Here is a 115343-nt window from a genome sequence, read left to right as displayed (position 1 = left end):
AAAAATCTATTGTCTCTTTGGCAGACATATATGGGTTATTTAAAGTAGAGGTTGCTTTTTGTACCATGAAGTTTTTATATCCTAATCCATGTGCAAATTTAATCGTAGCATCCATGCAGTATTCTGTTTGGGCGCCGCAAAATTCAATATGGTGAACAGCTAATTGGTCTAAAAGATTTTTTAAATTCGTTTTGTAAAAAGAGTTTGCATGAGTTTTTCTTACAAAAAAATCTTGTTCTTGTACATCTAGATGGGCATTAATAGCCCAAAGTTCTCCTTCAGGCACCAAATCTTCATCGCAGTGCTGAACAAAAATGATTGGTTTATGTAATTTTCTATATAAGGCGATTCTATTATTTACTTTAGTAAGTAAAATTTCTAAATCAAATAAATGATCTCCACTGTAACATACGCCATTTTGCAAATCGATAACGATTAAAACATCTGCACAAGTCTCCATAATTTTTACCTCTTTCATTTTGAAATATGTTAATGATTCTAACATTTAAAGATTTACAAAACTACATAAAAATTGAAAATGTAATTGTAGTAAATACGCTTAAATATCGTCCGAAGAACGTGAAAAAACCGCGTAAAAACAACAAAAAACCGCGTAAAAAATATGTGAAACCGCGTAAAAATAACAAAGCACGTAAAAAAGGCAGTAAAAGCGCGTAAATATCGTCCGAAAGCGCGTAAAAACAACAAAAAACCGCGTAAAAAATATGTGAAACCGCGTAAAAATAACAAAGCACGTAAAAAAGCAGTAAAAGCGCTTAAATATCGCTTGAAAGCGCGTAAAAATAACAAAGCACGTAAAAAAGCAGTAAAAGCGCTTAAATATCGCTTGAAAGCGCGTAAAAACAACAAAAAACCGCGTAAAATATATGTGAAACCGCGTAAAAACAACAAAAAACCGCGTAAAAAGTATGTGAAACCGCGTAAAAATAACAAAGCACGTAAAAAAGCAGTAAAAGCGCGTAAATATCGCTCGAAAGCGCGTAAAAACAACAAAAACCCGCGTAAAAAGTATGTGAAACCGCGTAAAAATATAATAGTATCTTAATCCCCCTAACATTGGGAATACTCAATGTTATTACAAATAATGTTGTAAAATTCCTGGGAATTGTTAAGATAAATATAATTAAATAGCTAAACACTAGGGGCGCCAACAGGCTGAGAAGTACCCTTTGAACCTGATTTAGTTAGGACTAACGTAGGGAAGTGTACACGTTTTTTGCCATTTTCCCTATTTACGTTCTGTAAATAGTTTTTTTGTTGAAAGAATTGTGATCCTAATCAGGATAGTGGTTTAGCTTAACAAAAGAAAGAGGGAAAGATGGATGAATAAAACGAAAAGGATTACCTACACAGCAATTATTTCGGCAATAACAACAGCAGCTAGCACAACAATTTATATTCCACTTGGATTTGCTAAAGCATTCCCAATTCAACATTTAGCTAATGTTATTTCAGCTGTATTGCTAGGACCTGCATATGCTGTAATACAAGCCTTTTTAACATCAACATTGCGAAATCTATTAGGGACTGGGAGTTTATTTGCTTATCCAGGCAGCATGATTGGTGCTTTGTTAGCTGGCGTACTATATACGAAAACAAAAAATTTAGAGCTGACAGCAACAGGGGAAGTTATAGGGACGGGTATTTTAGGAGCGATGGCTACTTATCCGATTGGAGTATTATTGTTAGGGCAGGATACAACATTATTTGGCTTACTTCCAGCCTTTATTGCAAGTTCATTTGTAGGGGCTGTCCTTGGCTATGCAGTATTAAAACTATTAGTTCGAAATAAAGTACTATAACAAGTGTAGTGATAAAGCATCATGTAAAAATAGATTCAACCTTATATAATTAAACAGATTGTAAATAATTGGTTAAAAATTTCGATTTGTTATTTGAATTCCCCCCTTATCGGGACATAATAGAATGAGAAATTCGAATTACTCTTATATGTACAGTTTAGCTTGATTTCTAGCATTCTTTAAAACAATTTTTTAGAAAATAAAAATTTGGAAAGTATTGACGAAAACAAAAGGAATGCTATAATCATTCTTAATGATAATGATTATCAATATCAACTGAGAAGTCATACATAGAATAAGTGGTAATTAAATACGAATCGATAACATTATTAAATCTAGTAAATACAGGAGGAATTTCTCTAATGACTAACCAACCAAAAAAATACAAAAAATTCCTATCAACTGCGGCAACAGCTTCTTTAGTAGCGTCTGCGATTGTACCAGCTGTTTCGGCTGCATCAACATTTCCAGATGTTGATGCAGCAAACTCGCATGCCGAGAATATTAGCGCATTAGTTGAAGCTGGCATTATCAATGGGTACGAGGACGGAACTTTTAAACCAAACGCGGAATTAACTCGTGGTCAGGTTGTTAAAATGCTTGGTAAATGGGTCGAATCTCAAGGTTTCGAATTCCCAGCTGATTATAATACAGTTCAACGTTTCGATGATGTTGCTGTAGATGCAGTTGACCAAGAATTGGTGAAATATGCTGCACTAGTTAAAGATAACGGTATATTCATCGGCACTGACGGCAACTTAAACGCTGCAGACAGCATTACTCGTGAAAACATGGCTCTTACTTTTGACCGTGCCTACAAAGTGGTTTATGGCAAATCTTTAGTGGAATTAGCAGCAGGTTCGGAAAGCTTAACTGTTGCTGACTTGGCAGCAGCCAAGGAAGAAGCTCGTGGAGTAATTCAAGCTTTGCGTAACATTGGCATTTCTAACGTAGACAACTTTCAACCGAAAAAAACGGTGACTCGTGCACAATTTGCATCATTTTTAAATCGTACATTAAATGCTTCTGCTAAACCAGCTGCTGAAGTTACAATTAAATCATTAGCGGCAACTGCTGTAAGTCAATTAACAGTTGAATTTGACGGTGCAGTAACATCCGCAGACACTGCTAAATTTACAGTAACTCGTGGTACTACGGCGATTACAGTAGGCAAAGTTGAGTGGAACGAAGAAAAAACGAAAGCAGTTATAACAGTTGACCATAAATTCTCTGACGGAACTTATAGCTTAACAGTAAGTGGTGTTGCAAAAAAAGATTTAACTGCTTCAGTAACAACATCTCGTGAAGAGGTATCAGATATTCATTTTTTATCAAATAAATTAGTGTTTACTGGTAAAACAAAAGGTGATTATAACCAAGCAGTAATCGCTTTTGAAGCCTTAAACCAATACGGTGAAGATATAACAAAAAATATTAATGCTAACCGTTTTGTGGATGAACGAGTTCGTGGTATCGATGTTAACAAAGATGATATCACTGTTGAAAATGGAAAATTCATTGTATGGGTTGAAAAAGACGAAGATGATGATAAAACTGGTTCAGTAGAATTTACATATAAAAATGGTGACTTTGAGATTGATGTAAATCAAGATGTACAATTATCAGACATAAGTGAGCCGGGTTCAGTAGAATTATTAAGTATTTATAATTCAGGCAATAAAGAATTAACTACTAAAAACCTTAAAGACGCTGCTGGTCAAAATGCAGTAGAAGAATTTTACTTACTTTTCAATGTTAAAGATCAGTATGGAGTCGATATTGATGCTGAATTTGCAGATGATGTTAAATCTTCATCTTCAACAAGCGATACAACAATTTTAGATGAAGTACAAAGAGGAATTCGTGCAAGTGTATCAAATAAGGATATTTTCGATTTAGAAGACGAAGATAAAATCGAAGTTATGAATGTTGATGGAGAATACTATTTTGCATTGAAATTAGTAATTGATGACCCAGAAGATTTAGTTGGCGGAGAAAATATTGTAGAATTCCGTGCGAAGGCTACAGGTGAGATCACAAGTAAAACCTACACGGTTGAACACAGTTCTGAAGTATATGAGATTAAACTAAGTTCACCAGGTGAAGTGATTGCTGGTGATGAAACTGTAAAATTACCTGTTACTGCAACTGATCAAAATGGTGAGTTAATTACAGATATAAAAGCGTTGAATGAAGATTTAAAGGATGAAAAAATTATCATCGATTGGGATAGCGGTCTAACCAAATTATCAGGCAAGGCTTCAAGTGTGTTTACTTTTGTAAAAGAAAAAGAAAAAGTATATTTAAAATTTGAAACTGCTGATAATTTCACCGATGAAGCAGAAGATTACGATATTGATATCGAAGTAGATCAATCAGGGATTGAAAATACATTAACATTACTAGTGGAACCTAATGCACATCCAGCAAGAATCACAAGTGTGAAAAGTTTAGTTCATAATTATGTTTTATTAGGTGATTCAAGAGATGAAGAGTTAGTTCTGGAAGATCAATATGGTCGCGTTTTTAATAAAAAATCAGTAGGTACTGCTGAAAAGCCTGGTGGTGTGAACGGCTACCAATACTATGAAATAAGTGCAACTTCATCTAATAAAGACATTTTCACTGTTACGAATACATCACATAAATTCGTGGTAAAGTCTCATGAAGAAGGTAGTGCTACAATCCAATTTAAGTTAGTAGCTCGTGATGTTGAAGGGAATGTAATTGAAGATAAATTTGATGTTACCTTCCGTTCAATTGAAATGGAAGATTTCGATTCATTTAAAGTAAAGAGTGATAAACTTCTATACGGTGGAGATGAATTTGTCAAAGTCGATGATGCAGGAATCAAAGTAGTTGGCCTCATCGGAGATCGTGAAGTTGATATTCCAAACAGTAAATATAATATACATGCTGAAAGCGAATATTTAAGTACCGATGGCAAAAAAGTAACTGCAGATACTGCAACAATTGAAGCTGATGACATATTAGATAATGAAACGGATCAATATAAAGCTGATATTGTTGTTACAATCAACGACACAGGAGAGACGATTAGATATACTTTAACTCTTGCTCGTGAAGATGCAATCGCAAATAGTTTCAAGGTTAATGATACTAGTGGACTAACTAAAAAAACTTTAGAAGAGATAGAAATTGAATATAATGATGTTTCTGAAGATCTAATATTAACAGCTAGCGAAATCATTGAAGAGCTTGTTGAAGAAGGAACAATTGAAATAAAGGATCAGTATAATAATAAACCTATTTCAATTAATAATTCTACTGGCAAAGTAGAATTCTATGACGGAACTTCGGACTATATTAAACCGATTATTACTGATATTATTTCAGATAATGATAAAAATATCGTTTCTTCAAATGGTACTACTAGTATGACAATTAAGTTAGGTGAAGATGGACTTACTATAGGTGATTCATTCAATCTTACATTAACAATTGACGATAAAACTCAAACTATTAAAGTTTATATTAAATAATTCTTTCAAGTGAAGCTAGAGATTGAAAAAGCCGAATTTCTCGTTCTAATACGGAGAAATTCGGCTTTTATAGTACTTAAGATTAATGGCTCTATAATATTTGTTGGGGTTTGAAAAAATTTCATAAATAAAAAAGCACGTAATCACCGATTTCTATATACTTGAATTGTCGAGAAACAAGCAATGAAAGGTGATACGTGCAAATGAATTTTAACATGAATATTCCAGGATTAAAAGGTGTAACTGTTCATAAGGTGGAGGAGATGGGGGAACGTATTGTTCTACACGTTTCCATACCAAAAAAAGAACATCAATGTCCAGCATGCAAGAATATAACATCAAAAGTCCATGATTATCGAATTCAAAAAATTAATCATTTAAAATGGTTTGAACGATTAACCGTCCTTTTTTATAAACGTCGTCGTTATGTATGCCAATGTGGGAAACGTTTTTCAGAAAAATCCCCTTTCGTGGATAAATATCAACGTTTCTCGAAAGAATGGAATCAAGTTGTACGAATCCGTTCAATAAAGGCAAAAACATTTAAAGAAGCAGCTGAAGTACTTGGTACATCAAGCTCAACAGTGATTCGTCGCTTTAAAGAAGTAGTAAAGGAACAATTAAATGAAGGGGTTCATTTACCAAAATGTATCGCGATTGATGAATATAAAGCAGATACCGATGCGGGAACTTATCAATTAATTATTGCCAATGCGGAAACACATGAACCAATTGATATTTTACCAAATCGTAGAAAAGAAACCATTAAGGATTACTTGATGAAATACGGTGCAGATGTAGAAATTGTGGTTATGGACATGAATCCAAGCTTTAAAGCAGCAGTTAGGAAGGCGTTAAATCGCCCGATTATTATTGCGGATCGCTTTCATTATTGTCGTTATATTTACTGGGCACTAGATGAAGTACGTCGAAATGTTCAAAAAGAATGGCATGCATATGATCGAAAGAAATGTAAGAAAATGCGTCACGTACTATATAAACGATTTGATAAGTTAACAGAAACGAATCGTTGGTACTTAAATCGTTACATAGGAATGTCGAAGGAACTAAAGCAAGCCTATGAATTAAAAGAAGCTTACTGCGAATGGTTTGATTGGGCAAAAACTTCAAATGATTTGATAGAAATAAAAAAAAGATTAGAAGCCTTTTACCGAAAGGTAGAAGAAGCAAATATTCCGGCATTTTTAAAGGCTATTCAAACGCTAAAAAATTGGCAAGTTGAAATTTTAAATAGTTTAAGTTTTGGATATTCAAATGGTTTTTTAGAAGGAATTAATAATAAATCAAAAGTTTTGAAGCGCAATGCTTATGGTTTTAGAAGCTATGAACACTTTAAAGCGAAAATTTTATTAAATAATTTATATAAGAAAATTGGGGTTCATTTAGGATAATCGGGGTGCCGTGTAATATCACTTCACCCCAACATTTGACATAGAACCAGATTAATAAAAGCTTCAATTATATCGCATTATACGATATAATCTGTTACAACGATGTAATTGAGAGGTGCTATATGGAACTTAACACTTATTTTACGGATATTTATTATCATCTTCATCCAAAGCATGAACAGATGATTTCCCACCAAAGCGTACGGATTTTGCAAATAGTTCAAAAAGAACATTCCGTAACCGTTCGTTTTTTATCAGAAGCATTGGGGATTTCGCATAACACGGCATCAGAACATGTAAAAAAGCTCGTGAATCATGGCTGGATTATAAAACAGCGCTCAGAAGAGGATCAACGAAAAGTTTACTTGCAGTTAACTGAGGAAGGGTTACAAATCGTTAAGCAAAACACTGAATTAGATGAGCAAAAATTACAAGCAACATTGAATAAGCTAAGTGAAGAGGATCAACAGTTAATTTTACAAGCATTTCGGTTGTTGAGCGAGGCAGCGAAATAATGGTATGGATTAAACTTTTTACGTCAGCTGTCATCATTGCACTTGTAACTGAGTTTGCTAAAAAATTCCCTCTTTATGGCGGTATTATCGCAGCACTGCCGCTAATCAGCCTTCTCAGTATATTTTGGCTAACTATACAAGGTGAAACAATAAAGCAAATTCAAACTTTTACAATGGGAGTTATTATCGGGTTGCCGGCAACGATTATAATGTTGCTTGTCATATATGTGATGTTGAAAAACTCCTTTTCCTTCCTTATTGCATTTTTAGCAGGAGTTGCCTCTTGGGGATTCCTTTTAGCTATTCAAAAACTAATATTTGTAAAGTTTAATCTTCATTTATAGATTGTTTTTATTCTAATCAAGGAAAAATGCTCTTTTTGTAGAATGATATATATGAAGCAATTAATTTGGATTGGCTCATAAAGGGGAGTTGGTAACTTTGAAAAAAGTAGTATTGTTTTTCTTACTATTTATATTTATGTATTCATCGTCTGTTCAGGCTCTCAGCTGGGCATATGCATTTGTTGTATGGGATGGGAAAGTTTATAAAGTTACCGAAGAAAAACTCCTAGAAAGTGAAATAGGCGAGAGTATTGGGGAAGTAGAAACAAGACCGAATGATATGTCCGGAGATTACTATGGAAATGCTTCAAATAGTTATCCAAAAGGTACAAAGTATTTTAAAATTAATGACATACCAACTTCATCTGTAATTGCTGTTGAAGTAGAAGACGGTGTGTGGCAAAAGGCAGTATATATCCAAAAAGCGCCTTTTCATTGGAGGAATTTATTTACCAACGTTGTACCTATCATTATTTTAATCGTTATAATAATATGTTTATTGTTTCTTATAAAAGTGAAAAGGCGATCACAAAATTAAGTCTTTTTAAAAAACGGCTTCCAATAATGGATGCCGTTTTTTTTATTAAATTTGAATCATTTTGATGCACCAATTTCTCTAATAAGTAAGAAGAAAGGAGGGTGTGGATTGGAAAGAAAATTAAAGTTAGTAAAGCGTGCTAAGAAAGGAGATTTTGAAGCATTTCAAACATTGATCCACGAAGAAAAAGAAAAGATGTATAGAATGGCATATATGTATATGCGAAATGAAGACGATGCTCTCGAAGTGTTTCAAGAAAGTCTTTGTAAAGCCCTTACTTCGATTCATACACTGAGAAATAACGATTATTTTTCAACTTGGGTAATGAAAATTTTAATTAATTCAGCGATAGCAGCATTAAAGAAGAAGCAAAAGTTAGTTTCACTAAGTAATGAAGCTCTTGAATATATAGGAACTACTGAGCATTCCCAAAATGAAGAACAGCTTGATCTTCTTCAGGCTATGGATGAAATTGAGGAGAAATACAAAACGGTCTTGCTGCTGCGTTTTTACGAGGATTATACAGTTAAGCAAATAGCTGCATTTCTTAACTGTCCTGAAGGTACGGTAAAAACGAATATTCGGCGCGGATTAGAAGTACTAAGGTCAAAGTTGAAGGGGGTATATTTTGATGACAGACAAAATTCGGTTGTTTAAAGAAGAGATTGATAGTATCCAAGTTCCAGTTGATAAATTGGATGAAATCATATTAAAAACGGTTCAAACAAATAAGCAGAAAAGAAGAAGGTCTTTCCGAAAGAAAGCTGCTTATTGCGCTAGTGCTGCTATTGTTGGGTTTGGTTTGCTAATGAGTTCAGCATCTTTTTCTCCTGCTATGGCGAATATTGTTTCAAAGATTCCGATTATAGGAACAGTATTTAGTGAGTCTGGGGAGCCAGGGTTAGAGCATGTAAATGAGCAAGGTTTAACAAATGTAGTAGGTGCGACAAAGAGTATTGGCGGAATGTCTATTACACTCGACGAAGTCTTTTATGACGAGACACGTTTAACGATAGGATTTTCAATGACATCTGACAATCCGATTGAGGAATTTTATTTATCCTCTGGACCTAACATCACTATAAATGGAAAAGGATTTTCAAATGCTAGTACTTATCGGGAGACGGAAATATCACCAAACTATCGAACTGGCATTATTAACATAGATTCAATTGATGATTTACCTGAGGAATTTACACTTGGAGTTACTTTTATAAGTAAAGACGGCAAGCAGTGGGATTTTTCGACTCCAGTCAATGTAAAAGCAAATGTTCAATCTGTTGCCATTAATCATTCCCAGGAAGTTGAAGGAATTGAACTTGCTGTTACAGATTTAAAAATAGGTCCAACTGGGTTTCAATTTACTTTTAGTGCAAGTTCAGATGCAGAAAAAAATTACTTGTCTAATGGATATTTAGATTTTGAAGTAATCGATGATAAAGGAAAAGAACTATTGTCTTATTCAGGTAGCAGCAAAATTCAAACAATCAATGGAAAGGAACAAATGACGGGTACACGATTATTTGATTCAGTTACAGCTGATGTTAAGACATTAACAGTTATTCCGTATTTTAAATTCCATCAGGGAGGAAGTAGTGTGGAAATCGATGCTGCAGGCAAAGAAGTAATAACTGAACTCCCCCCTTTTAAAGATACGGATTTTGTATTTGAAGACTTTGTTGTCACTCTTCCTTAAATAAGGGTTAAAAACATAAATGGAAATAACCGCCTAATAAATTGGCGGTTATTTTGTTTTCAATAGCCATGGATTTAAATTAGTAGACCTTTGTATTCCTTACGACTATGCTATTTTTTTAGTAAGGATAGTTTACTTTACTTCTGCTTACTAAGCATTAGAGCCAGTTTTAATACAAATGCATCTTCAAAATTTTGTGGCTGGTACCCAGTTAATTCATAAATTTTGTTTAATCGATAAGTAAGGGTGTGTCGATGTATACCTAATTTATCAGCGCATATATTTAATTGAAGATTACTTTCAAAAAACGCTTCTAAAGTACTAATCATTTTTTCAGTTAATCCATTTAATATTCTCGTTAAAAATTTATTAACATCATAACTAGTTCTATTTTTTAATAGAGTATAAATCTCTACCTCTTCAAAAAATGTGACATGTTGATTTTTAGTTGAAAAGGCGAGAGCTGATTTTGCGCCATTAAATGCATGTGACATTTCCATTAAAGAATGAACTACAGGACTGACACCAATATAAATCTCTAGTTTTTTTCGAAGCTTTGAAATTTGGTTGATAATATTTTCCGAGTTATTAACAGAACTTCCACATAACAACACGTAATATTCATTTAAATCAAGCTGACCAAATAGGGCAGGTTGTTTATATAAAATATTTTCAATATTAAGAGATAGAGTATTAATAGCTTCGTATCCCGCTTGTCTTATTAACAAAATTTGAAATGGTTCCTTCATTGAAAAAGGAAGTTTGTGAATACGTTCATTAATTTCACTTTGAATTGGTTCATTTTCTATTAATGCTTTGAAAATAAAATCGCCATTTTTCCGTTGCCATTCGCTTTCACTTTCAGTTAGCACTTGGTGTACGATCATTTCTGTAGTTAATTGCACTAAATTTGAAATTTCCTGCAAATCTTTTGGATTACCTGTTATCCCAATGACACCAAGAATCTTATCATGATATTTTATTGGCATGTTGATGCCTGGTTTACAATTTTGAAATTGTTTAGTAAGCTCCTCATCTATTAAAAGTGGCATTCCTGTTTTGGCAACTTGTATCGCACCTTCATGAATAGAATCAATTCGCTCCTTATCCCCTGAAGCTAAAATAACTCCCTCTGGACTAATGACATTAATATTATGATGCAGTCTTGTCATCGTTTGATGCACAATTTCTTCCGCTAATTTAATTGATAGCATTTTATACACCCCGTATAAAAATAAAACTGTACTAATACAGATAAATTGTACACCCATTATAATGCTTTATTCTACTATCTGTCACTATAATTATTGTAAGCGCTTTAACTTAAAATCTTTAACTTCAACGATTTTTCGAGGAAGTTCGATGAAATTTGAAATCACTTGTTGATTTCAAATACATCTTGGGCATTTGAGGAGAAAGGGGAGAGAGGATGAAAGTTGTAATAAGTCCAGACTCTTTTAAAGGTACATTAACAGCATTGGAAGCTGCCGAGTCAATTGAACAAGGAATAAAACTAGCAAACCCAGAAGTAGAGACGATTTTGCTGCCTGTCGCGGATGGCGGCGAGGGGACGATGGAGGCATTGGTCTTAGCAACAAACGGGCGTTTTGAAAAAACGAGAGTACTTGATCCTCTTGGGCGGGAAATCGAAGCCTCTTTTGGTGTACTTGGCAATCAATCAACTTGTGTCATAGAGATGGCTTCAGCTTCAGGTATAACACTGTTGCATAACAATGAGAAAAATCCGAGAATTGCCTCAAGTTTTGGCACTGGGCAACTAATCAAATCTGCATTAGATCAAGGGTTTAGAGATTTTATTATTTGTATCGGTGGTAGTGCAACAAATGATGCTGGAGTTGGAATGTTAAGAGCTTTGGGATTGCGTTTATTAGATGAATATGGACGTGATGTACAAAAATCTATTGATGGACTATATGAAGTGAAAAAGCTTGATTTTACGAATTGGGATAGAAGATTGAAAGATTCAGCAGTTGCTATTGCATGCGATGTAAATAATCCATTAATTGGTGAACATGGGGCAACGGCGATTTTTGGTCCACAAAAAGGCGTAAAAGTAGATGAAATTGACTATTTTGACCAGGCGCTAACTAATTGGGCAAATGTCGTTGAACAAGAATTTGGCATCCGCTTACATGACTATCCCGGTGCTGGGGCAGCAGGCGGTATGGGCAGTGCATTAATTGCTTTTCTTCAAGGACAATTCCATCAGGGAATTCATCTTGTTCTAGAAGTAATGAACTACAGCGAAAAAATACAGGGTGCTCATTACATTGTTACGGGTGAAGGCAAATCTGATGTGCAAACGCTGCATGGGAAGGCACCAATAGGAGTTTTACACTGTGCAAAGCGATTTAATATTCCAACAATTTTGCTTTCGGGTTTTATTGAAAATCAAGAAAAACAAATGTTAGCCGAGCATTTCCATCAAGTTGTGTCGGTAGTAAATGAGTCTATTTCAACTGATATGGCAATGATGGAAGCTTCTAAATATTTATCGCAAAGGGCATATGAAACTTTTAATAAAATTTTAGATTAAGGGGGAGAAGGAAATGTTATTTGTCATTATTTTAATTGGGGTGTTATTTGTTGTATTTGCTACTGCAAAATTAAAATTACATCCATTTTTAGCATTAATTATAAGTTCATTCTTTGTAGGTATTGCCAGTGGAATGCCATTATTAGATGTAGTAACAAATATTAATACTGGTTTCGGTAGTTTAATGACGAGCATTGGTATTGTTATTGTTGCAGGAACAATGATTGGAGTTATTTTAGAGCGTTCTGGTGCAGCCTACCGTATGGCAGAGGTTGTGCTGCGAATTGTAGGTCCGAAGCGTCCGCAATTAGCAATGTCGATTATCGGTTATATCGTATCAATTCCAGTATTTTGTGATTCAGGATTCATTATTTTATCAAGTTTACAAAAATCTTTAGCAAAACGTGCGAAGGTTACAATTGCATCAATGGGTGTGGCGCTAGCAACTGGTTTATATGCAACGCACGTCCTAGTTCCGCCGACTCCAGGGCCAATTGCTGCGGCTGGGAATATTGGTGCAACAGATTACTTAGGGACAGTTATTTTAGTCGGTTTAATTGTGGCGATTCCTGCAGTATTTGTAGGGTATTTATGGGCTGTAAAAGTCGCTTCAAAAATTCAAGTTCCATTGGATCAAGAAGAAGCGTTAGATTACGAAGAAGTAATTAAATCCTTTGGCGAAATGCCATCAACATTTAAATCATTTTTCCCCATAATACTGCCAATTGTGTTAATCGGTATTGGTTCTATTGCAGCATTGGTTGGTGATCCGGAATCTACGTTTAATATGATTTTACGCTTTTTAGGAAGTCCAATTGTTGCATTACTTTTAGGGGTATTTGCGGCATTCCCACTACTTCCAAAGTTAAATGAAGAAACGTTGACTGGCTGGATTGGGGATAGTTTAAAGGATGCAGCTCCAATTTTATTAATTACTGCTGCAGGTGGTTCATTCGGTACTATTATTAAAGAAACAGGTGTAGGCGACTTATTACAACAGATGGATCTTGGTTCTTTAGCAACTGGCTCTTTATTCTTGCTTGTTCCATTTATCATCGCAGCAGCACTTAAAACAGCACAAGGTTCTTCTACAACAGCGCTTGTTATTACATCTACTCTTGTAGCGCCAATGCTGGTAACTGCTGGTATCGAAGGGGCATTCCCATTAGCATTAGTTGTAATGGCAATCGGTGCAGGGGCAATGACTGTTTCACACGTGAACGACAGCTTCTTCTGGGTTGTTACTCAATATAGTGGCATGGAAGTAACGCAGGCCTATAAAGCACAAACAATGGCTACCCTTTTACAAGGTGTAACAACGATTGTATTTACAATTATTTTATGGATGATATTTGTATAATAATCAAGGCATACTTGCACACATATAAGTGCGAGTATGCTTTTTTGTTATCAATTCAAATAAATACGGATAAGTGTAGATTTAATATTTGAAACAAGGAAAGATAATTTACCTTTAATCAGTCTTTTATCAAAGTATAAGAAAAGAAACTACTTTTAAAGTTTTTATTTCATAAAATTTTAAAAGTATCATACTCACCAAATTTCTATTAAAATAATGGCAGTGTTAAGAAAAGGGGTATAATGATTGACTGAAAGAAAGGTAGACCACTTCCCAATATCCCGAGTTCCCGTTAAAAGAGGGGTTAGGAAAATAGTGGGGTGCGCTAATCATTCTTTTTTTGAAAAGTACTCGGCATTGCAACGAGAACTACTATACCTCGAGCACAAAGGGTATTATGGGCATAAACTTCTGTATCAACCTTCCATCTTTTCGGATGTATTTCTTCAACAGTCCCAACAGCTTTTAATGTTACTTGTTGGGGAGTTGGTTTTAGGAATTCTACATTAAGACTTGCAGTTACAAAACGGGGAGGTACTGACCCATCACCGATTTCATTGCCATTTTTACGATGTAAAGCAAGTGCAGCAGATCCTGATCCATGACAATCAATTATAGATGCGATTAAGCCACCATATATAAATCCTGGAATACCCATGTATTTTGATTCAGGTGTAAAGAACGTAACTGTCTTGTCTCCTTGCCAACCAGTTCGAAGTTGATGACCATCTTTATTCAATCGCCCACAGCCAAAACACCAAGCAAAGTCATCTGGATAAACATCTTGAATTGCCTTTTCTAATACGAAATCTTCCATTCTTCTTCCTCCTTGATAATGCAGTTTATAGATTTATATTATGGTTTCTAAGCTAGCATTCGATTAAGTATAATTTACTATATTCTTCCTTTCGCGATATATTCTGAATACTCCATCGATTTTAAAGATTTTGTGATGAACTAAGAAGATAATAAATCCGCGACAACTTGAACAATTAATAATAAAAAGATAGTTGGAAGCAAAAATTGAATCCATTTTCCTTTCAAATACGGGATGATTTTTAGTCCGATATGCGAGCCGACGATTGAACCTACTGTGACCGGAATGGCAAAGCCCCAATCCACTATGCCATAAAAGAAATAAAATAAAAATGCGCTTATACAACTTGCAAACATCATAAAGCGGGTTAATTCAGCAGCTTTTAAATAGCTAAATTGTTTTTTCAAAAAGTAGGTAATATTTAAAAGTGCTGATCCTGGTCCAAATCCTCCATCATATATCCCGATAAAAAATGGAGCTATCAAAGTAGTTCGTTGTTCGCCGTCTTGTTCCTCGGTGTCTTGTTGTTCACTGACAAGCCCTTTTTTATTACCTTTTAATACTACGAAAAACATAGCAATTAACACGATACAAGCAATAATATTCATCATCTGTTCCGATAATCTGGTTGCGAAAAATGCACCGCTTATTCCTCCAAATGCAGCGACGAACATGAGTGGGAGCATTTTTTTAAGTCGAACTTTCTTTTTTAAAATAAGTACAAGAACCGTCGATAATGAAGATACGCCAGTGGCAAATTTATTGACGGCAACTGTCGCATGAATCGGAATGCCAACTAATAGCAGGGCAGGTAGTAATACAAATCCTGCAGCTCCGAACATAACCCCAATAATAGCAGCAAGAATACCAATTCCGAATAATAAAAGACCATCCATTGATAGCCATTCCAATAGCAAGTTTTCCAGACAAATCACCTCTCTTTCTCAAAATACTGCTATACTATTCATAAAACAAATATATAAATTTTGTTTATTCATAAAATAAAGTTATGAATGGGTGAAGAAATGAATTTACACACGTTACGTATTTTTACGAATGTTGCAAAGCTAGGGAGTATAACTGAAGCGGCGAACTTCCTATATATTAGTCAACCTGCTGTTACAGCTCAAATTCGTAAATTAGAGCGAGAGCTAGGGGTCAAATTAATCAGTAGTAAGGGAAGAGGGATACAGCTTACATCTGAAGGAGAATTTCTTTATGAGCAAGGATTACGCCTGTTTCATTTAGAACAACAGATCGATGAAAAATTTAAAACATTTCTGGAAAAGAAGGAGAAAGTCGAAATTGCTTCGTCCTATATTTCAACGAATTATATCTTACCTCCAATAATTGCGGGTTATAAGCTAGAAAATCCAAATGTCGATATATATGTATCACTAGGGAATGTACAGTCTGTTGAACGTCGCGTCCTTAATTATGAAGTTGATTTTGGCTTTGTTGTACAAAGCAATATTGGTCATGAAGATTTACACTTTGAAAAAATTACCGATGTTCCATTTTGGTTTGTTGTACATCCAACCCACCCATTAGCAAATAAAAAGATATCGATTTTTGATTTAAGTGAACATGATTTTATTTACAGGGAACAAGGCAGTTCGACGCTTGATTTGTTAAAGGCGATATTTTATACCCATAATTGCCCATTACCGAAATTCGGTATACAAATGCAAGGCGTACTAGAATCGATTAAGGTTGTTGAGGCAGGTTACGGAATTGCCCTCGCGCCAGCTTGCAGCGTAAGTGAAACATTAGCTCAAGGAAAGCTAGCTAGAGTCTTTGTGGAGCAAGCAGAGATTAATCAAAGTTTGTTTATTTGTACGAGGAAGGTGGATGAGAGTGAACATCCGTTCATTCACTATTTGAAAATGCATTTAATCGAGTCATAGGTAACGCAACCTTCTCCTTTTATGCAGTCATTAAGTTGGAAAATAATAAAATATTGATATCTTAATTTAATGGCATGGATCTTCTATTTAAAAATTCCATGTCTTTTCTTTTACTCAACAATCTAAACACAATCTTGCAACTAAAATCGTAGTATATAATTTTCATTTCTCAAGTCTATTTACATACTTTAAAGCCTTTACTAATAGGGCATTGTAAGATAAATGTTTCTATTAACCTTTCTCCCCTAAAAAATACCTCAATATATTTATAAAATTAAATATCAATTTTATATATCCGGAACTAACTAAATATTAAAATGTCGGAAAGGGAAGGAGGAAAAAGCCACTAAATTTTTTAAAAGTCATTAGTTAAATAATGGTGTGGATGAACCAGGATGGAATAAGTCTTTCTTCTATTGATAAAGTAACAGCTCGGAAATAATCTTAAAATTTAAAAAAGTGAGGGGAAATAATGGGGAATCCTGATTTTAAAAAACAACTACTAGAATGGCGACATTATTTGCATAAATACCCTGAAACTGCTTTCGAGGAAAAGAAAACATCGGCTTATATTGCACTAGAACTTAAAAAGATGGGACTGCAGGTTCATGAAAATATTGGTGGTACGGGTATTGTGGCTAGCCTTACTGTTGGGGATGGAAAAGGAGTAATCGGATTACGAGCTGATATGGATGCATTAAATTTAAATGAAATTAAAGAGCTTTCGTATCGTTCACAACACCCTGGAAAAATGCATGCTTGTGGCCACGACGGACATATGACAACTTTATTGGGAGCTGCGAAACTTCTTTCTACTCGAAAAAACTTTAATGGTACTGTCCGATTCATTTTTCAACCTGCTGAAGAAATCGGTAAAGGTGCTCAAGCAATGCTAGACGACAAGTTATTTGAACGTTTTCCTGTAGATGAAATTTACGGTTTGCACAATATGCCGGGATTACCTGTTGGTACAGTACACACTCGATCAGGTCCTATCATGGCTAGTGAGGATAACTTTGTAATTCGTATTAAAGGAAAAGGAGCACACTCATCAAGTCCAAATATGGGTGTTGATCCTTTAGTAATTGCAGCGGAGATTATCCTTGCTCTTCAAACAATAGTTGCAAGAAATCTTGATCCAATTCATACAGCAGTAGTGTCATGCACAGAAATACACTCCGATGGCATTCGAAATGCTATACCTTCAAATGTTGAAATTAAAGGAGATACAAGGAGCTTTATACCAGAAGTCCAAAAACTACTCGAAGAAAGAATGAGAAAGTTAAGCGAAGGAATTTGCACTATGTACGGTGCAGAATGTGAGTTTGAATATACTCATGAATTCTCCCCTACTATAAATTGGGAAAAATGCAGCAAAATAGCCATAGAAGCTGCAAATAATATAGTCGGGAAAGAAAATACAAATAGTGATTGTCCACCGTTAATGGCTTCTGAGGATTTTGGCAATTTCACCGAAAAAATTCCAGGTTGTTTTGTATTCCTCGGCAGTAAAGGTGAGAATGAGGAAATCATTCCGTTGCATAATGCGCTCTATGATTATAACGACGATGTATTAGAGACAGGAGCGGAGTTTTTTGCAGAAATTGTTAAAATTCGCCTTCCTGAATAATATTAGATTTATTTTTTAGCAACAAACTTTTAATTATGCAAAAAGAGGTGAATTAAGTGAAATTAGTTAAATTTGATAATCGAAAAAGGGAAATAAAATCTGATATAAAATTTTTAAATATGGAGGAAGCAAAAAGGGTTTATGCTTTTCATAAAAGTTTCCCACAATATAAACCTACACCATTAGCTAAATTAGATAATCTAGCTAAAGAATTAAATATTAGTAAGGTTTTTGTAAAGGATGAATCATATCGATTTGGTCTAAATGCATTTAAAGCATTAGGTGGCTCTTATGCTATTGGGCACTATCTAGCAGAAAGATTAAATATAAATCTAGCAGACTTAACTTATGATAAGCTTGTTTCACCTGAAGTTAGAGAAACATTAGGAGAACTAACATTTATCACGGCAACAGATGGTAATCATGGTAGAGGTGTCGCATGGACAGCAAAACAATTGAAACAAAAATCAGTTGTTTACATGCCCAAAGGTTCGTCCGAGGAAAGATTGAATCATATTAAATCTGAAGGTGCAGAGGCTTCCATCACAGATATTAACTATGATGATGCAGTTCGCTTAGCAGCTGAGCATGCAGATAAAAATAATTGGGTATTAGTACAAGACACTGCATGGGAAAATTACGAAGAAATCCCAAAGAGAATTATGCAGGGATATATAACGATGGTGTTAGAAGCTTATGAACAGCTAAAAGAGTTGGACGAAAAGCCCACTCATATATTTATTCAAGCTGGTGTTGGTTCACTTGCGGCTACAGTTCAAGGCTTTTTTGCAAATGTTTATGGTGAGGATCGTCCAATTACAGTTGTTGTAGAACCAGAAAAAGCTAATTGTATATTTAAAACAGCTGAAGCAAATGACGGAAAGTTGCATTACGTAAAAGGCGATATGGATACAATTATGGCTGGTCTGGCATGTGGTGAACCAAGTACATTGGGATGGGAAATTTTAAGTGATTATGCTGACGCATTCCTTTCATGTTCAGACAACATTGCTGCACAAGGTATGAGAATTTTAGCAGCACCAATTAAAGATGATCCGAAAGTAATTTCAGGAGAATCAGGAGCTGTTGGAGTAGGAGCTGTGAGTGAAATCTTAAGAAGGAGTAAATACTCAAGTTTAAAAGAACAGTTAAATATTAATTCAGATTCGAAAATTTTATTTTTTAGTACTGAAGGAGATACTGACGCTGACCATTTTAAGAAAGTTGTATGGGATGGAGCGTACCCAATTTAAATTATCATTGAAATAAAAGGTTTAAGTTCAATGAATACAGAACTTAAACCTTTTTACCTTAAATTAGATCTTCATAATTTCCTGGTCTTAAATATTGGATTATTGCTTAAGATTCCATTAAAGGTACGAGGATTTTCCGCGAAATACAGATTAGCATCTTTTATGGATATCTAGTGATAAATACTAGGTTAGACATTATGGATTTTATTTTTTTTGTATGCTAAGGGAGTCATGTTCATAGAATCTCTGAATGCTTTAATAAAATAGCTTGTACTATTAAAACCAACCTGATAAGCAACTTCGGTGATATTACAATCATCTTGCTGCAGGAGAGATAGGCTTTTTTGAATCCGATAATCGATTACATAGTTTAAGGGTGTACATTTTAAAAAACGTTTGAAATATCGACAGCATTCAGAACGACTCAACTGACCAGCCCTTGCAATATCCTCTAATAAAATTTTTTCTGCATAATGCTCATGTATCCAACTTAGCATTTGTTTCATTCTTTGACTCTTTACTATTTCTGTCTGAACATATTCTAGATTAAAACCATTATCGATTAAGTTTTTCCAAATTAACGCTAGTTGAATGGTTATATCAATTTCATAGTATTGGGATTTTTGCTCAATTAATTGATAGATTTTTAAAATTGCATCTAAAATGTTTTTCGCCCAGATTTCATTTGCATCTAAATATAAGTAAGGTAAATTGGTCGCTTGAATATAAGGTTTTACATATGTAGTGTAGAGTTCTTGGGATACCACGAAAGAAGGAGAAATATTTAAGCAAATATAGACGCAACCCGACTGCTCTTTATCCTGTGCCATGTGTAGACATCCACTATTAATAAAAAGCCCATCACCCTCTTTAACCAAAATCCAATCTTCATTAACTTGAAAAATTGCTTCCCCTTTTACTATTAACACAAATTGAATTTCATCATGCCAATGAAGTGGAATATGGCCGTTTATATTTTGATTAATGGTAGTTTGATAACAAGCAATGGGCATAACAACTGTCTGATGTTTTGTTAGCTCTTTAAAATTTTCATCAATCATAAAACTTTTCATTTGCATGTTAAAACCTCAATATTTTTATATTTTTACATCCAATAATAGTATTTTTATTAGAAATATTCAATTAATATGACATTATAATTATATTTAATCAAAGTTGATTTATTGTTATCCTATTTGTTTCTAATCAACTTATCGTAAGGGGGAAGTGAACATGACAGTTACTAATTTAAAACAATCAATCAACTCCGAACGCCTGCTTAAACGCCTTCAAGATCTTGGTCGAATTGGTCTTGACAATGACAACAAGCGAACAAGGTTGGCTGCTTCAGATGCAGATAAGGCTGGACGCGACCAATTAATTGTTTGGATGAAAGAAGATGGCTTGGAAGTTGAAATTGATAGAATCGGTAATATTTTTGGAATTTGGTATAGTACTGAAAATAGAAATGAAGAACCAATTTTGTTAGGTTCGCACATAGACACAGTAATTAACGCGGGTATGTATGACGGATGCTATGGAGTCCTTTCTGGGCTTGAAGTGATATACACTTTGCAGAAGAAAGGTGTTAAGCCATCTCGTCCAATTGCAGTTGCAGCATTTACCAATGAGGAGGGAGTTCGCTATCAGCCCGACATGATGGGATCCCTCGTGTATGCTGGCGGCCTTTCAGTAGAGGATGCACTTAAAACAGTAGGTTCAGATGGAACACTATTGGGCGAGGAACTTGAGCGTATTGGATATGCTGGTACGAAGGAGCCTGGTTTTTTAAAACCATACGCATACATTGAGCTTCATATCGAACAAGGTCCAATTCTTGATAAGGAGGGAATTTCAATTGGAGCAGTTGAGAACCTTCAAGGTATTTCTTGGCAGCGTATTACGATTGAAGGTGTTGCAAACCACGCTGGTACTACACCAATCGGTATGCGACGTGATGCAGGACTCGCCGCTGCACGGGTAATCACATATTTACGAGATCGGGCGAACGATTCAAATGGGCAAACTGTTGCAACAGTTGGAACGATTAGTTTTAAGCCAAATGCAGTGAATGTCGTTCCATCTTTAGCGACATTCACTGTTGATTTACGCAATCCAAACGAACAGAGATTACAAGAAGAAGAACAAGCACTTGCAAACTACCTTAAAGAACTAGCAGCATCTGAAGAAGTATCAATTTCATCTGAACAATTAGCTCGCTTTTCCCCAGTTTCTTTCGATGAAAACATCGTTAAACTGATAGAGCAAGCTGCTAGTAAACTCAAGCTCCACTCAAAAAGAATGACATCTGGCGCGGGACACGATGCTCAAATGATTGCTCGTATGTGCCCCTCAGCCATGATTTTCGTGCCAAGTATAGAAGGAATTAGTCATAATCCGAAGGAGGCTACAAATGATTCCGACTTGATAGCTGGAGCCAATGTATTGCTGGATGTAGTAAATAATCTTGCAGGTAACAAGTAAATCACCATTGATATAAAATAAATGAGATAGCAATTATGTTTATTTAAGTATAATTTCTAGATATTCCAAAATAATATTCCAAAATTGGGCACTTTCCTAGAGAACAAGGAAAGTGTTTTTTTATTGTCAAATTATTTTCATTCGTATTTTGGGTATATGGCTTCCCCCTCACCTCGAATTTATAAGACTTTTGAAATGGATATTTTTTACTAAAAAACAAACACACTTCAATAAATTGATAATTCTAAATACTTATGAAAATGTAAAAGAATCATATTTTAGGACGATAATATTAGGGACTTCAAAAATATCTTATTTTATATATTTATTACAATTGGAGGGGAAATTATGAAAAAAAGAGAAAAAGGTAAAATTAATTTTGGATTAAAAAAGAAACTTATCCTTTCTTTTTTAGTTATCTTATTAATCCCTTGTATAGTCATTAGTGCTTCATCATACCAAAGTGCTAAAAATAAGATTGATGATCAAATGGAGGGAATGATAAATGAAAATGTTTCGATTGTCAATCAGTCCATTACACAATTTATTTCTGGACAAATGGAGAATATTGACTATTTATCAAATGCAATTTCGGCTGGAGAAATTGAGAACGACTCCAATGCTGAAATAAGAAAGTTACTTGATACGATTCAATCATCGAAACCAGATGTTGAACAAACTTATGTTGGGACAGAAACAGGACAGTTTATGAATTCACCAACATCTTTTAAAAATCCACCAGAATATGATCCTCGTGAGCGTCCTTGGTATAAAGAAGCAAAGAGTAATGCAGGAAAAGTTATAGTTACAGATCCGTATGTGTCTCAATCATCAAATCAAGTAGTTGTTACATTAGCCAAGGCAACAGCTGATGGACAAGGAGTTGTTGCTGTTAATCTGAAATTGGGAAATATCTCTGAGATGATGAGTGAAATTAAAATTGGTGAAAATGGTTATCTATTTTTAATGGATGATACTGGGAAATATATTAGTCACCCCGAAAATGAGGCAGGTACTGAAGGAAGCGAGAAATATAAAAATACTTTACTTTCTGCAGAATCTCAAACATTAAATATTAAAGACGATAACGAAAATGATGTGAAATTATCCTACATCACCAATGAACTTACTGGTTGGAAAATAGGAGGGGTCATGCATCAAGAGGAAGTGGATCATGCTGTTGCTCCTATTTTTTATACAACGATTATTGTCATTGTTCTTTCCTTGGTGATTGGTGGGGTAATTATATTCTATATAATTAGATCGATTACAAAACCTATTCAAGTTCTTGTTGATTCTGCAAATAGCATGAGCCAAGGTGATTTAAGTACACCAATCAAATTAGTAAATAACGATGAGCTAGGAATATTAGCAAATACATTTAATCAATTAAGAGAGAATCTTGGTTTAATTATTTCTGAAGTGCGTGAAAAATCGAATAATTTAGCTGCATCTTCTGAGGAGCTAACTGCAAGTACGGAACAAAATACTTCAGCGACAGAACAAATTTCTTCCTCTATTCAAGAAATGTCTGCTGGTGTAGAGTTGCAAGCACAAGGAATTGAAGAAAGTTCTAAAATGGCAAAAAATATGTCATTAACAATTCAAGAGATTGCTGAAAGTTCAAATGAAGTTTCAAACACTGCGATTGAAGCCAAAGAAGTGGTTGAAAGAGGAAGTCAAGCAATAGAAGTAACTGTTGGACAAATGAACTTCATCAAACATACCGTGAATGAAATCGCAAATAGTATTAAAGTTTTAGGAAATCATTCACAGCAAATTAGTCAAATTGTAGATGTTATTACTGCTGTAGCAGAGCAAACAAATTTACTTGCTTTAAACGCTGCAATCGAAGCAGCTAGAGCAGGTGAACATGGAAAAGGCTTTGCAGTTGTAGCAGAGGAAGTAAGAAAGCTAGCTGAACAATCGGCACAATCGACTGAACAGATCCGTGAAATGATTGAAGCAATTCAACTGGAAACATCTAATGCAATTAGCTCTATGGAAAAAGGTAATGATGAAGTAGAGAAAGGGATTGAGGTTGTTAATAACGCAGGAGATTCCTTTACTGCTATTACACATTCAGTTAATACAATTAAAGAGCAAATTATTCAAGTTACTTCGAATATCAAACAAATATCTTCAGGTACCGAGCATTTTGTTAATACATTCAATAATATTAAAGAGATATCAGATAATACTTCTGCAGAGACACAAAATGTATCGGCATCGACAGAACAACAGCTTGCTTCAATGGAGGAAATTAGAGCTTCCGCTGCCTCTCTATCACAAATGGCTGAAGAATTACAGGATGTTGTACAAAGATTTAAGTTATAAAATTATGAGTGGGCTGGCCCAAATGTGAATGATTAATTCACTTTGGGTCAGCCCTTAACTATTAGCATATCTTTTTAATTATCGTTTTATAGGTATTATGTCGTATTTGAGAATTCTTTATCTATTATTAAATTATTAGTTATTAATGGTAATAATTGTTCATTTTAATTAGAATTGTAAATTTATATCGATATTGGAAGCGCTCATTTAGTAAACTAAATTCGAAAGGGGTTTAACTGATGAAAAAAATGATATTAGCAGGAACATTAACAGTTTCATTATTAACAACAGGATTTTCATTTAATGCACAAGCACAGGAGAATTTAGCGGCTCCAACTACTCTTGCTGACCAAAATTTATTTGCAGCAACAAGTGAAAATCAACAACAAATACGTTCTTACGAAGATCTTTATAAAATGATGCTTATTTCAAAGTTAGCATTCGCAGAGGATGATTTGACAATCTCCGCTAATAAAAACAACAATAGTTTTACTTTAAAAGTGTCACTAGAAATGATTAAAAAATCATATGATGAAGATCAAAACCTTTATTACGAAGGTAAAGAAGCATTCTATCAATATTATGAAGAATTAAAAAAGACATTTGGTGATTCTATTCAAGTAAAATTTATTAAATCTGGTGATTCATTCAAAGCAGAAATATATGCTGAAGGAAAATGGCATCAGGTTACTAATGAGGAAGTTCAAGGCGTTATTATGTTAATGAACCGTACAGACTTTGATTTAAAATCAGGTGGTTATTTTAAAGATAGCATTGGGCACTGGGCAGAAAGCTATATTCAGTTCCTATATCAGATGGGAATTGTTAATGGCACAACAGATACAACATTTAATCCTAACGGTCAAGTAACTCGCGGACAATTAGCTGGAATGATTTTCCGTGCTACTGGTTTAGATAAAGATGCAGATTATGAAGGTCCAGCAACATATACAGATCTTCAAAATTTCTGGGGTGCAAAGGAAGTTGCTATTCTACAAGATTATGGATTAATTGATATCTTTGATGGCAGCAAATTTGAGCCGAATAAACCTGTTACTCGTGAGGAAATGGCATATGTAACTGCTAGTTTGTTAGTTGCACAAGGGTTAGATCCTGAAGTAGTTGGGATGACTAATACATTTACTGACCAAAATCAAATGCGCGAAGAAACAATTAAGCCAATTGGTTTATTACAACAGTTGGAGCTTATTGGTGGAGAAAATGGAAAGTTCAATCCTAAAGGGAATTTAACACGTGCACAATTCTCTAAAATTATGACACTATCATTATTTGTAATAACTGAAGAATAAGGTGTATGTTGTGAAAGGGACTATTCAGAAAGTATTTCTGGATAGCCCCTCTTTTTGTATGAAGCGACTTCTGTTGTAAACAATCTTTTTACTTGTAAATTAATAGTGATAAAATTATAGAAAATCTAAAAATAAAGTAAATATTATTAGTTTATAGAATTGATGATCAATATTAAAGTGAGGTTGTTTAATGAATGGGACTTATGAATTATGTCTGGAAAAACAACAAAAGAGATATCGATATAAAACAATATGTTTATTATATTAGTTCCTATCATTATAACTGGCATAATGAGCTAGAGCTAATTACAGTTCTACAAGGAGAAATTGAGGTAAGTATAAATGGATCGAATTATATTTTAGAAGAAGATGATATGATGCTCATCAACTCAAATGTTGGACATGCTACTCTTGCAAGAAAGTCAAATTCTATCGCTATGGTTATACATCTTAATCCGATATACTTTAGCAGTTATTATAGTGATTATCATTTGCTTCAATTTACCTGTAGATCCTATGAAAAGACGAGATATAATGAGGATTTTAATTGTTTAAGGAAACTAATTTTCGAAATGATTCAATATATAAAAGGGGATGCACCTTCTGAAAAAATTTACTTCGAATGCCTTCTTAGTCAACTGGCGGCAAATTTAATAAGAAATTTTTCTCCAAAGAAGATTTCTTCAATGGAGATGGCAAGTAATAAGAAAAAAACAGATGCTGTAAATAAAATTATTACTTATATTGAAAATAATTATAAAAATAAAATCAGTCTTGAAGAGCTTTCATTAGTATCTGGATACCATAAAAGTTATATTTCTCAAATTGTAAAACAACAGCTAGGTATTAATTACTATGAATATCTTACACGAATTCGACTACGTGAAGCGACTTATGCTCTTTCAGATTTTGATGAGAAAATTTCAGATATAGCATTGTCTTATGGATTTTCTGATGTTAAATCTTTTAATACAGCATTTCGGAACAGTTTTGGTAAAACTCCTTCAGAATACAGAAAACAGCTTTCCTCAGAGAGAACTCTTAATTCTGAATTAAGAGAGAAAAGATACCTTGAAGACAAAGAATTTTATAAATTAATTTCTAATAAAAAAGGAATTCAGGATACTGAAATGACAGCCCAAGAAAAAGATAAAGAAGAAAAAACGCTGAGCGAAGAAGATTTTCAATCACTTAATGAAATTAGTAAATCCCTAGAAAATTTATTATTAAGGATCCAAAGAAAAAAATGAAAAAATAATTTTAATTTAAAAATCTAAAAAATTTACTTAGGTTTTTTTTTAGATTCCCCTTTGTCTGAATTTGCTTTAAATTTTGAATATATGTTTTAAAACCCTTGGATTTTGCTATTTGTTATAGCAAGTTCATAAGGGTTTTTTTTATACTTCGCAAGTTCTTCTTTTAGTTTTCGAAAATAGAAACTTAATAGAAACCATAAAAGCAACTTAAATAATTGAATAGCGTAAGCGTTTTCAAAGTTCTAATATTTTATTTAGAAGACGTCTTCAAGCTTATAAGGGGGAAAGGGGATGTTGTATGAGTGCAGAAATTATTACACTACTGTTTTTAATTTTCGCAATTGTTATGTTTGCATGGGAGAAAATTCCAATACCTGTTACAGCAATGATTGTTGCAGTCGGTCTGACAGTAACAGGGGTTCTTGAACCGGCAGATGCTTTTGCTGGTTTTATAGACAGTAATGTTCTTCTATTTAAGGCGATGTTTATTGTCGGTGCTGCTTTTTTTGATACTGGAATGGCCCTAAAGGTTGGGGGAATTGTTACAAAATTTGCTAAAACAGAAAAGCAATTAATTATTGCTGTTATGGTCATTACAGGTTTAATGTCCGGATTTCTTTCTAATACAGGGACGGCTGCAGTTTTTATACCTGTAGTTATAGGTATTGCTGCTAAATCTGGTTTCTCACGCTCTAGACTGTTGCTTCCGTTGGTTATAGCAGCAGCTTTAGGAGGGAATCTCAGTCTAATTGGTGCACCAGGTAATATGATTGCACAGTCGGCACTTCAAGAAATCAATATGGAATTTGGCTTTTTTGAATATGCAAAAGTAGGGCTACCAATGTTAATTATCGGAATTTTGTATTTTAGTTTGATTGGCTACAAGCTCTTACCAAATAGAAAAGATAATGATCTTGATACAGATTCTGTTTATAGTAAACAAATTGATTATTCAAATGTACCGAAATGGAAACAGTATACAGCTTTAATTGTTCTTGTATTAACGATTGTTGCAATGATATTTGAAAAGCAAATTGGAGTGAAATTATATATATCAGCATGGATTGGAGCATTGATTTTAGTTGCAACAGGAGTAATTTCTGAAAAAAATGCAATGAAATCAATTGATATGAATACGATTCTTCTATTTGTAGGTTCACTTGCATTGGCAAAAGCTATTGATACAGCGGGAACAGGAGCGTTAATTGCAGATACAATCATTGGAACTTTAGGAAGTAATCCGTCGCCATACATTCTTTTATTTGTTATTTTATTACTTTCTGCTGTTATGACAAATTTTATGTCTAATACTGCTACGACAGCTCTACTAGTGCCAATAGGTCTTTCTATTGCCAGTGCAATGGGCGCAGATCCAAGAGCGGTTTTAATGGCAACAGTAATTGGTGGTTCTTTAGCTCTTGCAACACCAATTGGAATGCCAGCAAACACAATGGTTTATGGCATAGGTGGCTATAAATTTACAGACTATGTAAAGGTCGGTGTACCACTAATTATTATTTTAATAATAGCGGGTATGATTTTATTACCTATTTTCTTCCCGTTCTACTCGAACTAAGTAAAAGAAAATTGTGAGGAGTGTTTTTATGGATAAAAAACAACAGAAAGAAAAAATGACTGATTTGATGTCAAAATTTGTTTCACTAGTTAGCTACAAACTACCTGATGATGTAGAAAAAAAATTAAAAGAATTAAGTGAAGAAGAAGATAATCATCTTGCAAAAATTATTTACAAAACAATGTTTGAAAACCAACAACTAGCTTTTGAGTTAAAGAGACCTTCATGTCAAGATACTGGTGTTCTCCAATTTTTTGTAAAGTGTGGTGAGAATTTTCCGTTAATAGGACAATTGGATAACGTTTTAAGAGAGAGTGTGTTTAAATCCACTAAAGAAACTCCTTTGCGCCACAATTCAGTTGAAACATTTGATGAATACAATACTGGAAAAAACATTGGAAACGGGACGCCGAGTATCTTTTGGGAAATCGAAGAAGATAGTGATAAAGTGGAAATTTATACTTATATGGCTGGTGGAGGATGTACATTACCTGGTGTAGCAACAGTCCTAATGCCTGGTGAAGGTTACGAAGGGGTTGTAAAGTTTGTTCTAGATCGTATGACAAGCTATGGACTTAATGCTTGTCCACCGCTTCTAGTTGGAGTTGGAGTTGGAACTTCAGTAGAAACAGCGGCATTAAACTCAAAGTTAGCTTTAATGAGACCTGTTGGAAGTCGAAATGAAAATGAAAATGCCGCAAAAATGGAACAACTTCTTGAAGATGGGATTAATGCAATTGGCCTTGGACCTCAAGGGTTAAAAGGATCTAAGTCTGTTATGGGTGTTAATGTTGTGAATACTGCCAGACATCCTTCAACTATTGGAGTGGCTGTGAATACGGGATGCTGGTCTCATAGAAGAGGGAAAATTACCTTTGATAGGGATTTGAATTATGTAATTGATACACATGAGGGGGTAACACTATGAGTAAAAAAGTATTAACAACTCCAATTAAAGATGAAGATTTAAAGGATATTAGAATTGGAGATATTATTTATTTAACTGGCACACTAGTAACTTGTAGAGATGTTGCTCATAGAAGACTTATTGAAGAGAAAATTCCATTACCTATCGATCTAAAAGGGAACGCAATCTTTCATGCTGGTCCGATTGTTCGAGATCTCGGTAATGAACAATATGAAATTGTTTCCATCGGTCCTACAACGAGCATGAGAATGGAAAAATTCGAAAAAGAATTTATAGAAGAAACAGGTGTAAAACTCATTGTAGGTAAAGGAGGTATGGGCAAGAATACAGAGGAAGGATGTAAAACTCATAAAGCGCTGCATTTAGTTTTCCCAGCTGGAAATGCTGTTTATGGTGCAACCAAGGTTGAAGAAATCAAAGAAGTACATTGGAAAGACCTTGGTATGCCTGAATCACTTTGGGTTTGTGAAGTAAAAGAATTTGGACCTCTTATTGTTTCAATAGATACAGAAGGAAATAATATCTTCGAAGAAAATAAGATAGAATTCAATAAAAGAAAAGAAGAACAATATGAATATATTAGTCAACAAGTAAGATTCATTAAGTAATTTAAGGGAGTTTTTGATTGGATATGCAAGTGTTACAAAAATCTCAAACAATTGTGAGATATCAAAAACTAGATGGTAATGTTTTTTATGGACGTGTTGAGGGGAACGAAATTCTACAATTGTCCAAAGATTTTATTGATGTTGTAAATAATGAATTTGAAAATAATGATGGTGAGAGAGTTAATTATAGCGATGTTAAAATTCTAGAGCCAGTAGTTCCTTCAAAAATTGTAAACTTTGGTTGGACGTATACTGAACATGCAATTGAGACTGGTGGAAAAGCAAACCTTAAAGAACCATTTTTATTTTTGAAACCAACATCTTCCTTGATTCCAGATCAAGGCGAAATTATCCTGCCATCAAGCGATTTAACAAATCAGGTAGAAATGGAGGGTGAAGTAGCACTTATTATTGGGAAGAATGGTAAAAATATAAAAGAAGAAGAAGCCCTAGATTACGTTTTTGGCTGTACTGTATTTAATGATGTTACTGCACGAGACTTAACAAAAAGTGATCCGCAATTTACAAGGGGAAAAGGTTTTGATACTTTTGGTCCAATAGGTCCATGTATTGTTACGGGTATAGATCCAACTAATTTAAGAATAACTACAACATTAAATGGTGAAGTTGTACAGGATGGAAATACTAATCAAATGTCACTTTCAATACCTTATCTGATTAGTTGGATTTCACAGGTTATGACTTTAGAACCTGGAGATGTTTTGGCAACTGGCTCCCCTTCAGGAAGTTGCCCAATGAAATCAGGAGATGTTGTAGTTGTTGAGATAGAGAATATTGGTAAGCTTAGTAACTTTGTTAAATAGAGTTTTATTAGATTTATTAAAATAACTGTATTCTACTAGTTAACCGTTTTTCCCTAAATTACGGTAAAAATTTTTTCAACCATAATACCATCTCACTGAATAAAAACCCCCTCAATGCACTCTTGAGGGGGAATTATATTATATAGTGAACTAATGATTAGTATGTTGCTAATTCTTTTTCTAGTGCTTTTTCAACAGGTACATATTCATACCCAAGGTCTCTTGCAACAGCTTCATATGTGATTTCACCGTTTGCCACGTTTACACCAAGTTTTAATGCTTGGTTTTCAGCAATCGCTTTGAACACACCTTTGTTTGCAATTTGTAAAGCGTAAGGAACAGTAACGTTTGTTAAAGCAATTGTAGACGTTCTAGGAACAGCACCTGGCATGTTAGCAACAGAGTAGTGCACAACACCGTATTTCTCGAAAGTTGGGTTATCATGAGTAGTTACATGATCGCAAGTTACAACGCTGCCGCCTTGGTCGATTGCAACATCCACGATTACAGAGCCAGGCTTCATTGTTTTAACCATTTCTTCTGTTACAAGCTTAGGAGCTTTTGCACCAGGGATTAAAACAGCACCGATTAAAAGATCTGCTTCTTTTACCGCTTCTGCGATATTGAATGGGTTGGACATTAATGTTTTAATTTGATTGCCAAAAATGTCATCTAATTGACGTAAACGGTCAGCACTAACATCGATAATTGTTACATCAGCACCTAAGCCGATTGCAATTTTTGCAGCGTTTGTTCCTACAATACCGCCTCCAATAATCGTTACTTTACCGCGGTTTACTCCAGGAACTCCCGCAAGAAGGATACCTTGACCGCCGTTTGTTTTTTGCAGGAATTGTGCACCAATTTGTGCAGCCATACGACCAGCAACTTCACTCATTGGAGTAAGAAGTGGAAGTGTACGATTTACTGCAACTGTTTCATATGCAATAGCGATAACGCCTTTATCTTTAAGAGCCTGTGCTAAAGTAGGTTCAGCGGCCAAATGCAAGTAAGTGAATAAAATTAAGCCAGAACGGAAGTATTGATATTCACTTTCAAGAGGCTCTTTAACCTTCATAATCATTTCAGATTGAGCCCAAACATCTGCTGCATTATCAATAATTTCTGCACCAGCATTGGAGTAATCTTCATTTGTAAATCCGCTTCCAAGTCCAGCATCTTTTTCTACTAATACTTTATGACCAACACTTAAAAATGAAACAACCCCAGCTGGAGTAAGGGCAACGCGATTTTCATTATTTTTAATTTCTTTAGGTACACCGATAATCATATCGTGACTTCCTCCTTTAATAACTTGCTTTTGTATTTCCTTGTGAATTCAGTATAAAATGTTTTAATTGCTTTTTCTTTGTTAATAAAGGAGAAAGATTTTTCACGTTTTTGTTGATTATCACAAAAAGTTCTTTAATTATTTAAATTTCTCTAGCTTAAGGTCAATGTAAAGCGTCATTTTTTGGTTCGGATCTTTGAGATTAATCTCTCCAATTTCACTAATTCGTTTTAGTCGATAATTTAATGTATTCGTATGGACATTCAAGGCTTTTGCCGCTTCATTTACATTGTTATCTTTATTTAAAAAGACTTCCAGCGTTTCTACAAGGTCGCTGTTATGTTTTTCATCGTATTCCTGGAGTTTCTTTAAAGCATGATTTTCATATCCATCATTTGTGCGTTTCTCCAAAAGGATATCGATAAATTGATAGATGCCAAGATTTTGATAACCATGAATATCATTTACTTCAGAGGGGAATCTTTCCTTCATTGATAAAACGATTAACGCTTCACGGTATGCTTTTTCTACTTTTTGATAATCATTGTAAATGCTGCTGAATGCCGGGTTAATTGCCCTTACCCCAAATCGTTCAGCCATCTTTTGTACAAATGTACTAACAAAATCATTTAGTAGATTTAAAGGCTGATCTATGCCCTCAAGTGAAATCAACATTATAAGCTGATGGTGGTCAATTGTATAAAGCGCAGTTTTCAAACGCTGATTCGTTTGTAGAAGGTATGAAATTTGCTTTTCCTCTTCATTTGTTATGTCTTTCTGAAATTGAAGAACAGCGATAGTAAAAGAAGAAGGAGGGCTAATTTGCAGCATCTGAAAGTTATCCATTGTTTCTTTATTTGACTGGATATGTCCTGTAAGCAGCTTCCAGAAGAACTCTTGGAAACGCTCTTCTTTTTTATTTTTTCGGTTTTGCAGCTGTAAAAGCTTATTTTTTGCTGCTTCAGCTGCTTGCTTCAGTAAAACTAAAGCTTGTTCATCTAAATGTTTATCCACTTCTAAAGCCCAAATAAAGCCCAGCACTTCTTCTTTCTTCCATATTGAAACAGCTACACGGTCGCCCAATCCAATTTCATCCAATGTTTTTACACGGATAGGCTCACGGCTTTTTAAGAGAGCAGGAATAACGCCTTCTTTCCAAAGAGCGTTAATGACTTTTTCAGGAACACGCCGGCCTATGATAGTAGATACTCTTGCCGGGTCTGTTCTTTCATCATGTGTGCTATAAGCAATTAGACGATGGTTTGCGTCTTCAATTGTAATAGGGCAATGAAGAACTTCACTTACAACATCAGCAAATTCCTCCAAACTATCGAAATTTGATCTAAAAGGATCATTTTTTATAAATGTCATAAGAATCCCTCTTTATTTAATAGATTAGATTGATTTATTTTTATTTTTTGATAATATTAATGTTACGATTTGTCGATTTGTGTAAAACTACAAATATATTACTCGAATTTTGGGTACTTCAACAATAAAAAAGTGTTCACAAAAATGTTAGAATTACGTCAATCTAGTTGAAAAACTTGTTTTTTCGACAATGAAAACGTCATCAAGTAGAATGGTGGCGAGAAAATGCAAGTTGTATTCTACCAGATAAGTAATGTTGCTATCTACTGGAAAAAGATTGTAACCATATGTTTACACCATTATAAACGTCATTGTTAATAATGGAAAGCTCATTAACCATGGGGATTATACCTTCATGAAATCATCTTAGACAAGCACATTGGGGGAGAAATTATGCAAAATAATACTTCAAACAAGCAATTACAGCGAGGCTTAGAACAGAGACATATTACGCTTATGTCCTTAGGAGCGGCGATCGGGGTTGGGTTATTCCTTGGTTCCGCATCAGCTATTAAATTAGCAGGACCTGGTATTTTATTTGCGTATGCTTTTAGCGGTATGATCATGTTTTTTATTATGAGAGCCCTTGGTGAAATGGCTATTCAAAAGCCTGTAGCAGGATCTTTTAGCCAGTATGCCCGCGACTATTTAGGACCGCTTGCAGGCTATATAACTGGATGGAATTATTGGTTTTTATGGGTTGTAACATGTATGGCAGAAATTACGGCAGTAGGAATTTATATGGAATTTTGGTTCCCTGACATTCCTCGCTGGATTTGGGCATTAGCTGCATTAGTTATAATGGCTGCAGTAAATTTCCTTGCTGTAAAAGCATATGGAGAACTTGAATTTTGGTTCGCACTAATTAAAATTGTTACAATTATTTTCATGATTATAGTAGGTATCGGTATAATTGTATTCGGCATTGGAAACGGTGGAATTGCAACTGGCATCAGTAATCTTTGGGAGCATGGTGGGCTTCTTCCAAATGGTATTACCGGGGTACTAATGTCTTTACAAATGGTTATGTTTGCTTTCCTTGGTATTGAAATGATAGGTATTACAGCAGGGGAAGTAAAAAATCCAGAAAAAACATTATCAAAAGCTATTGATACAGTTTTTTGGCGAATTCTTATTTTCTATGTAGGTGCTTTATTCGTTATCATGTCTATTTATCCTTGGACAGAAATTGGTACAAAAGGAAGTCCATTTGTTTTAACTTTTGACAAAATCGGTATTCCAGCAGCTGCGGGAATTATTAACTTTGTTGTTTTAACAGCAGCTCTATCTTCTTGTAATGGAGGTATTTTCAGTACTGCTCGTATGCTATATAACTTAGCTCAAAATGGTGAAGCACCAAAATCATATGCTAAGTTAAACAAGAATGGTGTACCTAGTTTTGCAGTAATTGCTACTGCGGGAGCTTTATTGATTGGTGTAGTTTTAAACTATCTTGTTCCGGCTAAAGTTTTTACATGGGTAACTAGTATTTCAACATTCGGTGCAATTTGGACTTGGTGTATGATTCTATTATCGCAAATGCGTTATCGTAAAAGTTTAACTTCAGAGCAAAAGAGAGGATTAAAATATAAGCTTCCTTTATATCCATTCACTTCATACTTATCTTTAGCTTTCTTAATTGGAGTAGTTGGATTAATGGCCTTCTTCCCAGATACACGTATTGCCTTAATAGTTGGGCCGCTTTGGCTAGTTATTTTAGTAGTGTTCTATTATGGAAAAGGGTTTCATAAAAGAAATAAAAAAGGATACAATGCATAATTCATAAATAAGTAGATTAATATTAAGAATATTTAAATTTTATAGCTAATATCCCAGTAAAATAAGGATTACTTATTTACTGGGATTTTTTATTGTCTTTTAAAAGTATTAAGCGAATTTAAATGTTATTATTATAAAATATTATTTAAATTGATAAAAAGGATTTTTAAAGAGGTACTGTTTATGAAAAAATGGATTTTTATTTTGTTTACTTTAACAATTATAAGTGGCTGTAGTCTATCTAATGTTAAAGATGAGGCGACTGTTAAGACAGTAGAATCAAATGATGATAATTCTTCATATGATATATCTTCATTTAAAGAATTCCCGCTGGTAAGCGTCGTGGACGGAGATACGATTAAAATACTTTATAATGGATCAACGGAATTGGTTCGTTTCTTATTAGTAGATACTCCAGAAACGAATCATCCTACTTTAGGGCAGCAGCCATATGGAGAAGAAGCAAAGGAATATACAAAAAAATTGTTAGAAGACCAAGAGAGTGTTTATTTAGAATTTGATGTTTCATATCGAGACAAATATAATCGACTTTTAGCTTACATATATACAGAAGATGGGAAGAATGTGCAGGAAGAACTATTAAAGAATGGCCTTGCACGTGTTGCTTATATTTATGAACCGAACACAAAACACGTTGATTGGTTTGAGTCAGTTCAAAAAAATGCACAAAAACAGGCAATAGGTATTTGGTCAATTGAAAATTATGTAACTGACCGAGGTTATGACAAAAGTGTATTTGATGGAACGGATAGTGAAGCTAAAAATAATAATGGCAATGATTCAGCTTGTTTAATAAAGGGCAATATCAATTCAAAAGGAGACAAAATATATCATTCTCCTGGTCAGCAAAATTACGAATCTACTAAACCTGAAGAGATGTTCTGCACCGCAGAGGAAGCAGAAACGGCAGGATTTAAGGCAGCCCCAAGATAATTTAAGCTCACGAGTAAATGAGAACTAATCATTAGTTCAAAATTTACTTGTGAGTTTTTTTTGGCAATCATGAAAACAATTAATATGTAAGATATGAATGATTCTGAATCAAAAAATGTAGAAGCTTATGATATTACGTACTATATTATATTTATACACCTTTAAATGATAGAGTTCCTGAAATATAGATGGGTGATTGAAGATGAGATAGCATGAGCTAGACAATGACCTCTAAGTTTGGACACTGTGAGAGTTATTAGTGAAATAGTATAAAAATCTACTAATTTAAATAGTCTAAAGCGACTCAAAATATTTAAACTCACTAGAAAAAGTGGACTAAAGAAATAGTTAGAAAAAAATTTCTAGAATTTAGTTCATAAATATACTAGTGAGTTTTTATTGGTACTTATGAAATATTAGAAACTTAATTATGTAAAAGTATTGGGAAAATTCGTATAATGGAAATTATAGTACCTTTTTATCATGTATAATAGAAATAAAAAAAGTCCCCTACATAATAGGGGGAAAAAATAATTGATTTGCGTAAAAAGGTAATAGAATAATTTTAAAAATTTAGAAGCCTACTAACCAAATAAGAGGTTCTACTACTGTTCCTGCAGCAACTAGAGTAACTGCAAATAAAAGCTTAGTGATTGTAGAGTACTTTTTCATAGTTTCCTCAATCCTCCTTTTATACTATTTGATTAAATTGTAATAGAAAAGGAAAATATAAAAATATAATGTAAACTAAATTATACATAATTTTAAACAGGGGGACAGATAACATGGAAATAGGGCAAGTTATTAGAAAAATTCGTAAAAATAAAAACATTACACAACAACAACTTGCAGATGCGATTAATATGACTCGTCCATATATTGCCCGAATTGAATCGGGTAAAAATAGCATTTCCTCAGATAAACTTACAGAAATACTTGATTATTGTAATGTTACATACAATGAGTTTTTTTATATGAAAAATGACTACAAAATTGCATCAAAAATGAATGAATTTAATTATGTCTTAAAGTTGTATTATGCAAACAAGATTAATGAAATATCAATCATGAAAAAGGGAATAAGAGAAAAATATGAGGGTAACGGAGATATTTTTCTAAGACATTTATATATTTTATGTCATTGTATCGAAAATGGATTTGAGCTTAATAGTATTAAAGAAGAATATATTAATGAAATTTCTGATTATTTATTAAGTATCGACGATTGGAGTTATTATGAGTTAGTTATTTTAAATAACTTTATTTTTCTCTTCCCTCCATCAACGGCCTTTTTAATGACAAAAAATTTATTGAATCGAGCAGAAAAGTTTAATGATTTTAATTCAGATACTAAAATAATGAGTTATTTATTTTTCAATCTTCTAGAATTTAGTATTAAATATGAAGGCTACCAATATTCGAGGATAGTATTGGAGGCAGCAAAAAAATATTTTACAGAAAGCTCTCAATTTTTTGAGCAGACATTAATTATTTTCTATGAAGGAATGATTGATATTATCGATCATTCAATTTCTAAAGGAATAGAAAAGTGTAACAAAGCGTTTACTATTTTCCAAACTTTGGGGCATCAATCAATTTATGAAAAATATAAAAAAGACCTAGATCAGTTAATTAATAAAACGATGAGTACTAAAGCATAAAATCAATAGTATAAAATAATGCACAAAAAAATAATGGGTCAAACTTATGTAGTTAAATAAAAATAACTATAGATGATAATATTTCATTATTGCTATGTACCTATAAATATATCTCTATTTGTTTAGTGATTTTGATATATAACTAAGGAGAAAATAATGGGAATAAATAATAGTTATTTTTATTGGTTTAGAAATAAATTGATCTATATATTGGTGAGCATTATTTTAATTACGTTAATGATATTTATATTATTAAATATTCAACTAACAAGCATTTATGGCATCATTTTTTCGTTAGTTATTATTGCACAAATATGGTTAGTTTCCTCTGTGAAATTACTGCCGCAAGATGTCGTTCAAAAGTTGGAAGATACAGAAAAGAGTTTAAAAAAAGCCGAGAACGAAAAGTATTATTTAACTTTTTATGACGGCATTACAAAACTGCCAAATGAACGATTGCTTTTAGAAAAAGTTAAAGAAAAAACAACAGAAAAAGCAGTTCTCGTAATTGATATCAATAGATTGCAAGCGATTAAATCTTCAATAGGGTATAGTTGCTCAAATTATTTATTAAAAATGATTGCAGAACGATTGCGACAGCATTTACCAAACGACTACTTTATTGGGAAATTGCATGAAGATCAGTTTGTATTGCTTATTGAAAACCAAAATGATCAATCAGTTATAGAATCATTTTGTAATAAGCTTATTGAAATAATGGCACAGCCATTTGATATACATCATTATTCATTCAATATAAGTATAAATATTGGTGTTGCCATGTACCCTGAAAACGTGCAAATCGAAGAGAATTTAGTTAAATCAGCGCAATTAGCAATGTTGGAAGCAACAAATACTCTTGAACATATAGGATTTTATAAGCCGTCAATGCTATTGAAAAGAGAAGAGCAATTAAAATTAGAAAATGATTTATATAAAGCAGTTCAAAATAAAGAATTACATCTTTATTATCAGCCCCAGTTAAATTTAAAAACTAAACAGTTAATTTCGATGGAGGCTCTTGTAAGATGGAAACATCCGGAGAAGGGGTTGATCCCTCCAGCTGACTTTATTCCACTTGCTGAGGAATCAGGGTTAATTGTTCCTATTGGAAAGTGGGTTTTAGAAACAGCATGTCGTCAAACAATGGAATTGCAACAGCTAATTCAACGACCTATAAAAGTAGCTGTAAATTTATCAAGGAAGCAACTTGTTCAGGATAATTTTGTTCAAATAGTTGAAAATATTTTAGAAGCGACAAAATTAGCTCCTGAGTATTTACAGTTAGAAATAACAGAAAGTATGACGATGAATACTAAATATGTGTTGCCAATTTTGCACGATTTAAAAAAGCTGGGGGTTTCTATTGCTTTAGATGATTTCGGGAAGGGATACTCATCACTCGCGTACTTAAGGGATTTGCCAATTGATTGCTTAAAAATTGATCGAGAATTTGTAAAAAAAGTCGATGAAAACGCACAAGAACCATTATTAGATATGATAATTTCAATGGCAAAGCATTTAAATTTGCAAGTTGTTGCAGAAGGAATTGAAAAAATGGAGCAATTTAATTATTTGCTAAACAGCGAGTGTGATGCAGTTCAAGGCTTTTTGATAAGCAAGCCAACCCCATTTGAGAGCATAAAGGAAAACTGCAAACGCATCATAGATGAATACAAAATAATACAGTGTAGTATTCAATCACATTACTATGGATTAATTAAAGAAATATTTAAATAAAAGGCCATCCGAATTTCGGATGGCCTTTTCATTTTAAATTAAAGTTTTACAACGTTAGAAGCTTGTGGTCCGCGGTTTCCTTCTTCAACTGTGAATTCAACTTTTTGACCTTCTTCTAAAGATTTGAAACCTTCGCCTTGGATAGCTGAGAAGTGTACGAATACGTCGTTTCCACCTTCAACTTCGATGAATCCAAAACCTTTTTCTGAGTTAAACCATTTTACTGTACCTTGTGTCATTTTAAAAGACCTCCAAAAAATTTAATCAATAACTAATTACTTCCAAATACTAAAAAAATTCACACATTACAAAAAGTACCGAACGATCACGATTACTTTTTGTAACATGTGAATTCATTAGATATGAAGCAATATAATTATTATCTTTATTATACAATTAATTTTTACATTTGTCTATTAGAAAAGAAACCATTATGTAACAGGTATAATTTTTTTATTAAATTATTAGGAAAAACCGTCATGTCAAAGCCATAGGGAATCAGAAAAATCTACGACTATGTGGCCAGTAAGACAAGTGATAATGAGTTGTTGTTGGCTGTGGAGCTAAATGTAGAAATTGCTTTTTTAAAAAAAGGGGTTTAGTTTTGAAGCCGGAAGCAAAATAGTATAATATTACATATTATTACAAGTAGATGAAATAAATTAATTTGTTGTTAAGCAAAATGGGGTGTGGGAATGGATAAAGTATTTGCAATTGGTGACATTCATGGAAGTTACGAATTGTTAGAGCGGCTGCTCCAATACTGGAATCAAGAGGAAGAACAATTAGTTTTCTTAGGAGATTATATTGATCGTGGTCCTGATAGTGTAAAGGTTTTGCAAAAAGTCATTCAGCTTTCAAAAGACTTTGATGCAATTACTTTGAGTGGAAATCACGAGCAACTATTTTTAAATTGGTTAGAAAAACCAGAAGAAATTTCTGAATTTTACTTTAACCCAAAGGTTGGAGGCGCTGCTACTATTCAAAGTTTTTACTCGGAGCCTTCCTTTAATCAAATATTGGATAGATATTCTGTAAATGAAATTACAGAAACGATTCAAGAAAATAATGTTGAAATCATTCAATTTCTTAAAAATTTAAGACGTTTCTATCATTGGGATCCATTCCTCTTTGTTCATGCGGGTATTGACGCAAAGGTTGAAAATTTTAGGGATACAAAAAAAGACGATTTTTATTGGGTTAGAGAAGAATTTTACTCTACACCACATTTAGCAAAGGAAATTGTTGTTTTTGGACACACACCAACCATTTTGATTAATGAAGATAAGTCAAGCAAAGTATGGATATCACCTTGCAGTAAGAAAATTGGCATCGATGGAGGAGGGGCAATCTATGAGCGTGGCCGCCTTCACGGAGTAGTTTTTGCCAAAGATTCAAATGAGATTAAGATTCACTCAGTAGGAATTGATGAAGAACCAACTATTGAGACGATAGAATTATCATAAACATTTATCTGTATATAATGTATGGGGGACCGTTTCACAAATGAGATGGTCCCTTTTTATTAAATATGAATATAGAATTGATGAATAATGTTTAGAAACACAAGGACACATTTTACAGACATCCTGTAAAAGATGCCTCTGTTTTTCTTTATAGTCTTTTCTTTTTTTCAATACTTTTAGTAATGGTATAGTAGCAGTAAAGAATATTTTAGTAACGATGGAGGGATACAAGCAATGGATGTTGTTGAACACGTATTTAGACTTGAAAGTACTTGGGATGGGGGAAGAAATGATTCTGGTAAAATAAAATGTGGACAGTTAAATACAGCGGTATCCATTCCAAAAGAAATGAACGGCCCTGGAATTGGGACAAATCCTGATGAAATGCTGCTTGGTGCTGCAGCTACTTGCTATATAATCTCGCTTGCAACGATGCTGGAATATTCGAAAATAAAAGCAAGCCTTTCTCTTCAATCAGAGGGAATTGTCCATACTTCGAATAATATATATACATACAAAAAGATTATCCACAATATAACAATTTTTTTGCAAGAGGATTTAGATAAAAATGTTCGAATAGCGGAAAAATTAGCATATAAAGCAGAGCAAAGCTGTATGATCAGTAAAGCATTAAGAGGGAATGTTGAAATCATCATTAATTGTTCAATAAAAAAGTAAAAGACAAAATACGTTAACGAGAAAGTGAGTGAGGGGAATGTATTTTTTTCAACAAATCGTTCAAATATTACTTGTTTCCATAGTAATCTATTTTGTAAGTGGACGATTAATAGGATCAAATGTAAATCTAATAAAGCGAATATTTTCAGTTGTTATTAGTGTCTCATTCACAACTTTTATTTTCTGGTATACATATTTAAGAGGAACAAATAACTCTTTCGATACTGTAAATAGTGTTGTTAGTGTCGCCACTTTGTTATGGATTGGTAGTATGTTACTTATTACTATGCTCATATATTTATTTTTCGAGTTATTTGATCCAATCACTAATGAACAAACCGTCGGGAAAAAATCCCTTATTATGCGCATGATTGGCTACTGGCGTCATCAAAAACGGTTGCGAAATGTACTAAAAATTGCCGTAACAAATGGCATTACAAGAACGATGAAATATGCAAGAAATCGAGATTCTGATAGAGAATTAGCGATTGCGTTAAGAGATACACTTGAGCAATGTGGGGGAATATTTATTAAATTTGGTCAAGTGCTATCTACAAGGAAGGAATTATTTTCACCTATTTTCATCGAAGAGCTTGAGAAATTACAACAAAATGTTACGCCTCTTACAGAAAAACAGGTGAATGACATTTTACAACAAAACTTGCCAGGAGAAGTGAATGAAGTATTTTCTTATTTTAAGATGACCCCGATTGCAGCAGCTTCAATTGGCCAAGTTCATAAAGCAATTTTGCGTAAAACGAATGAACAAGTTGTCGTCAAATTGCTGCGACCTGAAGTGAAGGAGATTATGCGGGAGGATTTAAGTATATTAATAGAATTTGCAAAATGGGTAACGAGTAAATCTCAATGGGCCGAAAATCTTGGTTTTCGGGATTTGGCTGAAGGTTTTGCAGCATCATTGCGGGAGGAAATTGATTTTAATATTGAAGCCCGCAATATGATTCAAATCAGTAATGTTATGAAACGAAGCGATTTAAAAGTTAATATTCCTAAAGTATATGAGCAATATAGTAATGAAAATTTACTTGTTATGAGTTTTGCAAAGGGGGTAAGTGTTGCAAGTAAGCAACAGCTGGATCATATCAATTGTTCAGCTATTGCGGAAACCTTATTCTTTTCATATTTAGAACAAGCACTAGTATCCGGAATTTTCCATGCAGACCCTCATCCAGGGAACATTTATGTTGATGTGGACACAGGTGAAATTACATTGCTTGATTTTGGTGCAGTTTGTCGGCTGTCATCCTCTCAACAGGAAGGATTAAAATTATTCTTTATAGGAATACAACAAAGTGATGCTTCCATTTTATTTGATGGCATATCATTATTAGTAAAAAATAAAGCAGATGTTGACAGAAATGAATTAGAGCAGGCAATAAGTCAAATATTGCTGAAAATTTCCTATGTTGGTCGTGTTCAAGCTGATGAGTTAGTTTACTCAATTTTCACAGTAATTCGCGACTTTGGCCTCCAATTTTACCCATCAGTTAGCGTAGCATTGCGTGTAATTGTTACATTGGATGGCACACTAAGAATTATAGATTCTTCATTTAATATATTTGAGGAATCGAAATTGTTTTCAAATCGCTATTTAAAGCTGGCATTTAAAAAGCCTTTTAAAGAACCACTTGCTACAAAAGATAGGCTAGAAGAGGAACTTTCGTTAATCATACCGAATTTGCGAAAAATCCCGCGAAGAGTAGATCAATTGTTTAAGCGTGTGGAGGATGGCAAGGTTATTTTACACCATGATATTTTTTCAGATAAAAATAATGCGAAATTCATTACTCAATTATTTTCAAAATTTATCTTGTTATTAGTCGGAATTACATTTGGGATTATATCGGTAGCACTATTAGCCATTTCGCAATTTATTAATACTGCTTATGCAATTTATCTAAATGCAGCAGCCTATTTAGGATTGTTCCTTTGCGCGGTATTGCTTGTACGATTATCCATCCAGGCAATTCGAGATATAAAAAAAATGGAGTAACTTAGACTAAATATTTTTTAATGAAAGTGTTTAATTTCCATAATTTGAATATTATAAATTGTGTGTTATAATTCAAGTGAAATAATCGAAAAATAAAAAGACCGATAGTGCTGGACACACTAAACGGTCTTGTAACAAAACTAATCGCTTCAAGGCGATTGGCACAAGGCGATTAAAAAACCATCCCTACCCTGCGCTAAAGGTATCTGGGGTGGTTTTTACTTTCTCTTTGAAAAAGTAAACGACAGCGAAAGTATTGCAACTACAAGCGATGAAAAACTTATAGAAATTATCAACACTTCATAAACTGTCATCATCGGCATCATCTCCTTTCCGCTCACAAGTTGTGAGTTAATTGGAAAGCAAAAGATGTGCCAACCACCCTCGAAACCTCAGTTTTGCTACAACTTCATTATACCATTCAACCACTAAAACTTCCATTTTGTAACAGATGACAATGCGATTAATTATCCAAAAAGTATATTGAAAAAAAGCAATTGCAATACATCATTATAAATTTTATTAATGAGTATAAAAGTTAGTAAATAATGGTAATGATATTCTTGAAGAATATTTTCATTATATTGCTAAATATAATAGCTATTATTTGAGTCCGTTAAATATTGTTCTTTCAATACATTAAATATTTCCCAGGTAATATGACTGCTATTTTTGTTATTAAAATATAATACTTATTTTTACCAACTTACATATTTGTGCAATTATTTAAAATAACTTTTTTGAAATTAAGTATATTTCTAATCAATAAATAATATAGAAAAGTATAAAGCCATAGATTTTAAAAGCTTTCACTAATAGAAAAAAATAGAAAACAAAGGAGTGTAATTAATGTTGCAAATAAGTAGAAAGTTTCTTGCATTGCCTTTTAACGAAGTATTTTTTTATGAACTAAAGAGTGAAAGTCGGTATGTACCGAAAGTAATTAATTATACACATCGACTAAAGCCTAGTCGTCAGCTCCAAAAACAGCAAACTATCCACATTGATTTAAGAAAAAATGAACAATTATTGTTTGCAGAGATGTCTTCCACTATAAAGAATGTAATACAAAACATCAAAGCGAATGATTGGGCTGTTTCAATCATCCAACAACCTTCCAATGATCAAATTATTGAGTTTCAACGGTTTTATAATGTTTATGCTGCACAAAACAAAATACAAAAAATAAACCGCTACGCTTTACAGACATTAATACTTCTTCGAGATAAAAATGGACTTATAATAACGAAGGTAACCGATGATAACAATACTTTATGTTATCGTGTTTATGCTGTAGATGGACAAAATGTCATGTCTTTATATACGACAGGCCAGTCTTTACAAGAAGAAAATGAAGCTTTTAAAAATGCATACTATTACCTTTGCTGGGAAAATATGAAGCGATTTCAGCGCTTAGGTTATAAAGTTTATGATTTTGGGGATTTACGAGACATCAGCTTGCTCAAGGATTTAAATGAAAACTTTGGGGGAAATGTTGTCAATGTTTATTCAGGATATATAACGAAATCCCGCTTTAGTAATATACTGCTGCAAATAAATAGTTTGACAGGTAGAACATATAAACTGAAAAAATAATGAACTCTTTAATTGTTTCCAATTATTTATAAGTACCTTTACCATCATTTCTAATTTAGAGATGTTATAATAATAGGACTAGAATTAGAGAGGATTATGAAAATGACAAATAAACCACATCTTTTAGTAGTTGATGGAATGGCATTGCTATTTCGTTCTTTTTTCGCATCAAGTGCTATGGGCCATTTTATTCGATTGGAAGATGGGACGCCAACGAATGGGGTACAAGGTTTTGCACGCCATGTTTTGACAGCTCAATCTATTATGAAGCCGACACATTTAGCAGTATGTTGGGATATGGGAACTCAAACTTTCCGCAATGAATTGTTTGACGGATACAAGGCAAATCGACCAGCACCTCCAGTAGAAATGTTGCCACAATTTGATATGGCAAAAGAAGTTTCAGAAATGATCGGCTGGAAAAACTTTGGTGAAGTTGGTATGGAAGCTGACGATACAATTGGTTCGATGATTGAAAAGTGGAAAAATGAAGCGGAGATCACAGTTATAAGCGGCGATAAAGATTTATTGCAATTGTTAAACCCTACGACTAAAATTGCCTTTACGAAAAAAGGTTATTCAGAATATGACGTTTATACAGAAGAGCGTTTTAAAGAAGAATATGTTATTGAGCCACATCAATTTGCTGACGTAAAGGCGTTTATGGGAGATTCAAGTGACGGCTATCCGGGTGTAAAAGGAATCGGCCCTAAAACAGCCCTGCAGCTCATTCAGAAATATGGTTCCATAGATGGTGTATTAAACAATTTAGATGAGTTAAAACCTGCACAGCGTACTAAAATTTCTGATTATATGGAAATGTTGCAGCTTTCTCTTAAACTAGCCACAATACACAGAGAAATGCCAATTCCTGCAGATTTGCATGACTTACAAATCGTTGATTATTCAAATGAAACATTTGAAAAACTTGAACAAAAAGGATTTAAGCTTATAGCAAAACATGCTCGAAGCTTGTATTCCTTAGTATAGCTACTTAAAGAGCCGAAGTAATTGATATTTATCATTTACTTCGGCTCTATTTTTACAAAGCTCAATACTTTCTCATTATTGGCATACCGCACTGTTCGAATTTGGCTTTCTCTATTCCGTCCGCCGTTATCATGAAGGATTAAAAAAAGCTCGTTATTTCTTATTTCATAGCCAATTAACGGTACCCAATGATATTTAAAAGCCGGATTAGCCTTCCATTGCCAAGTAAAATATTTATCAAATTTCATCGCAACAGGATTTCCTTCGTCAAGCTGCTGAAGAGCTTCTTTAAGCGTACAGCCTGCAATATTCCATTTTGGACCTAAATATTTTCTTAAATTTTTAATAAGTCTCCATTTAAATAAGCCGATTTTTGTTCCGCCAAGAAGTTTATACAGTTCGTTTACATTTTCGGAAAACTGTCGGCCTCTTTGTAAATAATTTAATATGACATAAACTGTAGTTGGACCACAAGCTGAATTGCGAAGCTGTGGGTCTATCTCATTGCTGTACTGTGACATCCCGGCTACTTGAAGTAAAACACGCAATTTTTTCACCCCCATATTGAATCTCTTTTAACTTCTTCATTATAGCATCCCTGGTCTGTCTTTTATCGAATGCATGTGGCATATATCCAAAGGAAAAATCATACTTGACTCTTAGGAGTTTCTTCTAATTGTTTCTACTAGATTCATGATAAACTTTCTCTTTTCTGATTATGATATTATGAAAATAGACTTATGGAGAGCTAGATTAAGTTAATTTTTCAATGAAAGAGCGTAAAATTTGGAGGTGCTTTTTTTGAAACACTATAGAACTTTATTATTCGATTTGGATGATACTTTATTAGATTTTGGTGCAACTGAAGAAGAGGCGTTAATTAATTTATTTAAGGACCAGCAAATAACATTAACACCGGAAATTAAAGAGCAATATAAAAAGCTCAATAGCCGATTGTGGAAAGCCTATGAGGATGGAGAGATGGAAAGGGATGAAGTAGTTAATACTCGCTTTTCTCTTCTATTTGAACAATACGGCAAACAAGTAGATGGAGCCGCATTAGAAAAAAACTATCGGAAATATTTAGCTGAAGGTCATCATCTAGTGGATGGAGCTATTGAATTAGTTAAACGGCTTTCTCAACAGTTTGATTTATATGTTGTCACAAATGGAGAATCTAAAACTCAATATAAAAGATTGAATGATTCGGGTTTATATCCATATTTTAAAAATATATTTGTTTCAGAGGATACAAATTATCAAAAACCAATGAAGGAGTTTTTTGATTATGTATTTTCAAAAATTGGCGACATTCAACTTGAAAGTACATTAATTATTGGGGATTCATTGAGCGCGGATATTACAGGAGGATTTAGAGCAGGTATTGATACATGCTGGGTAAACTTAAAAAAGAAAGATAATCATATTAACGTAATTCCTACATATGAAATTAATAAACTGGATGAATTATTTAGAATTTTAAATGTGAATGATAACATTACAACCCGCTAGAGGAGCGGGGATTGTACTTAGAGGAATTAGAAGTCCACTTAAATTGTGAACTGCGCTTACACAAAATACTTTCCTATAAAAGATAACGAAAAGTTAAAGTAATTAAAAATCTGCTCATTACTAAAAAATGAGCAGATTATATAAGATATTTAATTGTGGTAAAGAACCAGACTTTTTTAAGTCTTACGCTTGTGCAGTTAAAAACTCAATTACTTGCTCTGGAGATTTAGCGTTTGCACTGTGCAAGTGTGCTAACTTTTCTCCATTTTTAAAGATTAATAAACTCGGAATCCCCATTACTTGGTATTTTTCTGCAAGTTCAGGAAATTCATCACGATTAATTTCATACCAGTCGTATTGGTTATATTCCTCGATAATTGGATCAATGAACATGTTCATACGTGTACAATCAGGGCACCAGCCAGCGAAGAATTTTACGATTACAGGTTTTTCTGTGCTAATAATTTCATTAAATTGTTGTTCTGTAGTAATTTCTTTCATTAATAATCACACTCCTTACATGTAGTTTACACATTTTATAAATTTTGAAAAGTAATTTGACTTAATGAATGACTATTCATAAAATAGTTATAAAGCTATTAAACAATTAAAGCTACCTATTTATTTTTAGAAAATTGAAAATAAATTATTGCTAAAATTGACAAAATCATCTACACTAAGAACAGAAAAACTGTTTAAAACTTTTATTTTCTTCAAAGTTATTTTTTTTCAACATAAAATGAATGAGTATTCATTCAAAGGATGGATAAGGGGGATGCTTATGACTTACAACATTCAAAAAGCAGCCGTACTAGGCTCGGGGGTTATGGGTTCAGGTATTGCTGCACACTTAGCAAATATCGGAATTCCAACTTTAATTTTAGACATTGTGCCAAAGGAATTAACAAAAGATGAGGAAGCAAAAGGATTAACATTAGATCACGCCGTAGTTCGCAATCGTTTTGCAAGTTCAGCTGTACAAAAATTATTAAAACATAAGCCTGCACCACTTACTTCGAACAAAAACTTAGCTTTGCTTACTGTTGGGAACTTAGAAGATGATTTAGAAAAATTAAAAGATGTAGACTGGATTATTGAAGTTGTAGTCGAAAACTTGGAAGTAAAGCAAAATTTATTTGAGAGAGTAGATGCGGTTCGAAAACCAGGAACGATTGTTAGCTCAAACACTTCTGGTATTAGTGTGAACGAGATGATAAAAAACCGCTCTGAAGATTTTCAAAAACATTTCTTAGGGACACATTTCTTTAACCCACCTCGCTATTTAAAATTATTAGAAGTAATTCCAACTGAGCAAACGTTGCCGGAAGTAGTTTCCTTCATGAAAACGTTTGCGGAGGATGTATTAGGAAAAGGGGTAGTTATTGGAAAAGATACACCAAACTTTGTAGCGAATCGAATTGGAACATATGGCTTACTTGTTACTCTTCGTGAAATGCTAGAACGTGGCTACTCAGTTGGTGAAGTAGATTCTGTAACAGGTCCTCTAATTGGTCGACCAAAATCAGCTACTTTTAGAACATTAGATGTTGTTGGTCTAGATACTTTCGTTCATGTCGCAAAAACTGTATATGATCAAACAACAGGTGAAGAACAAAAAGTTTTTGAAGTGCCTGAATTCATGAAAAAGATGGTTGAAAATGGATGGCTGGGTGCGAAATCAGGCCAAGGTTTCTTTGTTAAGAAAGGAAAAGAAATTTTCGAGATTGATCCTTCTACGTTTGAATATGTCCCGGTGAAAAAGTTGCAATCACCCTCCATTGAAATGGCAAAGCAAGTAAAAGGTCTACCAAATAAAGTGAAGACATTAGTGTATGCAAATGATCGTGTTGGCGAGCTGTTATGGAATATATTTGCTCCTACATTAATTTATTCGGCAGAGCTAACAGGCATTATTGCTGACAATATCGTTGAAATTGATAATGCGATGAAATGGGGCTTCGGATGGTCACAAGGACCGTTTGAATTATGGGATGCAATCGGAGTTAAGCAATCTGTAGAAAAAATGGAATCTGAAGGTAGAGAAGTACCTGCTTTGGTAAAAGAATTATTAGCAAACGGCTATGAAACATTCTATTCAGAAGTCGATGGAGATTTAGCATATTATAATGGCTCTCAATATGAAAAAGTACCAGTAAATGAAAAAGTAATTGATCTAAAACGTTATAAGAAAAAACATGGCGTTATTAAATCGAATTCTGGCGCTAGTTTAATAGATTTAGGGGACGGCATTGCATTACTTGAATTCCACTCAAAATCAAATGCAATCGGCCTTGATATTATACAAATGCTAAATTTTGCGATCGACGAGGTAGAAGCAAAATTTAAAGGGTTGGTAATCGGGAACCAAGGTAAAAACTTCTGCGTTGGAGCAAACCTTGGGATGATTTTAATGGAAGCTCAAGATGATAATATTTTTGAATTAGATTTTACAATTAGGGCGTTCCAAAAAGCAATGCGTCGTATTAAATATTGTAAAAAGCCGGTCGTTGCAGCACCTTTTGGCATGACATTAGGTGGAGGTTCAGAGGTGTGTTTACCTGCAGCACATATCCAAGCATCTGCTGAAACATATATGGGATTAGTCGAAGTTGGTGTTGGATTAATACCAGGTGGCGGCGGCAATCTAGGACTTTATGAAAAATTCTTAAAAGGGTTGCCAAATGGGGTAGAAATCGATTATCAAGCAATTGCAAATAAAGTGTTTGAAACAATTGCTCTTGCAAAAGTTTCCACTTCAGGTGAGGAAGCTAGAGAAAATAACTTCTTAAACTTTGCTGACGGCATTTCAGTAAATCCTGATCACCTACTATATGATGCAAAACAAGCTGCCCTTGCACTTTATGATGCAGGATATACAGCACCTATTCCTAAGAAAATAAAAGTAGTAGGAGCTCCAGGCTATGCAACGCTGTTGTTGGGAGCGCAAGGTATGTTCCAATCTGGCTATATTAGTGAGCATGATTTAAAAATTGCAAAAAAACTGGCTTATGTTATTGCAGGCGGACTAGTGCCATATGGAACAGAAGTAACGGAAGAATATTTGTTAAATCTAGAACGTGAAGCATTTTTACAACTTGTAGCGAATCCAAAATCACAGCAGCGTATGCAGCACATGTTAGTAAAAGGTAAGCCATTACGCAATTAAAGTAAGCTTTCTTTATTCAGTACGAATCTAAGCTGAATAAGATAAAGCCCCGGCGAGTCATGTGATTTTGTAAAGAAGACGGGAAAGAAAGTTATTAAGTTCGTCGTATCCATACGACAACGATTAACCGACCAGCATTCTGCTGACCCAAACACGAACACGAAATCCGGACGCTAGTTAGCCAAAGCGTAATAGATAAAAAGTAAAAGCAATCGATAAGGGGGATACATCAACATGCGTGAAGCCGTAATTGTAGCAGGTGCACGAACACCAATTGGCAAAGCAAAGAAAGGTTCTCTAGCAACTGTACGTCCCGATGACTTCGGTGCAGTTGTAGTGAAAGAAACTTTAAAAAGAGCAGGCTATGAAGGGCAAATAGATGATTTAATTATGGGCTGTGCAATGCCAGAAGCAGAACAAGGGATGAATATTGCGAGAAATATTGGTGCATTGGCTGGTCTACCAGATACTACACCAGCGATCACGATAAATCGGTTCTGCTCTTCAGGTTTACAAGCTATCGCTTATGCAGCAGAACGTGTAATGCTAGGGCATTCGAAAGCTATTCTAGCAGGTGGTGTGGAATCAATGAGTATGATTCCAATGACTGGTAATACGGTACGTTTAAATCCGAAATTAGCAGAAGAAGCTCCTCAATACTACATGAGTATGGGGCATACTGCCGAAGAAGTTGCAAATCGTTATGAGGTTAGCAGGGAAGATCAGGATGCATTTGCTTTAAGATCACATCAACTAGCAGCAAACGCCATTAAAGAGGGCAAGTTTAAAGAAGAAATTGTTCCTATTGAGGTCGAACAGCATTATGTTGATGACAATAACAAGCTTCAAAAGAAAACTTTTATGTTCGACACAGATGAAGGGGTGCGTCTAGATACTTCAATAGAAGGGTTGGCAAAATTGCGTCCAGCTTTTAATGTGAAAGGTTCTGTAACAGCAGGCAACTCTTCTCAAACATCTGATGGTGCAGCAGCAGTACTTGTTATGGACAGGGAAGAAGCAGAGGCACAAGGATTAAACCCGATGGCGAAATTTTTAGGCTTTGCTGTTGGAGGGGTTCCGCCTGAAGTAATGGGTATTGGACCTATTGAAGCAGTTCCAAAAGCTCTAAAAATTGCAGGTCTTTCTCTAGAAGAAATTGATTTATGGGAGTTAAATGAAGCATTTGCATCGCAATCAATCCAAGTTGTCCGCCATTTAGGAATTGACATGGATAAAGTCAATGTCAATGGGGGAGCTATTGCGCTAGGCCATCCTCTGGGTGCAACAGGTGCCATCCTTACTTTAAAGCTTATTAATGAATTAAGACGTCAAGGTAAAAAGTATGGTGTTGTAACAATGTGTATCGGCGGTGGAATGGGCGCTGCCGGGGTATTTGAAGTACTATAAAAATTCTATCCGGGAGATTGGCTTTAAGCAATTAATCAAACGTTGCCTCCGAAATGATTTTGCTTAAAGCTTTTCTATAAATCTTTTAAAAGGTAAAAATTTAGCTTATCACTTAACAATATCTGTTATTAAAATTAAAGGGGAGGAATTATTAATGGTTCAAACAACAAATATTATTAAAGGCGGAAGTTTTTTAATAGAAGACGTAGATATTGAGCGCGTAATTACACCTGAAGATTTTACTGATGAGCAAAAAATGATTGCTCAAACTACAGCTGGATACGTTGAAACAGAAGTTAAACCAGTAGTTGAAAACCTAGAAAATCATGAATTTGAGCATTCAGTACGCTTATTGAAAAAAGCTGGTGAATTAGGATTACTCGCTGCAGATGTACCAGAAGAGTATGAAGGGCTTGGTTTAGATAAAATTTCTTCAGCATTAATAGCAGAGAAAATGTCGCCAGCAGGTGGATTCTCTATTACTCACGGTGCTCATGTAGGTATTGGATCATTGCCAATCGTATTATTCGGCAACCATGAACAAAAATCCAAATATTTACCGAAGCTTGCATCAGGTGAATTAATTGCTGCTTATGCATTAACAGAGCCAGGTTCTGGTTCAGATGCATTAGGTGCAAAAACTGTTGCAAAATTAAATGAAGAAGGTACTCATTATATTTTAAATGGTGAAAAGCAATGGATTACAAATGCAGGATTTGCTGATGTATTCGTAGTTTATGCAAAAATTGATGGCGATAAATTCTCTGCTTTCATTGTTGAACGTACATTCCCAGGTGTTTCTGTAGGTGCAGAGGAAAAGAAAATGGGAATTAAATCATCCTCTACACGCACATTAATTTTACAAGACGCCCAGGTACCAGTTGAAAATTTACTTGGTGAAGTTGGACGTGGTCATGTAATTGCTTTTAATATTTTAAATATTGGTCGTTATAAATTAGGTGTTGGTACGGTTGGGGCATCAAAACGTACTTTTGAGCTTGCCGCTGCATATACGAACCAACGTCAACAATTTAAGACGCCGATTTCAAGCTTTAACTTAACAAAAGAAAAGCTTGCAACAATGGCTTCACACCTATATGCATCGGAATCTTTAAATTATCGAACAGTTGGATATTTTGAGGATCGTTTAAGCCAATTGTCGCCTGAAGAACAAAAAGACGGTAGAGCAATTGCTGCTGCGATAGCAGAATATGCTATTGAATGTTCAATTGCTAAAGTATTTGGCTCTGAAACACTTGATTATATTGCCGATGAAGCAGTTCAATTACATGGCGGCTACGGCTTTATGGCTGAATATGAGGTAGAGCGTATTTACCGTGACTCACGTATTAACCGTATCTTTGAAGGAACAAATGAAATTAACCGTTTAATCGTTCCAGGTACATTTATGAAAAAGGCGTTAAAAGGTGAGCTTCCTCTTCTTCAAGCAGCACAAAAATTACAGGAAGAGTTATTAATGTTAATGCCTGAAGAAATTGGCGATGAGCCATTAGCACAAGAAAAATATCTTGTTAAAAATGCAAAGAAAATTGGTATTTTAGCTGCAGGTGTTGCTGCACAAGCATTTGGTACAAAGCTTGAAGCAGAACAGGAAGTTTTAGTGAACATCGCAAATATTGCAAACCAACTTTATGCAATGGAATCAGCTGTCATTCGGACTGCGAAAGCAATTGAGCGTGACGGTGTAGAAAAGTCTAAACAAAAAATTCTTTATACTGAAATCTTCTGCCAAGAAGCATTCGCTGAAATTGAAAAAGAGGCGAAAGAAACGATACTTGCTTCAGTTGAAGGTGATGCTGGCAAAATGACACTTGCTGCTCTTCGTAAATTAACTCGCAGCAATCCATATAATATCATTAAGAAAAAACGTGAAGCTGCTGAGAAGTTAATTGAAGCAGAAAAGTATATAGTTTAAGAGTCAATCAAATTTCGATAGAGATGGCCGTCTTTAGAATCATTTCGAGATGGCCCCTTTGTTACTGTCAAAAGCTTCTTCATACTTGAAATGTGATTGTATGGAGAAATAAGAATGTAATCATCACAGGAGCAAAGGTTTAAATTGATATTTAAATAATAGTAAAAAGGGCTGCTCATATCTGGGCAGCCCTTTCCTCGTACAAAAGTCAAATCCGGCCAAATTAATGTTGTTTCTAATTCTTCTTGCTATTCACGGTTATTTTGACCAGCTTCCTTATCATTTTCTATAATGTCGTTACGTTCGGAATTATCTGTACCATTTTCACTATTGAAGTCTTGCCCGTCAGCTCCACGAGTTGCGTCATTATAAGCATCTTCACCTTTACCGCCTTTGCCATTAGTACCATTGTTAATATCATTACCGTTTACATTATCATTATATGAATCGCTTCTAGTGTTCCATCTACACCTTCATTGACATCTTCTAAAATTTCGTTTGCATTTTCGTTATTTACGGTACTTTCTTCATTTACGGAATTTTCGTCCTCTGCATTACATCCTGCTAAAAATATACTAATAAGGGTAAAAGTGTAAACATATTTTTTCCACATAATAAAATTTCCCTCCTTTCGTTATTAGCACGTCATCATTATCGATAGTCAGGTGGATAAGCCGGAGAAAGCGAGGGCCAATCCTGAGATTTGAATAGTTTGCATGTCATTAAGCTTTAAAGCTTTTTCTTCTTGAGCGACTAAATAACTAGCTCAGTCTCGCCTTATTCCCTTTAGGAGACGATTATTTAAAGGAAAATGGCTAATTTGTTTTTTCTTCTTTCTTAATTTCTTCTATATTAAATTCTTCAGTTACTTCATCAACTACACCCTTGGTTGAATCTTTAAACTCTCTCAATGTTTGACCAAAGGCACGTCCTAATTGAGGCAATTTAGATGGTCCGAAAAGAATTAGAGCTATTACTAGTATAATGATTAACCCCGGTACACCTATAGATTGTATCATGATGAAATTCTCCTCTATTTTTGTATGTGTTTATTCAATAGTTTGTACTCTTTTCGAGAATTCTTTCTTATAAGTTTTCTCCGAAATGATAATACTTATTTCAAATAAAAGTAGTAGTGGAATAATAATTAAAAAGTCCGATACGAAATCGGGTGGTGAGATTATAACTCCAATGACAATCAAAATAAAATATGAAACCTTTCTCATCTTCTTTAAACGACTAGGCGTAACAATCCCTAATTTGGTCAGAAATAAAATAATTACTGGCAATTCAAATACTAATCCTACTGGAATTATTAAATTAAACATTAATGTGAAATATTGTTTCATACCATAAGTTTCTGTTGCACCAATGGACTTATTAATACTAGACATAAAATTGAGCATTAGTGGAAATAAGATGAAGTAACTAAATATAACTCCAAGTAAGAATAATAGGAATGCGACAGGAATAAATGTTGCAGTACTATTTGCTTCGTTTTCTGTTAATCCAGGTTTCATAAATAACCATAGTTGATGCATTGCAATTGGCAAGGTTAAACAGATAGAAATCAATAGCGCACACTTCACATAAATTGATATGCCATCAGTGTAGCCAAAAACGTTCCAATCAACATTTTGAGCTGCTTCTTGTGACTTTATAAACTGTAACAAATCAGGTGCAAAAAGAAATCCGATTATTAGTGTGATCAAAAAGGTACTACATATAATAATAAGTCTTGTCCGTAGTTCAGTTAAATGTTCGATTAGGGTAAATTCTTTATCCTCCATGTTTATCACCACCATTCTAAGTATGAAAAAATAAAAAATAAGTATGCAAAAAAATAAATATTTGATTTAAAAACTAGAAAATAATACACGCTTGAAATACAAACTAGTAAGAATTTATTACACAAGGGTAAGGAAGGATATTATGTCAGAGTATAACAAAGAAGAACTATTTCTAATCATCCAAGTGTTAGCGGGAATCACACTAACTGCTGGTTATGCATTATCAATTGAAAATTACTACGGGGCAGTGCCTGCTTTTGCACTAATCGGTTCAGCTGTTGGTTTATCCATTATCATAGGATGTTGGTTAGGAGCTGAACATGTAGCTTTTATGTTAACAATCATTGTTACAGCAGTTGTGTTCTCAATATATTTTAATTTTGGAACTTTATTTGGTTAATAAGGAGGAGTCAGTATGTCAGAAAAGAAAAATAGCTTTACAGAAAAACGTTCAACAAGACGCAATTTTATAAAAAATTCAGGTTTAACACTTGGTGGTTTAGTTCTTGGAGGAGCCGTCACAAGCCTTTTTGTAAAAAATAACAATGATACAACTACTCCAACTCCAACTCCAACTGAAGAGTCAACACATGGTGGAGCAGTTACTCAGTACAACCATGCGTTAATGTTTTTTACACCTGCTGAGTATCAAACAGCCGCAGCAGCTGTAGAGCGAATCTATCCTGAAGATGAAAACGGACCCGGGGCAAAAGAATTAGGTGCAGCAATTTATATTGATCACCAATTAGCAGGCCAATGGGGAAATAATGTAAAAGATTACCGTCTAGGTGCATTTTATAAGCCAGCTGAAAACCAAAGTCCTCAAACTGTTTTATTACGTAAAGACTTATTTAGAGCTGGTTTAGAAGCATTAGATGAATATTCTAAACAAAACTTTGATGCGGTATTTACTGGATTAGAACCAGAACAACAAGATGAAGTGTTAACAGCCTTTAGTGAAGGAAATGTAACACTTTATGGTGATACTAGTTCGGCTGAATTTTTCAGCTTACTACGTACAATGACGATAGAAGGTGTTTATGCTGATCCAATGTATGGTGGTAACAATGAAATGCAAGGCTGGGCAATGCGTAAATATCCGGGAACACGTATGCAATATGTAAACGAAATTCAAAGTGATGAATTTATCGAGTTGAAACCAGAGGGCTTAAGCAGCCACATGAGCTAATGAAATCGACAGCATAGAAAGGACTAATGATAGATGGCAACCAAATTAGAAAAAGTACCTGTAGTTGTAATAGGAATGGGTTGGGCAGGTGGTATTGTATCAGCAGAGTTAACAAAAGCAGGAATCAATGTTGTTGGCTTAGAACGTGGTAAAGATCGTACAACAGCTGACTATACAATGGTTCACGATGAACTTCGTTATCAACACAGAACAGAACTTATGCAAGACTTATCAAAAGAAACCATTACGTATCGTAATACAATTGAAGGTAAAGCACTGCCAATGCGCTATTATGGAACATTTATTGTTGGCGACGGTGTTGGTGGAGCAGGTTCTCACTGGAATGGACAAACATATCGCTTCTTACCCTATGACTTCGAAATTCGTTCACAAACAATAGAACGTTATGGTAAAGGGAAAATTCCAGAGTGGATGACGTTGCAGGACTGGGGAATTACTTACGATGAAATGGAGCCCTACTATGATAAGTTCGAAAAAATGGCGGGTATTTCAGGTGAAGAGGTACCAGAACTTTGGGGACCACGTAAAAATCCATATCCAACAGGCCCTTTAGTAAAGACTCCTTTAATGAAAACTTTTGAAGAGGCAGCTAAATCTCTTGGTTATAAACCGTTTGTAATGCCTGCTGCAAACCTTTCAGAAAATTACACAAATCCAGATGGTATTGCACGTGGAGCATGTCAATATTGTGCATACTGTGAGAACTTTGGTTGTGAATACGGAGCTAAAGGAGACCCTGCAGTAACAGTAATCCCGGTTGCTAAACAAACTGGAAAACTAGATTTACGTACACATGCAAACGTATTAGAAATTACTTCTTCGGGTGGAAAAGCAACAGGTGTTATTTACGTTGATATGCTAACAGGGGAGCGTTTTGAACAGCCAGCTGATGTTGTTGTTGTTGCTTCTTATGTGTTTAATAATACTAGGTTATTATTAAATTCGAATTTAGGTACACCATACAACCCGAGAACTGGAAGGGGAACAATCGGTAAAAACTATTGCTACCAAGTAACCGGTGGAACAACTCAATTATTCTTCGAAGACCGTCAATTTAACTTATATGGTGGTGCCGGTGCTTTAGGGATAGAAATTGCAGAGTGGATGGGTGATAACTTTGATCATTCTGATGTAAACTTCATCCACGGTGCCGGTATTCGTTCAACACAATACGGTGATCGTCCAATCGCAGTGAACCGTGTACCAAAAGGGACTCCAAACTGGGGCTTAGAATTTAAGAAACAATCTATTAAATATGCTAACGCAAACTTTCCAGTTAAAACTCAAGGGGCGAGCATGCCACATCGTGAAAACTATTTAGACTTGGACCCAGAATTCAAAGACGCTTGGGGTTATCCATTACTTCGAATGACTTTTGAATACACAGATAATGACCGTGAAATGGTAAAATTCATGGCGCAAAAAACTCGTGAAATCGGTGAAAAAATTGGTGCTGATATTATTGAAACAGCTGAAGAACAAGGAAATTTCAGTGTAAATAAGGATACAAATACTCATAATACTGGCGGGGTAATTATGGGGGCAGATCGTGAAACTTCTGCACTAAATACCTATCTTCAAATGTGGGAAGTAGAAAACGTTTTCGTAGTAGGTGCATCGGCATTCCCTCATAACTCTTGTTTCAATCCGACTGGTACTCTAGGTGCATTGTCATACAGAGCTGCAGAAGGTATTCAACAATACATTAAAAATGGCGGCGGATTATTAGTATAATATATATTTAAAAAAAGCCAGCAATGCCTTATGGGAGAAACGGCGATTATCTGGATTCCAGACATTTTTCCCTCAAAAGCCGAGGTAATATCTGTAGGATATGCCCTTTAAAAGTTAGACACCAATCTACTTTTTTTGGTCAGTTCAGTTTGCATCGGCTTTTGAATTGTACATATTGTTTTGTACGACGATTGTTAGAATATTATTTATTGTAATGGCTCTTCAACTTATATATCTGCTAAGAAAAATTTCGCAATTTATTACTATTTAAGTTAATATCTTTATTAGATAAATAACATTAGTTAAAGGAGCTTTTTGCAAATGCTACAATTTATTCATTACCCACGATGCACAACTTGTAAGAAAGCACAAAAATGGTTAGATGAGAACGGAATCAAATACGAAGCATTACATATTGTGGAACAAACACCGACGAAAGAGCAATTAAAATCTTTATGGGAAAAAAGTGGACTTCCACTTAAGAAATTTTTTAATACATCTGGTATGAAGTATAAATCTTTAGGTTTAAAGGATAAATTAACAACAATGACTGAAGATGAGCAGTTGGAACTTCTTGCCTCAGATGGAATGTTAATTAAACGTCCAATTGTAACAGATGGACAAAAAGTGACATTAGGATTTAAAGAGCAGGAATTCATAGAATCTTGGAAATAATGAGCTTTACTAACTTGTTTTTACCAAAAAAATATGTCACACTGAACTTGATGGAACTACATAAATTGGAGGGGTTTTGAGTGAGCACACCGAAAGATTTACGTTACTCAAAAGAGCACGAATGGGTAAAAGTTGAAGATGGAAAAGTACGCGTTGGTATTACGCATTTTGCACAATCTGAATTAGGTGATATCGTATTTGTTGAATTACCGCAAATCGGTGACGAGATTCAATTGAACGAACCATTCGGTAGTGTTGAGTCTGTTAAAACAGTTTCAGAGCTATATGCGCCTATTTCAGGAAAAGTGGTTGAAGTAAATTCTGAACTAGAAGATAACCCAGAATTCGTTAATGATTCTCCATATGACAAGGCATGGATGATTGTTGTGGAACCGACAGATGTTTCAGAAGTTGAAGCTTTATTAACTCCTGAGCAATATGATGAATTAATTGATGCTGAATAAGAATATGATATATAAAAAACGCCAGAATAACACTGGCGTTTTTTTTACAATAAAATATAATATTAAACCACCTTCTTTTTAAAAATAAGAAATATAATTTTTATTGAAGAGTGTTAGCGCAAGCCACCCAGCTGATCGAGGCCTTCTCCAAGCTAATGAAATTAACTATGTGATTTCAGCCAATAGTCTCTTAGACGTTGATGACGACCAAGCTTAGGGATAAGAAAAAAGCATAATCGGCTAGATCTATGATATTACGTTTTAGAGTAGCGCAGCTAAGGGTGTTTATGCTCTTCATTTTTAGCTTATATTACTTACAAACCGTGGGGTGAGCAAATGACTGTTGAAAAGTGTATAATTGTTGAGGGTCGATCGGATAAGTTGAACATTGCACCAATCTTTGCTGAAGACGTAAAAATCATTTGTACAAATGGTACTATAAGTGAAGATGCATTGCTAGATTTGCTTGAGCCTTTTGAAGAATGTAAACTTTATACTTTATTTGATGCAGATAATTCGGGAGAGAAGTTGAGAAAGCTAACGAAAAGAATTTATTCAGAGGCTATCCATCTTTGTATTCCTAGAACATATATTGAGGTTGCCAATGCACCGAAGAAAGTGTTGGCTCATCTGTTAAGTGAAGCTAAATTTTCTGTTCATAAACAATATTTATCCTCATCCAGTGAGGCGTAAAACCTTAATCTTGCATAGAAGCCTGAGGAGAGTTATAAATTCTAGTACTTGATTAAATTAATGATAGTAGGACTGATAACAATGGAAGAGTGGACAAAACAACATTGGGAGCAAACGATAAAGCAAAATAATTTAGCAGCGTTCTATTTATATACGCCAATGTGTGGTACTTGTGCCGTAGCATCTAAGATGATGGAAGTAATCGAAAAGTTATTGCCTGAAGTTCCAATTGGAAAAGCTAATATCAATTTTATAGAAGAACTTGCATTTGACTATCAAATCGAAAGTGTTCCATGCTTACTCATTAGTAATAATGGAGAAATTGTTGAAAAAGTGTATGCTTTCCAATCCGTACCATACCTATATGAAAAGTTGAAAAAAATGTTGACTATATCAAACTAACATGATAAAGTTACATTCGTAATATTTAAAATTTAATATCGTAACTCTTATAAAGAGCGGTGGAGGGAAGTGCCCTATGAAACCCGGCAACCATCACAATATGTGAAAAGGTGCCAAGTCACGCGAAGTGGATACTTTGAAAGATAAGAGAACGGTTAGCGTATAAACATAACAATGTACGATGCCCCTTCTACTTATCTGTGTAGAAGGGGTTTTATTTTAAATTAAATTAAGTATATATGCTAGAAAAGTATAGAGAATATTATAATGCTTTGTCGCGGTACAAATACGTAACAGCGTATCTTAAAGGAGTACAAATATGATCGAATTAAAGGATATAACAAAAGTATATAAAACGAAGAATGGCGAGCTGACTGCTGTTCAAGATGTCAATTTGACGATTAATAAAGGTGAAATTTTTGGAATTATCGGTTACAGCGGTGCCGGAAAAAGTACATTAATTCGATTGTTAAATGGTCTTGAAAAGCCAACAAGTGGAACAGTTAATGTAAATGGTCAACAAATTTCATCTATATCAGGGAGTAAATTGCGCCTTGCTCGCCAAAAGATAAGTATGATTTTCCAACATTTTAATTTGTTATGGTCTCGTACAGTTGCAGAGAATATTGCATTTCCATTAGAAATTGCAGGTGTAGCGAAAAGCGAACGAGCAAAGAAAGTAAAAGAGCTGATTGATTTAGTTGGATTATCTGGCAGAGAAAACGCATATCCATCACAATTATCAGGTGGACAAAAGCAGCGTGTCGGCATTGCTAGAGCTCTTGCAAACAATCCAGAAGTATTACTTTGTGACGAAGCGACGAGTGCATTAGATCCAGAAACAACGGATTCAATACTAGAGCTTTTACTTGATATTAATAAGCGTTTAGGCCTTTCAATTGTTCTTATTACACATGAAATGCATGTAATTCAAAAAATTTGCCATCGTGTTGCAGTGATGGAAGCTGGACGAATTGTGGAAACAGGCGAGGTACTCCGAGTATTCCAAAATCCGCAAGCTGAAATAACAAAAAATTTCGTAATGCAGGTTTCGGGAACAAAAGAGACTAAAGTATCAATCGAACAGGTTTTAGCAAACTATCCAACAGGGAAAATTGTAAAATTAACGTTTATTGGCAACAAAACAGAACAGCCAATTATTTCACAGCTAATTAAGCAATTTGATGTAGAAGTAAATATTGTTCACGGGAATATTTCGCAAACAGCAAATGGACCATATGGAACATTAATTGTTCAAATTGATGGAGAAAACTCAAATGTTGTACAAGCATTAAATCTCCTTAAATCAAATGAAATTCAAACGGAGGTGATTGAACATGCTTAGTACATTATTTCCAAATGTAAGTTGGGAGGATATGTGGCAAGCTACATATGACACCCTTTATATGACGATCATCTCAACTGGTGCAACATTTGTTCTTGGATTAGCTATTGGGATTCTATTATTTTTAACTAGCCCACATCAAGTTTGGGCAAATAAAGTGGCAAACTTTATAACTGGATCGCTGGTAAATATTTTCCGCTCTATTCCATTTATCGTATTAATTATTTTATTAATTCCATTTACAAAGTTTTTACTTGGGACAATCCGTGGGGTTAATGCAGCATTACCTGCACTTATTGTCGGTGCTGCCCCATTTTATGCCAGAATGGTATTAATCGCGTTGAGAGAAATTGACAAAGGTGTAATAGAAGCAGCTCGTTCAATGGGGGCAAAAACTTCGACAATTATTTGGAAAGTGCTCATCCCTGAAGCATTACCTGCACTTTTATCAGGGATTACAGTAACAGCTGTTACATTGGTAGGTTATACAGCAATGGCTGGTATTATTGGTGCTGGCGGATTAGGAAACTTAGCATTTATCGATGGATTCCAGCGCAGCCGTGAAGATGTAACGCTTATGGCAACAATATTTATTTTAATAGTTGTATTTGTCATTCAATTTATTGGAGACTTTGTAACGACAAAAACTGATAAGCGGTAAACAAACAATTTTGGTGCATACGGTATAGATCCGTTCACATAGAACATTAAAAGAGAGAAGGGAAACAAAAGATGAAGAAATTTTTATCATTTCTAGTTTTATCAGTAATTGTTTTAGCTTTAGCTGCATGTGGTACTAAAGAAGATACTTCTTCTACAGATGGAGCTGCTGAAGATGATGCTGCAAAAGAATCAGAAACTGTTACTTTAACTGTAGGTGCTTCTCATACACCTCATGCTATAATTTTGGAACAAGCAAAACCACTTTTAGCTGAACAAGGTATTGAATTAGAAATTGAAGAATACCAAGATTATATTTTGCCGAACCAAGATTTAGCAAATGGAGATATTGACGCAAACTATTTCCAACATATTCCGTTTTTAGAGCAAAAAAATGCTGAAGAAGGCTATGATTTAGTAAATGCTGGCGGAATTCATATTGAACCAATGGGAATTTATTCTAAAAAGTATGCATCTTTAGATGAACTTCCAGAAGGGGCAACAATTCTTATTTCAAGCTCAGTCCCTGACCATGGCCGCATTTTATCTTTACTAGAAGCAAATGGTTTAATTAAATTAAAAGAAGGTATTGATAAAACTGCAGCAACTCTTGATGATATTGTTGAGAACCCTAAAAACTTAAAAATTGAGGCAACTGATGCACCTGAAATGATGGTTACTTACTATGAAAATGAAGAAGGAGATGCGGTAGTTATTAACTCAAACTTCGCTATCGACGCTGGCATCAACCCAATTGAAGATTCAATTGCGATTGAAGATTCAGAGTCTCCATATGTAAACGTAATCGCAGTTCGTTCTGAAGATAAAGATAATGATGCAATTAAAAAATTAGTTGAAGTATTACGCTCTGAAGAAATTCAAAACTTCATTCTTGAAGAATGGGGCGGCGCAGTAGTACCTGTAAGTGAATAAAATAAAAGAAAAGCTCATTCGCTCTCGAAGCAAATGGGCTTTTCTTTTATTTATAAAAATCGATTAAGTCGTGAGAAGAAAGTATTTACAAATTTCAAAAATACTTGTTCTGACGGTGCAAGCTCACGATTTGTCGGGTAAATTATTCCGACAGTTCGCATAATATTTGGGCTTTCAATAGGCATTTTGACAGTAAATCGTGGTGTTGAATCATATAGTGAGCTTTCAGGAAGTAGTGTAATTCCTATACCTGCTGCAACCAATCCTTTTAAGGCATCCATATCCTCCCCTTCAGATGTTACAGTTGGAACAAATCCAGCAGATTTACATGCATCAACAACGACTTCATTTAAAATATAGCCTTCAGGAAATAAAACGAAATTTTCTTTGCGTAAATCAATTAAATTTAATTTTTCCTTCTTTACCAAAGAATGATTAGCGGGAAGGAGGGCGTGAATGTTCTCGCTAAAAAGAATCATTGTATTAATGCTTTCGTCTTTGGCAGGAACAGGTCCTAAAAAAGCTAAGTTTAATTCACGGTTTTTTACAGCATCAATCAAATAACGATATGAGCCTTGACGCAAATGGAATAAAACATCAGGATATTCTTTTTTAAAGGCAGAAATTACAGTTGGCAATACATAACTGGCTAAACTTGTTGGAAATCCGATTTTAATGGTACCTTTTGCTGGATCTAAATATTCTTCTACCTGTTTAACCGCAAAATCAATTGCCTTCAAGGCAGTAACACTATGTTCCAAAAAGATTTTACCTATTGGTGTAAGTTTTACATTTCTGCCTACTCGTTCAAAAAGCACTGTACCAAGCTCATCCTCTAAGTTCGCAATTTGTCGGCTGATGGCTGACTGGGCGACGTGTAAATGTTCGGCAGCTTCAGAAATATGTTCACGCTCCGCAACCTCAACAAAGTACCGCAATTGGCGTAATTCCAACGTTTTCACCTCATTTATCTAAAAAGTAGATTAATTCAATCCAAACTATATATTGTTTATATTATTCTAAAAACTTTACAATGTAAATAAGGTATTTACGAAGATTTGGGGGGAATTACATGACTTTTCATCAACTACCGAACGCACAAGGCCTTTATTCTCCAAGTTTTGAGCATGATGCTTGTGGGATAGGTTTTTATGCAAATATTAAGGGACGCGCATCACATGAAATCGTAAAAAATGGATTAGAAATGTTATGTCGTTTAGACCACCGTGCAGGGCGCGGCGGTGATGGCAAAACAGGTGATGGTGCCGGATTAATGGTACAAATTCCTGATGCATTTTTTAAAATGAATTGTCCAGAACTGAACTTGCCGGCTAAGGGTGAGTATGGTGTTGGTCAATTGTTTTTTACAGAGGATATTAGAGAGAGAGAATCCATTGAACAAAAAATCAACGAATTGATTGAACAAGAAGGGCAAACGTTAATCGGTTGGAGAACAGCTCCTACAAATAAGGGGAATTTAAGTGATATTGCTAAATCAACTGCCCCAGTTGTTCGTCAAGTTTTTATAAAAGCCAAAAATGTAAAAGATACTTTGGCCTTTGAACGCAAATTGTATTTAATCCGCAAGCAAGCAGAATTTTGGGCGAAAGAAAACGGCAAGAAATTTTATTGCCCAAGCATGTCAAGTCAAACAATGGTATTTAAAGGATTGTTAACTCCAGAAGAAGTAAGTGAGTTTTATATGGATTTACAAGACGAAAGCTTTATTTCTGCATTTTCAATCGTTCACTCACGCTACTCTACAAATACATTCCCAAGCTGGGAACGTGCACATCCAAACCGTTATATTGTACACAATGGAGAAATCAATACATTGCGTGGAAATATTAACTGGATGACTGCTCGAGAGCAACAATTTATTTCAGAAAGCTTTGGAGACGATTTACAAAAGCTATTGCCAATTATTGATAATACAGGCTCTGACTCCTCAATGTTAGATAATGCATTTGAATTTTTCGTATTAGCAGGCCGTACTCCAGCACATACTGCAATGATGTTAATCCCTGAGCCATGGACTGAAAACCCACATATTTCTGAAGAGAAAAAAGCATTTTATGCATATCATTCTACATTAATGGAACCATGGGATGGTCCAACAGCAATCTGTTTTACAGACGGCAAGCAAATCGGTTCGATTTTAGATCGCAACGGTTTACGACCAGCTCGCTACTATGTAACGAAGGATGATATGATTGTCTTTTCATCAGAGGTAGGTGTAGTTGATATTGATGAAGAGAACGTATTATATAAAGAACGTTTAAGTCCAGGCCGCATGCTGTTAATCGATTTAGAACAAGGAAAGATTATTTCTGATGAAGAGCTAAAAAGTGAAATGGCAAATGCACAAGACTACAAAGGATGGCTTGAGGATAATTTAGTTACAGTTGATTCAAAGGAAGAATTGCCAAAAGAAGTGGATCAATTAACATTACGCCAAAAGTCATTTGGCTATACATTTGAAGATATTCATAAATATATTGTTCCAATAGCGAGCAGTGGAAAAGATCCAATTGGTTCGATGGGGAATGATTCACCATTAGCTGTATTATCTGATCGACCACAGTCTTTGTTTAACTACTTTAAACAATTGTTTGCACAAGTAACAAATCCACCAATCGATTCGATTCGTGAACATATTGTTACTTCAACAATGACACTTTTAGGAGCTGAAGGGAACTTATTGCATCCAAATGCGGACAATGCTAGACGCATCTTCTTAGAGACTCCTATTCTAACAAATGGCGAATTAGAAGAATTAGTAGGTTTAGATAATAAATATTTCCAAAATTCAATCATTACATTACAGTTTGAAAATTCATTAGAAAACGAATTAGAACGAATTTTTAAAGAGGCTGATTCAGCGATTGAAGAAGGAATTTCCTTATTAGTATTATCTGATGAACTGGATGATGTAAACACGCCAACAGTTCCAGTTTTACTTGCTGTAAGTGCCCTGCATCAGTACTTAGTTCGTACAGGTAAACGTACGCAAGTAAGTATTTTGGCAAATAGCGGTGAAGCAAGAGAGGTTCATCACTTTGCTGCATTGATTGGTTTTGGTGCAGATGCAATTAATCCGTATTTAGCATATGCCTCAATTAAACAATCTATCGAATCAGAGCATTTAACAATTAGCTATGATGATGCGGTTAAGAAATATCGCAAAGGTATAGCAGATGGTGTAGTAAAAGTAATGTCAAAGATGGGTATTTCAACAGTTCAATCTTATCGTGGTGCTCAAATATTTGAGGCTGTTGGTATCAGCAAGGAAGTAATTGATAAATATTTCACAGGTACTGCATCGCAAATTGATGGGATTGGTCTTGAAACAATTGGCGAAGAAGCAAAGCGCCGTCATAAGTTAGCACTTGAATCGAAAAGTGATTTACTTGATTCTGGAAGTGATTTCCAATGGCGTGCAAGTGGTGAACACCATGCCTTTAATCCAAAAACAATCCATACATTACAAACTGCTACAAGAAGAAATGATTTTGGTTTATATAGAATGTATGCAGAAATGGCAAATGAAGAGCGTATCGGATTTTTACGTAATTTATTTGAATTTAAAAAGTCGAATAAATCAATTCCTTTGGATGAAGTAGAATCAGTCGATTCAATTGTAAAACGTTTTAAAACAGGTGCTATGTCTTTTGGTTCAATTTCAAAAGAAGCGCATGAAACATTAGCTATTGCAATGAACCGTTTAGGTGGCCGTTCTAACTCAGGTGAAGGTGGAGAAGATGCTGGTCGTTTCACGGTTGATGAAAATGGCGATAATCGCAATAGTGCTATTAAACAAATTGCATCAGGACGCTTCGGTGTGAAATCGCATTATTTAGTAAATGCAAAAGAATTGCAAATCAAAATGGCGCAAGGAGCAAAGCCTGGTGAAGGTGGACAATTACCTGGTAATAAAGTATATCCATGGGTTGCAGAAGTTCGTGGTTCAACTCCAGGTGTAGGTTTAATCTCACCTCCTCCACACCATGATATTTATTCAATTGAAGATTTGGCAGAACTAATTTACGATTTGAAAAATGCAAACCGTGATGCACGAATTTCAGTAAAACTTGTTGCAAAAGCTGGTGTTGGTACGATAGCAGCAGGTGTAGCAAAAGGTGGAGCAGATGTTATCGTTATTTCTGGTTACGACGGAGGGACAGGTGCATCACCAAAAACTTCAATTAAACATACAGGGTTGCCTTGGGAACTTGGTTTAGCTGAGGCTCATCAAACATTAATGTTAAATGGCCTTCGTGAACGCGTAACATTAGAAACTGACGGTAAGTTAATGACAGGTAAAGATGTTGTAATGGCAGCATTACTTGGAGCAGAGGAATTCGGTTTTGCAACAGCGCCGCTAATCGTTCTTGGATGTATTATGATGCGTGCTTGTCACCTGGATACATGTCCGGTTGGTGTTGCAACACAAAATCCGGAGTTGCGTGCGAAATTCATGGGGACAGCTGACCATGTTGTCAATTACATGCGCTTTGTTGCTGAAGAAATGCGTGAATATATGGCAGCTTTAGGCTTCCGTACTATTGAAGAGATGGTTGGCCGCACAGATGTATTACAAGTAAGTGACCGTGCTAAATCACATTGGAAGGCGAGCCAATTAGATTTATCTGCATTGCTATACCAAGTACAAGGAACTCGTACAAAACAAACAAATCAAGATCTTCGTATTGATGAAACATTCGATATTCGTGAGCTTCTGCCAAAAGTAGAAAACAGTATTAAAGAGAAAGAACCAATTGAATTACAATACGAAATTAAAAATACTGACCGCGTTGTAGGTACAATTATCGGAAGTGAAATTTCGAAAAAGTACGGAGAAAAAGGTCTAAATGACGAAACAATTAAGTTGAAATTTACTGGTCATGCTGGTCAAAGTTTCGGTGCATTTGTTCCACGTGGTATGACGTTATCTTGTGTAGGAGACGTCAATGACTACTTTGGTAAAGGATTATCAGGTGGTAAATTAGTGGCGATTGCTCCAATTAAAGGTGAACAAGAGAGAAACGTTATTGCTGGTAACGTATGTTTATACGGTGCAACTAGCGGTACAGCTTATATTAACGGTCGAGCAGGAGAACGTTTTGCAGTTCGCAACAGTGGTGCAAACGTTGTTGTCGAAGGGATTGGAGACCATGGCTGTGAATATATGACTGGCGGACGTGTCGTTATTTTAGGGGATGTAGGGAAAAACTTTGCAGCAGGTATGTCTGGTGGTGTTGCATATGTATTACCATCAAATGAAGCTGACTTCAAAGAAAAATGCAATATGGAAATGATTCAGTTCGAACGTTTAGAAGATAAAACAGAAATTGAAGCTGTACGCTCTATGATCATTAAGCATTTAGAACATACGGAAAGTACAATTGCGTTAGACATCCTTGCAAAATGGGAGCAATTTGTACCGAAGTTTGTGAAAGTTGTACCAACTGATTATAAAGCGATGCTTGAAAAGATTAATTATCATAAGTTCCAAGGATTAACAGAGTCGCAATCAGCAATGCAAGCATTTGTTGAAACAACTGGCGCTAAAGAATTAGCCATTTCCAAATAAGAGGAGGTTCTAGGCATGGGGAAACCAACAGGATTTATGGAATTTAAAAGGGAAAAGACGAAAGAACAGCCTCCACTAGAGCGTATTTCGAATTGGAATGAATATGCTGCAAGGCTGTCAGATGAATCATTGCAAACGCAAGGTGCTCGTTGCATGGATTGCGGCACACCTTTCTGTCATATGGGTATTGAAATACGTGGTGCAGCTGCGGGCTGTCCAATCCAAAACGTAATTCCTGAATGGAATGATTTAGTTTATAAAGGGCAATGGAAGGAAGCGTTAGACCGTCTTCACATGACGAATAACTTTCCAGAGTTTACAGGGCGCGTTTGTCCAGCGCCTTGTGAAAGCTCTTGTACACTAGCGATAACAGATCCAGCTGTTGCGATTAAGTCGATTGAACGTTCCATTATTGATAAAGGTTTTGAAAATAATTGGATTGTTCCACGTATTCCACAAAATCGTACAGGCAAAAAAATTGCAGTTGTTGGCTCTGGGCCTGCAGGATTGGCTGCAGCAGACCAATTAAACCAGCTCGGTCATAGCGTAACAGTTTATGAAAGAGCAGATCGTCCAGGCGGTTTATTAATGTATGGTATCCCAAATATGAAGCTTGAAAAGGATGTAATTGAGCGCCGAGTGAATTTGCTTCGCCAAGAGGGAGTCGATTTTGTATTGAATACTGAAATCGGCAAAGATATAACAGCAGATGATCTAAAAGCACAATTTGATGCAGTTATTTTATGTATTGGTGCTCAAAAGCAGCGTGTTCTTCACTTAGAGGGCAGTGAATCAAAAGGTGTTCATTTAGCAATGGATTACCTAACTGGTGTTACACAAAGTTTGCTTGATTCTAATTTTAAAGATGGTAAAGCGATCGATGTAAAAGGCAAAGATGTTATTGTAATTGGTGGTGGAGATACTGGTGCGGACTGTGTCGCAACAGCAATTCGCCAAAATTGTCGCTCTGTATACCAATTTGGGAAGCATCCTCAAGCTGAAAAAACTAGAACTGAAGATACTCCGTGGCCTCAAGAGCCTAATCTTTATAAATTAGATTATGCATATGAAGAAGTGGCATCAGTAAAAGGACGCGATCCACGTGAATATTGCATCCAAACGAAAAAAATTGTATCGGATGAAAATGGTAATGTAAAAGAACTCCATACAATTCAAATGGAGAAAATATTAGGCGATGATGGATTCCATTACTTTAAAGAGCTTCCGGGTACTGAAAAAGTTTGGCCTGCACAATATGTATTTGTTGCAATTGGATTTGAAGGTGTTGAAAAACCACTACCAGAGCAATTTGGTGTTAATTTAGTTAGTAACAGAATTCAAGCTTCTATAAAAGATTATGAAACAAATGTTCCAGGCGTATTTGCTGCTGGTGATGCAAGACGCGGTCAAAGTTTAGTCGTTTGGGCTATAAAAGAAGGCCGCGCAGTAGCTGCAAGTGTTCACGAATACTTAACAACTACTGTAAATGCATAACAAGAGAAGTATAGCGCTGATTAAAAAGTTCTATTTCGAAATAGTTTTTAAAATAGTTTTAAGAATGAGGCTGGGACAAAACCCGTCTCTGATGAAAAAGCCGGTGAAATTTTACGATAAGTAAAATTTCACCGGCTTTGATTATTTTAAATAAAAAATAAGGACCACTTCTGATAAAATTAAGTCACCACAACAAAATTATACAGAAAGAAGGATCCTTATGTTTAAAAATTATAACATGAATCAAATCGTTTTGCCTTTAGAATTAGAAGTAAAATTACAAAAAAATGATATTGCTTACCACGTGCATCATTTAGTGGAAAGTATTCCTCCAGAAGCATTTGAACCATTTCTCCGAAATGAGGGATGTCCTGCCTATCATCCACGCATGATGCTTAAAATTATCTTATGTGCCTACACACAATCTGTCTTCTCAGGACGCAAAATTGAAGCGTTATTAAAAGATAGTATTCGGATGATGTGGTTAGCTCAAGGGTATGAACCAAGCTACCGTACAATCAATCGTTTTCGTGTCCATCCAAAAGTAAAAGAATTGATTCGCCAATGTTTCGTCCAATTCCGGTGCCAATTGATTGAAGAAAAACTAATCCATCAAGAAGCCATTTTTATCGATGGTACAAAGATTGAAGCGAACGCAAATAAATTTACGTTTGTATGGAAGAAATCGATTGAGAAATATCATCAAAGTTTAATTGAAAAGTCCAACCAGCTATACAATGAATTACTTGAGAAAGAAATTATCCCTGAAATCGAACGTGAAAGCGATGAACAGTTATCATTAAAAGAACTCGCTCATTTGGTTCAACAAGTTGACGATATCGTAACCGAGTATGATAAGGAAATTGAGGCTTCATCAGATGTCCAAAAACGAAAAATTTTAAGAAGTGCACGCAAATATCCGAAACAAGTGCGTAATCAGTTGATTGATTTTGTCTTACGAAAGCAGAAATACCAACAAGACTTTGAAACTTTTGGCGCACGTAATAGCTATTCTAAAACAGATCGCGATGCGACATTTATGCGAATGAAAGATGATTATATGCAAAACGGGCAATTGAAAGCTGGTTATAATATACAAATCGCGACAGAGGGACAATACGCTTTAGCCTATAGTTTATTTTCAAATCCAACAGATACACGTACGTTAATTCCATTTCTAGATGAAATTGAGCAACATTATTTCGAACTACCGAAATACATTGTCGCAGATGCAGGGTATGGTAGTGAACAAAATTATCATGATATCCTTTCGAACAGAAAACGAGAAGCACTAATTACGTATAACATGTATTTGAAGGAACAAAAGAAAAAGTACAAACAGAACAAATTTAATCCCGACAACTGGGAATATGATGAAGAAACAGATACATATACATGCCCTAATCAGAAACGTCTTGAATTTCAATATGATTCTATCCGTAATGACCGTACAGGCTTCCAACGGAAGTTCAAAATCTACGAATGCGAAGACTGTTCTGGATGCCCATTCCGTTCATTGTGTACAAAAGCAAAAGAAGGCAACAATCGAAAATTAATAGTAAATGAAAAATGGGAACAACAAAAAGAATATGTAAGAATGAAGCTTTCAGAAGAGAAAACGAGTGCCATCTACCGAAAACGCAAAATCGATGTGGAGCCAGTTTTTGGATTCTTGAAGGCTAATTTGCGTTTCACTCGATTTTCTGTGCGAGGAAAATCGAAGGTTGAAAATGAAATGGGTCTTGCGTTAATGGCCGTGAATTTAAGAAAATTCACGGCCATTAACTAAGGGAACAGAAGAACTAATGTGAAAAAAGAGAGAAAGGTGAATTTGAGGGAACTCAAATTCACCTTTCTCTTTATTTGAAGCTAGTTATGTCCCAGCCCCGTTTTTTTTTTGGTTCTATAATAAATGTTGGGGTTTTTAAACAATTTCTAAAATAAAAATGCACAACATCACCTATTTTACTATACTTGAATTGACGAGAAACAAGTAGTAAAGGTGAGTTGTGCAATATGAATTTTAACATGCATTTACCAGGATTAAAAGGAGTAAACCTTGAGGAAATTGTTGAACAAGAAAATAGAATTTTAGTGTATATTTCAATACCCATAAAAGAACACATTTGTCCAGCATGTGGTGAAAAGACGTCGAAAGTACATGACTATCGAATGCGTAAGATTGGGCATCTTCCAATGTGGGGACGTTCAACGCAATTGATGTATAAATGCCGCCGTTATCGTTGTATTTGTGGGAAGCGATTTGCCGAAAAGGCCCCATTTGTTGAGCGTTACCAGCGTTTTTCTAAGGAAACAAATCAAGCCATGATTATTCAATCGGTTAAATCAAAAACATTTAAAGATGCTGCAATGATACTCAGTACATCCATTTCAACGATACTACGTAGATTCAATAAACAGACAAAAGCAGCGTTACCAGAAGGGTTTCGTTTACCAAAGGCGATTGCCATTGATGAATATAAAGCAGATACAGATGCCGGGGAATATCAGCTAATTATAGCAAATGCGGAAACACATGAACCAATTGATATTTTGCCGAATCGGCGACTACAAACGATAAAAACATATTTACAAAAATATGGACAAGATGTAGAAATTGTTGTGATGGACATGAATGGAAGCTTTAAAGCAGCTGTCCATCAAGCATTAGCAAAGCCAATCATTGTAGCGGATCGATTCCATTATTGTCGTTATATTCATTGGGCTTTAGATGACGTCAGAAGGAAAGTTCAAAAAGAAATGCATGCTTATGATCGCAAAAAATGTAAACGTATGCGATTTGTTTTACATAAAAACTCTGCAAAATTAACAGAAGATGAGCGTTGGTATTTAAACCGTTATCTTGGATTATCACCTGAATTAAAAAAAGCCTATGAGTTAAAAGAAGCGTATAAAAAGTGGTTTACACAAGCTAAGGAAGAGAAGAATATTCAAAAGGTGAAGGAAGGTTTAGAAGCGTTTTACCGCAAGGTAGAAGAGGCAAACATTCCATCTTTTATAAAACGTATTCAAACGATAAAAAACTGGCAGGTAGAAATCTTAAATAGCTTTGTCTTTAACTATTCAAACGGGTTTTTAGAAGGTATTAACAATAAATCAAAAGTGCTCAAGCGAAATGCTTATGGCTTCCGCAAATATGAGCACTTTAAAGCAAAAATATTATTAGGTCACATGTATAGAAAAATAGGGTTGTATGTTGGGTGAGGGAGCGAAGCGAGCCGCGACCTACCCATACATTCCTTCCTCGCTACGCTTCGGAAGAAATGTATGGGCAGGAAAAGTTAATCTTATACTCAAATTCTCTTGTTCTCTCAAGTGTTACCCCAACATTTGACAAAGGACCTTTTTTTTATAATTTTTTGATTGTACTCAGATGGAGGAGAGTTCTTCTGACTCTTAGCTTATGAATTTAAATTTTTAACGGGAATCTACATATTAAAAACACAATTTTACTGCTATAATTTTAAAGTTAAAATGTATAGGATGATATTGGTTAGCGGAAAACTAAACAAGTCTGTAGTTTAAACGTTCATGAAAAGTGATTGGTGAAATGAATTCTCAATTAGAAATGTATTATTGAAAATGATTGATCACCCTTTTAATCAACATTGTTTTCCTTATAAACATTAAAAATGTATAACACGCCTATATTTTAATGGTTTTAGCTGAAATGTAATGTTTGTGGAATAAATCTTTTGCATGGTTCGCTGTTTTCGGTTAAGATTAGAATGATAATAAATTAAAAATGGTTCTACCATTCAATGCACAACTTACGGAGGTAATTATTAATGTCAACTTTAGTTATTAAAGATCTTCATGTTTCAATTGAAGATAAGGAGATTTTAAAAGGTGTAAACCTAACAATTAATACTAATGAAATCCATGCAATTATGGGTCCTAATGGTACTGGTAAATCAACATTAGCTTCTGCTATCATGGGTCATCCTAAATATGAAGTTACTCATGGTACTATTGAAATAGATGGCGAAAACGTGCTTGAAATGGAAGTTGATGAGCGTGCAAAAGCTGGTTTATTCCTAGCAATGCAATATCCATCAGAAATTTCAGGGGTTACAAACGCTGATTTCATCCGTTCAGCAATTAACGCACGCCGCGAAGAAGGCGATGAAATTTCATTAATGAAATTTATCCGTGAACTAGATAAAACAATGGACTTCCTTGAAATGGACCAAGATATGGCTCAACGTTACCTAAACGAAGGCTTCTCTGGTGGGGAAAAGAAACGCAACGAAATTCTTCAATTAATGATGATCAAACCAACATTCGCAATCTTAGATGAAATTGACTCAGGTCTTGATATCGACGCATTAAAAGTCGTTGCAAAAGGAATTAACGAAATGCGCGGTGAAGGATTTGGCTGTCTTGCAATCACTCACTACCAACGCTTACTTAACTACATCACACCAGACCAAGTACACGTTATGATGCAAGGCCGTGTTGTAAAATCTGGTGGACCAGAATTAGCTCAACGTCTTGAAGCTGAAGGTTATGATTGGATTAAAAAAGAACTAGGTATTGAAGACGAAACAGTTGAACAAGAAGCATAATTTAGGAGGACGAATGAGATGACGGTTGAAACAAAATTGGCCTTATCAGCAAGTGAAGTACGCTCGTTCTCGCAAAGCAATAATGAACCATCATGGTTTGCAGATTTGCGTGCGGCTGCAATTGAAAAAGCTGCTGAACTACCAATGCCAAAGCCAGATAAAACAAATATTACAAAATGGAACTTTACAGAGTTCCTTCAACATACAGTAGAAAGCAAACCATTTAATTCATTAGATGAACTTTCTGACGAAGTAAAAGATATTATTGACATTGAAGGACAAGAAAACCTTTATATTCAACGCAATAATACACCGGCTTTCATTAAAGTTTCTGATGAATTAAAAGCACAAGGTGTAATTTTTACAGATATTTTAACAGCAGTTCGTGAACATGGCGATTTAGTTCAAAAGTATTTTATGACTGAAGCTGTAAAAGTTGATGAGCATAAATTAACTGCTTACCATACAGCATTAGTAAACGGTGGCGTATTCGTTTATGTACCGAAAAATGTTGTAGTTGAACAACCTTTACAAGTAGTATTTTTAAACGATAACGCTGATGCTTCATTATTTAATCATGTTCTTGTCGTTGCAGATAACAACTCGGCTGTTACTTACGTTGAAACTTATGTATCAACTGTTGAACAAGCTAAGGGACAAGCAAACTTAATTGAAGAAGTTATCGCTTTAGATAATGCACAAGTTACATTTGGAGCAGTAGACGTACTTGCAAAAGGATTTACAACTTATGTAAACCGTCGCGGGCATATAAAAAGTGATGCGAAAATTGATTGGGCATTAGGTTTAATGAACGATTCTGATACAATTTCTGAAAGTATTACTCATTTAGTGGGAGACGGTTCAACAGCTAATACTAGAACTGTTGTAGTAGGAAGAGGAGAGCAAAAGCAAAACTTTACTACTGAAATCCGCCATTGGGGTAAAAACTCAGAAGGCTTCATCTTAAAACATGGTGTTATGAAAGATGCAGCTCAAACAATTTTTAATGGTATTGGTAAAATTGAACACGGTGCAACAAAGTCAAACGCAGAGCAAGAGTCTCGTGTATTGATGCTATCTGAAAATGCACGTGGAGATGCAAACCCAATTCTTTTAATTGATGAAGATGATGTAATGGCTGGACACGCGGCATCTGTTGGGCGTGTTGATCCTATTCAGCTTTACTACTTAATGAGCCGTGGTATCTCAAAACAAGAGGCGGAACGTCTAGTTATTCACGGATTCTTAGCTCCTGTTGTTACTAACATTCCTATAGAAAGTGTTAAGAAGCAATTGACGAAAGTCATTGAAGGGAAAGTTCGCTAATGAATGAAATCCGAAAATATTTTCCTGTACTTAATCAAGAAGTAAACGGGCATCCACTCGTTTACCTTGATAGTGCAGCAACATCTCAAAAGCCAGTTCAAGTATTAGAAGCTGTAAAAAACTATTATGAGTTGGATAATTCAAACGTACATCGTGGTGTACATACATTAGGAAATCGAGCAACCGATTCATATGAAGGTGCGCGAGAAAAAATCCGCAAATTCATTAATGCTAAATCGACTAAAGAAATTATCTATACTCGTGGTACGACAACTTCTTTAAACACTGTTGCAGCGGCATATGGCAGAATGAATGTAAGTGAGGGGGATGAAATTGTCATCTCTTACATGGAGCATCATTCTAATTTAATTCCTTGGCAACAACTTGCAAAAGAAAAAGGTGCTGTGCTAAAGTATCTTGATTTAGAACAAGACGGCACAATTACGATTGACACTGTACGTAAAACTATTACAGATAAAACAAAAATCGTTGCCATTACAATGGCTTCAAACGTACTTGGTACAATCAATCCAATAAAAGAAATTGCAGAGATTGCTCATCAAGCTGGTGCAATTATCGTGGTAGATGCTGCACAAGCTGCACCACATATGAAAATAGATGTGCAAGATCTTGATTGTGATTTTTTAGGTTTCTCTGGTCATAAAATGTGTGGTCCAACAGGTATCGGTGTACTTTATGGTAAAGAAGCACATTTAGAAAACATGGAACCAATTGAATTTGGTGGAGAAATGATTGATTTTGTAGAATTGTATGATTCTACATGGAAAGAATTGCCTTGGAAGTTTGAAGGTGGAACACCAAACATTGCAGGTGCGATTGGATTAGGAGCTGCAATTGATTTCCTAACTGAAATTGGATTAGATAAAATCGAAGAACATGAGCATGCTCTAGTAGAATATGCGATTAGTGAAATGGATAAAATCGATGGTTTAACAATTTATGGACCTCGTGATCCAAAAAAACGCTGCGGTCTTATTACTTTCAATTTAGACGGTGTACATCCACATGATTTAGCAACTGTATTAGATATGAACGGTATTGCAATCCGTGCAGGTCATCATTGTGCACAGCCTTTAATGAAATGGCTCCAAGTTTCTGCAACAGCACGAGCAAGTTTCTATATGTATAATTCAAAAGAAGACATAGACGCTCTTGTTAAAGGATTACGCCAAGCGAAGGAGTATTTTAACGATGTCTATTAATAATCTAGATCAACTATATCGCTCTGTTATTATGGATCACTATAAAAAACCACGAAATAAAGGATCCCTAGAAGAAAATAGTGTTACAATTGATATGAACAACCCTACTTGTGGTGACCGTATCCATTTAACATTAAAAATTAACGACGGTATAGTTGAAGATGCTAAATTTGATGGAGAAGGATGTTCAATTTCGATGTCTTCTGCATCAATGATGACAGAGGTCATTAAAGGGAAAAAAATTGAAGAAGCTCTTGAACTAGCAAATATTTTTTCTAAAATGATGTTAGGTGAAGACTATAGCGATAAATATGATTTAGGTGACGTTGAAGCATTGCAAGGTGTTTCAAAATTTCCAGCCCGAATTAAATGTGCGACACTCGCATGGAAAGCGATGGAAAAGGGCGTTAATGGATCAAATTAATTAATTTGAACGGAGGAGAATAAAATGGCGAAACAAATGCCTGATATCGGCGATTACAAATACGGCTTCCATGATAAGGACGTATCAATTTTCCGTTCAAAACGTGGATTAACCGAAGAAATCGTTCGTGAAATTTCAAATATGAAAAATGAACCTGAGTGGATGCTAGACTATCGCTTAAAAGCGTTGGAAATCTTCTACTCAAAACCAATGCCACAATGGGGTGGCGACCTTTCTGCATTAAACTTCGATGAAATTACTTACTATGTAAAACCATCTGAAGCTACTCAAAGATCTTGGGATGAAGTACCTGAGGAAATCAAAGCAACATTTGATAAATTAGGTATTCCTGAAGCTGAACAAAAGTATTTAGCAGGTGTATCTGCTCAATACGAATCAGAAGTAGTTTACCATAACATGAAAAAAGACCTTGAAGATTTAGGTATTGTTTTCAAAGATACAGATTCAGCTTTACGTGAAAATGAAGATATTTTTAAACAATATTGGGGTACTGTAATCCCTGCATCAGACAACAAATTTGCTGCACTTAACTCAGCAGTTTGGTCTGGTGGATCATTCATCTACGTGCCACCTGGTGTTAAACTTGATACACCGTTACAAGCATACTTCCGTATTAACTCAGAAAATATGGGTCAATTCGAACGTACTTTAATCATTGTAGATGAAGGTTCAAGTGTACACTATGTAGAAGGATGTACAGCTCCTGTTTATACAACAAATTCTCTTCACTCTGCAGTAGTTGAGATTATTGTTAAGAAAGATGCTTATTGCCGTTATACAACAATTCAAAACTGGGCAAACAACGTATATAACCTAGTTACAAAACGTACTGTTGTTGAAGAAAACGGAACAATGGAATGGATCGATGGTAACATTGGTTCTAAATTAACAATGAAATACCCAGCATGTATCCTTAAAGGTGAAGGTGCACGTGGTATGACGCTTTCAATTGCAATTGCAGGTAAAGGTCAACACCAAGATGCTGGTGCAAAAATGATTCACTTAGCACCAAATACATCTTCAACAATCGTATCAAAATCCATCTCTAAACAAGGTGGTAAAGTAACATATCGTGGTATTGTTCGCTTCGGTAAAAAAGCTACTGGAGCACGTTCAAACATCGAATGTGATACTTTAATTTTAGACAACGAATCAACATCAGATACAATTCCATACAACGAAATTTTAAACGATAACGTATCTTTAGAACACGAAGCGAAAGTTTCAAAAGTATCTGAAGAACAATTATTCTACTTAATGTCTCGTGGTATTTCAGAAGCAGAAGCAACTGAAATGATCGTAATGGGCTTCATCGAACCATTCACAAAAGAATTACCGATGGAATATGCAGTAGAAATGAACCGCCTTATCAAATTCGAAATGGAAGGTTCAATCGGGTAAGACTAATAAAATCAGTAGTTTCAAGGCTGTGTGGGTAGTATGCAAATACCGCAAACCCACAAACGCCCTACAAAATTATGATTAACAGATCGAGTGCATTGCGCTCGATCTTTTTTGTTATGTGTGTATAGGTATCGTAAGTTGTCTCTACAGACTTATGTCCAAGTCGTTCTGAAATGTATTTAATATCTGCTCCGGCTTCAAGTAAGTGAAGTGCATGAGAATGTCTGCATGCATGTGGTGATAGTTCAGAAACTCCTGCTCTTTTACAAAAGATTTTGAATTGTTCTCAGATTACATTCGCTCTCCAATATTCACCTGTAGGGGTATGGAAGAGTAAATTATTTTCAGGTTTTTTATAATAGCTAAACTTTGAATACATATCTTCTTGATTTTTTTTATATTCTTTTAAAACTTCTAAAGTATTGAAATCAATTTCAATAATTCGTTCACTTGAGGTCGTTTTCGTACTGGTAATGACAACTTCTTTACCTTTATCTTTATATCTACAGGTTTTATCTACAGATACTTGAGCATGTTCAAAATTTATATCGTCCCATGTTAATGCAAGAGCTTCACCAATTCGTAATCCAGTGTGAAACAAAAAATACATTAGTGTGTAATGCTGACTGGATTCTCTGTATTTTGCTTTTTTTACTTTTACATTTGCAACAAGTTTATAGCTAGAAGCGGAAACAAAATTCAATTTAAGTAGTAAAGCTCGTTTAACTATGATTGTGGATGCAGCGATTAAAGCAGGAGCAAGCGAAGAGTGGCGAAGAAAACATGAAAGTCGCATAATGACCGATGATGACTATTTAGGTTTAGCTGCTAAAGTAATTATTGACCCACTAAAAAATAATTAAAACTCAACATTTATCCACTATACAGTTATTAGAAATCCATAGATTATAATATCAAGTTAAAATTAACTTGAGTTGATCACTTCTTTAATGGCTCAAAAGACCGCCTTATCCAATCTGGAGGGCGGTCTTTTTTAATTGTATAAATGAAAACCCCCTGCTATGCAGGGGGTTCCGGAAAGCTTATAGCTATGGACATAAAAAAAACTCCAGTCGTACAATAAAGTCAGGTCTGGTCAACCGACTTCGTACGAAAGGAGCTCCAAAATGGATAAGAAAAGTTTAGCACATACAACGTGGAATTGTAAGTATCACATTGTGTTTGCACCGAAATATAGAAGACAAGTGATTTATGGTCAAATAAAGGCAGATATAGGAAGAATCCTGCGACAATTGTGTGAAAGAAAAGGCGTGGAAATCATAGAAGCAAGTGCATGTCCCGATCATATTCATATGTTAGTAAGTATTCCACCAAAGTTAAGTGTTTCAGGATTTGTAGGTTATTTAAAAGGGAAGAGTAGTTTAATGATTTTCGATCGACACGCCAATCTGAAATATCGATATGGAAACAGAAAATTTTGGTGCAGAGGATTTTATGTGGATACAGTAGGAAGAAATAAAAAAACAATACAAGAATATATCAAAAATCAATTACAAGAAGATATCCTGGAAGATCAAATGACAATGAAAGAATTCATTGACCCTTTCACAGGAGAAGAAATCAATCGAAGAAAGAAATAAAAAAGCCGCTTTAGCGGCAAAGTGAGGAAGCGAAGTGCGGTTGGCGGACCTTTCAGAATGTCTTTAGACAGGAGCCAGTAACCCAGCGTTTCACGCGAAGAGCAAACCACCAGTTATACTGGTGGTTTTGACTTTATTCATCATAAGATCTTTACTTAGAATGTAATTCCTTGGATTCCTCTTTACGTCGCTCTACATCTTCCCTTACTGTTGCGCTCTTCTTTTAAATTTATATTCTTCTAAAATTTGGAATTTCCTTCAAAATTTATTTTTTAATTTCAAAAAGAAAGGAGATCAAATTGCCTTTTGAATTTTTAACAACTTCAGTTATGTCTGGAATAGCTACGACTGCTTATTAAAAAAAGAAAGGCTTAGATACAAAGATAGCGGAAAAATCCAACGTATTCTTTATTAGGCTTAATGCGCACAAAAAATAAAAAAGCCACTCAATGAGTGACCTATGTTTTGCCTTCTACAATTATCATATTTGTTTTTATTCTAAATTATCAATAGCGTATTGTGCTTCCTCTGCTGTGAATTTTTCCCCATATTCTGATATCAATTGGTCGTAAATAGCTGCATCCGACATACTCATCATTTCTGCGTACGTTTGCGCTTTTTTTAATGCGTTCTCATTCCAATCTACAACAATATTATCGATAGCGTATTGTGCTGCTTCCGGAGGGAAATTTTCCCCGTATTCCGATGTTAATTGATCGTAAATACCCGCTTTTGACATATACATAGTTTGAGCATATAACTCTGCTTTTGTTAATGCCGATTTATATTCTCTAGGGACACTTTCTGCTTGTTTTTTAGCTTGTTCCTCCGCTTTAGCTTGTGCTTCAGCCTCTTCTTTAGCTTTTTGTTCAGCTAATGCTTGCTCCTCAGCTTCTTTCGCTTCACGTGCTGCTATTTCTTCTGGAGTTTCCTCTGTTTCAACTTGTTCATTTTTAATGTCTGCAGAAGTTTGAATCATTTCTTCTGAATTATTTTCAGGACCTGGAATCGCAACAATAAATGCTATAAATGCAACGATATTCACAAATATTGCACCACCAGTAAATAATAAACTTCTTATTCCTTTTTTCTTGTTTTTATTAACGAACTGTACAATTGTTAAAATACCAAATACAAAAATTGCAATGAGACTTATAATTGAGATGATTAAAAATAAAATATACATCTTTTTTCCTCCTCCTTATTAACTACATTTTATTGGTATTTCTAGGAAAAATCTATAGTAAAATACAGACAATTGGTAATATTAGTGATAGTAGAGATAGAAAGTAATTTTAAACAGCATCAGAAAATACGGTGCTGTTTTGATGTTACTATCCATAAAAAGAGATTATATTGTATATAATACAAGGAACAACCTAACTAAGAGTAGCGCGTTTATATATGTTGTATTAATGAAAGAACGTAAAAAATACGAATAAACCCACAAAAAACCGACGAATGTATTTTAGATTATTCTATCTTATCTCTAAAAAGTATTATAAAACCTTTAATTAACCGTATTTTCTTACTCGTATTCATACCAAATTTATTACAAATTTACTAAATTCGAAATGGAAGGTTCAATCGGATAATATAAAAAAATCAAATGCAATTGTGCACTCGATTTTTTGTTTCAATTGATGAATTTTATTAGTTGAAAAATAAAACATACAATTCTTATGAAAAAAGTTGACTTTAAATGGGCATTATAGTAAATTATGTTTAGGAAGAGTAACTTGCTAACTAGTTCACTAGAAGAAAGGGACTCATTATACTGCTAAAAATTAATATTTCAGAAGTCCACTATACGAATAGAGACTCCTATCTTTTTGGATGGGAGTTTTTTTACTTCCATCTATAATTAATAAAAGTTTCAAAAGTATAATGATTGTTTACTATACACTTACATTAGATGAAGTCGTTTAACTTATTAGCTAAATGCAAAAACTCTTTGGATTAATCTGAATAAAGAAAGTTGACTAGACAAACTAGAAATCTTTTTAAGGCAATGTTGCAAATGCTTTTAATAAAGATCTTTTTTTTATAACGTTTAACTAAGACCGATTAGTCCACTAAAGGTCCCTGCTTCGTTTATGAAGTAGGGACCTTGTTGTTTATTAAAAAAGAGGAGGGAATTCATAGTATGGTTAATTTTGAACAGGGTAGAAAAAGTGTAGATATTATAGGCGATGAATCGTTGAGTCAACTAACTAAAATAGACTCTCCTGAGTTTGAAGCTTTGCTTTCAATCATAGCCCGTGATGCAAGGGAGAGACGTGATACTAATAGTGACTATGGACCTTACAAAGCAATGAAGTTAATTAGAGAAAGTCGACTAGGGGCAATTTTGCTCCCTCCTGAACTTGGGGGAATTGGAGCGAGTATTCGGGAATTGTTCTATGTTGTCATAAGGTTGGCTGAGGCTGACCCAGATGTAGCCCATATCCTTAGATCTCATTACCGTCGTGTTGAACAATTAATTCGTGAAGGTACAAGAGAAGAAGAAAATAAAGCACTGTTAGAAAAGGTAGCGGATGGAGCAATTTTTGGAAGTGCTTTTACAGAAATCTCGACTCATAATGTTGGGAAGTTAGTTTTCGAAACTACTATTACCGAGCAGGATGGAAATTTCAGATTGAACGGTACGAAGTATTTCACAACAGGTACACTGTATTCAGATTTTGTTAATGTGACGGCTTCTGGTTCAGATGGTGAGGTTATTTCTGCAACCATTCCAACTAATCGGGAGGGAGTAATTATTGAAGATGACTGGGATGGTATAGGGCAGAGGTTTACAGGAAGTGGTACAACTCGTTTTCAAAATGTAGTGGTTCATAAAGAAGAAATAGTAAAAGTAGAGAATAAAACATCCTTCAATTCTTTTGCACAGCTTTATTTACATGCTGTAATTGCTGGAATACTTCGTAGTGTCGAGACAGATGCTTCAAATCTAGTAAAGGCTCGGAAACGAACATTTAGCTTTGCAGCAGCAGAAGTTCCAAAGGAGGATCCACAATTATTACAAGTAATTGGAGAAATATCAAGTATCGCATTCACTGCTGAGTCTCTTGTTCTTACAGCTGCAGAAGCAATAGAAAAAGCTTCAAAATCAGCAATAAACGGTGTAATTGACTATCACCTAAGTCACCATGCCTCGTTATTAGCATCTCAAGCGAAGGTAATAATTGATTCATTAGCTTTAAAAGCTTCAACACTTTTGTTTGACGTGGGAGGGGCATCAGCAACGAAACAGTCTGCCCATCTTGATCGACATTGGCGGAACATCCGTACACTTGCTTCTCATAATCCAACTGTCTATAAAGCACGTGCGATTGGTGATTATATAGTTAATGGTAAACACCTTCCATTAAAGGAAGTTTACTTTTAATTTCAAACTTTTAATGAGTTAAAACCTACTAAAAGTACCGGAATACATTGTTTGCCCAAAGGTTTCCCAAAATCGATAAAAGGAGTGAACTTATGGTGAAATCGGATGAAACGAAGGAAAATCTAGTAAAAGAATTTGATATAAATCAGATAAATAAACCGTTAAAAATAAATTCACCTGATTTTGAAAGTATTTTAAAGGAAATAAAACGTGATGAGTACAAACGACGGAATGCTAGCACAAAAGAAAATCCTTATTATGCGATGGAGTTAATCAGAGAGTCAGGTTTAGGAGCAATTCAGTTGCCAGCTGAATTTGGAGGTAGTAATGCGAGTATTCGAGATTTACTTTATGCCGTAATTCGTTTAGCTGAGGCTGATCCAGATGTAGCTCATATTCTTAGATTTCACTATAGTTTTGTGGAACGAATTTTACGTGAATCGGGTAATGAAAAAAACAATAATAAATTGCTAAAAAAGATAGCATCAGGTGCGATAGTTGGTAATGCTTTTGCTGAAATCAACCATCGAAATGTCGGTGGGCAAGGAGTTTTTGATACAACTTTAACACCAGATGGAAAAGGCTACCGACTGAACGGGATAAAGTATTTTAGTACAGGTACTCTTTACTCTGATCTAGTTGCGGTAACGGCATCAACACCAGAAGGAACACCTGCTTCAGTTATCATACCAACTAATCGTGAAGGCGTCTTTTTAGATGACGATTGGGATGGCATAGGGCAAAGACTTACAGGAAGTGGAACAACTCATTTGCAAAACGTTTATGTTCATAAGGAAGAAGTAAATGAATTATCCGACAATACGACACGATTTAGTTCTTTGCTTCAACTTTATTTACATGCAATTATTGCAGGCATTCTCCGTAGTGTTGTTTCAGATGCTGCTAACTTAGTAAAAAATCGAAAACGGACATTTAGTTTTGCAGCAGCCGAACTTCCAAGAGAAGATCCACAACTATTACAAATTATCGGTGAGATTTCTAGTATCGCATTTACTGCTGAATCACTTGTTCTTATATCAGCTGATGCAATTGATAAAGCATCTAGCTCAGCAGTTAACGGTGTAATTGATTTTAGCTTAAGTCACCATGCATCGTTGCTAGCTGCTCAAACGAAAGTAATTGTAGATGAATTGGCTTTGAAAGCATCTACATTATTATTCGATGTAGGAGGAGCATCAGCAACAAAGCAATCTGCACATTTAGATCGACATTGGAGAAACATACGTACAATAGCTTCCCATAACCCAACTGTCTATAAAGCGCGTGTTATTGGTGACTATAAAGTAAATGGACATGAGCTACCGTTGAAAAAAGGATATCTCTAATCTATCGGAATTTTTATGCAAAATCTAATAATTTTGGTTGGCTATACTTGGTAAAGAATTGAAGGAGGACATGGATGATAAAACTAGAGAATGTAAGTAAAACTTTCGAACATAACGGTAAAAAAGTTGAAGCAGTTAAAGATGTTTCCCTTCAAATCAATAAGGGCGATATTTTCGGCATTATAGGGTTTAGTGGTGCAGGTAAAAGTACATTAGTAAGATTAGTAAACTTACTTGAAAGCCCCACTAGTGGAAAAATAATAGTAAACAACTATGACTTAAATTCCATCACTTCTAAGCAGTTAAGACAATTAAGAAGAAAAATTGGAATGATTTTTCAGTCCTTTAACTTATTTAATTCACGTACCGTGTTTGGAAATGTTGCCTATCCTTTAAAACTGGAGAATAGGTCTAAAGAGGAAATTAATCAAAGAGTTACAGAATTACTACGCTTTGTTGGTCTTGAAGATAAATCTGACAAATATCCAGAACAACTATCTGGTGGTCAAAAACAAAGAGTTGGCATTGCACGAGCATTAGCAACTTCTCCTGAAATCCTTTTATGTGATGAAGCTACATCAGCTTTAGACCCAGAGACAACTAGTGAAATTTTAAGTTTATTGAAAAGAGTAAATGAAGAATACAATATTACTATTTTATTAATTACTCATGAAATGAACGTAATTCGAAGTATTTGTAATCGTGTAGCAGTTATGGAAAGTGGAAGAGTCATTGAAGAAGGTGATGTATATAAAATTTTTTCAGACCCACAAGAAAATACAACGAAAAATTTTATTAGCACTGTATTAAATGATAGATTATCTCCTCGACTACTCGAAAAATTAAAGAGAAAGCATCCAAATAAGCTTTATAGAATTATATTTTCAGGAGAAGCAACAAGTGAACCAATCCTATCAGAAATTACTAGTAAACATAATGTTAAATTCAATATTATTTATGGCAGTATTCATGAGCTGCAAAATCAGTTATTTGGAAATCTGATTGTTGAATTTATTGGAGAGGAAATTGTTGTCGAGGAAGTTTTGAGTGAATTGAATAGTGTTTTGGAAGTAAAGGAGGTAGAACTAGGTGAAGGTTGATTGGAGTACGTTTTGGCCAAGAATACTTGAAGCTACGGGTGAAACGATTACTATGGTTATTTTGACCTTAATTTTTGGAAGTATTATAGGGGTCATAATAGGCTTATTGTTATTTGTCACCCGTAAAGGAAATATTTTAGAAAACAAAACCATTTCTTTAATTTTGAATGTGCTGATTAATATTATTAGACCCATCCCTTTTATCATCTTCTTAGTTGCGATCAGCCCACTTACGCGTTTAATTATGGGAACTACAATTGGCACATTTGCAGCCGTATTCCCAATGACGATTGCTGCCTCATTTGCCATTGCTAGAGTTGTAGAGAATAACTTAGTATCTATTGATCCAGGAATTATTGAGGCTTCTAAAGCAATGGGAGCAAGTCCATTTCAAATTATTTTTGGAGTTTTAATTCCAGAAGCGCTCGGGCCTTTAATTTTAGGAATAACATTTATTACTGTCGGACTCATTGATTTTTCAGCAATGGCAGGAACTGTTGGGGGTGGAGGACTTGGAGATTTGTCTATGACGTATGGTTATCAGCGATTTGATACATCCGTTATGGTTGTTACAGTCGTAATACTAATTCTTCTTGTTCAAATTTCGCAATTTTTAGGAAATATGTTATCCAGATTCTTTTTACGAAGATAAATTACAAATAAATAATTAGAAGGTGAAAATATTATGAAAAGAAGTTTATTGATTTTATTTTTTACCATTTTAGTGATTAGTACTCTAACTGCTTGTAACAATGAAGAAAGTGAGATTGTTACAGTAAAAGTAGGAGTTACTGGTTCTGACGGTCAATACTGGGAAATTATTAAAGAAAAAGCTTTAGAAAAAAATATTAATGTGGAATTAGTAGAATTTTCTGATTATATTCTACCAAATACTGCACTAGTAAATGGTGAAGTGGATATTAATTCGTTTCAACATTTAGCCTTTTTAAGTCAATTTATAGCAGAAAATGACGCAGATATTGTGCCCATCGGTTCAACTGTAGTTTCACCATTAGGTTTATATTCGGATAAATATAAGGAAGTATCTGAAATACCTGATGGGTCGAAAATTGCTGTACCAAATGACCCTGCTAATTTAGGAAGAGGATTAAAGGTTCTTCAACAGGCGGGTTTGATTGAATTAAAAGAAGATAGTGGTCTTTATCCAACAGTGAAAGATATCGTTAACAACCCGAAAAATTTAGAAATTGTAGAAGTTGTAGCACAACAAACTCCTCGAGTATTACCAGATGTAGCAGCCTCTATTATTAATGGAGGGATTGCTGGTCAAGCCGGATATGAACTTGCAGATGCTATATTCCATGATGATCCGAATAGTCCTGATACTCGCCCATATGTTAATGTTTTTGCAACTTTAGGCAAGAACAAGGATAATGAAGCATTTAAAACTATTGCTGATTTATATCTTACAGATGAAGTATCGAAGGCAGTGGAAGAAGATACAAAAGGTGCAAGTGTTGTAACGAAAGTTGATGTAGCAGAGCTTCAAAGTGAATTAGATAAATTAGTTGATAATATTAAACAGGGTAAGGAGTAAATAACCCCTAACAAGCTTACTGATTTTATAATGACTGAAATTTAAATGGATAAAACCTGTTTTTCTTATTGAGAAAGGAGTTGGAGAATTTGGCAAAACAGATCATATTAAATTTATTTGATATGGCAGGTGCTATGCATAATTCCCATGGCTTATGGAAGCATCCTGAAAATAAACGTCATCTTGTTTATAATGATTTGAATTATTGGATTGAGTTAGGGAAATTGCTGGAAAAAGGGAAATTTGATTCTATCTTCTTTGCAGATGTAGCTGGGGTATATGATGTTTATCGAAATAGTAAAGATCCCGCAATTCGCGATGGGGTTCAAGTGCCTTTAAATGATCCAGCATTTATTGTTCCTGCGATGGCAGCTGTTACTGAGCATTTATCCTTTGTTGTCACTGTTAGTACTAGTTATGAACATCCCTTTTCAAACGCAAGGCGCTTTTCGACTTTAGACCATTTTACGAATGGAAGAGTTGCATGGAACATTGTCACATCGTATTTACCAAATGCAGCACAAAACTATGGTAAAAAAGAGATGATAAAACATGATGAGCGCTATGAAATAGCGGATGAATTTTTGGAAGTTTCATATAAACTTTGGGAAGGCAGCTGGGAAGATAATGCATATATCGGGGATACGGAAAAAGGAATTTTATTTAATCCGAAAAAGGTGCATGAGATAAATCATAATGGAACATTTTTCAATGTAAAGGGCCCTCATTTAACATATCCTTCTAAACAACGAACACCTGTTATTTTTCAAGCAGGGGCATCTGAAAAAGGAAGAGATTTTTCAGCTAAGCACGCAGAGTGTGTATTTGTAAGTGGTTCAACACCTGAAAAATTAAAATTTTATATAGAAGATATTAAAGAAAGAGCTATAAATTATGGCAGAAATCCTGACAATATCAAAACTTTTACTTTTTTAAATGTCGTTGTTGCGAAAAACACTGAAGAAGCGGAATTGAAATTTGAGCAATATCGTCAATTATGGAGCAGCGAAGCAGCTAAGGCACAATATGGTGGGTCAACTGGATATGATTTAGCAAAATATACCGACAAACAAGCATTCTTTGAATATCAGCATACTGAGCATGGTCAAACTCGAGCGGCATTATTGACGAAAGACGCTCCTAAAAAATTAACTGTTCAGGAAGTATTAAATAAGTTTGAAACAATTGATAGAGAACATATTCTAGTAGGAAATCCTTCAGAGGTAGCAGATGCTATTCAATTTCAATTTGAACAAACTGGAATTGATGGCTTTAATCTTGCACATTTTATTACACCTGGCAGTATTGAAGAGTTTATTCAACTAGTTGTGCCGGAACTCCAAAAAAGAGGAATTTATAAAGAAGACTATGTTGAAGGAACTTTAAGGGAAAAATTATTTGGGGCCGGACAAAACCTATTGCCAAATGACCATTTGGGTGCAAAATATCGAAGAACTAATCATATAAAAACAATATCTTAATTTACTAGTTTGATTCTAAATTAATGGAGGTCAATATGGAGTTTAGTACGATTGGAAGGACTGGTATTCATGTTTCGAATCTTTGCTTTGGCACAATGTCATTTGGCGGTAATGCAGATGAGGAAACATCAAACGCCATGTATAAACAATGTAGAGAAGCCGGAATAAACTTTTTTGATACTGCGAATGTGTATAATGGCGGTCTATCCGAAGAAATTTTAGGAAAATGTATTTCTGGTCATCGAGATGAAGTCGTTTTAACTTCAAAAGCTGGCCTACCTACTGGAAAAGATCCGAACAGTGGAGGCTTGTCCAGAAGAAATCTTACTCTATCAATCGAACAAAGTTTAAAAAGATTAGGTACCGATCGAATTGAATTTTATTTTGTTCATTTATTTGATGAATATACAGATATCGAAGAAGTCGTCAGAACACTAGATGATTTACAAAAACAAGGGAAAATTTTATTTCCCGCTGTGAGTAATTGGGCTGCTTGGCAAATTGCAAAAGCCTTAGGAATTGCTGAAAGGGAGCTTCTTGCACGTTTTGAATTAATTCAACCGATGTATAACCTTGTTAAACGTCAAGCGGAAGTTGAAATTTTTCCATTAGCACGGTCTGAAAAGTTGGGCGTTATCACGTATAGTCCTCTTGGAGGGGGGCTATTAACCGGAAAGTATAGCAATAAACAAAAAAGGCCAGAGCAAGGTAGATTAATTGAACAAAAAAATTATGAAAAAAGGTATGGTAAATCTTATTATCATGAAATTGCAGATCAATTTACAATACTAGCTTCACAATGGGGATATCATCCTGCTTCATTGGCAGTCTCATGGGTTTTAAATCATCCAGACGTAACCGCTCCAATAATAGGTGCAAGAAATGAGGAGCAGCTTGCCTTATCCATTGCAGGAGCAGAGATTTCTCTTGGTAGTGCTGAGAGGGAACAAATTACGGCATTAACAATTGCCCCACCTTTACCAACGGACCATGATTCAAATGAGGACGTATTTAATAGGTACAGAAAGTAGGAAAAAATTTTATATATGTTTAGGAGGGAGAAATGTGGAAATTTTTTGGTTTATTCCAACGAATGGTGATTTTCGACAGCTAAATGCGAGTGAAGGTACACGCTCTGCAACCTTTAATTACTGTAAACAGATTGCACAAGCTGTCGATGATTTAGGCTATACGGGAGTTTTAATTCCGACTGGTAAGACTTGTGAAGAGGGATTTATTGTCGCTTCAACATTAGTACCTTTAACGCAAAATTTGAAATATTTAGTTGCAGTACGTCCCGGGTTAATGTCGCCTAGCATCGCAGCACGAATGTCTGCAACTTTGGATCGCTTTTCGAACGGTCGATTATTGATTAATGTAGTAGCAGGAGGAGATCCTGTAGAGCTTGCTGGAGAAGGCGTATTTTTAAATCATGATGAACGTTATGAACTGACAGATGAATTTTTAACTATTTGGCGTCAATTATTTACTGAACAAGAAGTAAATCTAGAAGGTAATTATTTAAAAATAGAAGGTGGACAGTTGCCATATCCAACGGTACAAAAACCTTATCCACCACTTTACTTCGGCGGTTCGTCCCCTGCTGCATTAGATGTTGCAGCAGAGCATGTAGACGTTTACTTAACGTGGGGAGAGTCTCCTACACAAGTAGAAAAGAAAATTAATAAAGTACGTAAGCTTGCTGCAAAACAAGGACGTAAGGTGAAATTCGGTATTCGTTTACATGTTATTGTTCGTCCAACTGAAGAAGAGGCATGGGAAGCAGCGAATAAATTAATCGAGCATGTTGATGATGAAACAATTGCACAGGCACAAAAAATTTTTAATCGGATGGATTCTGAAGGTCAGCGATTAATGACAAATCTACATAAAGGAGATAAGTCAAAATTAGAAGTAAGTCCTAATCTTTGGGCAGGTGTTGGTTTAGTTCGAACGGGGGCAGGTACAGCACTAGTTGGTGATCCGGCTACTGTTGCAGCACGTATGAAGGAATATGCTGATTTAGGTATTGAAACCTTTATCTTATCAGGATATCCGCATTTGGAAGAAGCTTATACTACAGCGGAGTTATTATTCCCTAAACTTCCAATTGAAAGAAAACATACTTTTAATCAACGAGTATTTCTTAGTCCATTTGGTGGAGATGTTAAACCATCAGTTAATAAATGAATGGAATTTATAAATAAAATCTATTAATTAAACAATGATTAATATAAATTTCGTATATAGCTCCATATCTCAAAATTAAACAGCTGTTATAAAAGTCTTATATAGACTTATTAACAGCTGTTCTTAATATTAAAATAAATTATTTAATATAATTTTTTGAAATTAAAAATTGAATGATTTGTTCTGAGCACTCTTTAATAGAAAATTTCTCGCTATCCACAACAATTTCAGGGTTGTCTGGGGCCTCATAAGGTGCACTAATGCCTGTAAAGTTTTTAATTTCTTCATTGCGTGCTTTTTTATAAAGCCCTTTTGGATCTCTTCGCTCACATTCTTCAATCGAGCATTTTACATATACTTCAACAAACTCATCATCTGCTACGAGTGCTCTTACTACATGACGGTCATCTTTGTAAGGTGAGATGAAAGCAGTTAAGACGATTTGGCCGCCCTCAATGAAAAGCTTTGAAACTTCACCAATTCTTCGTATATTTTCTTTACGTGACTCTTCATCGAACCCTAAGTTTTTATTTAAACCATGACGGATATTATCACCGTCTAAGACAAAAGTTTGATTGCCGCGCTCAAATAATGCTCTAGCAACTGCATTGGCAATTGAAGATTTTCCTGAAGCCGATAATCCAGTGAACCATAGTATAAAGCTATGATGTTTATTTTTTTCTCTTCTTTCAGATTTGTTAATAGATGCTTCATGCCAAACGATATTTGTACTCAATACGGACACCTCTTTTATTAATGAACTGTTTGTCGTAATCCACGAATTAAAACTTCGACTACTTCTTTACGGCTAAATGTGCTAGGAGGGATTTCTCCGTTTCGCAGCAATTCACGAACCTTTGTACCTGAAAGAATAACTCGAGACGATGCATCATGCGGGCATGTTTTAGTTGTTGCCATTCCTTCGCAATCATTGCAATAGAAGCTATGCTCAAATTTTAGCGGTGTAATACCGATTTCTTCAGGAGCAAATTGCTCAAATATCTTTTGTGCATCATATGTCCCATAATAATCACCTACACCAGCATGATCACGGCCGACAATAAAATGTGTACAGCCATAATTTTTTCGTACCAGTGCATGGAAGATGGCTTCTCTTGGTCCTGCATAACGCATTGCAGCAAGGAAAACACCTAATTGAACACGTTCTTTTGGATAATATTTATTAAGTAAAACTTCATAGCTCTCCATACGAATATTCGCAGGGATATCATCGGACTTCGTTTCGCCGACTAATGGATTTAAGAAAAGTCCATCGACAATTTCTAAAGCGATCTTTTGAATATATTCATGGGCACGATGTACAGGGTTTCTAGTTTGGAACCCAACAACAGTACGCCAGCCTTTTTCTTCAAATAATGCTCTCGTTTCTTTTGGTTCAAAGCTGTAAGAAGGGAATTCCTTTTTCGCCTTTTTCAATAAAGTTGTTTTTCCACCTACATAAGTTTTTGGTCGTTCAAAAAGTTTTTTTACTCCAGGGTGGTTTAGATCATTTGTTCCATAAACTAATAAAGCTTCAACATTTTTATCTGGTGTATAAATATCATTAATTTCGATTAGGCCATAAATTTCACCATCAAATGTTAATTTTGCCTTTTCTCCAACTTTTAAATTTGAAGCTATGTCGTCAGCTACTGGTAGAGTAATAGGAATACTCCAAACAATCCCTGATGAAAGACGCATTTTTTCAACAACGTTTTCATAGTCCGATTTTGTTAAAAAACCTTCTAGTGGGCTATATGCACCAATGCCAATTAATTCAAGATCACTAAGTGCAATCGCATCAAGTTGAATTTCCTTTTCAATATTTTGAACAGGTTCATTTGGATTGTATGAATAAACTAGTTTGCCTCCGTGTGGTTGAATACTCATTGTTTTAGTTCCTCCTATTATTTGATGTTTTGTAAGTGTCGGATATTTGAAAACCGTCTAGCTCAGACACTAGATTCTCCATAGTTTGAAACTCGCCTGCAAGGAGTTAGTCGATTTTCCGATGTGCAAGGTTTTGCATGTGACGACAACGCAATTAAGATGCTTTGTTTTTGTTGGCTAGTTGATTTCAGAGTGTGCTAGCACCTTCCACTTTTCTAATCGTGTAATCCACATTCAGTTTTATTTAGTCCTTGCCATCTTCCAGAACGTAAATCATCCATTGTAAAGGCTGGCTTCGTACAGTGTGAACAGCCAATGCTTGGGTAACCTTGGTCGTGAAGTGGATTGTATGTTAAATTATGTTTGCTAACATAACGCCAAACATCTTTCCACGTCCAATGGATTAGTGGACAGATTTTAACAGATTGAAATTTATTATCCTGGTTAATAAAATTTGTATTTTTTCTTGTTTCTGACTGGTCTCGGCGCAAGCCTGAAATCCATGCTTTAGCACCAGTTAATGTCTCTTTAAGCGGCACTAATTTTCTAATTTCACAGCATTTATTCGGATTTGCCTTCCATAATTCATCTCCAAATTGTTTAGCTTGCTCTTCCAATGTTAAGGCAGGCTTTTTAATTTCGATGTTTAACTTTGGATAGTTTGCTTTTACTCTTTCAATAGTTTCATAAGTTTCTTTAAAGTGGACATCTGTATCCAAAAAGACGATTTTAGCGTCTGGCTTTACTTTTGAAATTAAGTCGATGAGTACAATTCCCTCAATTCCAAAGCTGCACGCATAGACAATATCTTCGCCATAATGTTTGTAAGCCCAATTTAAAACATTAAGGGCACCTTTATATGTGTCGTCTACTTCAAAATCAATGAAAGAATCCTCCCATGTATGATAAGTAAGCAATTAAATTCCTCCTTTTAAAATGAAAGAGGCGTTTTAATGCAACGTAATCCGTGTTGCATTAAAACGCCTCCAGTTGTCTAGACAGCAGTTTAAACAATAATATGATTTTTAATTAAAAAGAGTTTAAGAACTGACATTTATTGCCTTATTCTTAATCGTATTATAAAGTATACTATATTTATAGTATTAGTCAATTATAAAATGGTTTACTTTTATAAAGAATTGGAATTTTAAAAAAATAAATTTATTCACTTAATTCCTTGTTGACTTATCGGATAAATTTGTTTAATGTAATTTTAAGGCAAAAGCTAATTAATTTATCTTGATACTAATTAGCAACAACTAAATAGTTACTGATCAGACAAACTGAAGGTTGCATGCATTTCCTTTTTCAATAAGGAGAAGTTGCAGCCTTTTTTATTTTAATCGGCAGGGAGTAGGTAGTAAAACCTGCTGATTGAAATAAGCCTCTTAATTAAATCAAAAAGGAGAGTAGAAAAGATGAAAAAATCTAAAAAGCTATTAATTCTATTTCTGAATGCAGTTTTGTTAATCGTATTATCGGCTTGTGGCGCGGAAAAAGAAGAGGGAACTTCTGCAGAAGCATCAAAGGAAACTGTAGAACTACTAAATGTTTCATATGATCCAACGCGAGAACTATATGCAGAATTTAACGAAGCATTCGCTGCCCATTGGAAACAAGAAACAGGGCAAGAAGTTACGTTTCAACAATCACACGGAGGTTCTGGAAAACAAGGTCGCGCGGTAATTGATGGCTTGGAAGCTGATGTTGTTACTCTAGCACTAGCTTATGATATTGATGAAATTGCATTAGCTCGCCAGCTGCTAAATGAAGATTGGCAAACTGAATTTGAATCAAATTCTTCACCATATACATCGACAATCGTATTTTTAGTTCGAAAAGGAAATCCGAAAGGTATAAAAGACTGGGATGACTTAACGAAGGAAGATATATCAGTCATTACACCTAATCCAAAAACAAGTGGCGGAGCCCGCTGGAACTACTTAGCGGCTTGGGGCTTTGCTGATAAAAAATTTAATGGTGATGAAACTAAAATTAAACAGTTTATGAAGGAACTATTTGCAAATGTTGAAGTTTTAGATTCCGGTGCTCGTGGTGCTACTACGACATTTGTAGAACGTGAAATCGGTGATGTATTAATTGCTTGGGAAAACGAAGCTTATCTTTCCTTAAATGAATTAGAGAAGGATGAATTTGAAATTGTCACACCGTCTTTAAGTATTTTAGCTGAACCACCAGTAGCAGTTGTTGACAAAATTGTTGATAAAAAAGGAACACGTGAAGTTGCGGAAGCATACTTAAATTACCTATATACAGAAGAAGGTCAAGAAATTGCGGCTAAAAATTACTATCGTCCACGAAATGAAACAGTTTTAGATAAATATAAGGATCAATTCGAAACGCTAGATCTGATTACGATAGATGATTTTGGTGGTTGGCAGGAAGCACAAAAAACACATTTTGCTGATGGAGGTACATTTGACGAAATCTATCAGTAGCAAAAATAAATTTATTTTGAGGATGCTTTAGAGTTTTAAAAGAATGATATAAAAAAATTGTGTTGATTGAAGTATAGATTGACACAAGGGAGGCGTCTCATAGTTGGGAGACACCTCCTTTCATGCTTATTTAATTTAGGGGGTACATATGGAGTTAACATTAAAGAAACGAAAAAAGAACTCAATCATTCCTGGATTTCCCTTAACCCTTGGGTATACGATGCTTTATTTAAGCATCATTGTATTATTGCCTTTATCAATGGTATTTTTCAACACTGTGTCGATGAGCTGGAGTGAGTTTTACGAAACAGTTTCACATCCACGGGCTGTTGCATCTTATAAGCTAAGTTTAGGTACTGCTGCTGCGGCGGGTGTTATTAATGTTATTTTCGGGACAATAATCGCATGGGTATTGGTGCGTTATCAATTTCCTGGGAAGAGAATTGTAGACGGTCTTGTTGATTTGCCTTTTGCATTACCAACAGCTGTTGCTGGTATTGCACTGACAACTCTTTATGCACCAAATGGCTGGATTGGACAATTTTTTGACTTTAAAATTTCGTTTACACCACTAGGAATTATTATTGCCCTCACATTCATTGGTTTACCTTTTGTAGTGAGAACAGTGCAGCCGGTTTTGCAAAATCTTAGCAGCGAAGTAGAAGAAGCGTCGGCAAGCCTTGGAGCTTCAAGATTTCAGACGTTTACGAAGGTTATTTTCCCAGAGCTTTTACCGGCAATAATTACTGGATTTTCTTTAGCCTTTGCAAGGGCATTAGGTGAATATGGTTCAGTCGTATTTATAGCAGGAAATATGCCAATGAAAACTGAAATTACTCCATTTATTATTATGACAAAGTTAGAACAATACGATTATGTGGGAGCAACCGCAATTGCTACAGTGATGCTCGTAACTTCGTTTGTGCTGCTTTTTATTATTAATCTAATTCAATGGGTTACGAATAAAAAATTTAATCAGCAATAAGGAGAGGCGCAAATTCATGACAAAACCAATAGAGTTGAAGAATGAAGCATCAATAACGAATAGTCATACATCATCAAAGTCCTATGCCTTACAGGAATCTGCTTTTATAAAATGGACTCTTATAACAATTTCATTATTATTTTTAACACTCTTTTTAATTTTGCCATTGATTTCAATTTTTGTAACAGCTCTTGAAAAAGGCTGGGACACATATGTTGCATCGATTACTCATCCTGATGCGCTTGCTGCCATTAAGCTTACATTAACTGTAGTGTTAATCGTAGTTCCATTAAATGCGATTTTCGGTATTGCGGCTGCTTGGCTTATTACAAAATTTTCGTTTAAGGGAAAGAACTTTTTAATAACATTAATAGATTTACCATTCGCAGTTTCTCCAGTAATCGCCGGATTAGTGTTCATTTTGTTATTTGGAGCACAAGGATTGTTTGGTGATTGGCTATTTGAGCATGATATAAAAATTGTCTTTGCTTTACCTGGTATTATCCTTTCGACAATATTTGTAACCTTTCCATTTATAGCGCGAGAGCTCATTCCACTCATGCAAATGCAAGGTATTACGGAAGAAGAGGCTTCCATTTCTCTTGGGGCAAGTGGATTAAAAACATTTTTCCTTGTAACATTGCCAAATATTAAGTGGGGATTATTATATGGTTTGATTTTATGCAACGCTCGGGCAATAGGGGAATTTGGGGCTGTATCTGTAGTATCAGGGCATATTCGCGGCCTAACTAATACGATGCCATTGCATATTGAAATTTTATATAACGAGTATCAATTTACTGCTGCATTTTCAGTAGCTTCATTAATGTCCATTTTAGCAATTATCACGATTATTGTTAAAAATATTATTGAATGGAAAGCAAAAGACGTGTAGGGGGTATAAATAAATGAGTATTCAAGTACAAAACGTTTCAAAATCCTTCGGTTCATTTCAAGCATTAAGTGATATTTCAATAGATATTGAATCAGGTGAGCTAATTGCTCTTTTAGGTCCATCAGGCTCGGGGAAAACGACCCTTTTACGAATCTTAGCTGGTTTAGAAGGGCTAGATGAAGGTGTAATTTTATTCGATGGTCATAATATTACAAACGTTAGCCCAAAGGAGAGAAAGGTTGGGTTTGTATTCCAGCATTATGCGTTATTTCGTCATATGACAGTATTTGATAATGTTGCTTATGGTTTAAAAGTTCGTCCAAGAAAAACTCGTCCTTCAAAAGAGGAAATTAGTAAGAAAGTGAATGAATTATTGGCTCTTGTTAAGCTTGAAAATTTAGCGGATCGATATCCCTCTCAGCTATCAGGTGGGCAGCGGCAACGTGTAGCGTTAGCTCGTGCACTTGCTGTAGAACCGAAAGTATTATTATTAGATGAACCTTTTGGAGCTTTGGATGCGAAAGTTCGAAAAGAACTACGTCGTTGGCTGCGTAAATTACACAATGAATTCCATGTTACAAGTATTTTTGTAACACATGATCAGGAGGAAGCTCTTGATGTAGCGAATCGTATTATTGTGATGAATAATGGGAAGATTGAACAAATTGGCACACCTGAAGAGGTATATGAACGGCCAAATAGTCCGTTTGTCTATGATTTCTTAGGGAACGTTAATCTATTTAAAGGAAGATTGCATAATGGGAAACTAACTCATGGACAATTTGAAATAAGTGTACCTACTTATCTAGATTCCCATGAAGAAGCGGTTGGCTATGTTAGACCACATGATATTCAAATTGAAAAGCAGCCGGTTAACAATGAGACGGTTGCTGCAAAAATCGTGCATATTCACGTTGTAGGACCCATTGTTCAAATAGAATTAAAACGTGAAGACATTGACGAATATTTAGAAGCAGAGTTACAAAAAGAACATTACAAAGAATTAGACATAAAAAAAGGTGACATTGTATATATTCGTCCAAAACAATTAAGGGTGTTTATACCTGAGGATTTTTCGATTTAATTTCATTTTATATAAAAAATCTAGTATTGTATGAAAACTATTCTAATGTATTTATTTTTAAAATTAATCCTACTGTTTAAACAAGAATACTTATGAAAGGCAATTCGCTTTCATGGAGAGGGTGGAATAGACAGTTTGCGTCAACTTAATAACCCGATTATATTAGGACGTGTTGAAAAAGGAAAACAGCTTGGAAGAACGATTGGTTTTCCTACTGCTAATTTAAAATTATATGATAATGTAGAAGTGAAAAATGGCGTTTATGGAGTTTACGTATATCACTATGTAAATAGATATTTAGGAATTTTAAATGTAGGGACTAGACCAACTTTTAATGATGGGGACAGTAAAACATTCGAGGTTCATATTTTAAATTTTCATCAACATATTTACGATGAAAATATTACGGTTGAATTGTTGTTTTATATTCGAAAAGAAATAAAATTTCCTCATGTGCAAGACTTAATTAGGCAAATACATGAAGATACTTTTTATGCTCGTAAAAAATTTCGTGAATTAAAAAGTAAGTGAGGGGGAAATCGTTGTGGATAGATTTGAGTATGTGATAAATTTACCAGATTTACAATTTTCTCAATTTTGTCAACATCAGTTTTCTTTGAATAAAGGAATTTACAATACAATTGATAGTTGGTTTTATAATAATGGAATCATCGATATTCTTGTTAGAAGAAAGATGATTTTACAGTTTATGAAATTTAGCAGTTCGGATGAAACAAAAGTAAAATTTGGATCAGGTGGATTATCAAAAAAACTAGATGATTTTTGGAACCAAAGTATAGGAGAGATATTTGTTAATTAATGACTTCTGATTTTAAAAATTAAATTTTAACTGTTAATAAAAAAACTATTGACGATTGTCTTAATAAATCTTATTATGTATATAAAATAACTAGGGATTAATAATGCCAACTAGTCAACTAGAGGCACCATTTCAGAGAGAAACTGATTTGGTGCCTCTTTTCCGTTTAACTAAAGGTGCATTTGAAGTCTTAAAGGAGAGAGAAATATGAGTAAATTGGCAAATTCTATTGTAGATTTAGTAGGTCGTACACCAATCGTAAAATTAAACCACGCAACAGGAGAAAACGAAGGTACTGTTTGGGTAAAATTAGAGTTCTTTAATCCGGGAAGTTCAGTAAAAGATCGGATAGCTCTTGCTATGATTGAAGCAGCTGAAAAAGATGGTATTTTAAAACCAGGTGGTACAATTATCGAGCCAACATCAGGCAACACAGGTATTGGCTTAGCAATGGTTGCGGCGGCAAAAGGTTATCGAGCTATTTTAGTAATGCCTGAAACAATGAGTATTGAACGCCGTAAATTACTTCGCGCTTATGGAGCAGAGTTAGTATTAACACCTGGTTCTGAAGGAATGAAAGGTGCAATCGCGAAAGCAGAAAGCCTGGCAAAAGTAAACGGCTACTTCTTGCCACAACAATTCAATAACCCAGCAAATGCTGAAATACACCGTCTTACAACAGGCCCTGAAATTGTAGAAGCATTCGAAGGCTTAAAATTGGATGCATTTGTAGCAGGTATTGGTACAGGTGGTACGATTACTGGTGCAGGGGAAGTGTTAAAAGGAAAATACCCTGAAATTGAAATTATTGCAGTTGAACCAAAGGATTCTCCAGTACTATCTGGTGGCAAACCTGGATCACACAAAATTCAAGGTATCGGTGCTGGATTTGTACCAGAAGTGCTAAATACGGAAGTGTACACTTCAATCTTCACAGTTGAAAATGAAACAGCATTTGAAGTTGCTCGTAAAGTTGGGCGTGAAGAAGGTATTTTAGTAGGTATCTCTTCAGGTGCAGCCATCCACGCAGCAATTGAAACTGCAAAGCGTCTAGGTAAAGGGTCAAACGTATTAGCAATCGTTCCATCAAATGGTGAACGTTACTTATCTACGGCTCTATATCAATTTGATGAAATAGAAACAGAGATAGTAAAATAATTAATTTTAAAATATAGCTTGACCGATTAGTCAAACTAAAGGTCCCTATTTCTTTTTAATTAAAGAAGTAGGGACCTTATTTATTGGGGGAAAGTTGGAAATTAAGGAGAGGATATAGATGGTAAGAGGAGTATTGATAAATGGCAATCATAAGAAACAATCGCGTTTAAGCGGTGTTCATCAGTATATATTGGATTATTTCATGAAGGCACAGGTACATGTACAATCCATTTTCGTACATGATTTGCCTGCCGAAGACTTAATTAAAGCAAACTTTTCAAGCGAGGAAGTTAAGCATGCAAATTTGCTGGTGGCAGATGCGAATTTCATTATTATATTAACTCCGATTTATAAAGCATCTTTTTCAGGAATTTTGAAAACCTATCTCGATTTACTGCCCCAAAAGATATTAGTTGGGAAAAAGGTCATTCCTGTTGCAGTTGGAGGCTCTTTAGCACATTTGTTAGCTCTTGAATATACATTAAAACCAGTACTTTCGGTATTAGGTGCAACTGAAGTCTTTAATTCAGTTTATATTGTGGATAAGCAAATTGAAAGGTTAGAAGATGGCAGCTATCGTATTGAAGAGGAAGCATTAACGCGGTTAACAAACGAATTACAAGTTGTACTTTCTTCAAGAGCGTTCGTTTAATTTCTCGTTAATTTTAAAAGTTAATAGTTAAGGCTGACAATCACTTTTCATATTTTTTTAATAAAATAGCTGACTAGATTTCTAGAGGCTCTTAATTTCCATCTCACATGGTTTTAAGAGCTTTTTTGATAATAATTAATATTTTAGAAGGGATGAAGTCCATGACTAAAAAGCAAGAAAATATTCGACTAGTGTTAAGAAATATTGAGAACATGCTTACTTCCATGAATTATGGGTCAATCACCCTTGTTGTTCATGATGATCAAATTGTACAAATAGAAAAAAATGAAAAAATTCGTTTAAATAAGTAAGTATATTATGAATAAAAATTTAGCTCGACAAATAAAAATTGGTTAGGTAAAAATCCTAACCAATTTTTATATTAAACTAATTTAAATTAACTATATAAAAAGTGTAGACAACATAATATGATAATAATTCCCATAATACTAAGTATGATAGTTAAAATACTATGTCCTAAGTTCTTAAATATTATTGATAGGTTGAGTAGTACTTCTAAGCTCTTAAAATCTAAACATATATTTATTTTTTTAATTTTAAATCGATTATATCTACATTATCATTCCATTTTATAGTTGCTTTAATCTCTTGTTCTTCAGTTGTTAATGCACAGCCACTACAATTATGGCCTTTAATTTTTAACATACCATTTTCATCCAACGTACTTGTCCCCTCCACCATACTATCTAGAGAGTATTCAATCTTGTCAGGTATTGCTTCGCTTCCTGTATATTTAAAATTAGCAGTCGTTATTTCTCGTTCATTTTCTATAATTAAAACTTCGTAACTAACAGACCAATTTTCACTAACTCCTGAAAAAGTTAAAGTTTTATCTGAACATCCAATTAATAATACGCACATAGAGATTATCAAAAAAACTAAATAAATTCTTTTAATTGTCATTCAACAAACCTCCTTGTTCTTATATTTTATAACTTTATGAATTTTAAGAGTGTTTTAAAATGTATTTTTTTCATTGCAAAATTTGGCAAATAGATGTGACACTATAGACAACATTTTTTGTTCCCATATAGATTTGAGGGAGAGGAATTTGTACATAAAGATACCTTCATAAGAAAAACATAGATTTTTGCTATTATTGGAGAAAATCGTGATTTTCTAATATTATGGTTTATACTAAAAGAGAGAAAACTTGGGAAAAAACATAAAGTAACTTACAATAGGAGATAGGTAATGATTAAAATTGGTCTAACTGGATGGGGGGACCATCCAACTCTTTATAGTACGGCAACTTTAAGTCGAGATAAATTATTTGATTATAGCGGGCATTTCCCAATTGTAGAAGTTGATACTTCCTTTTATGCCATTCCTTCTGTCCAAAATGTTGAAAAGTGGTGCATCGAAACACCGTCAAACTTTCAATTTATTGTAAAAGCTTATCAAGGAATAACAGGTCATTTAAGAGGGGACCTACCCTTTGAATCTAGGAATGACATGATGAATGCGTTTAAGGAAAGTGTTGATGCATTCAAAAGAGCGGGAAAATTAGGCATGGTACTTGTTCAATTTCCCCCATGGTATGACTGTAGCTCTAAAAATATACAATATATTCGTTACATCAAGGAGCAGCTAAGTGATTTTCCCATAGCAATTGAGTTTCGAAATCAAACATGGTACAGCGATGCCATGAAAGAAAAGACGCTTCAATTTTTAAAGGAAAATGAATGTATCCACACTGTTTGTGATGAACCTCAGGCTGGTACTGGATCAATTCCTCTAGTTCCAATTGCAACATCAGATAAAGTCCTATTAAGAATACATGGACGCAACATTCATGGTTGGCGCAATGCAGGAAATAACTCGAATTGGCGCGAAGTGCGATTTTTATATGATTACAATGAAGAAGAACTTCAAGGTCTAGCAAGATGTATAGATGACCTTCAACAACAATGTAATGACGTATTTGTATTATTTAATAATAATTCCGGACATCATGCGGCTAATAATGCAAAACGATTACAGCAAATTTTAAAAATTGAATATAGCGGGTTATCACCAAAACAATTAGACATGTTTGAAGGAGATTTGTAATGGAGTTTTTTTTACTAGTAATTATTGCATTATGTGCGGGTGTTATCGGTTCGGTAGTTGGGCTTGGCGGGGGAGTTATTTTAGTACCAGCAACCTTATTTATCGGGAATAATCTCGGATATATCCCTAATATAACACCACAATCTGTTGTTGGATTATCCGTAATTATGATGATTTTTATTGGGCTGTCCTCAACACTTTCCTATATGAAATCCAAAACAGTAGATTATAAAAGTGGTTTAATTTTCTTTATTGGAAGTATACCAGGTACGATGGTAGGTGCATGGATTAATAAAGGACTAGATTTACCATCATTTAATTTATACTTTGGAATATGGTTAATTATCCTATCATTTATATTGCTTGTAAGAGATAAATTAAAACCAATTAGCTGGTTTGTGGATAATGGAATAAAGAGAGAATTTATCGAGCCTGATGGAACAAAACAAATTTACGGCTATCCTATTTGGTTTGCAATTTTACTTACATTTGTAGTAGGGCTCACTTCAGGGCTGTTTGGTATTGGTGGAGGTTCTTTATTAGTGCCAGCAATGCTATTATTATTTCAATTTCCACCACATGTTGCAGTGGCAACTTCGATGTTCATGGTATTTTTAACATCATTAGCAAATTCAGCAAGCCATATTTACTTAGGAAATGTTCCTTGGATTTATACTCTTCCAGTTATTATTGGAGCATATATTGGTGCGAAAATTGGTGCAGCATTAAATAAAAAAATGAAATCAGAAACGCTCGTAATAGCTTTAAGGATAATTTTATTATTACTGGGCATACGTTCGATTTTGGATGGTTTATTTTAACGAAAAATAATTGATTATTGAAAAGATGGTGAGCAGCATGCTTGAAACAATTCATATATTTCATACGAATGATGTACATAGTCATTTTGAATATTGGACAAGAATGCAAGCCTTTATAAAAAAGCAGCGTCTAGAATATGCAAAACTTGGTGAACCAAGCTTTTTATTTGATATCGGTGATCATCTTGACCGTTCAAATATTTATACAGAGGCAACACTCGGAAAGGGCAATGTTCAGCTTTTAAATGAAGCACAATATGATGTCGTAACTATAGGAAATAATGAAGGGATTACATTATCTTTTGAAGAATTGTACTCTTTATATGATGATGCAAATTTTGAAGTAGTCGCTGCAAATATAGAGCCTATAAAGGGAGACGCCCCAAAATGGTTAAAGCCATACACAATTTTAACAACAAAGTATGGAACAAATATTGGGGTTATTGGTGCTACTGCATTATTTGATGTATTTTATAATGAACTAAATTGGCGACTAACAGAGCCTAGAAAAGTGTTAAAAAAGCTTGCTGAACAATTGAAAGATGAAGTAGATATTGTTGTTTGTTTATCGCACTTAGGGATAACAGAGGATGAATTGTTAGCGAGTGAATGCAGCTCTATAGATGTTATTTTTGGCTCCCATACACACCATTTGCTTGATGAAGGAAAACTAGTCAATCATGTACTATTAACTGGTTGTGGCAAATTTGGCCAATATACAGGACATTTAACTTTGCAATTTGATCATGAATCGAAAAAAATCATCAAAAAAGAAGAAATGGTAATCGAAAATGCACTTCTTCCTGAAATTGAAGGAGAAGGGAAGTTTTTGGAGGAGATTTCGGAAACGGGGAAACAGCTTTTACAAACGCCAATATTTCAAACTGCAAAATATTATAATAAAGAATGGTTTCATTACTCTCAACTGTCAAAACTATTCGCACAATCTGTACTAGATTTCACTAATGCAGACTGCACGATGTTTAATGCAGGTATTTTACTCGATAGTTTAAAAAAAGGGACCATTACAAATTATGATATTCATAAAATTTTGCCGCATCCGATTAATCTTTGTGTAATTGAATTAACTGGTAGAGAGCTAAAGGAAGTTTATTTGCAAGCACAAAATGAAGAATGGCCGCTGTTTGAATTAAAAGGGTTAGGATTTAGAGGTTCTATATTTGGCAAAATGCTTACATATGAGTTCTCTGTTAACAATAAACGTGAACTAATTGTAAGAGGCGAAGCTGCTGATTTAAATAAAATATATCATTTAGCAACACTCGATATGTTTACATTCGGCTATTTTTTTCCGACATTTAAATACGCTAAGAAAAAATATTATTTACCAATGTTTTTAAGAGATATATTCATTGACTATGGGAAAAAAACCTTTAATTGACAATGAATGTGAAAATCTTTAATATTTTTACATTGGATATTTTTTATGGCTCGTTATTGAACTAGAATTGGGGTAACATCTATGCGTTTAATATCAATCAATGCACTAAAATCACAAATGGTAGTTGGAAAGACCATATGGAATGAGGCTGGACTTCCTTTATTGCAAAAAGATGTTGTCGTAACAGATGGAATCATTAGTAGATTAAAGGAATTAGGAATCCAGTATTTGTACATTGAAGACAAAATATCGGATGGAATTATTATTGAGGAATCTATTTTACCGGAAGTACGAACAAATGCTATTAAAAAAATAACTACTTCTTTTAATAAAGTAAAGGGCTTAAACAGCCAATCAGCATCTCTAGTTATAGATAAACAGTCAAAGGTTATCGGAGAGATTGTTGATGATTTGCTTACAACGATTGTAAAAAGCGACGAAGTTTTAACGGTATTAACTGATACATTAATTTATGACGAATATTTATATCAGCATTCATTTCAAGTAACATTATATTCAATTGCGATTGCAAAGGAATTAGGTTATTCTTCTGAAGATTTACGAGTAATTGGAATTGGTGCAATGCTGCATGATATCGGAAAACTAGTCATTCCACCAGATATTTTATTTAAAGAGGGAAGTTTAACGGACGATGAATATGAAGTAATAAAGCAGCATACCCGTTTTGGCTTCGATATTTTGCGTAATTTACATACTGTATCACTTCTTGTTGCACATTGTGCGTTTCAACATCACGAAAGGATTGATGGGAGTGGGTATCCTCGAGGAATATCAGGGGCCGAAATGCATCCATATGCGAAAATAATTGCTGTAGCTGATGTTTTTGATGCTGTAACCTCTAATCGTGTATATCGACAGAAAATGCTTCCATCTGAAGGAATAAAGATTATCGAATCTGGTAGCGGTACCATTTTTGATAAGCATATAGTTGATGCGTTTAAACGCAGTATTGTTCACTATCCGAACGGGACGATATTGTTATTGTCGGATGGCCGCCGCGGAATAGTAGCAAAGCAAAATTTACATAAACCTGAATTGCCATATATTCGAATATTCGAAGAAAATAATACGATATTAAACAGCCCATATACTATTAATTTAGTTGAGTACCCAGAAATCATTGTTGAAAAGGTAGAAGTAGATTATGTAGCTGATATCGAATAGGTTGCTCCTCTTGTTCATAAATTGGAACAGGAGGAGATTTTTTGTTTTACCGTCAACCAAGAAAAATGAAGTTTTATAAACGGAAAAGACGTAGGAAGTTAAATCGTTTTACATTATTTATTGCGAGCTTCGTCATTGCTGTTACGTTTTTTCTATATATTTTGAATGCTCGATTAATGCCAACGTATTTGGAATATGCAGAGGTACAAACCTTCAAGATTGCTTCTCATGTAGTAAGTAAAGCTATTAATGCTCGAACTTCGAGGGTTCTGGACATTAATGAGATTATTGAAGATTTACCGTCTGAATCGGATTACATGCTAACGACACGATTTAACACAGAAATTATTAATCAAGTTCGAGCCGAAACTGTTACTCTCGTAAAAGAACATTTAGAACTTGCAGAGCAAGGTGATTTGAGCCAATTACCGGATCTAGAAAATGTTGAATATGATGTGAGTGAGATACAAAAAGGGGATGGCATTGTATTTTTTGTACCGATAGCTCAGGCTCTTAATCTCCCTTTATTAGGAAACTTAGGCCCTCGTGTACCAATTCGCTTTCATATTATTGGAAACGTAGCTAGTGATGTTTCAAAATCAATTGAGGAATTTGGAATTAACAATGCAATGGTTGAAGTAAATATCGACCTTAAAGTGAATGTACAAATTATTATTCCATTTGCAAGCAAGCAATCAACAGTAGAACAGTCAATTCCGGTTGCTATTGGATTAGTAAGATCGCAAGTACCAAATATTTATACCAATGGCGGAGATGGAGCACAGCCATCGATAGAGGTGCCAGTTCCTTATGACGGACAATAGAATTTATTAATTGATAAACTAAATTAAGTAAGTTAGTTGTTTTCATTTGTAGGAATATGTTACATTGACATCAGTATGTATCTTAATAGGGGATGATATTAATGACAAGTAAACCTACTAGTGAAAAAGATGAAATTTTACGTAAACCTGAATGGTTGAAAATAAAATTAAATACAAATGACGAATATAAAGGCTTAAAAAAATTAATGCGCGAAAAAAACTTACATACTGTTTGTGAGGAAGCGCGCTGCCCAAATATTCACGAATGTTGGGGAGAAAGAAGAACTGCAACAATGATGATCCTTGGTGCTGTTTGTACACGTGCCTGTCGGTTTTGTGCTGTTAAAACAGGTTTACCAAACGAATTAGATTTAGCTGAACCAGAACGCGTTGCTGATTCAGTAGAAATTATGAATTTAAAACATGTTGTTATTACAATGGTTGCCCGTGATGATTTGAAAGATGGAGGGGCAGGGGTACTTGCAGAAACAGTAAAAGCAATTAGACGAAAAACACCTCAAACTTCTATAGAAGTACTGCCATCCGATCTTGGCGGCGTTGAAGAAAATTTAAAACTGGTAATGGATGCAAAGCCAGATATTTTAAACCATAATATTGAAACAGTTCGCCGTTTAACTCCAAGAGTTCGTGCGCGTGCAAAATATGACCGTTCATTGGAGTTTCTAAGAAGAGCTAAAGAGATGCAGCCAGAAATTCCAACTAAATCTTCATTAATGATTGGTTTAGGAGAAACATGGGATGAAATTTTAGAAGTAATGGATGACCTTAGAGCAAATAATGTTGATATTATGACAATCGGACAATATTTACAGCCAACTAAAAAACATTTGCCGGTGAAAAAATATTATACTCCTTTAGAGTTTGGAAAACTTCGAAAAATCGCAATGGAAAAAGGGTTTAAACATTGTGAGGCTGGACCATTAGTTCGAAGCAGTTATCATGCAGATGAACAAGTAAACGAAGCAACGAAAACAAGACAACTCCAAGCTGAAGCGAAATAAATAATTACTTCCTTTTTGACACAATGTAAATAGAATAGGAGGAGTTTCGATGATTATTGCAGAAGGCTATGCATACGAAATTATCGAAAATGTCCGAGATGGATTTGATGAGGAGGCATTTTTAGCACGCTATTCAGATATATTAGCTAAGTACGATTATATTGCAGGTGACTGGGGATATGGCCAGCTGCGATTAAAAGGTTTTTTTGACGATAAAAATCAAAAGGCGACTTTTGATACAAAAATTAGTACTTTTGAAGATTATTTATTTGAATATTGTAATTTTGGCTGTGCTTATTTTGTTCTTCGTAAGACTGGGAAAGCTCCAAAACACCTTGCATCGTCCGCAAGAATAGAAGGAGATTTACTCGAACAAGAGGCAGAAGAAATTGAGCAATAAAATAAAGGGCTGTACAGAAACTAAATTTCTGTACAGCCCTTCTGTTTTCCTAGAAGTAATCTTTTAATGTGATTGAAACTGTCCCCGTCCTCGGAAGGGTGTTCATTGGAGGTTACGATATATGTCATCACCCCAAAATAACTTTTTTGCCACTTACTTAGCTAAGCCAGTAATTCAGTCAAATATTCCCGTAAATCTTCAGCCTCTTCTTCAGTTTTGTTAAAGGCGAATTCTAGGTAGCCTGGCTCGTCTAGGTCATCTGGACCGATAATTGCAAATCGTCCAAACTGCATATCTAAAACAAGCACTTTTCCGAAAAATCGAGTTGATTGCATAATTGCTAAATCATAGCGCAGTTTTTTGCCAGTAAAGCTTACAAATCTCGTTTTTGTATCTTCAACATCATCATATAAGAAAAAACGCTCCATATTGTTTAGTACTCCTTCCAAATCTATATAATATGTTACTATAGAAAAGAAACGACTATCAACTTTTAAAGATTTGATTGGGGGATTTATCTATGTATTTTGTAGATCGAAATAAAATTAGCATCACGTTAAAGCATTTAGATGAGCTAGTAGCCATCTTCGAAAAAGAAGATAACTGGCTGAGAGATGATATCTCTAAATTAGCATTACAAAGAATTGGCCATAATGTAATGGAATCGATGATGGATGTAGGAAATTTAATTATCGATGGATTTATTATGCGTGATCCAGGAAGCTATGATGACATAATAGATATTTTGATTGACGAAAAGGTCGTTACAACAGAGATGGAAAAGCCATTAAAAGACGTTGTAGGCTTACGAAAAATGTTAGTTAGAGAATTTGTTCAAGTGGATAATGAACAGGTTTTAAACGTATTACAAGAGAGCTTACAGGCGATAAAGCAATTCCCGGATTTGGTAAGAAACTATTTAGAAAATGAGCTTGGACCTGTATCTGCTTTTTTACCGGAGAAAGAGTAATGAAACAGTATAGAGCATATTGTTTTGATTTAGATGGCACAGTATATCGCGGAAAAGACGGGATTGAATCTGCTGTTCGTTTCATTCACAAATTACAACAGCAAAATATTGATTATTTTTTAGTAACAAATAATGCTTCCAAAACACCGATGCAATTACAGGAGGCATTGCTGAACATTGGCTTGGAAGTTCCGACTAAGCGTATCTATACGAGTGCTTTAACTACGGCTAAATATGTGTCGCAGAATTATAGAGATGCAAAAATACACATGATTGGCTCAGATGGGCTGCGCTTTGCATTGGACGCGGAAGGTATTGAAATCGCTCATGAGGATGAACAGCCAGATGTAATCGTAATGGGAATTGATCGTACAATAAATTATGCGAAACTAGCAAAAGCCTCTATTGCAGTTCAGAATGGTGCTAAATTAATTGGAACGAATGAAGATATCAAGTTCCCATCGGAGTTCGGTTTATTGCCTGGCAATGGCTCGTTTGTGCGGCTAGTAGCAAATGTTGCATCTGCAGAGCCAATTTTTATCGGCAAACCGTCACCAGTTATGCTTGAAGTTATACAAGATGAGTATGGCTTTACAAAAGAAGAAATGGTTATGATTGGGGACAATTATGATACGGATATTCTCTGTGGTATTCGTTTTGGCTGTGATACAATTCATGTTAATACAGGGGTTGTGAGTACCGAAGCTGTCCTTCAAAAAGATTTGAAACCTACATACTGTGTTGAGGATTTAAGTGAATTCTAATCTTCATTCAGTGGAAGCTTTCCGCTTCAAAATTGGAGAGATTAATGGGTAAAATAATAACCGCGTACTTCAATAGTACGCGGAATTTTTTATGAAGGAGCTAAATCGAATACCCATTTAATTTAGAATAGTGGGTTTTCTTCAATATATTGATAAATTTTTTTCGTTAGCTCTTCAGGTGTATCTGCTTCTACGATATCCCCATTTACAAGTGCATAGAAGGTTTGATCACAAACTGTACAATAGCTTAAACAGCCATATTCAAGAACATCAATATTCGGATCTTTTTCTAAAATTTCATAAGTTTCTTGAGCACCTTTTGCTAAATTACTTATACAAAACTCAACTAATGGATTCAAGGGCTGTCACCTCACTCAATGACATGCTACTCTGTTTTGGAAGTTTCGTCAATGGAATCGAATTTTTGTGAAATAATTCACAAAAAGTTTCATTAACATATTGTGAAACATCTCACAATAAGTTATACTCTCTATGTACAAATTGTGAACATTTTTGCATATGCAAAATAGAGAATGATGTAGGGGAGTATTTTATGAGAAAACTAGTATTACTAGGTGGAGGTTATGGAAATATGCGAATCTTACTTCGCTTATTGCCAAATAACTTTCCAGAAGACATTATGATAACATTAATTGACCGCACACCTTTTCATAGTTTGAAAACAGAATTCTATGCTCTAGCAGCAGGTACGACAACTGATAAAAAAGTACGTGTTAGCTTTCCAGAAAACCCTCGATTAGAAATGGTATATGGAGAGATTACTAAAATTGATCGCAAAGAAAAATCTGTCATTTTAGAAGATGGTCAAGTAATTCCATATGATGATTTAGTCATCGGATTGGGTTGTGAAGATGATTACCACGGTGTTCCAGGAGCAGAAGAAAACAGCTATAGCATCCAAACGATTGCAAAATCACGTACTACATTTGAAAAATTATGCGGTTTACCACCAGGATCTGTAGTTGGTATTGTCGGAGCAGGTTTAAGTGGTATTGAGCTAGCAAGTGAACTGCGTGAAAGTCGCTCGGATTTAAAAATAAAATTATTTGACCGTTCAGATCGAATTTTACGTGCATTCCCAGAGAAACTAAGCAAATACGTAAAAGACTGGTTTGTAAAAAACAATGTAGATGTAATTGCTGAATCAAATATCACAAAGGTAGAGCCTACGCGTTTATATAACCACGAAGAAGTAATTGAAGTTGATGCAGTTGTATGGACAGCTGGCGTACGTCCTGTAAAAATTGTTCGTGAAATGGATGCAGAAAAAGATAAAAAAGGCCGCCCACTCGTTAACCAGTATTTCCAATTAATTGATGACGAAAATGTGTTTGTAGTTGGTGACTGTGCTTCTTCTGATTTACCAGCAAGTGCCCAACTGGCAGAAGAACAAGGAGAACGCATCGTAAAAGTATTGAAACATCGTTGGAACAATGAAGCACTTCCTGAAAAAATGCCAGAAATTAAGCTAAAAGGTTTCATGGGTTCTCTTGGCAAGAAGCAAGGTTTTGTACATTTAGCAGATACAACAGTAACAGGCCGAATCGCACGTTTGATGAAATCTGGTCTATTATGGATGTATAAACGACAAAACGATTCTCAATAACAGCTTATAATCATCAATTACTGAACATAATAAGAAAGAGGGCGGCTGAAAAGTCTGCCCTCTTTACAACTGTCACTAAGGTCTTCGTCGCAGAGGAATTGCGATGAGGATGGAAATACAGTAGGAATAAAATACTTATTCAGTAGAAGTAAATCCTAATTTCTCCAACGTGGAGAAAATTGGTTGAATTTGTATATAACCTTCACCAATTACTTCATTATTGATTAATACAAGTGGGTAGAAAAATTCATCATTATTAATACGCTCAGCCCACTCTTTATCGCGTTCACTGTCAAGAGGTTGTTCAATATCTATATAACGAATGGAAAATGATTGGTTTGGAAATTTTCGACTGATAGCAGCCTGCAGCCATTCGTATGTATCTTTTGATGATGGTGCATTGACACAGCTTGCGCAAATAACATCAGCACCAAAAACTTCTATTATGGGATTATTTTCTTTCATAGATTAACAACCTTTCATAACGGAATAATGGATTTTTTCGTTTCTTCACATTATAATAATTTTAATGAAAGGAGTCGAGAGAAATGACAGATTTAGAACAAAAAGAACAAGTGCAAGAAGTTTTAGATAAATTACGTCCGTTTTTACTTCGAGATGGAGGGGACTGTGAATTAGTAGATGTAGAAGACGGTATTGTTCGTTTACGCCTATTAGGCGCATGCGGAAGCTGCCCAAGTTCTACAATTACTTTAAAAGCAGGTATTGAACGTGCCCTTTTAGAAGAAGTTCCAGGCATTGTTGAAGTTGAACAAGTATTTTAATGAATAAAAAAACTAACGTTTACAACTAGATTGTAAACGTTAGTTTTTTGTTAATTGTGAAGTGTTTTGCAACACTCATTAAGTGCGGACGTTGTCAGATGAAGATAAAATTTTTTAATCATATAGCCGATCTTTCTTTTTCTCGTTGTTCTCGGACTAATTGCCATTGCTCTTTGGCAAGATCAACTAGTTTTGCTTCTCCTCCATCAATACGTTGACTTTCTATCACTTTTGAGAAGAAGCGAGTTGCATCATCCAAATCTCCAATGCGTCTTGAAAGCTCTGCAATCATATACATAATTCGTGTATCTGACATTTGAGTACCTTTATAATCTTCAGTTGAAAATGATTCAATATATTGATCTCGTGCAATTTTTATAAACCGGTTTTCTTGTTCTTCATTTTTTAGACTTCTATATAACCAACCAATGCGCAATGCAAGGCCTGCAAGTGAAACTGCTTTTTCTTTTTTTAACATACCACTCACAAATGCTAATTTATAGGACTCAATCGCCTGATCAATGGTGCGTTCACCATTAAAACTGCGTGGAACCCATTTTTTCGTAATTTGCTCTTCAATAACCTCTCGAGTACCAGGTGCAAAGTATTTTGAAAAGTCCTCTGTAAATGAAAAACCACAA

The 115343-nt window shown here is 34.8% G+C and carries 106 protein-coding genes, 1 pseudogene and 2 riboswitches (2 of these 109 running past the window's edge); of the genes and pseudogenes, 83 read left to right on the top strand and 24 right to left on the bottom strand.

The window, feature by feature from the left end:
• A protein-coding gene (locus MKY04_RS16770; protein ID WP_126294708.1) for a cysteine hydrolase family protein crosses the window boundary here: on the bottom strand, window positions 1-460 show its 5' portion. Its footprint begins 53 nt before the window's first position; only the first 460 of its 513 coding nucleotides appear in the window; the start codon lies at window positions 458-460; its stop codon lies beyond the left edge, outside the window.
• Between the two features lie 267 nt (window positions 461-727).
• Here MKY04_RS16770 and MKY04_RS16765 point away from each other — a divergent pair, with 267 nt between their 5' ends.
• The 9 genes from MKY04_RS16765 to MKY04_RS16725 all read left to right on the top strand — a co-directional run bounded on the left by MKY04_RS16765 (window position 728) and on the right by MKY04_RS16725 (window position 9831).
• Complete coding sequence (locus MKY04_RS16765; protein WP_346234788.1) at window positions 728-1066, top strand: hypothetical protein; 339 nt, start codon at window positions 728-730, stop codon at window positions 1064-1066.
• Window positions 1067-1151: 85 nt separating this feature from the next.
• Window positions 1152-1240, top strand: a riboswitch (TPP riboswitch).
• 103 nt (window positions 1241-1343) lie between these two features.
• Window positions 1344-1823 (top strand): energy coupling factor transporter S component ThiW, encoded by a 480-nt coding sequence (thiW, locus tag MKY04_RS16760; protein WP_126294705.1) that lies wholly within the window; start codon window positions 1344-1346, stop codon window positions 1821-1823.
• A 362-nt stretch (window positions 1824-2185) separates the two neighbouring features.
• The gene (locus MKY04_RS16755; RefSeq protein WP_126294704.1) at window positions 2186-5326 is read left to right on the top strand and encodes an S-layer homology domain-containing protein; all 3141 of its coding nucleotides are present in this window, start codon (window positions 2186-2188) and stop codon (window positions 5324-5326) included.
• Window positions 5327-5523: 197 nt separating this feature from the next.
• The gene (locus MKY04_RS16750; protein ID WP_346234469.1) at window positions 5524-6738 is read left to right on the top strand and encodes an ISL3 family transposase; all 1215 of its coding nucleotides are present in this window, start codon (window positions 5524-5526) and stop codon (window positions 6736-6738) included.
• Window positions 6739-6860: 122 nt separating this feature from the next.
• Window positions 6861-7253 (top strand): MarR family winged helix-turn-helix transcriptional regulator, encoded by a 393-nt coding sequence (locus tag MKY04_RS16745; protein WP_126294703.1) that lies wholly within the window; start codon window positions 6861-6863, stop codon window positions 7251-7253.
• A complete protein-coding gene (locus MKY04_RS16740; RefSeq protein ID WP_126294702.1) occupies window positions 7253-7597 on the top strand; it encodes a DUF3147 family protein in 345 nt (114 codons plus the stop codon). The genes MKY04_RS16745 and MKY04_RS16740 overlap by 1 nt, the downstream gene beginning before the upstream one ends.
• Window positions 7598-7694: 97 nt before the next feature.
• Complete coding sequence (locus tag MKY04_RS16735) at window positions 7695-8135, top strand: hypothetical protein (protein WP_126294701.1); 441 nt, start codon at window positions 7695-7697, stop codon at window positions 8133-8135.
• Between the two features lie 108 nt (window positions 8136-8243).
• Entirely contained in the window at window positions 8244-8792 is a 549-nt protein-coding gene (locus tag MKY04_RS16730) for a sigma-70 family RNA polymerase sigma factor (RefSeq protein WP_346234787.1), read from the top strand.
• On the top strand, window positions 8767-9831 hold the full coding sequence (locus MKY04_RS16725) for a DUF4179 domain-containing protein (RefSeq protein WP_126294699.1): 1065 nt from the start codon (window positions 8767-8769) through the stop codon (window positions 9829-9831). The genes MKY04_RS16730 and MKY04_RS16725 overlap by 26 nt, the downstream gene beginning before the upstream one ends.
• A 137-nt stretch (window positions 9832-9968) precedes the next feature.
• Here MKY04_RS16725 and MKY04_RS16720 read toward each other — a convergent pair whose 3' ends face one another.
• Window positions 9969-11045: a CdaR family transcriptional regulator gene (locus MKY04_RS16720; RefSeq protein WP_126295196.1), complete on the bottom strand. Its 1077-nt coding sequence runs from the start codon at window positions 11043-11045 to the stop codon at window positions 9969-9971.
• Between the two features lie 215 nt (window positions 11046-11260).
• On the opposite strand from MKY04_RS16720, the gene MKY04_RS16715 reads away from it, so the two are divergent.
• On the top strand, window positions 11261-12388 hold the full coding sequence (locus MKY04_RS16715; RefSeq protein WP_126295197.1) for a glycerate kinase: 1128 nt from the start codon (window positions 11261-11263) through the stop codon (window positions 12386-12388).
• A 13-nt stretch (window positions 12389-12401) separates the two neighbouring features.
• Window positions 12402-13748: a GntP family permease gene (locus tag MKY04_RS16710; RefSeq protein ID WP_346234786.1), complete on the top strand. Its 1347-nt coding sequence runs from the start codon at window positions 12402-12404 to the stop codon at window positions 13746-13748.
• 325 nt (window positions 13749-14073) lie between these two features.
• Here MKY04_RS16710 and MKY04_RS16705 read toward each other — a convergent pair whose 3' ends face one another.
• Entirely contained in the window at window positions 14074-14565 is a 492-nt protein-coding gene (locus MKY04_RS16705; protein WP_346234785.1) for a PaaI family thioesterase, read from the bottom strand.
• 140 nt (window positions 14566-14705) lie between these two features.
• A complete protein-coding gene (locus tag MKY04_RS16700; protein ID WP_346234784.1) occupies window positions 14706-15476 on the bottom strand; it encodes a sulfite exporter TauE/SafE family protein in 771 nt (256 codons plus the stop codon).
• Between the two features lie 114 nt (window positions 15477-15590).
• Here MKY04_RS16700 and MKY04_RS16695 point away from each other — a divergent pair, with 114 nt between their 5' ends.
• From MKY04_RS16695 to dpaL, 3 genes are all read left to right on the top strand, one after another.
• On the top strand, window positions 15591-16472 hold the full coding sequence (locus MKY04_RS16695) for a LysR family transcriptional regulator (protein WP_346234783.1): 882 nt from the start codon (window positions 15591-15593) through the stop codon (window positions 16470-16472).
• 472 nt (window positions 16473-16944) lie between these two features.
• Window positions 16945-18102 carry a M20 aminoacylase family protein gene (locus MKY04_RS16690; protein WP_346234782.1) on the top strand — a complete coding sequence of 386 codons (1158 nt, stop codon included), beginning with the start codon at window positions 16945-16947 and terminating at the stop codon, window positions 18100-18102.
• A gap of 56 nt (window positions 18103-18158) precedes the next feature.
• Complete coding sequence (gene dpaL / locus MKY04_RS16685) at window positions 18159-19355, top strand: diaminopropionate ammonia-lyase (RefSeq protein ID WP_346234781.1); 1197 nt, start codon at window positions 18159-18161, stop codon at window positions 19353-19355.
• A gap of 188 nt (window positions 19356-19543) precedes the next feature.
• Here the strand turns inward: dpaL and MKY04_RS16680 are convergent, their stop codons facing one another.
• Window positions 19544-20434: an AraC family transcriptional regulator gene (locus MKY04_RS16680; protein ID WP_346234780.1), complete on the bottom strand. Its 891-nt coding sequence runs from the start codon at window positions 20432-20434 to the stop codon at window positions 19544-19546.
• A gap of 154 nt (window positions 20435-20588) precedes the next feature.
• Between MKY04_RS16680 and MKY04_RS16675 the strand changes: the two genes are divergently transcribed.
• From MKY04_RS16675 to MKY04_RS16640, 8 genes are all read left to right on the top strand, one after another.
• On the top strand, window positions 20589-21839 hold the full coding sequence (locus tag MKY04_RS16675; protein WP_346234779.1) for a Zn-dependent hydrolase: 1251 nt from the start codon (window positions 20589-20591) through the stop codon (window positions 21837-21839).
• Between the two features lie 348 nt (window positions 21840-22187).
• Window positions 22188-24176: a methyl-accepting chemotaxis protein gene (locus MKY04_RS16670; RefSeq protein ID WP_346234778.1), complete on the top strand. Its 1989-nt coding sequence runs from the start codon at window positions 22188-22190 to the stop codon at window positions 24174-24176.
• Window positions 24177-24415: 239 nt separating this feature from the next.
• Window positions 24416-25486 carry an S-layer homology domain-containing protein gene (locus MKY04_RS16665; protein WP_346234777.1) on the top strand — a complete coding sequence of 357 codons (1071 nt, stop codon included), beginning with the start codon at window positions 24416-24418 and terminating at the stop codon, window positions 25484-25486.
• Between the two features lie 194 nt (window positions 25487-25680).
• Entirely contained in the window at window positions 25681-26736 is a 1056-nt protein-coding gene (locus MKY04_RS16660; RefSeq protein WP_346234776.1) for an AraC family transcriptional regulator, read from the top strand.
• A 304-nt stretch (window positions 26737-27040) separates the two neighbouring features.
• Window positions 27041-28318 (top strand): SLC13 family permease, encoded by a 1278-nt coding sequence (locus MKY04_RS16655; protein ID WP_346234775.1) that lies wholly within the window; start codon window positions 27041-27043, stop codon window positions 28316-28318.
• Between the two features lie 28 nt (window positions 28319-28346).
• Window positions 28347-29246, top strand: a complete 900-nt coding sequence (gene ttdA, locus MKY04_RS16650) for a L(+)-tartrate dehydratase subunit alpha (RefSeq protein WP_346234774.1) — start codon at window positions 28347-28349, stop codon at window positions 29244-29246.
• Window positions 29243-29854, top strand: a complete 612-nt coding sequence (gene ttdB, locus MKY04_RS16645) for a L(+)-tartrate dehydratase subunit beta (RefSeq protein WP_346234773.1) — start codon at window positions 29243-29245, stop codon at window positions 29852-29854. Before ttdA ends, ttdB begins: the two co-directional genes overlap by 4 nt.
• A 23-nt stretch (window positions 29855-29877) precedes the next feature.
• The gene (locus MKY04_RS16640) at window positions 29878-30678 is read left to right on the top strand and encodes a fumarylacetoacetate hydrolase family protein (protein WP_346235887.1); all 801 of its coding nucleotides are present in this window, start codon (window positions 29878-29880) and stop codon (window positions 30676-30678) included.
• Window positions 30679-30835: 157 nt separating this feature from the next.
• On the opposite strand, the gene ald is transcribed toward MKY04_RS16640, so the two are convergent.
• Window positions 30836-31969, bottom strand: a complete 1134-nt coding sequence (gene ald, locus MKY04_RS16635) for an alanine dehydrogenase (RefSeq protein ID WP_346234772.1) — start codon at window positions 31967-31969, stop codon at window positions 30836-30838.
• Between the two features lie 138 nt (window positions 31970-32107).
• Complete coding sequence (locus MKY04_RS16630; protein ID WP_428833886.1) at window positions 32108-33340, bottom strand: PucR family transcriptional regulator; 1233 nt, start codon at window positions 33338-33340, stop codon at window positions 32108-32110.
• 393 nt (window positions 33341-33733) lie between these two features.
• Here MKY04_RS16630 and MKY04_RS16625 point away from each other — a divergent pair, with 393 nt between their 5' ends.
• From MKY04_RS16625 to MKY04_RS16610, 4 genes are all read left to right on the top strand, one after another.
• Entirely contained in the window at window positions 33734-35119 is a 1386-nt protein-coding gene (locus tag MKY04_RS16625; RefSeq protein ID WP_346234771.1) for an amino acid permease, read from the top strand.
• Window positions 35120-35302: 183 nt separating this feature from the next.
• Window positions 35303-36073: a thermonuclease family protein gene (locus tag MKY04_RS16620; protein WP_346234770.1), complete on the top strand. Its 771-nt coding sequence runs from the start codon at window positions 35303-35305 to the stop codon at window positions 36071-36073.
• A gap of 785 nt (window positions 36074-36858) precedes the next feature.
• On the top strand, window positions 36859-37734 hold the full coding sequence (locus MKY04_RS16615) for a helix-turn-helix domain-containing protein (protein ID WP_126295215.1): 876 nt from the start codon (window positions 36859-36861) through the stop codon (window positions 37732-37734).
• 156 nt (window positions 37735-37890) lie between these two features.
• Complete coding sequence (locus MKY04_RS16610) at window positions 37891-39474, top strand: putative bifunctional diguanylate cyclase/phosphodiesterase (protein ID WP_126295216.1); 1584 nt, start codon at window positions 37891-37893, stop codon at window positions 39472-39474.
• A gap of 38 nt (window positions 39475-39512) precedes the next feature.
• On the opposite strand, the gene MKY04_RS16605 is transcribed toward MKY04_RS16610, so the two are convergent.
• Window positions 39513-39713, bottom strand: coding sequence for a cold-shock protein (locus MKY04_RS16605; protein WP_126294308.1), 201 nt, complete (start codon window positions 39711-39713; stop codon window positions 39513-39515).
• A gap of 456 nt (window positions 39714-40169) precedes the next feature.
• Here MKY04_RS16605 and MKY04_RS16600 point away from each other — a divergent pair, with 456 nt between their 5' ends.
• The 5 genes from MKY04_RS16600 to MKY04_RS16580 all read left to right on the top strand — a co-directional run bounded on the left by MKY04_RS16600 (window position 40170) and on the right by MKY04_RS16580 (window position 46218).
• A complete protein-coding gene (locus tag MKY04_RS16600) occupies window positions 40170-40940 on the top strand; it encodes a metallophosphoesterase (protein WP_126294307.1) in 771 nt (256 codons plus the stop codon).
• Between the two features lie 234 nt (window positions 40941-41174).
• Window positions 41175-41618 carry an SACOL1771 family peroxiredoxin gene (locus MKY04_RS16595; RefSeq protein WP_126294306.1) on the top strand — a complete coding sequence of 148 codons (444 nt, stop codon included), beginning with the start codon at window positions 41175-41177 and terminating at the stop codon, window positions 41616-41618.
• A 37-nt stretch (window positions 41619-41655) separates the two neighbouring features.
• Window positions 41656-43632, top strand: a complete 1977-nt coding sequence (locus MKY04_RS16590; protein ID WP_126294305.1) for an ABC1 kinase family protein — start codon at window positions 41656-41658, stop codon at window positions 43630-43632.
• Between the two features lie 849 nt (window positions 43633-44481).
• Complete coding sequence (locus MKY04_RS16585; RefSeq protein ID WP_126294304.1) at window positions 44482-45228, top strand: hypothetical protein; 747 nt, start codon at window positions 44482-44484, stop codon at window positions 45226-45228.
• Window positions 45229-45330: 102 nt separating this feature from the next.
• Window positions 45331-46218 carry a 5'-3' exonuclease gene (locus tag MKY04_RS16580; RefSeq protein WP_346234769.1) on the top strand — a complete coding sequence of 296 codons (888 nt, stop codon included), beginning with the start codon at window positions 45331-45333 and terminating at the stop codon, window positions 46216-46218.
• A 35-nt stretch (window positions 46219-46253) separates the two neighbouring features.
• Here the strand turns inward: MKY04_RS16580 and MKY04_RS16575 are convergent, their stop codons facing one another.
• Window positions 46254-46766, bottom strand: a complete 513-nt coding sequence (locus MKY04_RS16575) for a C39 family peptidase (protein ID WP_246020291.1) — start codon at window positions 46764-46766, stop codon at window positions 46254-46256.
• A gap of 253 nt (window positions 46767-47019) precedes the next feature.
• On the opposite strand from MKY04_RS16575, the gene MKY04_RS16570 reads away from it, so the two are divergent.
• Entirely contained in the window at window positions 47020-47730 is a 711-nt protein-coding gene (locus MKY04_RS16570) for a YjjG family noncanonical pyrimidine nucleotidase (protein ID WP_126294302.1), read from the top strand.
• Between the two features lie 183 nt (window positions 47731-47913).
• On the opposite strand, the gene MKY04_RS16565 is transcribed toward MKY04_RS16570, so the two are convergent.
• On the bottom strand, window positions 47914-48231 hold the full coding sequence (locus tag MKY04_RS16565; RefSeq protein ID WP_346234768.1) for a thioredoxin family protein: 318 nt from the start codon (window positions 48229-48231) through the stop codon (window positions 47914-47916).
• Window positions 48232-48511: 280 nt separating this feature from the next.
• On the opposite strand from MKY04_RS16565, the gene MKY04_RS16560 reads away from it, so the two are divergent.
• The 3 genes from MKY04_RS16560 to MKY04_RS16550 all read left to right on the top strand — a co-directional run bounded on the left by MKY04_RS16560 (window position 48512) and on the right by MKY04_RS16550 (window position 54239).
• A complete protein-coding gene (locus tag MKY04_RS16560; RefSeq protein ID WP_346234767.1) occupies window positions 48512-50896 on the top strand; it encodes a 3-hydroxyacyl-CoA dehydrogenase/enoyl-CoA hydratase family protein in 2385 nt (794 codons plus the stop codon).
• 234 nt (window positions 50897-51130) lie between these two features.
• A complete protein-coding gene (locus tag MKY04_RS16555) occupies window positions 51131-52303 on the top strand; it encodes an acetyl-CoA C-acetyltransferase (protein WP_346234766.1) in 1173 nt (390 codons plus the stop codon).
• 154 nt (window positions 52304-52457) lie between these two features.
• Complete coding sequence (locus MKY04_RS16550; RefSeq protein ID WP_346234765.1) at window positions 52458-54239, top strand: acyl-CoA dehydrogenase family protein; 1782 nt, start codon at window positions 52458-52460, stop codon at window positions 54237-54239.
• A gap of 427 nt (window positions 54240-54666) precedes the next feature.
• Here MKY04_RS16550 and MKY04_RS16545 read toward each other — a convergent pair whose 3' ends face one another.
• From MKY04_RS16545 to tatC, 3 genes are all read right to left on the bottom strand, one after another.
• On the bottom strand, window positions 54667-54852 hold the full coding sequence (locus MKY04_RS16545) for a hypothetical protein (RefSeq protein ID WP_346234764.1): 186 nt from the start codon (window positions 54850-54852) through the stop codon (window positions 54667-54669).
• A gap of 202 nt (window positions 54853-55054) precedes the next feature.
• The gene (gene tatA / locus MKY04_RS16540) at window positions 55055-55258 is read right to left on the bottom strand and encodes a twin-arginine translocase TatA/TatE family subunit (protein WP_346234763.1); all 204 of its coding nucleotides are present in this window, start codon (window positions 55256-55258) and stop codon (window positions 55055-55057) included.
• A 30-nt stretch (window positions 55259-55288) separates the two neighbouring features.
• Window positions 55289-56029, bottom strand: a complete 741-nt coding sequence (tatC, locus tag MKY04_RS16535; RefSeq protein WP_346234762.1) for a twin-arginine translocase subunit TatC — start codon at window positions 56027-56029, stop codon at window positions 55289-55291.
• A gap of 142 nt (window positions 56030-56171) precedes the next feature.
• Here tatC and MKY04_RS16530 point away from each other — a divergent pair, with 142 nt between their 5' ends.
• The 10 genes from MKY04_RS16530 (at window position 56172) to MKY04_RS16485 (ending at window position 64145) form a co-directional block, all read left to right on the top strand.
• Window positions 56172-56429 carry a hypothetical protein gene (locus tag MKY04_RS16530; RefSeq protein ID WP_346234761.1) on the top strand — a complete coding sequence of 86 codons (258 nt, stop codon included), beginning with the start codon at window positions 56172-56174 and terminating at the stop codon, window positions 56427-56429.
• Between the two features lie 15 nt (window positions 56430-56444).
• Window positions 56445-57218, top strand: coding sequence for a gluconate 2-dehydrogenase subunit 3 family protein (locus tag MKY04_RS16525; RefSeq protein ID WP_346234760.1), 774 nt, complete (start codon window positions 56445-56447; stop codon window positions 57216-57218).
• A gap of 33 nt (window positions 57219-57251) precedes the next feature.
• Complete coding sequence (locus tag MKY04_RS16520; protein WP_346234759.1) at window positions 57252-58973, top strand: GMC family oxidoreductase; 1722 nt, start codon at window positions 57252-57254, stop codon at window positions 58971-58973.
• A 321-nt stretch (window positions 58974-59294) separates the two neighbouring features.
• Complete coding sequence (locus MKY04_RS16515) at window positions 59295-59648, top strand: arsenate reductase family protein (protein WP_126294291.1); 354 nt, start codon at window positions 59295-59297, stop codon at window positions 59646-59648.
• Window positions 59649-59728: 80 nt separating this feature from the next.
• Window positions 59729-60112 (top strand): glycine cleavage system protein GcvH, encoded by a 384-nt coding sequence (gcvH, locus tag MKY04_RS16510; protein ID WP_126294290.1) that lies wholly within the window; start codon window positions 59729-59731, stop codon window positions 60110-60112.
• Between the two features lie 336 nt (window positions 60113-60448).
• Complete coding sequence (locus MKY04_RS16505) at window positions 60449-60805, top strand: toprim domain-containing protein (RefSeq protein WP_126294289.1); 357 nt, start codon at window positions 60449-60451, stop codon at window positions 60803-60805.
• Window positions 60806-60886: 81 nt separating this feature from the next.
• A complete protein-coding gene (locus MKY04_RS16500) occupies window positions 60887-61207 on the top strand; it encodes a thioredoxin family protein (protein ID WP_126294309.1) in 321 nt (106 codons plus the stop codon).
• 44 nt (window positions 61208-61251) lie between these two features.
• Window positions 61252-61357, top strand: a riboswitch (SAM riboswitch).
• A gap of 169 nt (window positions 61358-61526) precedes the next feature.
• Window positions 61527-62552, top strand: a complete 1026-nt coding sequence (locus MKY04_RS16495; RefSeq protein WP_126294288.1) for a methionine ABC transporter ATP-binding protein — start codon at window positions 61527-61529, stop codon at window positions 62550-62552.
• Window positions 62545-63213, top strand: coding sequence for a methionine ABC transporter permease (locus tag MKY04_RS16490; RefSeq protein WP_126294287.1), 669 nt, complete (start codon window positions 62545-62547; stop codon window positions 63211-63213). Before MKY04_RS16495 ends, MKY04_RS16490 begins: the two co-directional genes overlap by 8 nt.
• A gap of 71 nt (window positions 63214-63284) precedes the next feature.
• Entirely contained in the window at window positions 63285-64145 is an 861-nt protein-coding gene (locus MKY04_RS16485; RefSeq protein WP_126294286.1) for a MetQ/NlpA family ABC transporter substrate-binding protein, read from the top strand.
• Between the two features lie 50 nt (window positions 64146-64195).
• Here the strand turns inward: MKY04_RS16485 and MKY04_RS16480 are convergent, their stop codons facing one another.
• Window positions 64196-65098, bottom strand: coding sequence for a LysR family transcriptional regulator (locus MKY04_RS16480; protein WP_126294285.1), 903 nt, complete (start codon window positions 65096-65098; stop codon window positions 64196-64198).
• Between the two features lie 119 nt (window positions 65099-65217).
• Between MKY04_RS16480 and gltB the strand changes: the two genes are divergently transcribed.
• From gltB to sufB, 9 genes are all read left to right on the top strand, one after another.
• A complete protein-coding gene (gene gltB / locus MKY04_RS16475) occupies window positions 65218-69738 on the top strand; it encodes a glutamate synthase large subunit (protein WP_346234758.1) in 4521 nt (1506 codons plus the stop codon).
• A gap of 15 nt (window positions 69739-69753) precedes the next feature.
• A complete protein-coding gene (locus tag MKY04_RS16470; protein ID WP_346234757.1) occupies window positions 69754-71232 on the top strand; it encodes a glutamate synthase subunit beta in 1479 nt (492 codons plus the stop codon).
• 220 nt (window positions 71233-71452) lie between these two features.
• Window positions 71453-73021, top strand: coding sequence for an IS1182 family transposase (locus MKY04_RS16465; RefSeq protein WP_346234597.1), 1569 nt, complete (start codon window positions 71453-71455; stop codon window positions 73019-73021).
• A 227-nt stretch (window positions 73022-73248) separates the two neighbouring features.
• Window positions 73249-74457: an ISL3 family transposase gene (locus MKY04_RS16460; protein ID WP_346234717.1), complete on the top strand. Its 1209-nt coding sequence runs from the start codon at window positions 73249-73251 to the stop codon at window positions 74455-74457.
• Window positions 74458-75041: 584 nt separating this feature from the next.
• Window positions 75042-75821, top strand: a complete 780-nt coding sequence (gene sufC, locus MKY04_RS16455) for a Fe-S cluster assembly ATPase SufC (protein WP_346234756.1) — start codon at window positions 75042-75044, stop codon at window positions 75819-75821.
• Between the two features lie 18 nt (window positions 75822-75839).
• The gene (sufD, locus tag MKY04_RS16450; RefSeq protein WP_346234755.1) at window positions 75840-77147 is read left to right on the top strand and encodes a Fe-S cluster assembly protein SufD; all 1308 of its coding nucleotides are present in this window, start codon (window positions 75840-75842) and stop codon (window positions 77145-77147) included.
• Window positions 77147-78370, top strand: a complete 1224-nt coding sequence (locus tag MKY04_RS16445) for a cysteine desulfurase (RefSeq protein WP_126294280.1) — start codon at window positions 77147-77149, stop codon at window positions 78368-78370. Before sufD ends, MKY04_RS16445 begins: the two co-directional genes overlap by 1 nt.
• On the top strand, window positions 78360-78794 hold the full coding sequence (gene sufU / locus MKY04_RS16440) for a Fe-S cluster assembly sulfur transfer protein SufU (protein ID WP_126294279.1): 435 nt from the start codon (window positions 78360-78362) through the stop codon (window positions 78792-78794). Before MKY04_RS16445 ends, sufU begins: the two co-directional genes overlap by 11 nt.
• A 24-nt stretch (window positions 78795-78818) precedes the next feature.
• Window positions 78819-80216 carry a Fe-S cluster assembly protein SufB gene (gene sufB / locus MKY04_RS16435; protein ID WP_126294278.1) on the top strand — a complete coding sequence of 466 codons (1398 nt, stop codon included), beginning with the start codon at window positions 78819-78821 and terminating at the stop codon, window positions 80214-80216.
• 67 nt (window positions 80217-80283) lie between these two features.
• Here the strand turns inward: sufB and MKY04_RS16430 are convergent.
• Window positions 80284-81015: pseudogene (locus MKY04_RS16430) on the bottom strand (site-specific integrase).
• A 331-nt stretch (window positions 81016-81346) separates the two neighbouring features.
• Between MKY04_RS16430 and tnpA the strand changes: the two are divergent.
• Complete coding sequence (gene tnpA, locus MKY04_RS16425; protein ID WP_346234657.1) at window positions 81347-81820, top strand: IS200/IS605 family transposase; 474 nt, start codon at window positions 81347-81349, stop codon at window positions 81818-81820.
• A gap of 493 nt (window positions 81821-82313) precedes the next feature.
• Here the strand turns inward: tnpA and MKY04_RS16420 are convergent, their stop codons facing one another.
• A complete protein-coding gene (locus MKY04_RS16420) occupies window positions 82314-83006 on the bottom strand; it encodes an Ltp family lipoprotein (protein WP_410799904.1) in 693 nt (230 codons plus the stop codon).
• Between the two features lie 960 nt (window positions 83007-83966).
• On the opposite strand from MKY04_RS16420, the gene MKY04_RS16415 reads away from it, so the two are divergent.
• The 8 genes from MKY04_RS16415 (at window position 83967) to ssuD (ending at window position 92886) form a co-directional block, all read left to right on the top strand.
• A complete protein-coding gene (locus MKY04_RS16415; RefSeq protein ID WP_346234754.1) occupies window positions 83967-85211 on the top strand; it encodes an acyl-CoA dehydrogenase family protein in 1245 nt (414 codons plus the stop codon).
• Between the two features lie 92 nt (window positions 85212-85303).
• The gene (locus MKY04_RS16410) at window positions 85304-86557 is read left to right on the top strand and encodes an acyl-CoA dehydrogenase family protein (RefSeq protein ID WP_346234753.1); all 1254 of its coding nucleotides are present in this window, start codon (window positions 85304-85306) and stop codon (window positions 86555-86557) included.
• Window positions 86558-86631: 74 nt separating this feature from the next.
• A complete protein-coding gene (locus MKY04_RS16405) occupies window positions 86632-87657 on the top strand; it encodes a methionine ABC transporter ATP-binding protein (RefSeq protein WP_346234752.1) in 1026 nt (341 codons plus the stop codon).
• Window positions 87647-88309 (top strand): methionine ABC transporter permease, encoded by a 663-nt coding sequence (locus tag MKY04_RS16400; protein ID WP_346234751.1) that lies wholly within the window; start codon window positions 87647-87649, stop codon window positions 88307-88309. The genes MKY04_RS16405 and MKY04_RS16400 overlap by 11 nt, the downstream gene beginning before the upstream one ends.
• Before the next feature lie 33 nt (window positions 88310-88342).
• Complete coding sequence (locus MKY04_RS16395) at window positions 88343-89215, top strand: MetQ/NlpA family ABC transporter substrate-binding protein (protein WP_346234750.1); 873 nt, start codon at window positions 88343-88345, stop codon at window positions 89213-89215.
• Between the two features lie 89 nt (window positions 89216-89304).
• Window positions 89305-90696, top strand: coding sequence for an LLM class flavin-dependent oxidoreductase (locus tag MKY04_RS16390; protein ID WP_346234749.1), 1392 nt, complete (start codon window positions 89305-89307; stop codon window positions 90694-90696).
• A gap of 35 nt (window positions 90697-90731) precedes the next feature.
• Window positions 90732-91727, top strand: a complete 996-nt coding sequence (locus MKY04_RS16385; RefSeq protein WP_346234748.1) for an aldo/keto reductase — start codon at window positions 90732-90734, stop codon at window positions 91725-91727.
• A gap of 34 nt (window positions 91728-91761) precedes the next feature.
• The gene (gene ssuD, locus MKY04_RS16380; RefSeq protein WP_346234747.1) at window positions 91762-92886 is read left to right on the top strand and encodes an FMNH2-dependent alkanesulfonate monooxygenase; all 1125 of its coding nucleotides are present in this window, start codon (window positions 91762-91764) and stop codon (window positions 92884-92886) included.
• Between the two features lie 139 nt (window positions 92887-93025).
• Here ssuD and cysC read toward each other — a convergent pair whose 3' ends face one another.
• From cysC to MKY04_RS16365, 3 genes are all read right to left on the bottom strand, one after another.
• Window positions 93026-93622: an adenylyl-sulfate kinase gene (cysC, locus tag MKY04_RS16375; protein ID WP_346234746.1), complete on the bottom strand. Its 597-nt coding sequence runs from the start codon at window positions 93620-93622 to the stop codon at window positions 93026-93028.
• A 17-nt stretch (window positions 93623-93639) separates the two neighbouring features.
• Complete coding sequence (gene sat / locus MKY04_RS16370) at window positions 93640-94776, bottom strand: sulfate adenylyltransferase (protein ID WP_126294276.1); 1137 nt, start codon at window positions 94774-94776, stop codon at window positions 93640-93642.
• A gap of 215 nt (window positions 94777-94991) precedes the next feature.
• Entirely contained in the window at window positions 94992-95693 is a 702-nt protein-coding gene (locus tag MKY04_RS16365; RefSeq protein ID WP_346234745.1) for a phosphoadenylyl-sulfate reductase, read from the bottom strand.
• 501 nt (window positions 95694-96194) lie between these two features.
• Here MKY04_RS16365 and MKY04_RS16360 point away from each other — a divergent pair.
• From MKY04_RS16360 to MKY04_RS16320, 9 genes are all read left to right on the top strand, one after another.
• Window positions 96195-97235: a sulfate ABC transporter substrate-binding protein gene (locus MKY04_RS16360; protein ID WP_126294274.1), complete on the top strand. Its 1041-nt coding sequence runs from the start codon at window positions 96195-96197 to the stop codon at window positions 97233-97235.
• Window positions 97236-97383: 148 nt separating this feature from the next.
• Window positions 97384-98220, top strand: a complete 837-nt coding sequence (gene cysT / locus MKY04_RS16355; RefSeq protein WP_126294273.1) for a sulfate ABC transporter permease subunit CysT — start codon at window positions 97384-97386, stop codon at window positions 98218-98220.
• A gap of 16 nt (window positions 98221-98236) precedes the next feature.
• On the top strand, window positions 98237-99115 hold the full coding sequence (gene cysW / locus MKY04_RS16350) for a sulfate ABC transporter permease subunit CysW (RefSeq protein ID WP_126294272.1): 879 nt from the start codon (window positions 98237-98239) through the stop codon (window positions 99113-99115).
• A 13-nt stretch (window positions 99116-99128) separates the two neighbouring features.
• Window positions 99129-100199, top strand: a complete 1071-nt coding sequence (locus MKY04_RS16345) for a sulfate/molybdate ABC transporter ATP-binding protein (RefSeq protein WP_346234744.1) — start codon at window positions 99129-99131, stop codon at window positions 100197-100199.
• Between the two features lie 135 nt (window positions 100200-100334).
• Window positions 100335-100730, top strand: a complete 396-nt coding sequence (locus MKY04_RS16340; protein ID WP_346234743.1) for a riboflavin kinase — start codon at window positions 100335-100337, stop codon at window positions 100728-100730.
• Between the two features lie 13 nt (window positions 100731-100743).
• Window positions 100744-101019: a hypothetical protein gene (locus MKY04_RS16335; RefSeq protein WP_126294269.1), complete on the top strand. Its 276-nt coding sequence runs from the start codon at window positions 100744-100746 to the stop codon at window positions 101017-101019.
• 207 nt (window positions 101020-101226) lie between these two features.
• Window positions 101227-102177: a cysteine synthase A gene (gene cysK / locus MKY04_RS16330; protein WP_126294268.1), complete on the top strand. Its 951-nt coding sequence runs from the start codon at window positions 101227-101229 to the stop codon at window positions 102175-102177.
• A 118-nt stretch (window positions 102178-102295) separates the two neighbouring features.
• Window positions 102296-102829 carry an NADPH-dependent FMN reductase gene (gene ssuE, locus MKY04_RS16325; RefSeq protein WP_126294267.1) on the top strand — a complete coding sequence of 178 codons (534 nt, stop codon included), beginning with the start codon at window positions 102296-102298 and terminating at the stop codon, window positions 102827-102829.
• A gap of 161 nt (window positions 102830-102990) precedes the next feature.
• Window positions 102991-103140 carry a YezD family protein gene (locus tag MKY04_RS16320; RefSeq protein ID WP_126294266.1) on the top strand — a complete coding sequence of 50 codons (150 nt, stop codon included), beginning with the start codon at window positions 102991-102993 and terminating at the stop codon, window positions 103138-103140.
• 232 nt (window positions 103141-103372) lie between these two features.
• Here the strand turns inward: MKY04_RS16320 and MKY04_RS16315 are convergent, their stop codons facing one another.
• On the bottom strand, window positions 103373-103753 hold the full coding sequence (locus tag MKY04_RS16315; protein WP_126294265.1) for a hypothetical protein: 381 nt from the start codon (window positions 103751-103753) through the stop codon (window positions 103373-103375).
• A gap of 291 nt (window positions 103754-104044) precedes the next feature.
• Here MKY04_RS16315 and MKY04_RS16310 point away from each other — a divergent pair, with 291 nt between their 5' ends.
• From MKY04_RS16310 to MKY04_RS16280, 7 genes are all read left to right on the top strand, one after another.
• A complete protein-coding gene (locus MKY04_RS16310) occupies window positions 104045-104902 on the top strand; it encodes a DUF72 domain-containing protein (protein WP_126294264.1) in 858 nt (285 codons plus the stop codon).
• A complete protein-coding gene (locus MKY04_RS16305; protein ID WP_126294263.1) occupies window positions 104902-105723 on the top strand; it encodes a sulfite exporter TauE/SafE family protein in 822 nt (273 codons plus the stop codon). Before MKY04_RS16310 ends, MKY04_RS16305 begins: the two co-directional genes overlap by 1 nt.
• A gap of 37 nt (window positions 105724-105760) precedes the next feature.
• The gene (locus MKY04_RS16300) at window positions 105761-107125 is read left to right on the top strand and encodes a bifunctional UDP-sugar hydrolase/5'-nucleotidase (RefSeq protein ID WP_346234742.1); all 1365 of its coding nucleotides are present in this window, start codon (window positions 105761-105763) and stop codon (window positions 107123-107125) included.
• An 81-nt stretch (window positions 107126-107206) separates the two neighbouring features.
• The gene (locus MKY04_RS16295; protein WP_346234741.1) at window positions 107207-108310 is read left to right on the top strand and encodes an HD-GYP domain-containing protein; all 1104 of its coding nucleotides are present in this window, start codon (window positions 107207-107209) and stop codon (window positions 108308-108310) included.
• Window positions 108311-108351: 41 nt separating this feature from the next.
• Window positions 108352-109134 carry a sporulation protein YunB gene (gene yunB, locus MKY04_RS16290; RefSeq protein ID WP_126294260.1) on the top strand — a complete coding sequence of 261 codons (783 nt, stop codon included), beginning with the start codon at window positions 108352-108354 and terminating at the stop codon, window positions 109132-109134.
• A gap of 101 nt (window positions 109135-109235) precedes the next feature.
• Window positions 109236-110156: a lipoyl synthase gene (lipA, locus tag MKY04_RS16285; protein WP_126294259.1), complete on the top strand. Its 921-nt coding sequence runs from the start codon at window positions 109236-109238 to the stop codon at window positions 110154-110156.
• 49 nt (window positions 110157-110205) lie between these two features.
• Entirely contained in the window at window positions 110206-110556 is a 351-nt protein-coding gene (locus MKY04_RS16280) for a YutD family protein (RefSeq protein ID WP_126294258.1), read from the top strand.
• A gap of 161 nt (window positions 110557-110717) precedes the next feature.
• Here the strand turns inward: MKY04_RS16280 and MKY04_RS16275 are convergent, their stop codons facing one another.
• Complete coding sequence (locus MKY04_RS16275) at window positions 110718-110984, bottom strand: DUF3055 domain-containing protein (protein WP_126294257.1); 267 nt, start codon at window positions 110982-110984, stop codon at window positions 110718-110720.
• 92 nt (window positions 110985-111076) lie between these two features.
• Here MKY04_RS16275 and MKY04_RS16270 point away from each other — a divergent pair, with 92 nt between their 5' ends.
• Window positions 111077-111526, top strand: coding sequence for a DUF86 domain-containing protein (locus tag MKY04_RS16270; RefSeq protein ID WP_346234740.1), 450 nt, complete (start codon window positions 111077-111079; stop codon window positions 111524-111526).
• A complete protein-coding gene (locus tag MKY04_RS16265) occupies window positions 111526-112290 on the top strand; it encodes a TIGR01457 family HAD-type hydrolase (RefSeq protein ID WP_126294255.1) in 765 nt (254 codons plus the stop codon). Before MKY04_RS16270 ends, MKY04_RS16265 begins: the two co-directional genes overlap by 1 nt.
• A gap of 122 nt (window positions 112291-112412) precedes the next feature.
• On the opposite strand, the gene MKY04_RS16260 is transcribed toward MKY04_RS16265, so the two are convergent.
• Window positions 112413-112649 (bottom strand): YuzB family protein, encoded by a 237-nt coding sequence (locus MKY04_RS16260; RefSeq protein WP_126294254.1) that lies wholly within the window; start codon window positions 112647-112649, stop codon window positions 112413-112415.
• A 194-nt stretch (window positions 112650-112843) separates the two neighbouring features.
• Between MKY04_RS16260 and MKY04_RS16255 the strand changes: the two genes are divergently transcribed.
• Window positions 112844-113917, top strand: a complete 1074-nt coding sequence (locus MKY04_RS16255) for an NAD(P)/FAD-dependent oxidoreductase (protein WP_126294253.1) — start codon at window positions 112844-112846, stop codon at window positions 113915-113917.
• A 135-nt stretch (window positions 113918-114052) separates the two neighbouring features.
• On the opposite strand, the gene MKY04_RS16250 is transcribed toward MKY04_RS16255, so the two are convergent.
• A complete protein-coding gene (locus MKY04_RS16250; RefSeq protein WP_126294252.1) occupies window positions 114053-114382 on the bottom strand; it encodes a YuzD family protein in 330 nt (109 codons plus the stop codon).
• Window positions 114383-114465: 83 nt separating this feature from the next.
• Between MKY04_RS16250 and MKY04_RS16245 the strand changes: the two genes are divergently transcribed.
• A complete protein-coding gene (locus MKY04_RS16245; RefSeq protein WP_126294251.1) occupies window positions 114466-114702 on the top strand; it encodes a NifU family protein in 237 nt (78 codons plus the stop codon).
• Between the two features lie 118 nt (window positions 114703-114820).
• Here MKY04_RS16245 and MKY04_RS16240 read toward each other — a convergent pair whose 3' ends face one another.
• Window positions 114821-115343: the 3' portion of a DUF2225 domain-containing protein gene (locus MKY04_RS16240; RefSeq protein ID WP_346234739.1), read on the bottom strand. Its footprint extends 179 nt past the window's final position; 523 of the gene's 702 nt are visible here — the last part of the coding sequence; its start codon lies off the right edge, out of view — the gene reads right to left on this strand; it ends in the stop codon at window positions 114821-114823.

Origin of the sequence: Lysinibacillus telephonicus (assembly GCF_039654155.1) — a bacterium.
GTDB classification, from domain to species: Bacteria; Bacillota; Bacilli; order Bacillales_A; family Planococcaceae; genus Ureibacillus; species Ureibacillus telephonicus.
The sequence above is the reverse complement of the archived record's forward strand: the minus strand, read 5'-3'. Positions and strand labels throughout refer to the sequence as shown.

Excerpts from the sequence above, each read along its gene's own strand:
- thiW (WP_126294705.1), top strand. The coding sequence starts at position 1,344 with ATGAATAAAACGAAAAGGATTACCTACACAGCAATTATTTCGGCAATA.
- MKY04_RS16755 (WP_126294704.1), top strand. The coding sequence starts at position 2,186 with ATGACTAACCAACCAAAAAAATACAAAAAATTCCTATCAACTGCGGCA.
- MKY04_RS16745 (WP_126294703.1), top strand. The coding sequence starts at position 6,861 with ATGGAACTTAACACTTATTTTACGGATATTTATTATCATCTTCATCCA.
- MKY04_RS16740 (WP_126294702.1), top strand. The coding sequence starts at position 7,253 with ATGGTATGGATTAAACTTTTTACGTCAGCTGTCATCATTGCACTTGTA.
- MKY04_RS16725 (WP_126294699.1), top strand. The coding sequence starts at position 8,767 with ATGACAGACAAAATTCGGTTGTTTAAAGAAGAGATTGATAGTATCCAA.
- MKY04_RS16720 (WP_126295196.1), bottom strand. The coding sequence starts at position 11,045 with ATGCTATCAATTAAATTAGCGGAAGAAATTGTGCATCAAACGATGACA.
- MKY04_RS16715 (WP_126295197.1), top strand. The coding sequence starts at position 11,261 with ATGAAAGTTGTAATAAGTCCAGACTCTTTTAAAGGTACATTAACAGCA.
- MKY04_RS16710 (WP_346234786.1), top strand. The coding sequence starts at position 12,402 with ATGTTATTTGTCATTATTTTAATTGGGGTGTTATTTGTTGTATTTGCT.
- MKY04_RS16705 (WP_346234785.1), bottom strand. The coding sequence starts at position 14,565 with ATGGAAGATTTCGTATTAGAAAAGGCAATTCAAGATGTTTATCCAGAT.
- MKY04_RS16695 (WP_346234783.1), top strand. The coding sequence starts at position 15,591 with ATGAATTTACACACGTTACGTATTTTTACGAATGTTGCAAAGCTAGGG.
- MKY04_RS16690 (WP_346234782.1), top strand. The coding sequence starts at position 16,945 with ATGGGGAATCCTGATTTTAAAAAACAACTACTAGAATGGCGACATTAT.
- MKY04_RS16680 (WP_346234780.1), bottom strand. The coding sequence starts at position 20,434 with ATGCAAATGAAAAGTTTTATGATTGATGAAAATTTTAAAGAGCTAACA.
- MKY04_RS16675 (WP_346234779.1), top strand. The coding sequence starts at position 20,589 with ATGACAGTTACTAATTTAAAACAATCAATCAACTCCGAACGCCTGCTT.
- MKY04_RS16670 (WP_346234778.1), top strand. The coding sequence starts at position 22,188 with ATGAAAAAAAGAGAAAAAGGTAAAATTAATTTTGGATTAAAAAAGAAA.
- MKY04_RS16665 (WP_346234777.1), top strand. The coding sequence starts at position 24,416 with ATGAAAAAAATGATATTAGCAGGAACATTAACAGTTTCATTATTAACA.
- MKY04_RS16660 (WP_346234776.1), top strand. The coding sequence starts at position 25,681 with ATGGGACTTATGAATTATGTCTGGAAAAACAACAAAAGAGATATCGAT.
- MKY04_RS16655 (WP_346234775.1), top strand. The coding sequence starts at position 27,041 with ATGAGTGCAGAAATTATTACACTACTGTTTTTAATTTTCGCAATTGTT.
- ttdA (WP_346234774.1), top strand. The coding sequence starts at position 28,347 with ATGGATAAAAAACAACAGAAAGAAAAAATGACTGATTTGATGTCAAAA.
- ttdB (WP_346234773.1), top strand. The coding sequence starts at position 29,243 with ATGAGTAAAAAAGTATTAACAACTCCAATTAAAGATGAAGATTTAAAG.
- MKY04_RS16640 (WP_346235887.1), top strand. The coding sequence starts at position 29,878 with ATGCAAGTGTTACAAAAATCTCAAACAATTGTGAGATATCAAAAACTA.
- ald (WP_346234772.1), bottom strand. The coding sequence starts at position 31,969 with ATGATTATCGGTGTACCTAAAGAAATTAAAAATAATGAAAATCGCGTT.
- MKY04_RS16630 (WP_428833886.1), bottom strand. The coding sequence starts at position 33,340 with ATGACATTTATAAAAAATGATCCTTTTAGATCAAATTTCGATAGTTTG.
- MKY04_RS16625 (WP_346234771.1), top strand. The coding sequence starts at position 33,734 with ATGCAAAATAATACTTCAAACAAGCAATTACAGCGAGGCTTAGAACAG.
- MKY04_RS16620 (WP_346234770.1), top strand. The coding sequence starts at position 35,303 with ATGAAAAAATGGATTTTTATTTTGTTTACTTTAACAATTATAAGTGGC.
- MKY04_RS16615 (WP_126295215.1), top strand. The coding sequence starts at position 36,859 with ATGGAAATAGGGCAAGTTATTAGAAAAATTCGTAAAAATAAAAACATT.
- MKY04_RS16610 (WP_126295216.1), top strand. The coding sequence starts at position 37,891 with ATGGGAATAAATAATAGTTATTTTTATTGGTTTAGAAATAAATTGATC.
- MKY04_RS16605 (WP_126294308.1), bottom strand. The coding sequence starts at position 39,713 with ATGACACAAGGTACAGTAAAATGGTTTAACTCAGAAAAAGGTTTTGGA.
- MKY04_RS16600 (WP_126294307.1), top strand. The coding sequence starts at position 40,170 with ATGGATAAAGTATTTGCAATTGGTGACATTCATGGAAGTTACGAATTG.
- MKY04_RS16595 (WP_126294306.1), top strand. The coding sequence starts at position 41,175 with ATGGATGTTGTTGAACACGTATTTAGACTTGAAAGTACTTGGGATGGG.
- MKY04_RS16590 (WP_126294305.1), top strand. The coding sequence starts at position 41,656 with ATGTATTTTTTTCAACAAATCGTTCAAATATTACTTGTTTCCATAGTA.
- MKY04_RS16585 (WP_126294304.1), top strand. The coding sequence starts at position 44,482 with ATGTTGCAAATAAGTAGAAAGTTTCTTGCATTGCCTTTTAACGAAGTA.
- MKY04_RS16580 (WP_346234769.1), top strand. The coding sequence starts at position 45,331 with ATGACAAATAAACCACATCTTTTAGTAGTTGATGGAATGGCATTGCTA.
- MKY04_RS16565 (WP_346234768.1), bottom strand. The coding sequence starts at position 48,231 with ATGAAAGAAATTACTACAGAACAACAATTTAATGAAATTATTAGCACA.
- MKY04_RS16560 (WP_346234767.1), top strand. The coding sequence starts at position 48,512 with ATGACTTACAACATTCAAAAAGCAGCCGTACTAGGCTCGGGGGTTATG.
- MKY04_RS16555 (WP_346234766.1), top strand. The coding sequence starts at position 51,131 with ATGCGTGAAGCCGTAATTGTAGCAGGTGCACGAACACCAATTGGCAAA.
- MKY04_RS16550 (WP_346234765.1), top strand. The coding sequence starts at position 52,458 with ATGGTTCAAACAACAAATATTATTAAAGGCGGAAGTTTTTTAATAGAA.
- MKY04_RS16545 (WP_346234764.1), bottom strand. The coding sequence starts at position 54,852 with ATGTGGAAAAAATATGTTTACACTTTTACCCTTATTAGTATATTTTTA.
- tatA (WP_346234763.1), bottom strand. The coding sequence starts at position 55,258 with ATGATACAATCTATAGGTGTACCGGGGTTAATCATTATACTAGTAATA.
- tatC (WP_346234762.1), bottom strand. The coding sequence starts at position 56,029 with ATGGAGGATAAAGAATTTACCCTAATCGAACATTTAACTGAACTACGG.
- MKY04_RS16530 (WP_346234761.1), top strand. The coding sequence starts at position 56,172 with ATGTCAGAGTATAACAAAGAAGAACTATTTCTAATCATCCAAGTGTTA.
- MKY04_RS16525 (WP_346234760.1), top strand. The coding sequence starts at position 56,445 with ATGTCAGAAAAGAAAAATAGCTTTACAGAAAAACGTTCAACAAGACGC.
- MKY04_RS16520 (WP_346234759.1), top strand. The coding sequence starts at position 57,252 with ATGGCAACCAAATTAGAAAAAGTACCTGTAGTTGTAATAGGAATGGGT.
- MKY04_RS16515 (WP_126294291.1), top strand. The coding sequence starts at position 59,295 with ATGCTACAATTTATTCATTACCCACGATGCACAACTTGTAAGAAAGCA.
- MKY04_RS16505 (WP_126294289.1), top strand. The coding sequence starts at position 60,449 with ATGACTGTTGAAAAGTGTATAATTGTTGAGGGTCGATCGGATAAGTTG.
- MKY04_RS16500 (WP_126294309.1), top strand. The coding sequence starts at position 60,887 with ATGGAAGAGTGGACAAAACAACATTGGGAGCAAACGATAAAGCAAAAT.
- MKY04_RS16495 (WP_126294288.1), top strand. The coding sequence starts at position 61,527 with ATGATCGAATTAAAGGATATAACAAAAGTATATAAAACGAAGAATGGC.
- MKY04_RS16490 (WP_126294287.1), top strand. The coding sequence starts at position 62,545 with ATGCTTAGTACATTATTTCCAAATGTAAGTTGGGAGGATATGTGGCAA.
- MKY04_RS16485 (WP_126294286.1), top strand. The coding sequence starts at position 63,285 with ATGAAGAAATTTTTATCATTTCTAGTTTTATCAGTAATTGTTTTAGCT.
- gltB (WP_346234758.1), top strand. The coding sequence starts at position 65,218 with ATGACTTTTCATCAACTACCGAACGCACAAGGCCTTTATTCTCCAAGT.
- MKY04_RS16470 (WP_346234757.1), top strand. The coding sequence starts at position 69,754 with ATGGGGAAACCAACAGGATTTATGGAATTTAAAAGGGAAAAGACGAAA.
- MKY04_RS16465 (WP_346234597.1), top strand. The coding sequence starts at position 71,453 with ATGTTTAAAAATTATAACATGAATCAAATCGTTTTGCCTTTAGAATTA.
- MKY04_RS16460 (WP_346234717.1), top strand. The coding sequence starts at position 73,249 with ATGAATTTTAACATGCATTTACCAGGATTAAAAGGAGTAAACCTTGAG.
- sufC (WP_346234756.1), top strand. The coding sequence starts at position 75,042 with ATGTCAACTTTAGTTATTAAAGATCTTCATGTTTCAATTGAAGATAAG.
- sufD (WP_346234755.1), top strand. The coding sequence starts at position 75,840 with ATGACGGTTGAAACAAAATTGGCCTTATCAGCAAGTGAAGTACGCTCG.
- MKY04_RS16445 (WP_126294280.1), top strand. The coding sequence starts at position 77,147 with ATGAATGAAATCCGAAAATATTTTCCTGTACTTAATCAAGAAGTAAAC.
- sufU (WP_126294279.1), top strand. The coding sequence starts at position 78,360 with ATGTCTATTAATAATCTAGATCAACTATATCGCTCTGTTATTATGGAT.
- sufB (WP_126294278.1), top strand. The coding sequence starts at position 78,819 with ATGGCGAAACAAATGCCTGATATCGGCGATTACAAATACGGCTTCCAT.
- tnpA (WP_346234657.1), top strand. The coding sequence starts at position 81,347 with ATGGATAAGAAAAGTTTAGCACATACAACGTGGAATTGTAAGTATCAC.
- MKY04_RS16420 (WP_410799904.1), bottom strand. The coding sequence starts at position 83,006 with ATGTATATTTTATTTTTAATCATCTCAATTATAAGTCTCATTGCAATT.
- MKY04_RS16415 (WP_346234754.1), top strand. The coding sequence starts at position 83,967 with ATGGTTAATTTTGAACAGGGTAGAAAAAGTGTAGATATTATAGGCGAT.
- MKY04_RS16410 (WP_346234753.1), top strand. The coding sequence starts at position 85,304 with ATGGTGAAATCGGATGAAACGAAGGAAAATCTAGTAAAAGAATTTGAT.
- MKY04_RS16405 (WP_346234752.1), top strand. The coding sequence starts at position 86,632 with ATGATAAAACTAGAGAATGTAAGTAAAACTTTCGAACATAACGGTAAA.
- MKY04_RS16395 (WP_346234750.1), top strand. The coding sequence starts at position 88,343 with ATGAAAAGAAGTTTATTGATTTTATTTTTTACCATTTTAGTGATTAGT.
- MKY04_RS16385 (WP_346234748.1), top strand. The coding sequence starts at position 90,732 with ATGGAGTTTAGTACGATTGGAAGGACTGGTATTCATGTTTCGAATCTT.
- sat (WP_126294276.1), bottom strand. The coding sequence starts at position 94,776 with ATGAGTATTCAACCACACGGAGGCAAACTAGTTTATTCATACAATCCA.
- MKY04_RS16360 (WP_126294274.1), top strand. The coding sequence starts at position 96,195 with ATGAAAAAATCTAAAAAGCTATTAATTCTATTTCTGAATGCAGTTTTG.
- cysT (WP_126294273.1), top strand. The coding sequence starts at position 97,384 with ATGGAGTTAACATTAAAGAAACGAAAAAAGAACTCAATCATTCCTGGA.
- cysW (WP_126294272.1), top strand. The coding sequence starts at position 98,237 with ATGACAAAACCAATAGAGTTGAAGAATGAAGCATCAATAACGAATAGT.
- MKY04_RS16345 (WP_346234744.1), top strand. The coding sequence starts at position 99,129 with ATGAGTATTCAAGTACAAAACGTTTCAAAATCCTTCGGTTCATTTCAA.
- cysK (WP_126294268.1), top strand. The coding sequence starts at position 101,227 with ATGAGTAAATTGGCAAATTCTATTGTAGATTTAGTAGGTCGTACACCA.
- ssuE (WP_126294267.1), top strand. The coding sequence starts at position 102,296 with ATGGTAAGAGGAGTATTGATAAATGGCAATCATAAGAAACAATCGCGT.
- MKY04_RS16320 (WP_126294266.1), top strand. The coding sequence starts at position 102,991 with ATGACTAAAAAGCAAGAAAATATTCGACTAGTGTTAAGAAATATTGAG.
- MKY04_RS16315 (WP_126294265.1), bottom strand. The coding sequence starts at position 103,753 with ATGACAATTAAAAGAATTTATTTAGTTTTTTTGATAATCTCTATGTGC.
- MKY04_RS16310 (WP_126294264.1), top strand. The coding sequence starts at position 104,045 with ATGATTAAAATTGGTCTAACTGGATGGGGGGACCATCCAACTCTTTAT.
- MKY04_RS16305 (WP_126294263.1), top strand. The coding sequence starts at position 104,902 with ATGGAGTTTTTTTTACTAGTAATTATTGCATTATGTGCGGGTGTTATC.
- MKY04_RS16300 (WP_346234742.1), top strand. The coding sequence starts at position 105,761 with ATGCTTGAAACAATTCATATATTTCATACGAATGATGTACATAGTCAT.
- MKY04_RS16295 (WP_346234741.1), top strand. The coding sequence starts at position 107,207 with ATGCGTTTAATATCAATCAATGCACTAAAATCACAAATGGTAGTTGGA.
- lipA (WP_126294259.1), top strand. The coding sequence starts at position 109,236 with ATGACAAGTAAACCTACTAGTGAAAAAGATGAAATTTTACGTAAACCT.
- MKY04_RS16280 (WP_126294258.1), top strand. The coding sequence starts at position 110,206 with ATGATTATTGCAGAAGGCTATGCATACGAAATTATCGAAAATGTCCGA.
- MKY04_RS16275 (WP_126294257.1), bottom strand. The coding sequence starts at position 110,984 with ATGGAGCGTTTTTTCTTATATGATGATGTTGAAGATACAAAAACGAGA.
- MKY04_RS16270 (WP_346234740.1), top strand. The coding sequence starts at position 111,077 with ATGTATTTTGTAGATCGAAATAAAATTAGCATCACGTTAAAGCATTTA.
- MKY04_RS16265 (WP_126294255.1), top strand. The coding sequence starts at position 111,526 with ATGAAACAGTATAGAGCATATTGTTTTGATTTAGATGGCACAGTATAT.
- MKY04_RS16255 (WP_126294253.1), top strand. The coding sequence starts at position 112,844 with ATGAGAAAACTAGTATTACTAGGTGGAGGTTATGGAAATATGCGAATC.
- MKY04_RS16250 (WP_126294252.1), bottom strand. The coding sequence starts at position 114,382 with ATGAAAGAAAATAATCCCATAATAGAAGTTTTTGGTGCTGATGTTATT.
- MKY04_RS16245 (WP_126294251.1), top strand. The coding sequence starts at position 114,466 with ATGACAGATTTAGAACAAAAAGAACAAGTGCAAGAAGTTTTAGATAAA.